Genomic DNA, 113,797 nt, shown 5'->3' with positions numbered 1-113,797 from the left:
AACGACGCCGGCGGCCTCCTTGACCAGCAATGCACCGGCAAGCCAGTCGGGAATGTCATGACCGACCTCGAAGTAGCCATCGAGCCGACCAGCGGCGACGTAGGCAAGCTGCAGGGATGCCGAGGCCATCTGGCGGACGACGAAGACTTGTCCGGTCACGCGTTCCAGCAGTCGGAGTGCCTCGGCGTGCTCTTCCGGTCCGACCTGGGCGATCGGCGGGACGGCCGATCCGAGAACAGCGCCTTTGAGGTCTGTCTTGTTCCGGGTCGTCACGCGCTCTCCGTTCAGCGTCACACCCTGACCTTCGCGGGCGATGAACAGCTCGTTCGAGGTCGGATCATAGACGATCCCGAAGACGCAGCGCCCACCGACGACTAATGCTAGCGAACTCGACCACAGCGGCAGGCCCTGCAGGAAATGGTAGGCTCCGTCGATCGGGTCGTAGACCCAGTAGGCGGCATTCGGATCATCCGGCATGTCCTCCTCGCCCGTCCAGCCGATGTCAGGGTAGCGCGTGGCGAGCTGACCGCGCAGATCGGCGGCTGCCCGCGCACTCCTGGAGCGCACCCACCGGATGACGGATGCGATATCGTCCGCCTGCGAAGGACGATCAAGCGAGGCCGCGATCTGGTCGGTGGCGGCGCGAAGCAGGAATGCGCAGGTGTCGGTATCTACGGTGATCATGGCTGTTCTTTCTTCGAAACTCGATTGACGATGGAAGAAGGATATGGCCCTCTGCCTGCCTCACAAACTCGCTTTGACCGGGCGCGGAACATGGTGCGAAAACCCAAACTAAGTCCCAGAAAACAAACGGTTCAGGCGCGTTCCGCGGTCACTGTCGAAATCATAGTCGAAGCGGCAGCTCGCATTCTGGAAGAACGCGGGCTGGAGGGGTACACGACCAATGCGGTGGCCGATCGCGCCGGTGTCAGCATCGGATCGCTTTACCAGTATTTTCCGAACAAGGACGCCATCACGATCGCCCTGATCCAGCGCGAGACCGCTGACCTGTTTGCCGACGTCGAGAGGGCGAGTTACGAAGACGACTGGCGAACCGCGCTTGCCATGATGACCGATGCGGGAGTCGCCCATCAACTGCGGCGGCCGGCGCTCGCCCGCCTTCTCGATATCGAGGAGGACCGTCTGCCGAACCACGCCCGTGAGAAGAGCGTCGTCGACGTGATCCACCCGGCGCTCACCTCCGTCTTGAGCAAGGCCGACCTCAAGATCGACACCGATCTCGAAACCCTGGCCTTCGACGTGATGGCGATTACGCGCGGGATGACGGACATGGCAGGCATCAGGCAGGAGCTGGATGGGATCGCTCTGCGCAGCCGGACCCGGCAGGCCGTGTTTGGCTATCTGGGGCTGACGCCGCCGAAGGCGTGAGCCCACCGTCACTTCATCGATACGACGCCCATCTGTTTGAGCAGCGTCAGATTGTCCTCGATGTGCCAATTGTCCGTTACCTTGCCATTGGCCACTTTCAAAAGATCAGTCGCGATGAACTCGATTGTTTGACCCACCCCCTTGGCAGAGGCGAACGTCCCGGTGAAATGACCACGGAACACCATGTGGACGGTGACGTAGTTGCCGGAGAACACCATTTTGCGAACCTCGACGGAAAGGTCCGGAACGGCGGCGCGGAACGTCTTTGACGCGAAAGCCGGGCCATCAGGTCCCTGCGGACGGCCATCGGGCAGCGTGTGGTCGGTGAAGGACGGCGAGATCGCAGTCTTGAGATCAGCCTCGTCTCCGGTGTTCCAAAAGCTGTAGAAATGCCGGGCTGCCGTCTCCGCAGACGCCTCGGCATGTGATTGCTTCGCGGAATGGACGATGTCGTCGATCTTCAGCGGTGCCGCGGCGAAGGCCGGAGCTGACAGCGACATTGCAATAGCGGCAGCCGCAAGGCCGCCTGTCACAGCGTTCTTGATCATTGTCTTCAATCCTGTTTCGGTTGATCAGTTGGTTTTGACGTCGTCCCGGAAGACGAGTTCGAGAAGGATGTCGCCCGGGGTGCGGACAAACAGCCGTTGTTCCCCGAGCTCGGGAAGATCCATGGTGGAATATCGGATTCCTGTCTCATCCAGCCTCCGACGGAAAGCGCCGTATCCTTCGAGCCGGAAGCCGACATGGTCGATCACTTCAGCATCCCGGCTGACGGCCGCACCGCCGCCGGGAATAAGATGGACGATCGGCTCGTCGCCGCGATAAAGCCAGTACCCAGGAAAGCTGAAGTCCGGTCGGAAGCCGACGGTCAGGCCAAGCAGGTCCTGCAGGAAATGCCGGGTTTCTTCGAGGTCCGCCGTTCGCAGTGTGACATGATCGAGTTGCATGGCGTCACGCGATCACGCCGCCGCCATCGACACGCACGGTGGAGCCGGTGGCAAAGGGTGTCGTCATCAGGAAGAGGACGGCGTTGGCGATATCGGATGGCTTGCCCACTGTCTTGGCAGGTAGACTGCCGGCGACGCGCTCGAACATCGCGGTGCGGTTCGCTTCCTCCATCTTCGACCACAGCGGCGTGTCGATCAGGCCTGGCGAAACGGCATTGACCCGAGCGGGAGACAGTTCTAGCGCCAGACCGCGGGCGAGCGATTCCAGTGCTGCGTTGATCGCGCCTTGCAGGACCGACGAAGCCGATGGGCGCTCGCTCAGGAACCCGGAAATAAAGGTGAGCGTGCCGCGTTCCGTTATCCCTGCGGCCTTTGCGACCCTGTAGGCACCCCAGAATTTGCTTTCCATCGCCTTCTTGGCATCGTCGAGCGAAAGCTTGCGAACCGGGCCGCTGGGCGTCTGAGCGGCGGATATGACGATGTGATCCCATGCCTCATGGGATCCAAAGAAGGCCTCGATCCCGGCGGCGTCGCCGGTGTCGAGCACAGCGGTGGCCATCGGAGGATTGACCGAGGCCGCTGCCTCGCCGAGCTTGTCAGCCGACCTCGATGCGATCGTCACTGTGGCTCCTGCGGCATGCGCCTGCTGTGCGACCGCAAGTCCGATGCCGGAGCTGCCGCCGACAATGAGGACGCGCTTCTGGTTCAACGATGTCATGTCCATCTCTCCGCGTTTGGTTTCGATAGCCGTAAATTAGCGTTCCACCTCTCTTGCGATAACAGAGATTGTTGTCGACGGTCTCTTGCGATATCAGCAAGAATATGAGCGACAACTTTCTCGACATGCTGGTGTTCGTGCGGGTGGTTCAGGCGGGCAGTCTGTCCGGTGCTGCGCGCGAGCTGAACTTCTCGCTGGCGGTGGTCAGCCGCAAGCTGTCGAGGCTGGAAGAGCGGCTGGGGGTCCGGCTCATCAATCGGACGACGCGGTCTCTGGCGCTGACCGATGAAGGCGCGCGGTTTTATGACCGCTGTGTCCAGATCCTGGCGGAGATCGACGATGCCGAAACGGAAGCATCGAGCGGAAGGGATACCGCGACCGGTGTACTGAAGGTCACATCGACCTTCGCCTTCGGCATCCGATGGATCGCGCCGTTGCTCAGCGAATTCCAAGACATGCATCCCGGCCTGCTCGTGCATCTCGACACAGACGACAGCCTCACAAATATCGTTGAAGGCGGATACGATCTCGCGATCCGCTTCGGCGCGCTTGCCGACTCCAGTCTTGTCGCCAGGCAGATTGCACCGAACAGGCGCGTCATCTGCGGCGCGCCCGCCTATCTCGATCGCCGCGGAAGGCCCGAAACAATAGAAGACCTGATCCGTCATGAGGTCATTGCCTTTGGCGAGCCGCCGAATACCCATTGGACCTTCGCCGACGGCCGCAGCGTCAATGTCATGGGCAGGCTTACGACCAACAACGGCGAGCTTGCTCACCGCTGGGCGCTTTCGGGAGCTGGCCTTGTCCTGAAGTCGATCTGGGACGTTTATGACGACATCGAAAGCGGCAAGCTAGAGATTATCCTCCCCGACGTTCATCTTGCTGCAGCGCCGATCCACGTCGTTTTCCCGCACACCCGGCTTGCAGCCGCCAAAGTGCGGCTATGCATCGAGTTCCTCGCAAACAGACTGAAGTCTTCGAAGGCGGCGCTTCGATTCTAAAATCGAGGCGGCTATGTCACTTCGAACATGAGGGAGGAGGCGACGCTACCTGAGATATTTCAGTGGCTTAAGGGACGTTGTCACGTTGTTCGTGGCTTAACGGTTGACGGATAACCGGACGTGATGAGCACGCCGACTATCAGCTACAAGAACCACCGTTTCCCACCGCAGATCATCGCCCATGCGGTCTGGCTGTATTTCCGGTTCCCGTTAAGCCTGCGGCTGGTGGAAGAAATGCTGCTGGAGCGCGGCATTGTCGTGTCCTACGAAACGATCCGGCGCTGGGGCCGGAAATTCGGTGCGGCCTACGCAAAGCGACTGCGCAGAAAGGCGCCGTCGCGAGAGGATATCTGGCATCTGGACGAAGTGGTCGTAACGATCGGCGGGCGAAAGCATTGGCTTTGGCGAGCCGTCGACCAGGACGGATATGTTCTCGACGAGATCGTGCAGACCCGTCGAGACACCAAGGCTGCCAAGCGATTGCTGATCAGGCTGCTGAAGAAGCAAGGCCTCGCGCCAAAGAGGATTGTCACTGATAAACTGCGTTCATACGGGGCGGCAAAGCGAGATGTGATGCCGACCGTAGAACATAGATCTCACAAGGGCCTTAACAACCGTGCGGAAAATTCCCATCTGCCGCTGCGAAAACGAGAACGAGTGATGCAGGGCTTCCGATCCGTCGGCAGTCTGCAACAATTTGTCCCCGTGTTTTCAGCGGTTAGAAATCATTTCGTCCCGTCGCATCAAAAACACTCCGCCCTCGCCACCCACATTCATCGGATCCGCGCCATGGCGCACTGGAAGGCCGTGACCGGCGCAACTGCCTGAGTTTAACTGAAAGCGCTTCGTCCGGCATCAGTCGAACAACGTGACAACGCCGCCGGCGGCCTTCGATATCGTTGACGGGATGGGGGTGGTGGCCGGCACAGGATCGATCGCGGTCTGCCGCAATCTCGACGGCCGCATGCTGGTCGCGGGCGGTTGGGGATGGGTGATCGGCGACGAGGGCAGCGCCTCCGGCCTGATGCGCGAGGCGGCAAGAGCTGTGGCTCTGCATCTTGATTACGGTGGCGTCAAGGAAGAACCCCTGGTTAGGCTGCTGTTCGAGGCGCTCGAGATCAAATCAGCGGCGCGCATCGGCAGCACAATTGGGCGAAGCGGCAGCGCCGCCCAACTCGGCCGGCATGCTCACGTCATTTTCGAGGCTGCGGAAGCGGGATCGGTGCTTGCCCGCCAGGTGGTGCGTGACGGCGCCAAAGAGCTCGCCGATCTGGTGGCGCGCCTCAAGCACAACGGAGCCACGGCGACATCGGTTGTTGCCGGCGGCAGCGTCATCGCCTCCCAGCCGATGCTGTGGAACGCCTTTTCCGAACAAATCACCAATCGTTTTGACGGCGGGATGACCGCTCGGCTGTTTACCGGCCCGCCTGTCGAGGGCGCCTGCCGCCTTGCAGCCCGCCTCAATTCCGCAGCGACCATCGCACCCCGCCCCGTTTCCTCTTCTTCCTGAACGCAGACTTCTTGAAAGGACCATCCATGAGCTATCGATCCACCATCGCGCGGCAGCCGGAATCGCTTGCCGACAGTTTTTCTGCAGCCAGCGCCGAGGTCCAGGGCCTCGACCTCTCGGCATTCGGCTCTGGCCTCATTGGCATTACCGGCATCGGCGCCAGCTATGCCGCGGCAACTGTGGTTGCCGGTGAATTGACGCGTCGCGGCCGCCGGGCGTTTCCGCTCCGCCAGGTTGATATGATGGGTGGCGATGCTGCCGACGCGATCATCGCGCTCTCTCACCGGGGCCGCAGCGTCGAGACCGTGGATGCGCTCAATGCTAATTCGAAGGCAGCAAAACTCGCCATCACCAAGGATCCGGAGAGCCCGCTGGCAAAGGCTGCCGGCCTGCATGCCATGATCAACAACGGCTCCGACGCCACCCCGTCGAGCACGGGTTACACCGGCACGCTCGCCGTTGCCGGTCTCGTCGTCGACAAGATCTGCGGAGGTAGCAGCGCAGATTGGAATACGATCCCAAAGCTTGCAGCACAGGTGCTTGCAGATGCGGGAAGCAAGCTGGAAAGGCTCGGCGAGCTCTTCCGCGATCGCCGCGCTATAGATTGCGTCGGTGTAGGCGCCTCGCTCGGAACCGCCGACGGCGCCTCGCTCCTCATCCGAGAAGCATCCCGGATTCCCGCCGGCCCGTCGGAAACCCGCCACTATCTCCATGGGCCGATGGAATCCATGGACAGCAAGACGGGCGTCGTCGTGTTCGGCGATGGACGGGAGCTGCAGATGGCGCGCCAGCTCGAGGAGCTCGGTTGCCCGGTACTTCTGGTCACCGCGAACCCGGAGATCCGGGATGGCTCCCTGCTCACCGTCATGCGCGTGCCGGCACAAGAAAACCTGATCGCGCGGGCGATCCTCGATATCCTGACTGCGCAGCTTCTCGCGGCGCAGTTGTCGGATGCTGCAGGGCTAACCGATACCAAGTTCCGCTATCCGCAGACGGATACCAAGATCAAGGCTGCCTGATCACTCAACGCTCGCCTTCAGGTGAAGGCGAGCGCTTCCCGGGAGCGACAAATTGCATCAGTATTGGCTGTAGAGTGGAATTGAACCATTGGCCCACTTGATTGTAGTCGCTCAGCTCCGCGGCAGATATTCTGGCCACTCCTGCGCGCCATGGAGTACGCGAAGAATTCGAACTGTCGTTTCGGTAATGGCGTAGGCGGCGATATAAGGCGTACCGTTGATGACGAGTTCGCGCGTCCCGGCAATCCTACCCATTCGCCCGCTGGCAGGGAAGTCGAGCAAGCGACGGACGGCGGCGACTATCCGTTCGTCGACCAGAGCGGCGGCTGCAGGGTTATCTGCCTCGATATATGTGAAGATGGCGTCGCGATCCGACAACGCGTACGCAGACCAAGTAAGCTTCACGATTCTGCCGCACCAGCTTTAAGGCGGGCCGCTATTCGGCGTTTGGCAAAATGCGCCTCGGCCTCGTCGTCCGATAAATCCGGCCGAGTATCGGTCAACGCTTCGAGCACCTTGGTCCGAAACCAAGCGTCATGCGCTTCGCTCCCAGAAAGAAGTTCAAGAGGCAGCGCCCCCTCGTTCGCGGTTCGGGTGAGCATGATACGAACCGCATCAGATACTGTGAGGCCCATGCTTTCAAGCACGGCAGAAGCACGATCCCGAACTTCGGCATCAATACGTGTTTGGACGAGTGCGTTGGCTGCCATGACTATCTCCATACCAAGACGATATGGTAATGCAATTGAATGACAATTTCCAGGATAATTTACGCCGCCAGTGTCTATTCGCGGCCCTCAAGCTCTTGATGTAATTTTCCCCCTCGACCTTTGATGAAACATCATGGTGGAAGGTTGAAACCTCCGGCCAATGCCGGCTAGCTTTCGCCCGGCCGGTCTATATTAGCATGATAGGCGATTGCCTGAACCATCGTCTCAGCAAATGAAAACGAGTGGCCTGTCATGAACGGGCACTCCATCTTGCGTCAGGCGTAGCTGCTGATCTCGCGAGGCAGATAGGTGCCGACACCCTTATCGGCCGAGAGTTTTCCTTCGCAGACGACGACTTTGCCGCGCACCATAGTCAAGATTGGCCAGCCGGTTAGCTCAAGCCCTTCATAGGGGGTGTAATCAGAACCGTCGTCCAGCATCGAATGAGTGAGCACCTGTCTGATCTCCGGATCCCAGATCGCGATATCGGCGTCGGCTCCAATAGCTATCGTGCCCTTACGCGGATAGAGGCCATAGGCCTTGGCATGGTTGGTTGAGGTAACAGCCACGAATCTGTTTATATCGATACGCCCCTTCATGACACCTTCCGAAAACAGGATCGGCAGACGCGCACCGACGCCCGGAATGCCGTTCGGGACCCAGCGGAAGCTGGTTCGCCCCTTTGGCGTGAGTTTGCCCTGCGAGTCATCGTAACGAAAAGGGCAATGGTCGGATGAAAATACCGAAAACACATCCTGCTGCAGCCCTTCCCAACACGCCTCCTGACTGTCGACATCGCGCGGCGGTGGCGAGCAGACATATTTCGCGCCCTCCATGTTAAGGCCGTCGAGATCGTTTTCGGTCAGTACCAGATATTGCGGGCAGGTCTCACCGTAGATTCGCAGTCCGCGCTGTCGAGCACGCCGGATTTCCTCCATCGTCTCGCGGTTGGAAACATGCACGACCATAAGAGGGACGTCCGACAGTTCAGCCAGCGAGATGGCACGGTAAGTTGCCTCACGCTCGGCGATCTTCGGCCGAGAAGAAGCGTGATATTTCGGCGCCGTCTTGCCTTCGGTCTCGAATTGTTCGGTCAGATAGCGGATGATGTCGTAATTTTCTGCGTGGATCATCACCAAGGCACGGGTATCTTTGGCAACCGCCATGACCCGCAGGATATCGAGGTCGCCGAGCGCAAGACCGTCATAGGTCATGAAGATTTTGAAGGATGTATAGCCGTCGCGTACCAGCGCCGGTAGTTCCTGACCGAGAACCTGAGGGCTCGGATCTGAAATGATCATATGAAAGGATACGTCGGTATAGCACTGTCCTTCAGCCTTGGCATGGTAGTTCTCGATCGCCGTGCGTAGAGACTGTCCGCTCTCCTGCAGGCAAAACGGCAGGATTGTGGTGTTGCCGCCCATTGCGGCGGAACGCGTCGCACTTTCGAAATCATCGGCCATGACGATGCCTTCGCCCGAAGGCTGGGAGATATGGACGTGGCTGTCTATGCCGCCGGGAAGGACCCAGCGACCGCCGGCATCAATCACATCTCGGGCCTCTCCAAGATCCGTGCCAAGGGCGACGATCTTCCCATCGCGGATAGCAATGTCACAGGTAAAGACATCGGATGCCGTAGCGACACGGCCTCCCTTGATGATGGTGTCATACATGATCAGGCTTGCTCCGTTTCGATGGGATTGGGGGATAGCCTTGCGCCAGTGCGGCGCTTTTTCGCGGTCGCTGATGCCGTTTCGAGTTTCCTGCTTGCAACGACGGCAAGCATTGCCTCGCCGGTCAGGCGGCTGTGCGATTCCAGCCGCTCGGCAAGATCTAGGGGTGTGCGCGCCTTAAGTGCAGTCAAAATGCGCTCATGTTCGGCGAAGGATTGCTGCAGTCTTCTGTCGTGCTCGTTGACCAGAAAGCGGTAGCGCCAAATCTTCTGCTGGACTGTTTCATAATTCTGGATCAGCAAAAGATTGCGAGTGGCCTGGGCAAGGCCGCGGTGGAATTTGTAGTTGAGATGCGTGTACTCGTCGTGCCTACCGGCACTGAGTGCTTCATTGAGCTGAAGATGAATCGCTTCCAGCGCTACGATCTCCTCGTCTGTCGCACGCTCGGCCGCCGTCAGCCCGATCAGCCGCTCCAATGCCCCCTTGAACTCAAAGAGCGGCCCGACCTCTTCCGGGTCGATCGGCGCTACAATCGCACCTCGATTGGGTCGCAGTATGACAAATCCCTCTGCAGCCATCACCTTCAGCGCTTCGCGGAGAGGTGTGCGTGAGACGCCGAAACGCTGGCATAATTCTGCCTCTGATATACGAGATCCATCCGGCAACTCACTCGCCATGAACATGGCCCGCAGCCCCGTCAGCAAATTGTCGTGCAACGTTGATGGGCTGCCAGACGTGGCATCATCCAGCGTCTCGTCGCGTTGGAGCGGAGCGGTTTGTTTGTCTGCATTCATTGATGGTTTCCGGTATTTCGCAAATTATTGCGGCGCATGAAGCCGCATCAGACCGTAAACATCCTGCCGAATTTGGAAAGCGCCGTCATCGGCACGCCTGTCTCTTCAAGGCACCCCCAAAGGGTGAAGGCCACCGAATCGAGTACCGGAATACCGAGTTCCTGCTCAAGTTCTGCCGCGATCATCGGGCCGCGCATATTGGTGCAAAGGATCACGATTGCATCTGGTTTTGACTTTGCGACATCCCGGCACATTTCGGCGATTTGCTCCTCGGTGACCTGTGCGAAGGCGAAGTTTTCCGAAAGGCCCGAATGGCTTTCGGCCACGGTTTCGACGCCGATATCGCGATAATTGTCTATGATCCTCTGCTGCACGTCATCAGTATAGGGACTTACAAGTCCAAGCCGCTTCACGCCCAGCTTATCGATCAGCCGATTGAGGCTGAGAATCGCACTCGTAGCCTTGACGTTGAAACGCTCGCGAAAGGTGGCGCAGAGTTTCGCGTCCGTATCAAAGCCGAGCCAACTTGCAGACGTACCGTTCCAGGCAATCACATCCGGATTGGCGTCCATTAAAAGCTCGGCTGCCTGATAGATGGGATCGAGCTTGAATTGCTGGTTGGAATCGCTGTCCAGCGCAATGCGTACAACGCGGAAACGGCCGAAATGCACACTTACTTGCGGAAATAGCGGCTGCGCCAGCGCACATGTGAAGGGTTCGACGACCGTATTCGATGAGGGAGTCAGCATCGCGATAATCGTTCGCTGGATATCAATACCACTATTTTGCATTCAAAATCTCACTATTCCAACATTCATTGTGTGCGCCCGAATTTCGCACCCTCATCGAACCAAGTACAGGTCGAGCGCCAAATCTCTTTCTTTTATCGCCGAATTCCATCATGAAACGCAAGTGAAAACCATACGCATCAATGCCCATAAAACCCGCAATTCCTGGGCTTTTTGCATAAAATTCCAACTTTAATGCCGAATATTTAGCCACATCACTTATTGGTCTATTTTTTCTGCATTCAAATCCGATTTGCAGTTGGCTACACATTTTTTATCTGCAACACTCGCGTCATAAATGAATTCAAAAAAGGGGTTCTCGATGCGCAATATTCTTCTCGCTTCATCGCTGGCGGCCAGCCTGATTGCTTCTGTCACGACTGCGACAGCTCAGACGCCGATGCGAGTGGCCGGCAATTTCTCCCAAAACAACAAACAGGTTGATATCGAGCGCTCCTTCTTCGAGGGCTTGCCCGCGGCCTCCGGTGTCGATCTTACGGTCAATTACAATCCGATGGATGTCGTCGGAGTGAAGGCGCCTGATGCTCTGCGCATGCTGCGAGGCGGCTCCTTCGACGTGATGTCGGTACAAATCGGTATGGCTTCCCGCGACGATCCGTTCTTCGAGGGTGTCGACCTTATCGGCGTTGCCACCGACATGCCGGCTCTCCGTAAGGTCGTCGATGCCTATCGCGACGCCTTTGACCAGCGCTTGCAACAGAAGTTCAATGCCAAGGTTCTGACCCTGTGGCCCTTCGGGCCTCAGGTTTTCTACTGCAACCAGGAGATCAAGGAACTTGCTGACCTGAAGGGCCTGAAGGTCCGATCCTTCACGCCATCGATGTCTGCCATGCTCGAAAGCTTTGGTGCGACACCGGTTACGCTGCAGTTCTCGGAAGTTTATCCAGCCCTCCAGCGCGGCGTCGCCTCCTGCGGTGTCACCTCGCCAACTTCAGGCAATACAGGCAATTGGCCGGAAGTAACGTCCTATCTGCTACCCCTTTCCGTTTCGGGTTCGGTACAGGGCCACTTCATGAATCTCGACACATGGAAAAAGCTGTCAGCAGAGCAACAGACCGCCCTCATGACTCAGTTCAAGGCGCTGGAAGACAAGCTGTGGGACCTCGCAACCACCGCCAACGATGATGCCGTCGCATGCAATACAGGCGAAGCAAGCTGCGCCAACCATAAAAAATTCAGCATGAAGCTGGTTTCAATCAGCGACAGCGATCGTCAGAAAATCAAGGACGTGGCGGAAAAGACCGTACTGCCGATCTGGAAGGAAACCTGCAACAAGATCGATGCGGCTTGCTCGGAAACCTGGAACAAGACGGCTGGCGCAGCCGCCGGCCTGACGATCAAGTAACCCGATGCGCGAAGGGCTGTTCACCTGGACAGCCCTTCTCCTCATTCCGGCCATTCACCACGGATCGCTTGACATGATCACCAACGACAACCCAATGACGCGGTCGCTTCTGCCTATCGCACGTCTGATGGCACTGATCGCCGGCTACATGCTGCTTGGCCTGACACTTCTGATTACAGCCGAGGTGGTGATGCGCTCCGCCTTCAATTTTTCGCTGCAAGGTTCGGACGAATATGGCGGCTATGTGCTGGCGATACTTGCGGCCTTCGGCTTTTCCTATGCGCTTATGGAACGGGCCCACACCCGTGTTGAGATCATTGTGGAGCGCGTCGGCACCGGCCCCCAAGTTATCCTGAACCTGATATCGTGCTGGTGTGTCGCACTGATGGCTGCATTCATCGCCTGGCGCAGTTGGGCTGCACTGTCGGAAAGCCTCGAATTCGGTTCGCTCTCGGGCACGCCGCTGATGACACCGCTCTGGATGCCGCAACTGGCCTGGGTCGCTGGTCTCGTGGTCTTCGGTATTACCGCGACGCTGATTGCCCTGCATGCCACGCTGCTGGCGGTGAAGAACCGCCGCCAGCTCAACCGTTTCTACGGCATCAAGACGCTTGATGAGATTATCGAAGAGGAACGCGTTGAGATTGGCAATAATTCGGAGGCTTTCCGCTGATGATCGGTATTTTTGGAGCCTCGATAGGCTTTCTCGTCATGCTCGGGCTGATGCTGATCGGCTTGCCGGTGGCAGTCGCGCTTTTCCTCACCGCCTTTGTCGGCGCTTGGGCCTTTCTCGGCTGGCCGACCCTGCTCGGGTTCGGTAATCAGATGTGGAGCGGCCAGAACGATTTCATTCTGACCGCCATCCCTCTCTTCGTCTTCCTTGGCGAAATTCTCGTGCGATCGGGTGTCGCGGACGGCCTCTATCGCTGCCTGTCTGACTGGATGCGCAAGCTGCCAGGCGGACTTCTGCATTCGAATATTGGCGCAAGCGCCGTATTCGCAGCAGTTTCAGGTTCTTCGGTCGCGACCGCCGCCACCATCGGTACGGTTGCGCTCCCGATCCTAAAGAAACGGAAGTATGACGACCGTCTGACGACCGGCTCGATCGCGGCCGGCGCCACACTCGGCATCCTCATACCGCCATCGATCAACATGATCATCTATGGATCGATGACGAACACTTCGATCGGCCAACTGTTTGCCGCAGGCATTGTACCAGGCCTGCTTCTCACAGCCTGCTTCATGATGCTGATCGCGATAATCTGCGTGTTGAAGCCTGACCTTGCAGGTCCGACTCTTCCGGATCGACCTTTCGCGGACAAGATGGCGAGCCTTCTGGATATGTTCCCACCTTTCGTCATCTTCGTCGTGGTTATGGGCTCGATCTACGCAGGGTGGGCGACGCCGACAGAATCGGCGGCAATCGGCGTCGTTTGCTCAATCCTGGTGGCGATCGCCAAGCGCCGTTTCACAATATCATTGATGCACGAATCGATGGTCGCAACGGTGCGTATTTCAGCGATGATCCTTCTGATCATGGTCGGCGCACAGTTCCTCAACTTCGTCATCGGAGTTCTCGGTATCCCACAGGCACTGACTGCATTTGTCTCACAGTTCGGCGCGGGCCCGATCGAAATCATACTGTTGCTGATCATTTTCTATCTCATCCTCGGTTGTTTCATGGAAACGCTATCGATGATGATTGCCACGTTGCCAGTCGTCTTTCCGCTCATCGTGCATCTCGGCATCGATCCGGTGTGGTTCGGCATATTCCTGGTGCTAATGATGGAGATCGGCCTGATTACTCCACCGATCGGCATGAACCTTTACGTGGTGCAAGGCGTGCGCGGCCAAGGCTCGATCGTTGACGTCATCCGAGGCGCAACGCCTTTCGTGCTTCTCATGCTTGCTTTTACCGGTGTTCTTATCGCGTGGCCCGATATGGCGCTTTGGCTGCCGCGCCAGTTGTTTTGAACATGCGCTTGCTTGAGGCAGATTTCGTTGCTGCCGGAGCAGACCCTCCGGTTGGCATCACCATCATAAAAAAGGGTGCGGTCGCCATCGAGGGCGACCAGATCGTGGATATCGGATTGGCCACGGATCTTGCCGCCCGCCACACTTCGGCAGAGCGAGAGCAATTTCCCGATGCGATCCTCATGCCGGGTTTCGTCAACGCCCACCAGCATGGTCGAGGTCTCAGCCAGATCCAGCTTGGCTATCCCGACGATCAACTTGAGCCATGGATCGCACGCAGGCGTGGTCGCGGGGCGCCGGATGCATACGCCGTAACCCGGCTCGCCGCCGAGGAGATGCTGGCAAACGGCGTTACCGCGACATTGCACGCCAATTACAGTTATGCCTCCGGTGATTACGAAGCCGAACTACGCGCATCGATCCGCGCCTATGTCGAAACCGGCCTGCGCGCGACCGTTTGCGTCGGTTATGCCGATCGCGGTGGCCTCGTCTATCCGCCTGCTGACGAGAACGTCTTCAGCGCTGGTCTTTCGGCAGACGCGCAGGCTCTGCTGCAGTCGGCACGCCCGGCCTGGCTGTCGCTGGAGGGAACCCTCGGCCTGATGGCGCGGCTTTGCGAAGAGTTTGCCGGTCATCCGACAATCACTCTGGCCTATGGCCCTGCCGGTCCTCAATGGGTCAGCGATGCGGCATGGCGGGCAATGGCAGAGGATGCGACACGTCGCTGCCTCGGATTGCACTTTCACCTGCTGGAATCGCCGGCCCAGGCGGCGTGCGTGAAAACCCTCTATCCGGAAGGTGTTCTCAACCGGCTGCAATCACTTGGCGTATTCGCAACACGCGCAAGCGCTGCCCATTTCGCTCAGGCGGCTGAAAGCGACATTGCCGACGCGGCCCGGATGGGTCTTGTCATCGTCAGCAATCCCGGCTCCAATATGCGGCTTGGCAACGGCCCTCCCGACATCGCCCGCTGGAAGGCCGCAGGACTTGACGTCGAGCTTGGCACCGACAATTGCGCACTTCAGGACAGCGAAGACTATCTTTCAGAATTACGGCTTGGCGGCCTACTGGCGCGTAGCAACCCGATGGCAGACAAATTCGATGCGGCCTCAACACTTTTGATGGGAGCCGAGGCGGGTGCCCGCGCCATGTTCGTCACGGATACCGGCCGACTTGCTCCCGGTATGAAGGCGGATCTCACGGCCTTGGACCTCTCCCGACTGCGGAGCGTCTATCTGGATGACGACACCGAGCTCCTGGACGCGCTAATTGCGCGAGGACTTGGCTCGGACGTGCTGATGACTATGGTGGATGGAGCCGAGCGCTATCGGCGTGGCAGACTGGCGGATCTACGCCGCAGTCATGCGGCAGAACTTGCCGCTAAAACCGCAGCAGCATCGCGAAGCGCAGGCAAAGATGCATCCTCGGCGGCCGCAGAGATCACCGAGGCGCTTCGCAGCCACTATGCGGGGCTCGCACAATGACGGATCGATTGCCGAGCCCTGTCGTTCTCGTCACCGGTGCCTGCGGCTTCGTCGGCTCCGCTATCTGCGAGGAACTGGTGTCGCGCGATATCACCGTCATCGGTGGCGATCGTGCATCTCCGCCTTTTCCCGACGCCGATTGGGCCGGGCGGGTGACTTTCACTTATCTCGACATCCGCGACAGCCAAAACATCGCCCAAGTCGTCCATGAAAACACCATCACCCATATCGTTCATGCGGCGGCGATAACGCCCGACGTGGAGCGGGAGCGCGGGGACGCGGATACGGTCATCGACGTGAATATCGCCGGGTCTTGCCGGCTGATGAGCGCGGCAGGCAAGATCGGAGCGGAGCGGATCGTCTATCTCTCTTCGATTTCCGCTTATGGTTCTGCTGCGCCGACTGTCGATGGCCGGTTCTGCGAAGCCAGAAGCGTACCGCAACCGGAAACCCTTTATGGCATCTCCAAACATGCCGCCGAAAGCGCCATGCACAGGCTTGCTTATCTGAATAGGCTTGATCTGCGCATCATCCGGCTAGGCCCGCTTTTCGGCCCCTGGGAGCACGCAACGGATGCGAGAGGCCTGCTAAGCCCACATCACCAGATAGCCATGCAGGCGCGTGCAGGAGAACCTTGCTTGCTGCCACGCGCTGTCCCCGCCGATTGGCTTTACTCACGCGATGCTGCAAAGCGGATCGCCGATGTGCTTCTTGCTGAAACGATAGCACCCCAACTCTTCAATCTTGGCGGTGGCGATATAACGACGTTGATCGACTGGTGTGAGGTGCTCGGGCAGCAGATCGATGGTTTCCGCTTCGGCATTGATGCTGAGCGCCCCTCAGTTCGCTACGGTTACCCCAAGGACCGGCCTGCCCTCGATAACCGACAGATCGATCAGGTTTCGGCTCACCGCCGAACCCCTCTCGAGCAGGCAGCGAATGAATTGCTGCATTGGCTCGACCGTTTCAGCCCCACCTTCAACGCTTCGGAGATAATTCCATGACACAACGCCTTGCCGGCCGGGTGGCCATTGTCACTGGCGGCTCTTCAGGCATCGGCCGCGCCATCACCCGCAAGTTTGCAAACCACGGTGCCGCTGTCATCGTTGCGGACATAACGACGGATGCCATTGAAGGCGGACGGCCTGTCTGCGACATAGTCGCGGAAGAGGGTGGAAAAGCTGCCTTCGTCCAGACGGACGTTTCCAGTGCAGGTGACGTGGACGCCATGGTGGCGGAGACCGTATCTCGCTTCGGCCGACTGGACATCCTCGTCAACAATGCCGTGCTGCGCGCCGGCAAGCCACTTGTCGAAACAGCGGAAGCCGATTGGGATCGGGTGATGGATGTCAGCTTGAAGGGCGCCTATCTCTGCGCTCGCGCCGCTGTCCGGCAGATGCTGAAACAGGAAGTCGTCGGCGAGGTTCGCGGGCGTCTGGTTCACATCTCTTCCCAGCATGGCCACATCAGCGCACCGGAAGACTTCGCCTATGGCGTCAGCAAGGCTGGCGTCGCTTATATGACAAGGCAGATAGCTGCCGACTATGCGAAAGACCTCATCGTCTCGAATGCCGTCGCCCCCGGCAAGATATTGACGGGTAAGGGCGGCCGGGCGGTCGAGCCGAAATGGATGGATTATTCCAATGCCCGGACGCCTTGGCCACGCTTGGGTACTCCGGACGACGTAGCCAATGCTGCCCTTTTCCTAGCGAGTGACGAGGCGACCTATATCACCGGCCACAATCTATTCGTCGACGGCGGGTGGATGGCATCCTGAGTTCCCAGATTGAAAAGGAAATGCTCATGGTCTTGATGGGGATCGAACCGTAGCCCCTCCCCCGCGCAAACGCAGTCATCAGCTTAGCGGCAAAAGGTTTGGCCACCCCTGCGCGTCATGGAGTACGCGAAGAATTCGATCGTCGTCTCGGTAGTGGCGTAGATGGCGAAATAACACGTCGAGAATGTCACTCGTCCATTTTAGCTCGATCTTTGGTTGGGAGAACCCGCTATGCATATCCTGCGATACGCAGACAGCATTAAGTAAGCTTGTCCAACGGCGTTGTCACGTTGTTCGTGGCTTAACGGTTGACGGATAACCGGACGTGATGAGCACGCCGACCATCAGCTACAAGAACCACCGTTTCCCACCGCAGATCATCGCCCATGCGGTCTGGCTGTATTTCCGGTTCCCGTTAAGCCTGCGGCTGGTGGAAGAAATGCTGCTGGAGCGCGGCATCGTCGTGTCCTACGAAACGATCCGGCGCTGGGGCCGGAAATTCGGTGCGGCCTACGCAAAGCGACTGCGCAGAAAGACGCCGTCGTGAGAGGATATCTGGCATCTGGACGAAGTGGTCGTGAACGATCGGCGGGCGAAAGCATTGGCTTTGGCGAGCCGTCGACCAGGACGGATATGTTCTCGACGAGATCGTGCAGACCCGTCGAGACACCAAGGCTGCCAAGCGATTGCTGATCAGGCTGCTGAAGAAGCAAGGCCTCGCGCCAAAGAGGATTGTCACCGATAAACTGCGTTCATACGGGGCGGCAAAGCGAGATGTGATGCCGGCCATTGAACATAGATCACACAAGGGCCTTAACAACCGTGCGGAAAATTCCCATCTGCCGCTGCGAAAACGAGAACGAGTGATGCAGGGCTTCCGATCCGTCGGCAGTCTGCAACAATTTGTCCCCGTGTTTTCAGCGGTTAGAAATCATTTCGTCCCGTCGCATCAAAAACACTCCGCCCTCGCAACCCACATTCATCGGATCCGCGCCATGGCGCACTGGAAGGCCGTGACCTGCGCAACTGCCTGAGTTTAACTGAAAGCGCTTCGTCCGGCCTCAGTCGAACAACGTGACAACGCCATATGTTGGTATCCAAAAAAAGATTCAAAGGCATTTTTCACATTCTTTCATCGGAAGCGCTACAACCCTAGGATAGATTCGACACTGGCATCTATCTTTTAAAAAATTCTCACCGCGCCACATCGTCAGAAAACTTGGAATGTTCAATATGGACGTCACCCTTCTCATTTCGTCCTGCACGGGCAACAAATATCTAAAGAAATCACGACTGCGATCATAACGCTCTCGGGATTGTCGCTGGTTGCAGTCAGCGCATGCTTTCTACAGATCACCTATAGCGTTCAATGCACGAATGACATCAGCACCGAGTTGCTGTGTATTTTTCAATCCGCCTTTCGAGTTGAATAAATCGATACCGATTTCCGCCGCGACCGAACGTAGCGTTTCTTTGACGACGACTTGTTGCGGTTCTCCGTGTCGAAAAATACGAATTGCACCGTTTTCATATTTTACAATCTCGAAGTCGGAGTAAGAGGCTTTTCCGGCTATTTCGAGCGACTCAACGGGATGTTCTTCGCTGATTCCGCGTTTGATTGGATAAACGAGCTTACCGCCCTGTCCCCGCATAAGTAGACGAGCGGCGTCTACCGGTGCGTCCAAAAGCTCTTCCACGGATACCCCTTTGTCGTCATCGATGTTGACCCGGAGGACCATCACGCGATCCACATGATGAAACGTGTTCAGATTGAAATCGACGTGAGTGGAGCTGGTGATAGTTTTGACCGATATTCGTTCATTCGAAGCTGACACAACGTCATAACCGCGCTGATTAGTATCGAGGGCCATTTGGCCGCGAGTTATCATCGCCGCATACAGTTCCCCAATGCGCCCCGTCAGGTGATTAAGCTCGCCGGGGCTAACGCCTCAACTGATCTCTTTCTCGAACCAAGAGAGCGCTTCGGCGAGCGACTGGATTATCTGGACTTGCGTGAGTGTTGGCCGGTCGGCTCCAGCATGCATGCTCTTGTTTCCGCTTCAGTCCAAGCTGATGATCTTGGCGGGTGCAAACCGTTCCAGCTTTTTCAATCCGGATACCATTCCTTTGCCCGGCATGGGCGTTCCAACCGCGCCTTTCAGCCAACATTCCTTCTTCGGCTTAATATACGTGAAGGCCACGCACTGCTTCTCGTCGATGCAAGCCAGACGACATTCCAGAGGAGTCTTCGCCGAACGTTCTGGACGCCGGGATAAATCACCACCGGGTAGATCTACCTCGTCAAACAGCGCTGATTGCGGATCAATCGTTCCAAGCGTGATGGCAGATGGATCTGCTTCGGCTCCACTTAGAAAGCGACCTGAGAAAGCAACGCTATTTCCATCGGCTCGTCCCGCGTTCGATTTCAGGAAGCAGTTCGGGCCTCTCTTGATTTTCGGGTTGGCATTGTATGTAAAAGCTTTGCACTGGCCGTTCATAATCAGGCAACGTTGAGCACATTCGCTGGCGTCGGCGACACGCTGCGATGAGATGTCATCTCCGAAGAGGTCCAGCCCGGTGTAGATGGCAATGCGATTGGGTCGCTTGGTAAATTCGTCGAGGGTCGACAGTTTCGCCTGCTGTTTTGAGTCTGGCGCAGGCGGCGATGTGCCACCATCTCCCAGAAGATCAGCATCACTTGGTTTCTGGTCACTATCTTGGCCAGCGACTGCAACGGGAACGTCGACAATCGTCGGCGTCGTTGATTGCTCCTGCGCCGTTCGATTGAGCTTGTATTTATCCACCTCGTCTTGGCTGAATATATGCATATCATCAGGCGGCGTCTTAAACATGACATGCATGACGTCCACGGGCGTCCCAAAGCGATTGAGGACTTCGATAATGTCCGAGATCGCGAGTTGTGCGCCTACGAGGTCCGGCGAGTCGGACGAAATCTGATGAACACCCAAGGCTCCATCGACCTTCCGTTCATTACCGGCGAGAAAGACGAACGCACAGGCGGATAAGCACTTGCTTTCTTTTGGAATGTAGGTCGCCAGCTTGCGTTGATGGATATCGTCCGCAATGAGCAAGCCCATCTGGACATTACCACCGGGGCTATTGAGGGTGACAAGCTTCGCATTTGGTGCTGCTTGAATCGCGCGACGAAAATTTAGACCTGAATTGACGTCGATATCGCCATTCAAAGCAATTACGTTCGGATTTGCGTCACTTACAGCGAAAGGGCCGAATGTTCTCTCTCCGGCAAATGCTCCGGAAAGAGTTACCACCAAAATGACGCTGGCGCTAACAAAGCGAAGTAATCCACGCATACGCAATACCCTTTACCCATGCATATCAAACTATACTGACGCCGCGCGTGCAAGGCGCTCAATCATAAATCGCCTATGATTTTTGATTGCAGTTAATGCGTGTGATTGCTGCGCCGGGATAATCCTTGGCCCCTTCGTCGGGGTATCCTACGCATCACCAACAATTCATGTTGGAGATCACCATGGCGACAATCAGAAAACTCAGAGGGCGCTGGCAAGCACAGGTGCGTCGGCGCGGTATGAAGCCGCGTTGCAAGAGCTTCGACACGAAGCTCGAAGCGGAAAAGTGGGCACGCGACCTCGAAGCACAGGTCGATAGGTTCGGCGCTGCCCCTGACACGAAAATCCTTGAAAGCACAACGCTCGGGCAGCTTCTCGAACGTTACCAGCGCGAAGTGTCGCCTCTGAAGCGCGGTTCCGTCTAAGACATACAGCGGATCGACGTGCTCCGTCGCCACGAACTCGCATACAGGACAATGATCGGACTGAGCCAGCAGGACATTGCGTCGTTCCGGGATAAGCGGCTTCAGAGTGTAGCTCCATCTACCACCGTCCGCGAGCTCGCTAGCTTAAGCCACGTCGTTGAAGTCGCAATTCGGGATTGGGGTCTACCGCTCGCAAAGAACGTGGCAAAGATGGTGCGTCGTCCGGTGATACGAGAGGAGCCATCGTCTTGCACCCGGTGAGGAGCAACGACTACTTGATGCTTGCGACATCGGAAAAATACCTTTCTTGTGCACGTTGTTGATCGTCGCAATCGAGACCGGGATGCGCCGTGGCGAACTTCTTGGATTAATGTGGACACATTTTTCGCACAATCGCCGGGTGCTCTCGCTCGCTCTTACCAAAAAAGGTTCCGGTCGTGATGTTCCCTTGTCACAGCGCGCATTTGATACATTGATAGCATGGAAGGAACATCCGGGCGTAGATCGATCTCCTATATTTCCAATGCGAGCCGGGACGCTTGAACAGGCATGGCGAAGGTTGTTGGCGCTTGCTGGCATAAAGGAGTTGCGCTTCCATGATCTACGCCATGAAGGTGTCAGCCGCTTGTTCGAACGGCGGTTGAACGTGATAGAGGTCAGCAGCGTAAGCGGGCACAAAGAGCTGCGGATGCTAAGGAGATGCACGCACCTCGCCGCTGACGATCTCCGTGCTCGGCTTGGAAGTGACGACATACATCGAACCGGACGCTTACGCTGTGGAAACGTAAAAACAATGTTCGGCCTCCATAGGTGAACCTCAGGCCTTTATGCCACAGACCTAGCTTTTCAGTTTAAACGAGGCCGCTCCTTCTCATGCCCGATGAAAAATGCGTCAGAGCCATGCCTCGCCCGGGCGTAGCAAACTTGCTCACCTGTAGACAGTTGCCCATACCTCGCTGATCGGATGGACTATAACCGTCGCCTTATCACGGCGCGGCCTGCCAACGATCTCCGTCACCCCTTGTTCTGGTGATTTCTATCGCGCCTCCCTGCGCGGCTCAAGCGGGTCCAGTTGCTGCGTACAACGCGGAACAACATTCTCAGAGCGAAAGGACGGCTTCTGAGGAGGCGAAGCGCTCCAGTTTGCCCAGCGTTTGCTGACCCAGCTCCACGGCGCCGAAACCCTTCGCTTGCTGGAACTCGGCTTCCGTGCTGAACACCATGCCCAGCACAACTTTCGTCGCGCCATCCTGATCCTCGAAGGAGGCCCAGGCGTCGGCATGTTTCGGCCCGTTTTCGCCCCACAGCAGCGTATAGGCGATCCTCTCTTCGGGCCGGACCTCGACATAACGATGATGGTTTGGGAAGACTGTGCCGTCAGGGCCGATCATGTCAAAGACCCATTCACCGCCGGTCTGCAGGTCAATCCTCTTCGTGCGGCAGGAAAATCCTTCCGGGCCCCACCATTGCGGCAGCGTCTTTTCATTCATCCAGGCTTTCCAGACAATGTTTCGCGGCACTTTTATCGTTCGCTCCAGCACCATGGTTCGCCCGGCCACGCTGGCCAGATTGTTGAGACCGGCGCTGAAACCTTGTTGATAGCCATCGCGCATATCCTCGGCCAATGAGGAAAGCTGCACCGTTACGGTCAAGCGGCTACGCTCTTCCGCCGCCTGAAAATCGGCAGTCACCAGCGCTGCCGACTGGGTTACGCCGTCGGATGAGACCACCTCGTAATTCACGCTGCGGCGGGTTGGCTGAAGCTCCAGCCAGCCGCATTCACAGCGAATATCCGGTTGGCCGGCGACCTTGCAGAGCGACACTTCGCGACCGCCCAGCCTGCTGTCCGCCTCCAGGAATTCCACTGTCACCGAGGGTGAGGGAGAGGCCCACACCGCCCGGGCGGCGGGTGAGAGCCAGACCTGCCAGAGAGCCGATAGCGGAACGGCAATTTCCCGTTCGAAGCTGAGCGCTGCAAAACGGTCTTGTGGCAGATGCGGTTCAGCGTGTGGGCTTTGTTGACCGGGTTTCGTTGTCATTGTTCCTCCTCCTTCATGGCGTGAACTGCAAATGCCTCCAGCCGGTCAAGCCGGCTCTCCCACACGGCCCGTTGCTCATCGAGCCAAGTTCTCACCGGCTCCAGCGCTTCAGGTACTATTGCGCAGGTGCGCACGCGCCCATCCTTGGATGTGGCGATGAGCCCCGCCTCCTCAAGCACGGCGAGGTGGCGCATGACCGTGGGCAAGCGCAGACCCGTGGGAGCGGACAATGCGGTAACCTGCGCCGGCCCGCTGCCGAGGCGAGCGAGAATTGCCCGCCGTGTGGGATCGGCAAGAGCCTGGAAGATGAGTGAAAGCTCTGGATGATGCTTAGCCATATCGCTAACTATCATGTTCCATCTTTGCGGCACAAGCAAAAACTTAGTCTATCAGCTAAGTTTATCATCCGGCAAATCCGGGTCGGGAAGTGAAACAAGCCATCGAGAGTTGCAAAAAAGCAATTGACTCCCGCCGCCCGGTGGGTGAGCTTCGGCGGGAAAAAGACGGGGAAAAATCAAATCATCATGTCGCCAGAACGCTTTAACCAATGCCTGCGGGTCATTCGCTGGACGCCGATCAACATCGCCTCCGCGCTGCAATGCGAACTCTCCTGGATCGAGGCGCTTGAGGCGGGCAATGAAGAGGTTCCCGAAGGGCTGGCCACATGGCTCGAAACGCTTGCGCAAGCCCATGAGGCTCTGCCGCCGCCCTCCACCTACAGAGGCAAACGGTCAACCTTCTGACGCGGCCGGTTGTCGTCAGCCTTCACCAACGATTGGATTGTTCGAAATGAAATACCTCATAGCGGCTCTTGGCCTGATCACCTTCTCGAGCCCCGTTTTCGCGGCCTCCTGCGAGAAGAATTTCACCGTCTCCGGCGTGCCGATGGTGACGGCTGTTTCCTACAAGTCCTGGCAGGAGCTGCCGAAGGCGAAGGCGCCGGCCGTGCTTCAGAAGCTCGCCCAGGCCGTGGCGGCGGAAGGTTTTTCGGGCATCCAGATCAACAAGGCGCTTTCGTCCATCGATGCGCACCAGGAGACCAGCGGCAGCGGCAGAATTCAGACGCTGCGGGTGGTGGCCCGGCAAAAGGGTGCGGCTGTGCGGATCGACGCCGTCTTCAACATTCAGGCAGGGCAGATCGCGGACAAGAACGTGATCCGCGAGGGTATCTGCAATATCATCAATGGCGCGTGACGCGGCGGATTCCAGGCCCTGCCCACCCAAAGCTGATTGCCGGTGAGGCCGCGTCTGCCCCTTCGCCCGACGCTTGCGCTGGCGCCGCACCTGTGGTGGCCGGCATGGCGTTGACGGTCTGGATGTAGCGCGGCCTTCACGGGCGTCGATCACCTCTTGCTAAGCAACTTTTGCGTGCTTAAAAGGCGCGCAATATGATCAGTCTGTGAGAGAGGACCAACGTCGTGGAACAGGAAAACAGCCATACCGGCAAGGGTCGGCGCAGGGCGCTATGGGCGGCGGTGGCAATTATCGCCGTTGCGGCCGCAGGTGTCATCGGCGGCAAGACCTTCTACGAGGCGAAGGTGAAGGAACTGGTTGCGCGCAGCGGCGCGACTGCCGGCTCCGTGGAAGTCGATTTCCTCGGGAAAATTCATGTTCGCGATCTGACGCTGCCTCTCGAAGATGGCAAGAACCTTCGCATTGCCGCCATTGACGGTCGTCCGAAGCTGCCCTTTCTGGACGGCGCGCTGGACATGAGCAACATCGATGTGGATGTGCCCACCGGCAAGCTTTCCATGGCGCATGCCCGCATCGAGAATGCGGCGTTCGAGAAGTCCGCACAGGCGGAAGGAAACGGCGGCTCCCTGCCCCGCCGCATCGAGCGCTTCGCGGCGACGCGCATCTCCACGCCCGAGCTGACGTTGAGCCAGTCGGTCGCGACCACCGAGCAGAAGACGGTTTACAGCAACCTGGTCCTCTTCGAGATCGCAGGTGGCCGTATCGCCCGGTATTCCATCGACAAGGGCAGCTACGACATCAAGATGCAGCTTCCCGACGGCGACGGCGCGATTGAGGACAAGCATGTGGCGGTGTCGACCGGCGTTATCGCCGGTCAGGGCATCGACGTCGCTTATCTCGCGCGGCTCTATACGGAAAAGGCCGGCCCTGACGACAAGGAGGCAAAACCTCTCTATGGGCCGCTTTCCGTCAAGACGGTTTCATTTTCCGATGGCGATGGCCGTTTCAGCTATGACGAGATCCGCAGCGATGGCTTTACTGCCCGCATGCCATCCGAACCGCTGCTGGACACACTGAAGGCACTGACGGTCACCAAGGATCCCGACCAGCTTCCGCCGGAGGAACGCCAGGCGCTTTTTGCCAAGGTCGTGTCCATCCTCGACATGATCGGCAGGAGCAACATGCAGCTCATCGGCTTCAAGGCCGACGCACCGGATGAAAAAGAGGGAGCGGACGGCAAAAGGGTCAAGGCCGCCATCGACCGCATCGACATGCAGATGGACAGCCGCAAGCTCGACTTCGGCCTGAACGGTCTGTCGATCGGTGACGGCGACGGCAAGATCGAAGTGGCCGAAGCAAGCCTCAAGGGTTTCGACTGGAGTTCGACGATCGAGGGTATCTCCCAGATCATCGCGCTCGATGAAACCGAGATCGAGACCTTTCAGTTCAATCGCCTGATACCGGAACTTGGCCGGGTGCGCGTCGGCGGCATCAACGTCGATATTGCCGCGCCGAAAGAGCCGGAGGAAGAACCCACCGGCACGCCGGAACGCATCAGGTTCACGCTCAAGAATTTCGAGATGGGGCTGACCAAGCCCTTCAACGGCATTCCGACCGATATAGAGATCAGGCAGGACGACCTCACACTTCCGATCCCGGCAGACGCGACGGAGGACGTTTTCGTGGAGGCCCGCAAGCTGGGTCTCGAGACGCTGGCTTTCTCCTATGGCCTTTCCGCAGGCTGGGACGAGCCGAACAGCAATCTGGTGATCCGCGACATCTCGCTCAGCAGCAGGGATTTCGGCAGCGTCAATCTTGCCGGACTGGTCAGCGGCTTTACGGAGGAGTTCTTCTCCTTCGACGTCAATCGCGCGCAGGCGGCGCTTTTCGGGCTTGCCGGCCGTGAGGTGAAGCTCACCGTCAAGGACGAAGGCTTGATGGCCAAGGCGATCAAGCTCTATGCCCTGCAGAACGACATGACCGAGGATCAGGTGCGCGGCACGCTGACGCTGGTGGCGAGTGTGATGCTGCAGCAGGTGGCGGCGGAGCAGCCGAAGCTGCAAGGCGCGGTGGAGGCGCTGGTGCGCTTCATCAGCACACCTGGAACCCTGACTGTCACAGTCAAATCCACGGGCGTCAATGGCCTCGGGGTCTTCGACCTGGTTGCGGCTTCCGACAATCCGATGGGTCTTCTCGACAAGGTCGATATTCAGGCGACGGCCGAGTAAACCAGCCAGAAAACGTCTCAAGCCCGGTTCGCCGGGCTTGAGACCGCCGCAACCGCTGTTTTCGTCAAGACATTGCGGAACTGCCCGCTCCCCGGAGTTATTATGACCTGGGCGGCTGAAATGCGCCGCCAGATTTCGGTCCGCATTTTTCGCGGTAGAAACGGTCATGAGGAGCATCGCCATGAAAACCGAGCAACTGACCTTCGGCCCCAGCGGACAGGTCCCCAATAACCAGACCTTTCCCGTGATCATTTACCGCAATGTCGGCGCGGACTTTCATTCCGCGGATTTCGAAGCGACATTTTCCCGCAACGGATGGAGCGGCATCTGGCGCAACGGCGTTTTCGACTACCACCATTACCACAGCGGGGCACACGAGGTTCTGGGCGTCGGACGTGGCGAAGCGACCTTGCAGATCGGCGGGCCTGAGGGGCAAATTCTCGATGTTGCCCGCGGTGACTGCCTGATCCTGCCCGCCGGGACAGGCCATATGAAACTGGACTCCTCCCCGGATTTTCAAGTGGTGGGTGCTTATCCGCCCGGGCAGGAAGCCGATATTCAAACATCCTCCGCCAGCGCTGACATGCTTGAGCGGATCAGATCCCTGCCGAAGCCGCAGACCGATCCTGTGCACGGAGCTTCGGGCGGCCTGACAGATATATGGCGCTGAAGAGGCGTTTCCGGTTCCGTCAGGATACCGCATGAACGTGGAGACAAATTTCAGCGATGCCGGCGCCTATTGGCTTCGGCCAATGAACCACGACTGAATGACGCCTTCAGCCTCCGTTCCGGTGGAACGTTCTAAAACAGGGACGTTCAACCGCGGTCCATCCGCCTGAGGAGACACGTCATGATCCGGAAGTCTTTCATTGCAAGTGCACTCGTCGCTCTCGTCGGCTTCGCTGCCGCGGCACCCGCCATGGCCAATGATGTGCGCATCGAACAATATGGCTGGTCCAATTCTGCCGGCGGTGCACAGGAGGGTTACGGCAACCGGATCCGCACGTACCAGAACGGCGGCTACAACCGGATTGTCGGTCATCAATATGGCCGGCATAACCTCTCGGCTGTCGGCCAGGAGGGGCACGACAATTACGGCTCCACCTATCAGAACGGCAGCCGCAACGTGGCCGGCATCGGCCAGTTCGGTTCCAATCACACCACCATCCTCACGCAGGACGGCAACGGCAACATCGCGGCCGGTGTCCAGGTAGGTCGCGGATGCAGCGCCAATGTGAGCCAGGGCGGCAACGACAATGTCGCCGCCTTCGTGCAAGCCTGCCCTTGACCGGCCGCACGACGTGTAACCGGTCGCGCTCGAAACATCAGATCATCCGGGAGACCAGCCATGCCCCACAGCATCAGTCATAAGCGCCGCCTGGCGGCGATCCTTGCGCTGGCACTGCTTCCCGCCGGCACCGTTGCGGCCATATCGACCGCACGGGAGTCGACGGCTGGAAACGTCTGCGAGATCAGGTCAACGTCGCAGGCGGGCATGGTGAACCTGGAGGCCTTTGCCGGAGCCGATGTCACTGCCGGCGGGACGTACGGCTTTCACGTCGAAAAATCGGGAAGCGGCGGACATTCGGTGATCAATCAGGGCGGCGACTTTGATGCCGCAGCCGGACGTCCGCAACTGCTGAGCGCGGTAACGCTCGATGCGAAGGGAGCCCGCTATAAGGCGGTGCTCGATATGGTTATCGATGGCCGGAGCTTCACCTGCACAAAGCAGGTTGATGGCGACTAAGCCAAGACATGCCCGTAAATTATCCCCGTGAAGGGCGCCGCTTCAGGCGCCCTTTTCTTTCGATGCTGCCGAGCGACTGAACAACGTGTGAACGGGCAGTTCCGATCAGGTTCAGCTGCGAAATGCGATGTTCGATCATCGGCAAGGCGCTGACGGATGGAGATCAAGAATGACGCGCAACATATTGAAACTCATGACTGTTACCCTGCTCGTCGGGGGCCTCGCACCTCTTGGTTCTCCGGCACCGGCCCACGCCGGCGGTCGCATCTCCTTCGATCTCGCACCCGGCAATGCCGCCGATGGCGACCTGCTTTCGACGGGCCTCCGCGCCTATTCGCTCTACCGTGGCGTGAAGGACGCCGATATCCGCCAGCTCGGCCGCGGCAACGCCGCCGGCATTGCCCAGAACGGCGGCGGCAATCTCGGCTTTATCCGGCAACGGGGCGTCGGCCACTCCGCGACGTTGCAGCAGAACGGCAACAACAATGCCTATGGCATTTTTCAGTACGGCCGCAACACGGATACCAACGTCGTGCAGGACGGCAATAACGGCAGCGGCCTGACCTTCAGCTACGGCTGGTAGGGCAAGGCGGGACACCTGCAGGTCTTCGCCGCAGGCTCAATTCGCAAGAACCTCGCCATCCCTGCTCTGAACGATATCCGGCGATGGAACCGGCGGAGCACCGGGATCGGGCAGAGGCGGAATTATCAGCCATGCGTCTGGGTAGTCATTGCGAAGATGGCGGGGATTATAACGAATATTGGTTCCAGCGGGATGGTAAAGCGTTCCAAGAGCGGCATCTTTTGACAGAGTGCCTCTGCTGATTTCGTGGAGCTTTCGCTCGCCGTTCAAGGCAAGCGTTACCTCTGAAAGATCGAAGTCATCGATGTGAATGGTCTGCCCAGTCGGTATATCGAGAACCCATCTGTCGGAATCGACAAAGCCATCGGTGTAAACATTGCCGGTGGAGGCCCGCAGGGAGGTGCCTTTCGGCAGGCTGATACCGTCAACGACATTGCCATCGGCGAGAATGCATTTGCTGAAGGTAGAGATGCTGCCATCAGCCATGAGATCGAACTCCACGGGCTGCGTTGCATCACAACGCCAGTCGCTCTGCGTGGTCACGCCAATACCGGTTATCCGCATGTCGCCTGGGGTGAAACCGATCGTTTCGTAATTTTCATTGGTTTTTATCGCGATATAACGGGCGATCTCAACGGCGTCGATATCCGCGATCCGCACCGGATGCGGAAACACGGCCCTATCGAAGGCCTCCTTGTTGTCGGCAATGGCCAGTTCGAGCTTCGTACCCTTGGGCATATCTATCCCGCCCAGACGTGCGGGTTCCAGAAGTTCCGGCTGATAACGTATTGCTCTCTCCCTGTCGTAAGCGCTCATCTCCAGATAAAATTCACCGAACCGAAAAAGCGTGAAAAGCGCAACCGCGGTCACCAGCCCGTAAGACAGGATCATCGGGCGCTTCCAGCGCCCGCCCATGTATCGAACCAACAGCCATAGTGACCAGACGGCCCACACAAGGGTCGTGATGAGAAAGAAGGCAAGGAGAAGCAACGCTTCGACGGAGGGCAATGCGACGGGGATCATGCAAACCCATAATTCTGGGGAATCGTGTCCATTCTTTAGGGACATCCGTGCTTTAACCCACAGGCTGTGGTCATTTCAACTCGGCGATGGCGAGAGATGCGACGTATCCTGACGGAGGGCGCGCGTCGTCATTGGACGCGTTCGCATGAGGGCCCATGCAGGAAGAGCGCGCCAAATACCGCTTGACCTCAACTGCGCTTGAGATCGTACCGATACATGGTGTTTCACCATTGCTCCGGGACAACGATGATAACAAAACTCATGAAGATGCTGGAAGATGGGAGGGACAGCCCCCTTCTGCGCTTTTCAATCGCGAAGGCTCTGGCGGCAGCGGGGCAGTTCGAAAATGCAGCGCATCACCTGCAGGAGGCTATCCGGCAGGATCCCGACTATTCGGCGGTATGGGCAGAACTCGGCGAATGCCGTGCACGGTTGGGAGACAATGACGGCGCGATTACGGCGTGGGTCGAAGGAATGTCGGTCGCCGTCAGGCGAGGAGACAGATGGAAGTCCGGCTCCGGCGTCTGCGATCACGCACCGCGCGACCTCATTCGGCGGCCTGATCACTATGAAATCCGCCGTGATGTCTCCACAGGATGGATTTGCAGGATGATACGGAGCTGTCTTGGTCGTTCATCCGGGGCTGACTACACCGCTTACTGACGGCGACGCTGACCCACATGTCCGGCCCTCGGAAAGGCCCGGCCCGCCTCGATGAGACGGGCTGGCCGTTCGTTTACGGCTGGGAGCTATCCGACCGCCAGAACCGATAAAGCTCCGCAACATTGCCGCTGGTCATGAGTGGCATCGCGGCTTTCAGCCGGTCCGCCGGCCAATCCCACCACTTCATCTCCAGAAGCAGCTCGATCGAGTCGTCGTCGAAACGCTTGCGGATCGTTTTCGCGGGATTGCCACCGACGATAGCGTAAGGTTCGACATCTTTCGTCACCAGCGCACGCGTTCCAATCACGGCGCCGTCGCCTATGGTAATACCGGGCATGATGACAGCTTCCGAGCCTATCCAGACATCATTGCCGATGACTGTGTCGCCGGACGGCAGATAGCCGTTTGCGGCATTCTCGAATTCCGGCACTTCGGGCATGAAGAAGAAGGGAAAGGTGCTGATCCACTCATTGCGATGGCCCTGATTGCCCGCCATGATGAAGGCTGCGCCCGAACCTATCGAGCAGAAGCTCCCCACGACCAGCCTGTCCGCGCCCTCATCCGGTAACAGATAACGGGCACAGTCTTCAAAGCTGTGGCCGTGATAATAGCCGGAATAATAGCTGTATTTTCCGACCAGGAGGTTTGGGTTCTTTACCTGCTTGTCGAGCGTGATGCCCCGGAACGGGCTTTCGAAATAGTTTTCCATTGAGTAATCTCACTGCATGTCTTCGCTTCGCTTGCCTTGCGGCAAGCCGACACCAGGCGAAAAGCCGGCTGGCTTCTCGTCCGATGCTCCTCGCGCTGCGGCGGGAGCTAGATGCAGGTGGTACTCGATGCTTTGATCATGGCTCCCTGTTACCGCAAAACGAGCCAAAGGCAAAGTGCCGCCACACGACAACCTTCAAGGATCAGGAAGCAATGGCCAGAATGAGCGCGATCATAAGCAGCATGGGGCCCATCCACTTGAAGTGACGCGCCACCGGCGGCCGGTGGGCAGGATTTCCCGACAGGGACAGATATCCGAACCCCACCAGCGTCATCCAGAGGCCGACGCAGAACATGATGAATTCATCAATATAGGCTGCGATCATGTCTTCCCCTCCCAGGCACCGCCCAATGGCGGCAAACCTTACCAGCATGACGACGAATGGCAACGAGTAGCCACGGCGCAGTGGCAGGCTGATCCGTCCCGAAAAGCAGAACACCGGGCTCAGGCTAAAAACCCGACCCCGGTGCCCCTGTCTGGAATAGTGCTTTCAGCGCCATGGAGGGCGTGAAGGCAGAGTGGGTATCAGAACTCCTCCCAATTATCCGTTGTCGTATTCAGTGCCGCGTTGCCGGAGAACGCCGCCCTGATCCGGCCGCCAAGGGCGCGGGCCGGTGAGGTCGCCGGTCTGTCGGCCGACGAAGCGGTTCGCACGGGCGCGGAAGCCTCGCTGTAACCGGCTTCAGACAGCTTGAACTGGGCGATCAGCCGGTTGAGCGACGACGCCTCGCGTGCGAGCCCGTGGCTTGCCGCGGTGCTCTCCTCCACCATTGCGGCGTTCTTCTGGGTGTCCTGGTCCATCTGGTTCACGGCCGTATTGATCTGCTGGAGACCGGAGGACTGTTCCTGTGCCGATTCCGCAATCGCCGCCACGTGGCGGTTGATCTCCTGCACTTCCGTGACGATCAGTTCCAATGCCTTGCCGGTCTCTCCGACGAGCTGCACGCCTTGCTGGACCTGACCGTTCGAGGTCGTGATCAGGTTCTTGATCTCCTTGGCGGCGCCTGCGGAACGCTGCGCCAGTTCGCGAACCTCCTGCGCGACAACGGCGAAGCCCTTGCCCGCCTCGCCCGCACGGGCAGCCTCCACCCCGGCATTCAGTGCCAGAAGGTTGGTCTGGAAGGCAATCTCATCGATAACGCCGATAATATTGGAAATCTCATTCGCGGATGTCGCGATCTGTTCCATCGCGGCAACGGCCTTCTGCACGACGTCTCCGGATCTTTCGGCGCCGATCTTCGCGCGGCTGACGAGGTGTCCCGCTTCCTGCGCCCGTTTGGTCGAATCCTTCACCGTCGTGGTGATCTCTTCCAGCGCCGCAGCGGTTTCCTCTACCGCCGCAGCCTGCTGCTCCGTCCGTTTCGCCAGATCGTCGGCCGCTGCGCGGATTTCGTTTGCGCCGGAATCGATGCCACGGGCATTCTGCGCCACCTGGTTGAGCGTCGACTGCAGCTGTTCCGCGGCCCTGTTGAAGTCGCCGCGAATACCGTCCAGGCTCGGCACAAACGGCTGCGCTATGCGGTAAGTGACATCGCCTTCGGCGATCTTCGAAAGCGCGGTGGCAAGATTGTTGACCGCGAACTGAACGTCGGCGGCTTCCTGCGCCTTCTGTTTCTCCCGCTCGATCCGATCCTTTTCGGACATGGACCGGTTCGCGTCCGTTTCAGCCTCGAGCCGCAGGCGCTCCACTGCGCTTTCGCGGAACGCTTGAACGGTTGCGGCCATCTGGCCAACTTCATCCTTGCGATCCATGCCGACGATTTCGCTTGCAGTATCCCCCGCCGCCAGCGCTTCCATGCGGGCGCGAAGGCGTGCAATCGGCGTGGTAATGCCGCGGGACGAGATGAGCAGGCCAAGCGCGATCACGGCCAGAGACATGAGTGCGAGTGTGACAACACCCGTCCAGATCGTCGTATTCGTGCTTGCGGTAAGGCGCTCCCGGCCCTCATTCATGACCTGGATGAGCTGTTCGTTACCCGCACTGATTTTCGGCGAAACCTCGGTGATTTTCCGCAGGACGTTAAGCGCCATCTGCTGGGCTTCGGCCCGCTGTCCTGCCTGCATGAGGGAAATGACCTGATTGCCGATTTCCTCGACTTCGACGACACCCTTGAGGATGTCCCGCGCGGCGTCCGTGCGGGCCGGCACGAGTTCCATGATCTTGTTCTGGCGTTCCTCGAGCTGCTTGCGATCTGCCCTGAAGGTCTTTACGGCCGCTTCGAAATCGCTGCTGGCCGGATCGTTGAGGCTGGCGCGAAGCATCTGCATGCCGAGCGCATTGAGATTTCCGCTTGTTCTGGCGTTCAGCACCGCAGCAAGGGCCTCGTGGCCGATGAAATCACTATAGACATTATCGGTGCTTTTATATTGCAGGCTGACATAGCTTATGCCGGAAAGCGACATCAGGCTCATCAGCGAGATGACAAAAACGACCTTCGTTTTTATCTTGGTATTCTTCAGGAATGACATGAACGGCCTCAAGGCAAGCGCTCCTCCTGCCGCCGCACGGGTGGCCGGGGGAACCATATGATGAAACATCGCGGGTAGCTGTTGCCCCTCCTCATAGGGCGACAAGCGGGTGCCTTTTTCGAACCGCAGGGCAGGTCGTGACGGGTCCGCTTGTTCTACCGGCTCCACCGATAAAACCTTGGAACCTGCGTATTTTAGATTTCACAAAACAACTAAACGAAGTGTTACCCTTGCCATGCAAGTGCTGACAATTCGGCATGCCGCAAACGGCTATTGTCTTGATAATGCTCAAGGCCCGGCGGGCCAGCGACAAGGGCCAATACAAAAAGGGCAGCGGGAATATCTCCCCGCCGCCCTCTTTCATTCACCGCACCCTCCCGCATCCAGATGCAGGCGGTATTGCGGATTAATAATGCACCGACTGGGAATCGATCGGCGTCGTCTTCGGCGGAGCGAACTTCGTCAGATCGATGCCCTCGACGGCGGAACGATACTCCTCGATGCTCGGCGTACGGCCGAGAATGGCGGACAGCACCACGACCGGGGTCGAGGCCAGAAGCGATTCACCCTTCTTTTCGGCACTGTCTTCAACGACGCGGCCCTGGAAGAGACGAGTCGAAGTTGCCAGAACCGTGTCACCCTTCGCTGCCTTTTCCTGGTTGCCCATGCACAGGTTGCAGCCCGGGCGTTCCAGATAGAGGATGTTTTCGTATTCGGTCCGGTTCGTTGTCTTCGGGTTGATGTCATCGAATTCGAAGCCGGAATATTTCTGGAGGATTTCCCAATCCCCTTCCGCCTTCAGCTCGTCGATGATGTTGTAGGTCGGCGCGGCAACGACGAGCGGCGCCTTGAATTCGACCTTGCCTTCGGTCTTTTCGATGTTGCGCAGCATCTGCGCGACGATCTTCACGTCGCCCTTATGCACCATGCACGAGCCGACGAAGCCGAGATCGACCTTCTTGGTGGCGCCATAATAGGAAACCGGACGGATCGTATCGTGCGTGTAGCGTCTCGAAACGTCGTTGTTGTTGACGTCCGGGTCGGCGATCATCGGTTCGTTGATGACATCGAGATCGACGACGACTTCAGCGAAATATTTCGCATTCGCGTCAGGCTTCAATGCTGGAACTTCACCGGAACGGATTTCCGCAATGCGCTGATCCGCCTTCGCAATCAGGCCTTTAAGCGTCTGTGCGGCGTTGTCCATGCCCTTGTCGATCATGATCTGGATGCGCGACTTGGCGATCTCCAGCGACTCGATCAGCGTTTCGTCTTCGGAAATGCAGATCGACGCCTTGGCCTTCATCTCGGCCGTCCAGTCGGTGAAGGTGAAAGCCTGGTCGGCAAGCAGCGTTCCGAGATGGACTTCGATGATACGGCCCTGGAACACGTTGTCGCCGTGCTGCTGCAGCATCTGCGCCTGCGTCGCGTGCACCACGTCGCGGAAGTCCATGTAGGGCTGCATCGTTCCCTTGAAGGTGACCTTGACCGATTGCGGGATCGGCATGGTCGCCTCGCCCGTGGCGAGCGCCAAAGCGACGGTGCCGGAGTCCGCACCAAAGGCGACGCCCTTGGACATGCGGGTGTGGCTGTCGCCGCCGATGATGATTGCCCGGTCATCAACGGTGATGTCGTTCAGCACCTTGTGGATCACGTCCGTCATGGAGTGATAGACGCCCTTCGGATCACGGCCGGTGATGACGCCGAAATTGTGCATGAAGGCCATGAGCTTCGGCGTGTTGGCCTGAGCCTTCTTGTCCCAGACGGACGCCGTGTGGCAGCCGGACTGATAGGCCCCGTCCACCAGCGGCGAAATGACGGTGGCCGCCATCGCTTCCAGTTCCTGCGCGGTCATCAGGCCGGTCGTATCCTGCGAACCGACGATGTTGACCTTGACGCGAACGTCGGAGCCGGCGTGCAGCACCTTGCCAGGCGTCACGCCAACGGCGTTGCGGTTGAAGATCTTCTCGACGGCGGTGAGGCCCTGGCCTTCGATCGAAATTTCCTTGTTCGGTGCAAAGACAGGGTTCGCCTCGACGCCAAGCGTTTCAGCGGCAAAAGTCTGGAGCTTCTTGCCGAAGACGATGGCATAGGAGCTCCCAGCCTTCATGAATTCCATCTTCTGGGGTGTGAAGGACGAAGCGAGGTCGACCAGCTCGGTGCCGTTTTCGTCCCGCAGCTTGCGATTCTTGGCGTCGATCTTGAGGACCGTGCCGGTCTCGACCGAATATTTCTGCTCAAGGATGGGGTTGCCGTCATTGTTGAGGATCGGCTTGCCGTCTTCGCCGAGCTTCTTCACCCAGTTCTTCAGATTGATGCCGATGCCACCCGTCACGTCGACGGTGGTGGCGAAAATCGGCGAAATGCCGTTGGTGCCCGCAACGATGGGGGCATAGTTGACGAAGGGCACGTAGGGGCTGGCCTGCTTGCCGGTCCACAGCGCCACGTTATTGACGCCCGACATGCGCGAGGAGCCAACGCCCATCGTGCCCTTTTCGGCGATCATCATCACCCGCTTGTCGGGGTGCTGCTTCTGCAGCGCGACGATTTGCGCCTGCGCTTCCGGCGAGATCATACACTGGCCGTGCAGCTGGCGGTCGGAGCGCGAATGCGCCTGATTGCCCGGCGACAGGAGGTCGGTCGAAATATCGCCTTCGGCGGCGATGAAGGTGACGACCTTGATCTCGTCCTCGACATCGGGAAGCTTGGTGAAGAACTCGGCCCTGGCGTAGCTTTCAAGCACGTCCCGGGCAATCGCATTGCCGGCCTTGTAGGCATCCCGCAGGCGGAACATGTCGGCATCGTAAAGGAAGACCTGGGTCTTGAGCACTTCACCCGCCTTGGTGGCGATTGCGGCATCGTTGCCGAGCGCGATGTCGAGCAGCACCTTGATCGACGGGCCGCCCTTCATGTGCGACAGCAGCTCCAGCGCGAAGGTCGGGGTAATCTCGGGGACGATGACGTCGCCGAGGATGATCTGCTTCAGAAACGCAGCCTTCACACCGGCGGCGCTCGTGGTTCCCGGCAATGTGTTATAAATGAAAAACTTCAGGGCATCGGCGCGGTGTTCGCTGCCTGCATCCTTGATCAGCTCGATGATTTCGGCGGTCAACGCACCGTCATCGATCGGCTTGGGCGCAAGTCCCTGTGGTTCTCTGCTTTTGATTTCAGCCAGGTAATCCAAGTAAAGGTTCATCGCAATCCCAACGTCATGATGTCTATGGAGCCGAACACAGCGCCACCAAACGGTAGTGCTGGTCGCCCCCGGGTTTCTGTCGGTTTCGACTACGCCAACCGGGGGCCGCTGACAAGATGTCGCATGCCTGTAAGCGCGGGGATGCGCGATATTTCGCCCATCCCACATCTTCGCCGCCAGGCAGCGCCGGCACTCCCCGCCCTATCGTCCCTGCGCCGGCTTGCCGAGGCCGAGCAGATGATAAAAGGCGATGGCGCCGATTGTCGCCGTGCCGATGCCATCAAGCGTGAATCCGCCCACATTCAGCTTGAAATTACCTGCCCCCAGAACAAGGGCGATACCCACCGTGATGAGGTTGCGTGGCTCGGAAAAGTCGACCTTGTTTTCCACCCAAATGCGCCCGGCGGTTGCCGCGATGAGGCCGAAGACGACGACGGACAGGCCGCCGATGACCGGCCCGGGTATCGTCTGTATCAGCGCGCCGAATTTCGGCGAAAAGCCGAGGAGGATGGCCACCAAAGCCGCGACAATGAAAACGAGCGTCGAGAAGATGCGGGTTATCGCCATGACGCCCATGTTCTCTGCATAGGTGGTCATGCCGGTTCCGCCAAAGGCGCCGGAGAAGATGGTCGCGATGCCGTCGCCGATAAAGGCCCGACCGAGGTAGGGATCGAGGTTCCTGCCGGTCATCGCGCCGATCGCCTTGATGTGCCCGAGATTTTCCGCAACGAGGATGACGACGACCGGAGCTATCAGTGCGATTGCCGATGCGGAAAAGACCGGCGTGGTGAAGGTTGGCAATCCGAACCAGGCTGCGGCGGCGACGCCTGAAAAATCAACCGGTTTGCCGAGGCCGAGACCGTTCGCCACCACGAGATAAGCGAGATAGGCGATCGCGCCGCCGATGAGGATCGGCAAGCGCCGCGCCATTCCGGGCGCATAGACGGCAATCGCACCGACCGAGGTGACCGTCAGAATGGCAATCCATCGCGACAGCTGGTCGCCATCGGGATTGCCAGGGCCGGAGCCGGAGGCGCTGGCTATCGCGATGGGCGCGAGCACGAGGCCGATGGCAGCGACGATGGCCCCCGTCAGGACCGGCGGCATCAGCCGCTCGATCCAGTTGTGACCGGCAATCATGACGATCACGCCAATCAGTGCATAAAGCACGCCCGCAGCGATGATGCCGCCGAGCGCAAGCGCGATATTCGGGCTTGCCGCGCCCGCCGCCGCCCCGGTCGCCACCAGAACGGGGCCGATGAAGGCGAAGGATGAACCAAGATAGCTCGGCACGCGACCGCCAACGGCGATGAAGAAGATCAGCGTGGAAATACCGGAAAACAGGATCGATACATTCGGATCGAAGCCCATGATCAGCGGCGCGAGAACCGTGGAGCCGAACATGGCCACGACGTGCTGCAACCCGAGCACCGCGGTCTGCCCGGCGGGCAATCGCTCATCCGGCATGATGCGCCCTTCGGTTTTCAATCGCCAGCGAGGAAAATAACCACCCGTGTCGCTCATCGTCGTCCCCCACGAACCGCCCGGCGCGAGACTGACGGTTTTTCCGTCGCAGATCGCAGCCGCGCAAAAAGAGTTGCCTTTTGATGATAAGCGCGGTCGGCCGAGATCGAATCGGTGGCCGGCGTATCTTTTCTCCGGTAGCGCGATTGGTTCTCGCTGTCATCCGGGCGGCGGGATCGAAATGCGTTTGGCGCCGGCGGGAGTGCGTCCCGCGCCGGCACGGCAAGGAAGCATCGAGCGGATATCAGTCCGCCTTGTCGACAGCCGTCAAAATCTCAACGGCCGCCGTGACACGATCCTCATTGGGATAGTTTTTGTTGGCCAGTATGACGATGCCGAGTTTCCGTTGAGGGATGAAGGCGACATAGGCGCCAAAACCATTGGTGGAACCCGTCTTGTTGACGAAGACATCCTGTCCGGGCTTCAGGGGCGGCGCGATTTCCTGCACCGGAACGGTTTTGAGAAGAGCGCCGGAATTGGACTGGACAAGCGTCTTCAAGGCGACAGGCCGGGCATATTGCTCCCAGACGAGATCCTGCGTCATGGCGCCGACCGCGAAATAACCGGTATGGGTGCTTGCGATCGCCTGCCGGATCTTGCCGTCCAGCTTTTCAAGCCCCAGATTCGCGTTGACGAAGCGGATCATGTCTGTCGCCGTCGATCTGACGCCATAGGCTTCCGAAGAGAGAATGCCCGGCGTCAGGCGGGCCGGCTCGTCGTTTCGCGTGTAGCCCTGTGCATAATTGGCCAACTTCGCCTGGGGAACGACCGTGAACGTGTCCTTCAGGCCGAGCGCGGGAAAGAGCGTGTCCTGCATGGCGGCGTCGTAGCCCTGCCCCATCGCCTTTGCCGTGATGTAGCCGAGCATGCCGATGCTGGGATTGGCGTAGGTCCTGTGCGTTCCGGCACCGTAAGAAGGCTTCCAGCTCTTGAGATAAGCCAGCAGCTGCGTTTCCGTTTTGACATTGTCAGGCACCTGTAGCGGAAAGCCGCCTGCGGTGTGGGTGCCGAGATGCGTCAATGTAACGTCACCGAAAGCGGTGCCCTTCATGCCCGGAAGATAATCCCTGACCCTGCCGGACAGCGACAAATGCCCGTTCGCCTCGGCGTAGGTCGCAAGGGTAGCCGTGAATGTCTTGCTGATGGAGCCGAGTTCGAACAGCGTTTCAGCCGTCACCGGCTGGCCGGTGCTTTTTGACATCACGCCGTAAGTGAAGATGTAACTCTCTCCATCGACGCTGATGCCGACCGCAAGCCCGGGTATGCCGTTCTTTTCCATGATGGGCTTGATCGCCGCATCCGTTATCGCCTTCAGCCTCGCCTCGTCGGCGGCCAGAGCCGGCGTGAGGAGGATCGCCGAAAGCATGGCCGTCCATACGATATGTCTGCGGTGAAAATTCATCTGTCGCGTCTCCAAAACCTCAGGTGGATATCAGGCGTTTCCCCAGCCAGCGCTAAAGACGTTTAGCCGCCCTACATTGCACGAACAAATCATGATATCTCGGAGGAGACACAAGAAAATGTAGGTCTCGAATGGTCCGTCAATTTCTTCCCCTGAACGGTTTGCGCGCGTTCGAAGCTTCCGCGCGGCATCTGAGCTTTACCCGCGCGGCGATCGAACTATGCGTGACGCAGGCCGCTGTGAGCCAGCAGGTCAAGGGACTGGAAAAGCGGCTGGGCGTCGCGCTTTTTCAACGTCTCCCGCGCGGCCTGAAGATAACTGCGGAAGGCGAAGCCCTGCTGCCGACGGTGACCAGTTCCTTCGACCAGATGGCAACGACGCTTGACCGCATCGAGGCCGGGCAGGTGCGCGAACTGCTGTTTCTCGGCGTTGTCGGCACCTTCGCGGTCGGCTGGCTGCTGCCGCGCCTGCAGGCGTTTCAGAAGCGCCACCCCTTTATTGACGTCAGGGTTTCCACCAACAACAACCGGGTGGATATGGCGGCAGAGGGGCTCGATTTTGCCATCCGTTTCGGTCAGGGCTCGTGGCACGGCACGGATGCGTTTCGTCTCTTTGACGCGCCGCTTTCGTCGCTGTGCACGCCGAAACTGGCGGAAACGCTGAAAGCGCCGGCCGACCTGATGGAAGCGACATTGCTGCGCAGTTACCGCGCCGATGAATGGAGCAGCTGGTTTGCGGCGGCGGGCGTCACGCCGGCCGCACAGGTCAATGCCGGCATTGTCTTCGACACGTCGCTCGGGATGATGGAGGCCGCCCTGCAAGGGCTCGGTGTCGCGCTGGCGCCGCCGTCGATGTTTTCACGGCATCTGGCTTCCGGAGCGGTCGTCCAACCTTTTCCCGTCACCATATCGCTCGGTAGCTATTGGTTGACCCGGCTGCAATCGAAACCGCCGACCCCAGCCATGCAGGTCTTTTCCGACTGGCTGTTCGACAGCATCGGCACTGCCTGAAGCCTTTACACGAGGGCGAGCGCCATGCCGCCGGCCGCGCAAAGAAGAACGACGACCCATGGCGGCGCTTTCCAGACCGTCAGCAGGATGAAACCCGCAAGCGCCAGTGCAAAATCCCTGGGGGTGAAGACGGCGCTGGTCCAGACGGGATCATAAAGCGCCGCGCCCAATATGCCGACCACCGCGGCATTGGCGCCGCGCATGGCCGCCTGCGCCAGAGGATGCCGGCGAAAGCCCTCCCAGAAAGGAAGTGCGCCGACGAGAAGCAACATGCCGGGCAGGAAGATGGCAACGAGAGCGATGGCTGCGCCCGCCACGCCGTTCGGCTGAGGGCCCGCCACCGCGCCGAGATAAGCAGCAAAAGTAAAGAGCGGACCGGGCACGGCCTGCGTTGCGCCATAGCCGGCAATGAAGGCATCCCTGGTGACCCAGCCCGAGGCGACGACTTCGGATTGCAGCAGAGGCAACACCACGTGGCCGCCGCCGAAGACCAGCGCGCCGGCCCGATAGAAGGCGTCAAACAAGGAGAGCCCCTGCCAGGCCGCGCCCGCCGCGAAAACCGGCAGCAGAACGAGAAGAAGGGCGAAAGCCGCAAGCGAAACATATCCCACGCGTTTGGACACGCGGAAGGCAAGATGGCTGGTCGACCCCGCCGAGGCGGCGCGGCAGAAGACCAGCCCGGCGAGCGCTCCGGCGCAAAGCGCCAGGATTTGCCCGAAAGCGCCGGCGATGAATACGACACAGACGATGGCGGCCATCGCGATGGTCGCGCGCTCACGATCCGGTGAGAGGCTTTTTGCCATTCCCCATACCGCCTGGGCGACCACGGCAACAGCGACGATCTTCAATCCATGCAGCAGTCCGGTGCCGACGGGGCCTTCGATGGATGCGGCGACCATTGCGAACGCGACGAGAAGAATGGCAGATGGCAGCGTAAACGCCGTCCAGGCGGCCAGCGCCCCGAGCGGCCCCGCCCTCAGCAGCCCGAGCGCAAAGCCCACCTGGCTGGAAGCGGGACCGGGCAGAAACTGGCAGAGCGCCACGAGGTCCGCATAACCGGCTTCATCGACCCATTTGCGCCGGACGACCAGCTCATCGCGAAAATAACCGAGATGAGCGATGGGGCCGCCAAAGGACGTGACCCCGAGCTTCAAAAAGGCCGCGAAAACTTCGCCGGGCGTTCCGATTTTGTGACGCGCGGTGTCGTTCGAAATCGTGGGTGTCGAGGAATTCAACGATAGCTCCCTAAGCGTATGGCGGCTGCGCATACACATCGTCCGCACTGAAACGCCGAGGGTATCAGACACTATTACGACAGGGATATGAAGGGCCTTGCGAAATCAGCACCGTGTGAACCGGACCGGGAAACGTCTCAGCCGCCCTCCGGCATCCCGCCGCTCCTGCCCGGCTGAAACATGTCCAGCAATCCGCGATAGGGCTTGGGGACCGGCGTGGCATAAGCGCCGCGCTTGGCGGTGGAGAGCCCCATGGATACCAGTGCTTCCGCCTGTTTGACGGCTGCTGCGACGCCGTCGATGACAGGGACGCCGAATTCGGCGCGGAGTTCCGCCGTCAGGTCGGCCATGCCGGCGCAGCCGAGCACGATCGCCTCGGCACGATCCTGCCTCAGCGCCAGGGAGATTTCCTCCCGCAGCCTTTCGCGTGCATTCGAACCCGCCTCTTCCAGCGACAGTACCGGAATGTCGGCGGCGCGGACATTGCAGCGGGAAGACATGCCATAGCGCTGGACGAGATGTTCGAGCGGCAGCCGGGACCGTTCCATCGTCGTGACGATGGTGAATTTCTGCGCGATGAAGGCCGTGGCAGAAACCGCCGCCTCACAGATGCCGATGACGGGAATATCTGCAAGAGCCCGGGCCGCATCAAGCCCGGTATCATCGAAACAGGCGATGATCGCCGCGTCGACGCGCAGCGCCGGAGCCTTGGCAAGCTCCAGCAGAAGGCCAGGCACCGCGAATACCTCGTCGTAATAACCCTCGATGGAGACAGGCCCCATGGAAGAGGTGACGGCGAGGATTTCCGTATCGCGGCCCGCCACCCGTGTCGCGGCGTCGGCGATGGTCGCGGTCATGGACTGCGTGGTATTGGGATTGATGACGAGAATGCGCATCTTGGGTTTCTTCATCCGCGCGAATGGCGTCGATTGAGTGTGACGATCAGGCCGAGCGTGGCCGCGATCACCAGGAAGGAAAACAGGGTGGTAACGGCGCCGAGCGCATAAAGCACAGGGGTCGTGACATTGGTGGTCATGCCGTAGATTTCCAGCGGTAACGTGTTGTAGGTGCCAGACGTCATCAGCGTGCGGGCGAACTCGTCGTAGGAAAGCGTGAACCCGAAGAGGCCGACACCGATCAGGCTCGGCGCGATCATCGGCACCACCACATGGGCGAAGGTCTGCCATGAGGACGCACCGAGATCGCGCGCCGCCTCCTCATAGGACGGCGAAAACCGGTTGAAGACGGCGAGCATGATGAGAACGCCGAAGGGCAACGTCCAGGTCAGATGCGCGCCAAAAGCTGATGTATACCATGAAGGTTCAAGCCCAAGCTGCTGAAACAAAACACCAATGCCAAGGGATATGATGATGGAAGGCACCACCAGGCTGGCGACCGACAGATAAAACAGCGGCGTCGCGCCGATGAATCTGCGACGGAAGGCCAGGCCTGCCAGCAAAGAGACGAGCACGGTTACTACCATGACCATCAGGCCGAGAGCGAAGGAACGGCGGAACGATCCGCCGAAATCGCCGACTGCCTGCTGTTCGAAGAGATTGCCGAACCAGTGCAGCGAGACGCCGTTCAGCGGGAACGTCAGGCCTCCGTTCGGCCCCTGGAAGGCGAGGATGAGGATGGCCGACAACGGGCCGTAAAGAAACAGCACGAAGAGGGCGAAAAAGAAAGCGAGGATATAGAATTCGCGGCCGCGTTTTTCCTGGTGCATGATCAAAGCTCCTTGCGGATATCGACGATGCGCAGGATGCCCGCGACCATCAGGAGAACGAGAACGAGCAGGATGACGGCATTGGCGGCAGCGGCCGGATATTGCAGCAGCGACATCTGGTTCTTCATCATCAGCGCCACCGAGGCGCTCTGGCCGCCCGACATGACCTGAACCGTGGAAAAATCGGCCATGACCAGCGTGACAACGAAGATGCTACCGATCGCCATGCCGGGTTTTGCGAGCGGGATGATGACATTGGTGAGCGTCTGCCAGCCGGTCGCACCAGCGTCGCGCGCCGCCTCGATCAAGGATTTGTCGATGCGCATCAGCGTGTTGAAGATCGGCGTGACCATGAACAGCGTATAGAGATGCACCATGGCCAGCACCACGGCGAAATCGGAATAGAGCAGCCATTCGATCGGCTCGGGGATGATGCCGGTGCCGACCAGCGCGCTGTTGACGAGACCGTTTCGCCCCAGAACGGGTATCCACGAAATCATGCGGATGATGTTGGACGTCAGGAAGGGCACGGTGCAGACAAGGAACAGCACCATCTGCATGGTGGTGGTGCGGATGTGAAAGGCGAGGAAATAAGCCACCCAGAAACCGCAGAACAGCGTGATGGCCCAGACCATCGCTGCATATTTCAGCGTATTTAGATAGGTCTGCCAGGTGACCCACGATCCCAGTGTCTCGCTGTAATTGAAGGTTACGAAATCAGGATACATCTGGGCGAAATCGTAATCCCAGAAGCTGACGACGGCGATCATCAGGATCGGCAGAGCCAGGAAAAAGCCGAGGATCAGCAAAAGCGGGGCAGCCTGCACATAGGAGACGAGTTTTTGCGGCAGCGCGAAGCTGCGGGGCGGTCTGTCCTTCTTGTCGCTGACGCCGATGAGTCTGACCGTCACCATGGGGAGCCTTTCTGTGGATTTGCAGAAGTGCCGGCGGCATTGCCGCCAGCGGGCACGTTGGAAGGTCCGCCACACCCTCGACGTCATCCTCGGGCTTGACCCGAGGATGACGTCGAGAGGTGGGTGCCTGTCGCAATTGACCGGCGGCACTTGCCGCCGGTCGTCCTGAAAGCATCACGCCGCGATGAACTCGTTCCAGCGGCGGACCATGTAGCGGTCTTCGTCCATGACCGAGTTCCAGCACGCCACCTTGCCCATGCGCTCCTCGAAGGAACCGCCATCGCGCACGGCACCGGCCTTTTCCATGACCTTGCCGTCTGGCGCGATGATATCGCCTTGAGCCGCCTTGCCCTCGACCCAGTAACCCCACTCGTCGGCGGTCATGTGCTCCTTCGCGGTTTCCATGGCGGCGGAGTAATAACCCTGACGGTTGAGGTAGGCGCCGACCCAGCCCGAGGTGTACCAGTTGATATATTCATAGGCTGCATCGAGCTTCGCACCGGACAGATGCTTGGCGAGACCGAGACCGCCGCCCCAGGAGCGATAGCCTTCCTTCAGCGGCTGGTATTTACAGGCGATGCCCTTCGAGCGGACCGCGGCAACGGCCGGTGACCACATGGACTGGATGATGACTTCGCCCGAGGCCATGAGGTTGACGCTTTCGTCGAAGCTCTTCCAGAAGGCGCGGAACTGGCCGTCTTTCTTGGCCTTGATGAGGAAATCGATGGTCTTGTCGATTTCCGCCTTGGTCATGTTGCCCTTGTCGGCATATTTGATGTTGCCCATGGCTTCCATGATCATCGCCGCGTCCATGATGCCGATGGACGGGATATTGAGGATGGAGGTCTTGCCCTTGAACTTGGGGTCCATGATATCGGCCCAGCTGGTGATATCGCGGCCGACGAGATCGGGGCGGATGCCGAGCGTATCGGCATTGTAGATGGTCGGAACCATGGTGAAATAATCGGTCTCACCCTTGGCAAATGTCTTGTCGCCGGGCTTCTCGACGTACCCGACCGTGTGCGGCGCAGTGCCCTGCGCGACCACGCTGTCAGGCTTCAGCTTGCCGTTTTTGAACAGCGGCACGATCTTGTCGTAATATTTGAGCTTCTTGATTTCCATCGGCTGGATGACGCCGGCCGGATAGACCTTCTTCAGGATCCAGTATTCGATATCGGCGATATCGTAGGAGTTCGGCTGGGTGACGGCGCGCTGGGCAGCGGCGTCGGAATCCGTCGCCGTCATCTCAAGCGTGATGCCGAGGTCCGCCTTGCACTTTTCGGCAATGGCGTTGAGGTTGGAGACGCCGGTGCCGAACTGGCGGATGGTGATGGGGTTCTGCGCCCAGATGGTCGGGAAGCCGGTGATGAGGCCGGAGCCGATCGCCGCACCCGTGGCAGCCGCGCCCGCTTTCAGGAGGCCGCGGCGGGACAGGCCCTTCTTGCTGCTGGTGGTATCGGTCATTTCAAAGTTCTCCTCTGGTTATTTTTGGTGTCACTTCTCTACCCGGCCGAGCACGATGGCATCGGCCGCATTCCATGAAAGCGGTATGGCGTCGCCGGTCCTGACCGGGTTTTCGAAAAAGGCGGCGTCGCTGAGGATGACGTTGAAATCCTCCATGCCGGCGCCGGTCACGGCAATCTTCACGGTGGCGCCGCGATACTCGACATTGGAGACGATGCCCGTGAAACCGAGACCGGGTTGATCGGTCTCACCCACACGCACCCGATCGGTGCGAACGGCGATATCGACCGCCCCGTCATCCGGCGCCGCGCCTGTCGCGGTAAATGTGCCGCCGCCTGCGACTTCAAGCGTCACCAGCTCGCCGGATCTTTCCCTGAATCGTCCGGAAATGACATTGTGGTCGCCCATGAAGAGGGCGACGAAAGCGGTCGCCGGTCGCTCGAAAACCTCACGCGGGGTCGCCGCCTGCTCGATCCGGCCGTCATTCATGACGACGATGATATCGGCCAGTGCCATCGCCTCTTCCTGACTGTGGGTGACGTGGACGAAGGTGATGCCGAGTGAAGTCTGCAGCTTCTTCAGCTCTGCGCGCATGCGGATCTTGAGGAAGGGATCGAGCGCCGAAAGCGGCTCGTCCAGCAACAGCGCCTCGGGATCGGTAATGAGCGCGCGCGCCAGCGCCACGCGCTGCTGCTGCCCGCCGGAAAGCTGGGCCGGGCGGCGGCCGGCATAAGGCTCGAGCTGCATCAGGCGCAGCATGTCCAGCGCCTTTGTGCGCCGGGTCTCCCTGTCCACGCCCTTCATCTTGAGGCTGAAGGCGACATTATCGATGAGATCGAGATGCGGAAACAGCGCATAGGACTGGAACATCATCGCCGTGCCGCGCCGGGCGGGCGGCAGATCGGTCACGACGGTGTTGCCAAGCCTGACATCGCCGCTGGAAATGCTCTCGTGACCAGCGATCATCCTGAGCGTCGAGGTCTTGCCGCAGCCCGACGGGCCGAGCAGGCAGCAGTAGCTCCCGGCCGGTATCTTCAGGCTTATCGCATGCACGGCGGTGGTGTTGCCGTAAATCTTGGATACGGAAGCGATGTCAATTGCGGCGGCTTTGCTCATAAACACTCTCCTGCGACACTTCTATCCATGCAGGAGGCGTGCCAATCGGCTTTCTCATTGATGCAAAAGGATAATTTAAAAGAGGAGAAACACAGGGTGGGAAGAGTGCCCAAATTTACAGCGATTGTTTTCGATGCGATGGAAAAATTGTATGCAATCTTGGCGACTAATTGATTGCGCGCCGCTGGTTCACATGGCGCATGAACGCGCAAGTCGCAGCGCGAAGCCTGCGGCGCACGGGCCACTGCGCACGCCGTTCTGCAGGCGTGCGCAGCCATGGAATGTTAGAGCACACCGAGGAACTGCCTGAGTTCCGGTGTGCGGGGGTTAGCGAAAACTTCTTCCGGCGGGCCGATCTCGTGTACCCGTCCCTGATGCATGAAGACGACGCGCGAGCAGACGTCACGGGCGAACTTCATTTCATGCGTCACCATCAGAAGTGTCATGCCCTCCCTGGCAAGCTCACGCACGACAGCGAGCACCTCCGACACCAGTTCCGGGTCAAGCGCGGACGTGATTTCATCACACAGAAGCGCGATGGGCTGCATGGCAAGCGCGCGGGCGATGGCCACACGCTGCTGCTGACCGCCGGAGAGCTGGTCCGGATAAGCGTCGAACTTGTGCGCCAGACCGACACGCTCCAGCATCCTGCGCGCCATCGCCTCGGCCTCGGGCGCCGCCAGCTTCTTCACCACCATCTGCGACAGCATCACATTGCCACCGGCAGTCAGATGCGGGAAGAGATTGAACTGCTGGAAAATCATGCCCACCTTTAATCTGAGGGCCTTCAGATGCAGCTCGTCATCAAGCAGCTGGGCGCCCGCCACCTGAATGGAGCCGCCGCTGATCGTCTCAAGACCGTTGATACAGCGTAGCAGCGTCGATTTTCCCGAACCGCTTTTCCCGATGATCGCGATCACCTCTCCGGGCTCGACATCCAGGTTGATGCCCTTTAGCACCTCGTTGTCGCCAAAGCTCTTGTGGACTTCAGTGATTTCGATGAGCGACATTGAGCTTCCTTTCGAGAAACTGGCTGGATTTCGACAGCGGCCAGCAGAGGGCGAAATAGATGAGCGCCACCAGCCCGTATACCGTGAAAGGCTGGAAGGTCGCGTTGGTGACGATCGTGCCGGCCTTGGACAGTTCGACGAAACCGATAATGGAGGTGAGCGCGGTGCCTTTGATCACCTGGACGGAAAAACCGACTGTCGGTGGAATGGCGATCTTCATCGCCTGGGGCAGGATGACGTAACGCATCTGCTGCAGGCGGCCCATGGCAAGGCTTGCCGAGGCTTCCCATTGCCCCTTTGCGATCGACTCTACACAGCCGCGCCAAATTTCCGCCAGAAACGCAGCAGTCCACAGAATGAGCGCCACGCCTGCGGCAAGCCAGGCTGGAACATCGATTCCGAAGAGGCCGAGGCCGAAAAAGGCGATGAAAAGCTGCATCAGGAGCGGCGTGCCCTGAAAGACTTCGATGTAGATGCGGGCAAGACGGCTCAAGGCCGGACGCGAACTGATGCGCAGCCACAGAAGCGCGAGGCCGACCAGGCCTCCGCCAGCGAAGGAAACCAGCGACAACAGCAGCGTCCAGCGCGTGGCAAGCAACAGGTTGCGCAGAATATCCCAGAAGGTGAATTCCATCATCGCACCAGCCTCCGCGGAAAAAGGAAGCCGCCCAGCGCCAGCATGCCCTGCCGCAGCAGGATCGCGAGCAGCAGGTAGATCACCGTCGAAACAATATAGGCCTCGAAGGCGCGGAAGGTGCGCGACTGAATGAAGTTGGCCGCAAACGTCAGGTCTTCCACCGCGATCTGCGAGACAACCGCCGACCCGAGCATGACGATGACAACCTGCGACGTGAGCGCTGGCCAGATGCGCTGCAGCGATGGCCGGAGCACCACGTGGCGGAAGGTTTCGAAGCGCGTCATCGCAAGGCTTGCCCCCGCCTCGAACTGGCCTTTCGGTGTTGCCTGGATGCCGGCGCGAATGATCTCGCAGCTATAGGCGCCGAGATTGACGATCATCGCCAGATTGGCGGCGGTCAGCTCCGAAAGCTTGAAACCAAGCGACGGCAGGCCGAAAAAGATAAAAAACAGCTGGATGAGGAAAGGCGTATTGCGGATGAGTTCGACGTAACCGCCGACGATGGGCCTTAGCCAGGAGGGGCCAAGCGCACGGGCCCAGGCGCAGGCGGTGCCGAGCGACACGCCGATAACGCCGCCCACCAGCGTCAGCTGGCTGGTGATGGCAATACCCTTGGCAATCTGCGGCCAATATTCGCCGAGCCACAGGAAATCAAATTGATAGCTCAAGAAAAGTCCCCTTGCGCCGGTGGTGAGAAAGCCGTCCCGGGGAACCGGGACGACGGGGATATGTGACGATCAGAGATCGGCCGGCAGATCCTGCCCGAGCCATTTGGTGGCGATGGCATTCAGCGAACCGTCCGCCTTGGCCGCGGCGATAGTCGCATTGACCTTTTCCAGCAGGGCCGTCTCATTTTTGTTGAGGCCGATGTAGCAGGGCGAATTCTTGATCAGGAATTTCATTTCCGGCCGCTTCGGCGGGTTCTTCGCCAGAATGGCGGCGGCGACCACATTGCCGGTTGCGACAACCTCCGCCTGACCGGACAGGAAGGCGGAAATGGTGCCGTTATTGTCCTCATAGCGCTTGATGGTGGCGTCAGCGGGCGCAACCTTCGTCAGCTCGAGGTCTTCGACCGAGCCGCGCGTCACGGCAACGGTCTTGCCCTTCAGGTCCTCGGCTTTGGAGAGGGAAACGTCCTGCGGACCGAACACGCCGTTGAAAAAAGGAGCATAGGCGGTCGAAAAATCGATGACCTTCTCGCGTTCGGCGTTCTTGCCGAGGCTGGAGATCACCAGATCGACCTTGTTGGTCTGCAGATAGGGAACGCGGTTGGCGCTGGTGACTGGCACCAGCTCCACCTTCACGCCCAGCTTGTCGGCGATCAGCTTTGCGACGTCGATGTCATAACCCTGCGGGGTCATGTCGGCCCCGACACTGCCAAAGGGTGGAAAATCCTGCGGCACGGCGACGCGCAGCGTGCCGCGTGCGGCAATGTCGGCAAGGGCGTCCGCCTTTGCGGGGGCGGAAAATCCGAAGGCGGCAGCCATGGCGGCGGCGGCGATGAAGGTCCGTCTGAATATCATGGGTCATTCTCCTTGTGCTGGTTCTGTTGCTCGGTTTTTTTGTCGGTATCGCCGCGGTTATGTTCCGGAAGGGCGAGCGAGTGGCGAAGACCGGCGAGCGGGTCAGGTCGCCGGGTGAGATCGAGGCCGGTTTCCACTTCGTCCAGATGTTCGATTGAAAGCTCCGCCGCCCTCGCGAAATCGCCGGCTGCCATCGCCTCGAATATCCGGCAATGTCCCTGATGCGACTGCAGCGCATGGAATTCCGACTGGTAAAGCATGGAAATGAGGATCGTGCGGGCCGTCAGGTCGCGCAGCAGTTCAACGAGGACGGCATTGCCACAAAGCTCGGCGATCCTGATGTGAAAATCGCCCATGAGGCAGGTCAGGCGCTGCCGGTCGCCCGCGGCTATGGCGACTTTCTCTTCCTCGAGATGCGCCAGGAGAACGCCGCGCCCTTCCTCGGTAAGGGTCCGCATACTGCGCAGCAACCCGGATTCGATGATCCGGCGCGCTTCATAGATGGTCATCGCCTCCTCGGCAGACGGCTCGACCACGAACCAGCCCCGCCTCGCACTAACGTGCACGATTCCCCGGGTTTCCAGCCGCATCATCGCCTCGCGTACCCGGGTGCGCGATACGGAGAAAAGACCGGCAAGCTGGTTTTCGCTGAGCCGTGTGCCCGGCCGGATGCGCGCCGACAAAATGCCGGATACGATGGCCTCTTCAATGTTTATCTGACGATCCTGCCTGGTATGTAAATCTTGCATACAAGACAGAAAGCAAAGCCCGTGCCAGACGGATTCCCCACTTTAAATCGCGGGTAAAACGACATGAGCTGAAAATTTGAGCAACCTGCCCAGCGCACACGAAAGAGGCAGCCTGTTAACAGGACAGATTTTCATCATTCGATCAAAGCGCCCGCAGGCGATTAACCCTACCCGGCCTTGAACCGGTCGAAAGCCGTGAGATATTTGACCGTAGGGTCGGCGTCCCAGCGATAGATTTCGGTGCGCAGAAAATGCAGCTCCTCCGCCAGCATCTCTTCCGGCAGCTCCGCCCACCAGGATTTCGGCCGGCCGTCCGAACCGTCCGACCAGCGATAACCCCGCTTTTTCAGGTGATCCTTCATATCGAAGGGGCTGTTCTCCGCGTAGATCCGGACGCGCGATCTACGGCTAGCCGCGTGAAGCTCCATGAAGGGCGTCATGCCTTCCTGGCCCGGCCGGTTCTGCTCGAGCACCTCCAGCAGCGCGAAGCAATCATCAACCGCGCGATGGCCATCATGGAAATAACCGGACTGACCGATCAGATAACCCAGCTTGTTGCCCTCAAATCCACGCACCCGCCAGTCGATTTCGGAAACGGAGCAGGCCCAGGCCTTCTCATTGAATATGGGCGAGAAGGCTTCACAGAAGGGACGGTCGAAGCCGGCATTGTGGGCAATGATCAGATCGGCATCGCCGACGAGAGAAGCCAGCCGCTCCATGTCGATTGCCTGCCCCGCAACCATGTCATCGGTGATCCCTGTCAGCCGGGTGATCTCCGCCGGTATGGCGACATTGGGCTGCCGCAGTCCGCCGTAAATGCCGGTGACGTCGCCAATGGCGCCCTGATCGTCGAACGTGAAGGCGATGACGCCGATCTCGATTATTTCGTCCGTACGGTGGTTCAGACCCGTGGTTTCCGTGTCGAGGATCACGCCCCGGCGGGAAAATTCCGGCCTTGGCCGTTCCACGACCTGACGCGGCATGAGCTTGCGCAGAACGCGGTAACTGCCGGTGGATTCGAGATAGCCCGCCAGCCCCTCGTCATCCATCGCGACCCTCTGCACCGCTCCGCGTCCCGGCATTTTTCGCCCCCGTTCGGTCTCGGGAAGCCGCGCGGCCGCGGAAGCGAAAAAGTCCAACTGGGAGGTCATGAGGTGCCTGTCCGCCTTGCCCGGAAATCGAAAATCAGTACTCCAACATATGCGTAGAGGCTCACGGTAACAACAGCAGACGCTCTCATCCACAGAAAGGCGGCGCCAATCCGTTAACGAAAGACGCGCACGGTTTCAGGCTTCGGAAAAAACCGCCGTCATCTGTAAATCTGCGGCGATCTCAACCACGGCGGTCAGGGAGCCGGACGCCCCAGGACAGTCTCGCAGCTTGCCGGATCGCCGATGATCTCGCTCGTGGTGATGATGGAAGCTGCGTCCGCGGTGATCTTGATGATGCAATCGCGGCGATGTTGCTTGATTTTCATGCCCTCGGTCTGCGAGACCTGCGCCTGCCCGTCGACGGTCCGGTATTCGCGCCGGTTGCTGAGCCCGGCATAGGTCTCGACATCCACTTTCAGCCAGTAGGATTCGGTTGCGCCCTTTTCGATGATGACCTTGTTGGGGCGGCCAAGCCGGGCGATCGCCGCCTCCCGCGGCTGCCCTATAAAACCGGCCACAGTGCGGGTGATTTCCGTCTGCCCGGTGCTGGTGCACGCCACGGCCATGGTCAGCATCGCTGCCAGCGCTCCGGTTTCAAGCAATCTCATGTGCAATTCATCCCCTCGTCACACGCCACCGGCCCGCGGGTTGCGGTCGCCGCCGGCCGCAAATCTAGGAGCGATCATCTCACACTGAAAGGAGGAGCGGCTTATAGGCCGATCAACTTGTCATGATCAGCCGCGGCCCCCGCTAGCGGTTGCGGAATACGGTGCAGGGAACACCCGCCCCGCGGATTTCACCACAAAGCGCATTGGCTTCGGCTCTGGTCTCGCGGCCGATGCGCGCGGCGTAACGCGGGCGCGAACCGAAATTGCCACCCCTTTGCCGCACGATCAGTGCGCGCTCGGCATTGAGAGGCCCCGACAATTGGCCTATGGCACGGGTAAAGAGCCGGTTCGCCACCGTCGGATTGTAGTGGGCTGCAAGCTGCACACCCCATGGCGCCCAGTCGGCCGAAGATATCAGGACGGGATCGTTGATCGTGCGTGTATCGGCAAGCCGCAGGCAGGCGTCGATGAAGGGCCGGCTGTCGTCCAGCGCCGGCGCGGCCTTATCCGGTGGATTGTCTTTCCAGCTTTCCACAGGGTACCCGGTGATTGCAAAGACATAATCGCGCGTTTCCACCGGCAGGCGACCTGTCGCGATAAAACCGCGCAGCCCCGCCTCGCCGGCATTATAGGCTGCGGCTGCGAGACCGAAATTGCCGAAGCGCAGCTTCAGCTCCGACAGATAGCGTGACGACGCCTCCAGCGCAGCAATGATGTTGAAACTGTTGTCCAGACCACGCAGCCTCGCCGTCCCCGGCATGAACTGGGCAATGCCTTCCGCCCCCTTCGGGCTCACCGCATCGGCCCGGAACAGGCTCTCCCGCCAGATCAGCCTGGCGAAATAATCCGGCGGAACGGCAGGGCGCGCGGCGAGAACCTCGATGGCGTGGCAAAGGTCCCTGTTGTAGCTCTGGGGACTGATGCACAATTCGGGCGCCACATCGTGAGCATGGGCGCAGGACGCCTTGCCGTCAGCCGGCGTTTCGGCCTGCGCCGGGCCGAGAAACGCCGCCAGCCAGCAGAGAACGAGCACGACCCTGCCTGTTGATGTCATCCCTGCCAAACGAAAGTCCCCGTAATCTTCAGGCGCGCTGCGTCGATTATCCGACAATCGCGACGATATGCCTATACCCCGCACTTGCATGGATCGATTTCGGTTTCAGACGTTTCATGGCCCCCCATGCCAAGGCCCGCAGGGGTGGAAGGGAACCGGAGATGCGTCTAGAAGTCCTGCCATTCCTCATGCGCGACAGCCGCGCTCGATGCGCCACGCACGCCCGACGGGCGGGATAGCGGGTGGCGCGGCGCGGCGGCACCGCGCTGGCCGGACCCGCTGCGCGTAGAGGCCGCATGACGCGCAGTCTCCTCGAACCGGAACTGGCCAAGGAGCTCGAACAGGGCCGCGGCCTCCCGCGCGAGGCTGTGGCTTGCGGCCGTCTGCTCCTCCACCATCGCGGCGTTCTGCTGGGTAGCCTGATCCACGCTGTTGACCGCCTGATTGATTTCGGCAAGCGCCGTGGACTGTTCGCGCGCCGCATCCACGATCGCCGCCACATTGGTATTGATGTCGCGGACCTGCTCTGCGATTTCCTGCAGCGCCGAACCCGCCCTGGTGACGAGGCCGACGCCGTTTTCCACCTGCTTGCCCGAAGCGTTGATCAGGTTCTTGATTTCCTTTGCGGCCGTCGCCGAGCGCTGCGCAAGCTCGCGCACCTCCTGCGCGACAACGGCAAAGCCCTTGCCTGCCTCGCCTGCACGGGCCGCTTCCACGCCCGCATTAAGCGCCAGAAGGTTGGTCTGGAAAGCAATTTCGTCGATCACGCCGATGATGCTCGAGATTTCCCGCGATGATTTTTCAATCTGATCCATGGCGCCTATGGCATCGCGCACCACCTGGCCTGAATGTTCGGCATGGTCGCGGGCACGGGCAACGATCCTGCCGGCTTCTTCCGCCCGACGGCTTGAGTCACCGACTGCGGTGGTGACCTCTTCAAGCGCGGCAGCGGTCTCCTCTATCGAAGCCGCCTGCTGCTCCGTCCGTCTGGCAAGATCATCTGCCGCGGATCGTATTTCATTCGACCCGGAAGAAATGGCGCCGGCATTTTCAGACACCCGCGTCATGGCCCGCTTGAGCTTTTCCGAAGCCGCGTTGAAATCCGTGCGCAGCCGTTCAAGCGAGGGAATGAAAGGCGTGTCGATGCTCTGGGCAAGATCGCCTTCGGCAAGGTCTGTAAGGCACTGCGCCAGCTTTTCGACATTCTCGACACGGCCGGTCACATCGGTCGCGAATTTGACGACCTTGAACACTTTCCCATTCATATCGAAGATCGGATTATAGGAAGCCTGGATGAAGACCTTGCGGCCGCCCTTGCCAAGACGCATGAATTCATCCGCCACCAGATCGCCGCCGGCGAGCCTTTCCCAGAACTGCCTGTAGGCCGGTGACTGTGTATAGGCCGGCTCGCAGAACATGGAATGATGCCGGCCCTGCACTTCCGCCAGAGAATAGCCCAGCGCCGTCAGAAAATTCTCGTTGGCGGTCAGGATTTCGCCGTTGGGCGAGAATTCGATGATGGCCTGCGCCCGGGAAAGGGCGTCGATCTTGCCGGCGTCTCCGCCGCCTTCAGCTTGCGTGCGGTGATGTCTGTAGCGATCTTCACCACCTTCACCGGCTTGCCGCGGAGAAACACGGGGTTATAGGAAGCCTCGATCCATACCTCCCTGCCGCCCTTGCCGATGCGCTTATACTGCTGCTGATCGAACTGACCGGCAGCAAGTTTTGCCCAGAAGCCCTTGTAATCCGCCGAAGCCACGACGGCGGGTTCGACGAACATGCTGTGATGCCTGCCGAGGATTTCCGAAAGTTCGTAACCCAGAGCCCGACAGAAATTCTCATTGGCGGCAAGAATCTTTCCCGAAAGGTCGAATTCTATGATGGCCTGGGATTTGGAAAGCGCGGCGAGAACCGCGAAAGCATTGGCACCACGATCAAGAACACTCAAGCGCGCTTCTCCGATAAAACAGGAAGTTTCTATCCAAAATTATTCATGCATATTATAATTTCAGTATTAATTGATATTTAATGATAATTTTATTTTCGTCCGATGCGCCTGCGTACTCTAGCGAAATTTCCATTCATTGGTTCGTTTTTTGAAATTTCACACCTGTCCCCGTAGTCGAAGACACGACGATGCAATAGTTCCATTGATACATTTGTTCCGAGTTGGGAGCCCGCTTCCGGCTTGGGCAATATATTTGGGGGAGACATGATTGATCTTGTGGCAGTGCTTGCGGTGTGGACCTATATCGGCGGCTTCTTATGGCTGACGGCCCGGCTGGCGAAGCGCACGGGCGAACCGGTCTGGCTTTTTGCCAAGGGTCGCGAAAGGCAAACCGTTCCCGCCACGCTTTTCCGTGTCGCGTTTCTTCTCGGCGCGCTTCTGCCGCTTTTCACCCTCTGGCTGGAACCGCAACAGGCCGGCTGGCTGCTGGACCGACACTATACCGGCGCAGCCATCCGCTTCGCTGGGGTGGCTATGGCGCTGGCGGGAAGTGCGCTCGCGCTCTACGCGCAGCATTACATGGGCAAATCGTGGCGCATCGGCGCGGCCGAAGGCCATCTCGGAACCATCGTGGATACCGGGCCTTTCAGCATGTCAAGAAACCCGGTCTTCGTCGGGCAGATTGTGCTGTTTGCGGGATTGGTTCTGGTGTTCACCTCCATTCTGCAGCTCACCGTCGCCATCGTCCTCATCATCGCGGTGATGCTGCAGGTCAGCATTGAAGAGCGCGTGCTGACAAAGGAACTTGGCCCGGCCTATGTTGCCTATCGCCGCAGGGTGAGACGCTGGCTTTGACACTGGTCACGCATTGTTTCGGAACGTTTGCGCTGCGGCTGCATTTTATGCCGGATGGGGAGCCGTCAATCTGCCCATGATTTGCCGCCGGCAAGGGGAAGCCGTCAACCTCGGAGGACCATACCCATGCGAAAGAACATGATCTGTATCTGGTACGACAAGGACGCAGAGGCAGCAGCCCGTTTTTATGCCGACACGTTTCCCGATAGTGAGGTTATAAAAGTGTATCACGCGCCCGGCGACTATCCCTCCGGCAAGCAGGGGGACGTCCTCATGGTGCAGTTCACTGTCGCAGGCGTAACCTGCATCGGCCTCAATGGTGGGCCGCAATTCAAGCACAGCGAAGCTTTCTCATTCCAGATATCGACTGAAGATCAGGAGGAAACCGACCGCTACTGGAACGCCATCGTTGGCAATGGCGGACAGGAAAGCGCCTGCGGCTGGTGCAAGGACAAATGGGGCATCTCCTGGCAGATCACGCCGCGCGTGCTGATGGATGCCATGGCTGCCGGCGGGGCAGAAGCCAGACGAGCCTTCACGGCGATGATGGATATGAAGAAAATCGACGTCGCCGCCATCGAAGCCGCACGCCGGGGTTGATGGAGACAGACGGTTCAGCATCAGGTAGCGGAACGCCCGCTTTCCACGTAAATAACTGACGTCTAAATAGAAATACATGCATTGCGCTTCCAGCGATCGTATTTCGCCGCGCCGACGATGCTGCGCCGCAAGTCATCATAAAACGTTCAACAAAATGTAAGCTATCCGTCAAATACGACTGTTAGCAGAGCCCGTGGCTTCGTGCTCAGGACATGACGTCCCTGCCGATCAGGCCATCATTCCATCAACGGGGCTCAACTCATGAAACCTTCCGCTCTGACCTCTTTCATGGCCGGCGTTGCCATTGCCGCCGCCTTCGGCGCCACGGCTGCCCACGCTGAAAAGACCAAGTTCGAATTCTGGTACGGCCTTTCCGGTGATCTTGGCGAACGCGTTCAGGACACCTGCAAGAAGTTCAACGAATCCCAGGCTGAATTCGAGATCGTCTGCACGTCTCAGAACGATTACGACGCCACGCTGCAGAACACCATCGCCGCCTACCGCGCCAAGAAGCAGCCGGCGATCACCCAGATTTACGACGCCGGCACGCTGGACATGATGCTGTCCAAGGCTTTCGTTCCCGCGAAAAAGCTGATGGCTGACAATGGCTACAAGATCGACTGGGACAATTATTTCCCGGGCATTGCCAATTATTATGCAACGGCTGCGGGCGAGCTGAACTCCTTCCCCTACAATTCATCCACCGCTGTCTTCTATTACAATGTCGATGCGTTCGAAAAAGCCGGCATCACCTTCAAGCCCGATACATGGGAACAGGTTGAAGAGGCCGCGAAGAAGCTGAAAGCCGCCGGTTTCGAATGCCCGCTCGCCTTCAACTTCGACACCTGGATGCTGATGGAACAGTTCTCCGCCATCCATAACCAGCCGATCGCCACCAAAGGCAACGGCTATCAGGGCCTCGACGCGGAACTGACGATCAACAAGACCAAGTTCGTCGACCATGTGAAATTCTTCAAAAAGATGCAGGACGAGAAGCTGTTCGTCGTCAAGACGAAGCAGCTCGGCATGGACATCCTGCCCGCATTCACCTCGCAGACCTGCCAGATGTTCATGTCTTCGATTGCCGGGCACGGCACCGTGGGCAAAGGCATGCCTGAGGGCGTGAAGTGGGACGTGGCCATGCTGCCGGTCTGGAAGGGCACGCAGCGGCAGAACTCACTCGTCGGTGGCGCTTCCCTGTGGGTCATGGCCGGCCGTCCGGAAGCGGAATACAAGGGCGCGGCAGCATTCCTCAACTTCATCGCCCAGCCGGAGATGGTTCAGTGGTGGTCCACGGTCACCGGTTACATCCCGGTCACCAAGACCGGCTTCGACGCCATGAAGGCCAACGGCTTCTACGACAAGGCACCCTATAAGGGTCGCGAAAAGGCAATCGAGAGCCTGACCTTCACGCCGCCTTCCGAATATACGCGCGGCATCCGTCTCGGCAACTTCACGCAGATCCGGAAGGAAGTCTCCACGGCACTCGAAGCCATCTTCATGCAGAATGCCGACGTTCAGGGAGAACTAGACAAGGCCGTCGAGCGCTCCAATGCCGGCCTGCGCCGCTTCGAAAAGACCTATGCCGGCGCCAAGCTGAACTAAGCTTTGCCGTTTTGAAGGGGCTTGCCCGCGGGATCTCCCGGGTAAGCCCGTCCAGTTCTCCACTTTTGCCGGTTACTCAATGGAAAAGCGCGCCGTCTTCAAGAGCACGTGGTTACCCGTGCTGTTCGCCCTGCCGCAGCTTCTGCTGATCTTTCTGTTCTTTTATTGGCCTGTGGCAGCGGTCATCAACTGGGCGTTCACACTTGAACCGCCCTTCGGCGGTGCGGCGGAATTCGTCGGGCTCGCCAATTTCAAGGAGACCTTCTTCGATCCGCTTTACTGGCAATCGGTGCTCGTCAGCCTGATCTTCGCCGTCGCCGGTCCGTTCTTCACCATTCTCATCGGCCTTGTCCTTGCGCTTTGCGTGGATCGCGCCCTTCCCGGCTCCGGCTTCTTCCGGGTGCTCTATATTCTTCCTTACGCCATCGCCGGGCCTGCGGCGGGCATGGCATTCCGTTTCATCCTCTCGCCGGAACGCGGGCTTGCCGCCTCGCTCAACGCCTGGTGGCCGGATTTCTGGAACCCGGCAAAATATGGCGAGCACGCGCTGATCCTCGTCATCGTCATCTTCATCTGGAAATGGGCGGGTTACACCTTCATCTTCCTGTTCGCCGGCCTGCAATCCGTGCCGCGCGCGCTGACGGAAGCAGCCGCCATGGATGGCTCCGGGCCCGTCCGCCGCGCCATCGACATTCAGGTGCCGCTGTTGGCACCGACCCTGTTCTTCCTGACCGTCATCATGATGACGGAGGGTTTCGTCGGCGCGGATACGTTCGGCATCGTCGCCTCCACCACCGAGGGCGGTCCCAACCGCGCCACCGAAGTGATGGTCTACCGCATCGTCAGCGAAGCGTTCGAGGGGCTGAACTATTCCGGCGCCTCGGCACAGAGCCTCGTCCTCATCGGCCTCATCATGATTTTCACCTTCATCCAGTTCCGCTTCGTCGAGCGGCAGGTCCATTACAAGTGAGGCGACGATGATCCAGCGCACCCCTTATGCTGACGCCCTGACCTACGGGCTGATGATTGCCGGTTTTCTTCTGCTCATCGGTCCCCTGCTCGTCGTGATCGCCGGCGCCAGCCAGTCTGTCGTTCAGGTCAACAGCATCCCGTTCAGCTTTCTGCCACAGGGCGAATTCCTCCCCAATGCCCAAACCGCCTGGCAACGCGCCAATCTCGGCAACGCCCTTCTCAACAGCATGATCATGGCCACGCTGGTCACGATCGGCAAGGTGGCCCTTTCGGCCTTTACCGCCTTTGCCATCGTGTTCTTCCGCTCGCCGCTGAAGCACCTCTTCTTCTGGACGGTGTTCATCACCCTCATGCTGCCGCTGGAAGTGCGCGTGGTGCCGACCTATTCGGTGGCCGCGGATATTTTCCAGCCATTCCGCTCCATCCTCGGATGGTTCGGAATTGAGGTCTCAGTGGAGTGGAACCTCCTGAATTCCTATGTCGGCCTCACCCTGCCGCTGGTCGCAACCGCCACCGGCACCTTTCTATACCGCCAGTTCTTCATGACCATCCCCGACGAACTGGCTGAAGCGGCGCGCATGGACGGATCGGGGCCAATCCGCTTCTTCGTGGAAATGCTGTTGCCGCTCTCCCGAACCAACATGGCGGCGCTCACCACCATCATGTTCGTTTATGCCTGGAACCAGTATCTCTGGCCGTTATTGATGGTCACCGATCCTTCCTACAAGACGGTGATGATGTCGCTGCGCGCCCTTCTGCCCGCCGAAGACGGCACGCCGGACTGGAACGTGACACTGGCCGGCTCCCTCATCATCATCACACCGCCGCTTCTCGTTGTCGCCTTCCTGCAACGCTGGTTCGTCCGCGGTCTCGTTTCGTCCGAAAAGTGACGACGCGCGGCTTTTAACAACAAGGTTCCCATCATGGCTCAGATCGATATCCGCCAGCTCCGCAAATCCTATGGCAAGACCCCCACGCTGCATGGCGTGGATCTCACTTTCGGCTCCGGCGAGTTCGTCGTCATCCTCGGCCCCTCCGGCTGCGGAAAGTCCACCCTTCTGCGCATGATCGCCGGGCTGGAGGACATCACCTCCGGCGAGATCGCGATTGGCGGACGCGTAGTCAACAGGCTCGAGCCGCGTGAGCGCGGATGCGCCATGGTATTTCAGAACTACGCGCTCTATCCGCACATGACCGTCGCCGGCAATATCGGCTACGCGCTGAAAGTCGCTGGCGTCGCCAGGGCCGAGCGCCAGCGCAGGATCGAGGAAACGGCGAAGATTGTCGGCCTTTCCGATTATCTGGAACGCAAGCCGGCTGCGCTTTCCGGCGGCCAGCGCCAGCGTGTGGCCATGGCCCGGGCAATCATTCGGGAGCCGCAGGTCTTCCTGTTCGATGAGCCGCTCTCCAATCTCGACGCCAAGCTGCGTGTCACCATGCGCGCCGAAATCCGCAAGCTGCACCAGCGCCTGTCCGCCACCTCCGTCTTCGTCACCCACGACCAGGTGGAAGCCATGACGCTGGCCGACCGGCTGGTCGTGATGAACAGGGGTATCGTCGAACAGGTCGGTCATCCCCTCGATATCTATCATCGTCCCGCCAGCACCTTTGTTGCATCCTTCATCGGTTCGCCGGCCATGAACCTGTTCACCACCCGGGTTGAAGTGGAATCCCACGCCGTCATGCTGGCCGGCACGCCGGTGAAACTCTTTCCCGAAACCGCACTGGAACTGCGCGGCCGCGACGTAACGGTCGGCATCCGCCCGGAGCAATGCCTCGTCAGCGCGGATGGCGAGGGCGTGCCGGCCATCGTCGATTTCGTCGAAGAACTGGGATCGGGCCGCATCGTACACGCGGAGATTGCCGGCGAAACATTCTCCGCTGCCATAGGCGAGGACCTGGCCGTGAAGCCCGGCCAGCGCATCCATCTCGGCCTGCCGGCCGCACAGTTGCACTTCTTCGATCCGGCTACCGGCAAGCGTATCGAAACGGAAAGCGCCATTGAGACCCACCGCACGGGCAACGAAGCGCTTCTGGCGGTCTGAACGCGGACGGCACCGAAAAAGAGGTCCGGTGGCAGGCCGCCTGCCGGACCTTCACACGACGATACGAAGTTGCAGACATATTACCAGCCCGCGACAACCGGTCGGCAGTGACGGTTGCATCGTCGCAAACGCGATCCCGGGAAAAATCTTTCGGTTTGGAAATCATAATCGGAATAGTCTTTGCCGCGCCAATTCTCTGACGGGGATATCGTCGCCGCAAGCAAGAAGCGGGCTTGCGCCCGCCAGCGGATGCGACAGCGAGCCGTCCGCGCCGAAACACCGACAAGAGAGTGAAAGCCAATGGCAAATGATCGCAAACTGCATCTCGGCGCCTTTATGAGGCCCGTCAGCCTCCACACGGGCGCATGGCGTTATCCCGGCGCCTTTCCTGACGCCAATTTCAATTTCGCCCATCTGGCGCGTTTCGCGCAGCAGCTCGAAGCTGCGAAATTCGACGCATTTTTCATGGCCGATCATCTCGCCGTCCTGAACATGCCCACGGAGGCACTGCGCCGCAGCCATACCGTTACTTCCTTCGAGCCCTTCACGCTTCTTTCCGCCCTGGCCGCCGTCACCCAGCGCATCGGTCTCGTCGCCACCGCGTCCACCACATTCGACGAGCCCTATCACGTGGCCCGGCGTTTTGCCTCTCTCGATCACCTCAGCAATGGCCGCGCCGGCTGGAACATCGTCACAACCTCGAACCCGGACGCCGCCCGGAATTTTGGCCGAGATGATCAACCCGACCACGCCGAGCGCTATGGCCGCGCGCGGGAGTTCTATGATGTCGTCACCGGGCTGTGGGATTCATTTTCGGACGATGCCTTCATTCGGGATGTCGATAGCGGACTGTTCTTCGACCCTGAAAAAATGCATGTGCTGAACCACAGGGGCCCCGAATTTTCGGTGCGCGGACCGCTCAATATCGCCCGCCCGGTGCAGGGCTGGCCGGTCATCGTTCAGGCCGGCGCATCCGAACCCGGACGCCAGCTCGCCGCCGAAACCGCTGAGGTGGTCTTTGCGGCCACACCCACCCTTGCAGCAGGCAAGGCCTTTTACAAGGACGTAAAGGACAGGACGGTCGCCGCCGGACGGTCGCGTGATGGCATCGTCATTCTGCCTGGCGCGTTCGTTCTTGTCGGCGATACGGTCGAGGAGGCAAAAGCCAAGCGCGCCAGGCTCGACAGCCTCGTCCACTATGAAAGCGCGATAGCATCGCTGTCGATCGCGCTGGGTCACGACGTGTCCGGTTTCGATCCCGACGCCCCGCTGCCCGACATTCCGGAAACGAATGCGAGCAAATCCAGCCGCGAAAGAGTGATAGAACTTGCCAGAAGCGAAGGGCTGACGGTGCGTCAACTCGCGCAGCGGCTGGGCGGCTATGCGGGGCTCGCCTTCGTCGGCACGCCGAAAACCATCGCCGACGAGATGGAACAATGGCTGCATGAGGAAGGCTCGGACGGCTTCAACGTCACCTTCCCCTTCCTGCCCGCCGGTCTTGACGATTTCACCACGCTGGTCGTGCCGGAACTGCAAAAGCGCGGACTGTTCCGAACGGACTATGAGGGTCCGACATTGCGCGATCATCTCGGACTGCACCGCCCGGTCAACCGCTTCTTTGCTTGATAACGGGATGTCGCGCCTATCCCTCCGGGATTAGGGAGATTTTCCACGCCGCTTTCGAAGTTTGGCATGGGGTTCCAGAGGTGCGTATTGACCACAAAAACCCCTGCCTTTAGCCTTTATGCACATAAAATCCATAAAATAGGTGAATTAAATGAAGGCCGAACATTCCCGCCGCCATATCCTCAAGCTCGGTATTGCCGGCGCGCTTGCCGCGCCGCTTGCAACTCGCGGTGCGCTGGCACAGAGCACGCCGGAATTTCCGGCAGAGCTGAAGCTGGACTGGGGATTTTATTCGTCCCATACGCTGCTGATAAAGAACAAGGGCTGGCTTGAGGAAGCGTTCAAGGACGTCGGCACCAAGATCACCTGGGTACAATCGCGCGGCAGCAACAACTCGCTGGAGTTCCTCAAGGTCGGCTCGACCGATTTCGCCGGTTCCGCGGCGCTTTCGGCCTTTCTTGCCCGCGCCAATGGCGTGCCGCTGAAAGTCATCTATGTAGCAAGCTGGGGCGGTTCGTCCATCATTCAGGTGCGTCCGGATTCGCCGGTAAAGACGGTGGCCGATCTCAAGGGCAAGACCATTGCCGTCACCAAGGGCACGGCTCCCTATTTCACCCTTGTCCGCGCGCTTGCTCAACACAAGCTGTCAGTCGATGATCTGAAGGTTGTAAACCTGCAGCACCCCGAGGGGTTCAACGCGCTGCAGCAGGGACAGGTGGATGCTTGGGTCGGTATCGATCCGCACACCTCCCAGGCCGAGCTTGCCGGCGACAGGGCAATTTTCGATGAGCGTAGCTGGCGCGACGGCAGTGTCTTCAGCGTATCGGAGACGTTCCTGGCAAAACATCCGCGCGCGGTAGAGCGTCTGCTCGGCGTGTGGGTGCAGACGCAGAAATGGATCCGCGAGAATAACAGCGAATTCATCGATTTCGTCACGAAGGTAACGGGCAACGACCCCAAGATCACGGAACTTACCATCAACAAGCGTGACTGGAACGACCCCGTCCCGGGTGAAGAACTGCTGAATTCGATCCGTATCGTTACCCCGCTGCTTGGCGACGACGTCCTGCGTCCGGGCGTCAATGTCGACAATGTTCTTGCGTCATTGATAGACCCGGCTCCGGCGAAAAAGGTGCTGGGCGCATGAATTCCCATCCGCGCGAATTTCAGCGCGTGAGACAGCCATCCAGACAGTCTCCTTCCCGATCGACGCTTGTGCAAAAGGTGGGGGCTTTCTTCACACGGTTCGACCTGCGCGGTGCGATCGTGCCGGTCGGGTCTTTGCTGCTGCTCGAGCTTTTTGTTCGCATGGGCTGGGTGAGCCCTTATGTGCTGCCGCCGCCATCGGAACTCTACGATACGTTTCTGCGGCTTGCTGAAGGACCTCTCTGGACCAATGTCGCGGCAAGCACCGCCCGCGTTTTCGTCGGCTTCGTCATCGGCTCGGTGCTTGCGGTCATCGTTGGATCGCTGGTCGGGCTGGTCGTTGCCGCCGAGCGTTATCTGGAGCCCACGTTTCAGGCCCTGCGCGCGGTTCCGAGCCTCGCCTGGGTGCCGCTGCTGATGATCTGGTTCGGCATCGGCGAAACCTCTAAAATCGTCCTGATCGCCAAGAGCGCGTTTTTCCCGGTCTATCTCAACCTGTTCTCCGGCATCCGCAATGTGGATCGCAAACTTGTGGAAGTGGGCGAAATGTATCGCCAGCCCCTGCCCGTACTGGTCTGGCGAATTTTTATCCCGGCCTCCCTGCCTCATCTTTTCACCGGCCTGCGTTACGGGCTGTCCCTCGCCTGGCTGAGCGTCGTGGCAGCCGAGCTTCTGGCCGCATCCGAAGGGATCGGCTACATGCTTTCCGACGGGCGGGAACTGTCCCGTCCCGATCTGGTGATGATCGCCATCATCTGCCTTGCGGTGCTCGGCAAGATATCCGACAGCCTGTTCAAGATCGTCGAGGAACGCTGCCTGCGTTGGCGCGATACCTATCCCCTGCAGGAAGGAGGGCGGTTGCGATGAGCCTGCTTCAGGTAGACGTACGCGAAAAGGCCTTTGGCGATACCGTTGTCCTTCAGGACATTCATCTGGGGCTCGGTGATGGCGAAGCGGCGGTTCTTCTCGGGCCTAGCGGCTGCGGAAAGAGCACGCTGCTGCGCATCGCCGCAGGTCTGGACAGGCGATTTGCCGGCGCAGTGACGATCAACACGGCGGAAGAAGACGGAGCGACGGACACGCCGCCGATCGCCTTCGTCTTTCAGGAACCCCGCCTGATGCCCTGGCTGACGGTTGCCGAAAATATCGGCTATGCGGCCGGCAAGAAATTCGACGTGCAGCGGGTTGAAGGGCTGATCAACGACGTAGGCCTCAGCGGCCACGGCGCGGCGCTGCCAAAGGCGCTGTCCGGCGGCATGGCGCAGCGTGTCGCCATCGCTCGGGCGCTCTATACGCAACCGCGTATCCTGCTGCTGGATGAACCCTTCAGCGCGGTCGATGCCTTCACGCGGATGAAGCTTCAGGACCTTGTTCTGAAGCTTGTCGAACAGCGCGGCATCTCATTCCTTCTCGTCACCCACGATATCGATGAAGCTCTCTATCTCGGCGACCGAATTTACATGATGGGTGCCCATGACGGTCGCATACAGGAGGAGATCGAGGTGGACGTGCCACGCCCCCGTGACCGGCGCTCACCCCGGCTGGCAACCCTCAAGAACGACGTGCTGACAGCCCTGCACAAGGCGCATGTCATCTGATCGTCCGCCCCCTCACCCTTTCACACCGGACGAGATCATGATGGCTTCCGTTACCCGCCGCTGGAAGATGACGTAGGCGATGATGACCGGCAGCGCGGCAAGCATGGCGATGGCCATCAGCCGTGCATAGGCAACGCCGAATGTGTCATTGACCTGGGTGATGCCGACCGGGATCGTCATCATGTTTTCCGAGGTAACGACGAGGAAGGGCCAGAAGAAGGCGTTCCAGACCGTGATGAATGTCACGATCGCCATGGCGGTCGTAATGCCCCAGTTCAGCGGCAGGTAGACCTTGAAAAGGATCGTATACTCACCGCCGCCATCCAGAACCACAGCCTCGCGCATCTCCTTCGGCACGCTGTCGAAGAACTGCTTGTAGACGATGATGACGATGGGCGTGATTAACTGCGGCAGGATGATGCCTGCCCAGGTGTTGATGAGGTTAAGGTTTTTCATCAGGATGAACTGCGTGACGACAAGCGTCTGCGCCGGCACCATGAAACTCGCCAGCACGATGCCATAGAGCAGGCGTCGGCCCGGAAACCGTATCTGCGAGAGGGCATAGGCGCACAACATCGAGATAAGAAGCACCGACACGGTAACGATCGCCGCCGTGCCGACCGAGTTGATATACCAGTTCATCAACTGCGTATTGAAGATGGCGTTCACATAGGCGCTCAGCCGGAACTCGTCGGGTATCAGCAAGGTGTTCCCTGCAACATTCTCATCCGAGCGAATGGAGGTGACGAAGGTCCAGTAGAGCGGAAATATCCATACCAGCGCCGCCGAGAAGGTCAGCACGGTCAGGATGATGTTTTCTAGTCTTCTGGTGAGGCTCATGAGTTCCTCCGGATGCGCAGCAACTGGAACTGGAGAATGGAAACGATGACGATCAGCAGGAACAGCACGGTGGCGACGGCAGAGGCATAACCGCCATTGTTGAGCTGGAAGGCTTCACGATAGACCTTTAGAAGCAGCACGAAGCTTGAGTTGAAAGGGCCGCCGCCGCTCAGGAGATAGATCTGGTCGAATATCTTCAGTTGCAGGATCAACTGAAGGGTCAGCACGAGGGCTGTCACGGGCCATAATAGCGGCCAGGTCACGCGCCAGAAGCGTTGCCACGTCGTTGCGCCATCGAGCGAGGCGGCCTCATAAAGCTCGGCCGGAATGTTGCGAAGACCCGCGATGAATAGCAATACGTTGAAACCGTTGGTCCACCAGATGGTGACGACAGCGACCATCGGCATGACCCAAACAGGATTCTTGAAGACCGCGACCGGTTTTCCGGCAAACAGGGAAATCACCGGCTGAAGAATGCCGAACTGAAGATCGAGCATCCACGTCCAGATTTCCGTGACGACCGATACAGGCAAGACATAGGGCAAGAAAAACAGGCTCATCGCAACCGTCTGCCTGACGCCCGAGAGGCGGCTGACGGCGAGTGCGATCATCAGCGCGATGACGGTCGTCGGGACCACGGTTAGAAGCACAAAATAACCGTTGTTCTTCAGCGACGTGATAAACAGGCGGTCGCTCAGCAGCTTTGCGTAGTTTGCAAACCCGACCCAGTTTCCATCACCGATCAGGGGCGCATCGGTGAAACTCATGCGCACCATCTCGATCAGCGGATAAAGGAAGAAGGTGGCGAAGACCACGATGAACGGCGTCACCATCGACAGCGCGATCAGCGATTTCTTGCGCCGGTTTTCAATCATAGCCATGGACTGTCTCCGGGACTTCACGCATTGCAGGCGGCCTCCGGCCAGAGACCGGAGGGCCGGTTCCTGTCACTTCAGCTTGCTCTGCAGCTCTTCCTTGATCTGCTCCACCGCATCCGTGCCGCTCATGAAGCCCTGAATGGCCGGAGCGATGACGTTGAGCGCGGCATCATAGGCAGGCGAAGCGACACCCGTGATCGTCGTTTTCGGATCGAACACGGCTGCTTCCGCAAGTGACGCATAGGTGGCGTTCGGCTGCATCGCCTTGTAATCGCTGCCCTCGGTGATCGATTTATAGGCCGGGATATGGCCGGCATCGGCCCAGCTGATGGCGTGTTTTTCCATCCAGCCGATTACCTTCATCACCGCGGCGCGTTTTTCGCCGGAAACGGTCTTGTCACCCTGGTTGGGAATGGCAAAAGCGTGTGAATCCGCCCATGTGGCGCGTTTACCCATGAAGGGCGGAACCTCGACCGCGCTCCATTTGAAGCCCAGCTTGTTGTTCTTTTCCAGGTCCTTGTAGGTCGGCACTTCCCAGACGCCGTTCAGCTGGAAGGCCGATTTTCCGGCGGAGAAGAGCGCGACGGAAGCGGGATATTCCGCCTGCTCCGGCGCCCAGCCGTTTTCGCGCCATTTCGACATGGTATCGATAGCCTTGGCGGCCTTCTCCGCATTGTCGCCGGCTAGCACCTCGCCATTGGTGACGAGTTCACCACCCTGCTGCGAGAACAAGGTGTAGAAGACGCGCCAGACACCGGCTTCTCCGCCGGATTGATACGTGACCGGCGTTTCGACGCCTTTTTCCTTGGCCCAGGCCAGCGCCTTCTCGAAGTCGTCTATCGTCTTGATACCGGTCAGCTTGCCTTCGGCATCGATATAAGGCGAGCCTTTGAGAAGATCGGCATTATAATAGAGAACCAGCGCGTGAATATCGAAAGGCACGGCATAAAGCTTGCCGTCATGGGTGGCCGCATCGAGCGGCGCACTGAAGAAATCGTCCTTCTTCAGGCCCGCATCCTCAAGATCCTTGTCGGTAATCTCGCTCAGCACCTTCTCCTGCAGCGCCAGCGGCGCACGGGACAGGTGATAGGTCATGACGTCAGGTCCTTCGCCGACGGCAGAAGCGGTCCGTACCTTGGTATAGAAGGGCACGCCCCATTCGAGCGTCGTTCCCTTCACCTGAATATCAGGATGTTCCTTGTTGAAGGCATCGATCAGCGCCTTCATGCGCACGCCGTCACCGCCGGACAGGAAATCCCACCAGACGATATCCTGTCTGGCCAGCGCCGGCAGGGCGGTCAAACCCAGAACCGTGCCAACAAGCAATGTCTTGATCAGTCGCATCGTTCACTCCTCCCGTTTTCTTTGAAAACACCCCATCGGGGATGGTCTGCTGTATCGACAGGCGCCTCCTCGCGCCTATCGCAACCTTCTGCCGTCGCTGTCGAAAACCATGATGTGGTCGGGCGCGGCGGTGAGCGAAACCGGACGGCCATCCAGGCTCTCGCGCGAGCCCTGGCGCTGCACGATGATTTCCCTGCCGGCCCCGGTGCGGGTATAGAGGTAGGAGACGTCGCCCAGCTCTTCCGCGACCTCGACGACGACCGGCAAGGCACCGTCCTGTGTTATGATCAGATGCTCGGGCCGGATCCCGATCTCGACACGCTGCCCGGCGGAGACGGGTTGCGAGAGCCGCGCCTCGATATGTCCATGCCCGCCATCGGGCGAAAGCGTCACGACGCCTTCGTGCTGTCCGACGACGTCCGCCTGCAGGAAGTTCATCGCCGGTGAGCCGATGAAGCCCGCGACGAACCGGTTATCAGGATCGTCATAGAGGGTGAGCGGAGCGCCCGCCTGCTGCACGACGCCGCCCTTCAACACGAAGATCTTGTCCGCGAGCGTCATGGCCTCCACCTGATCATGGGTGACATAGATCATTGTGGCACCCAGCTTGCGGTGAAGCCGGGTCAGCTCCAGCCGCATCTGCACGCGCAACTCCGCATCGAGGTTCGAAAGCGGCTCATCGAACAGGAAGACCTTCGGCTGTCGAACGATGGCGCGGCCGATGGCGACGCGCTGGCGCTGTCCACCGGAAAGCTGCGACGGCTTTTTCTGCAGATGATCTTCCAGCTGCAGGATGCGGGCCGCCTCGCCCACCCTCTCATTCACCTCCGCCTTCGGCCGGCGGGCAAGACGCAGGCTGAACGCCATGTTCTCGAACACCGTCAAATGCGGATAGAGGGCGTAGTTCTGGAAAACCATCGCAACGCCGCGATCCGCCGGCTCGACGGCCGTGACATCACGGTCGTCGATGGCTATGCGTCCGCCACTGGTCTCTTCAAGACCGGCAATCATCCGCAGCAGCGTGGATTTTCCGCAGCCGGAAGGCCCGACGAAGACCGCGAAGCTGCCGGTCGGGATGTCCATCGAGACATCCCGGATCGCCGCGAAGGAGCCGAAGGACTTGGCAATATTGTTGAGACGGACACCCATGGCCGCCTCACTGAACCTTCAGACGCAGCACATGATAAGACAGCGCCGGCACGGAGCCCTTCAGCGCTCCGTCTTCGACGCCGACACCGCTGCCCGGCACCGGCACGACACGATCCGGCTGATCCGGGCCATTACCGACACGCAGATCATATCCCGCCATGGCCAGATGCAGATCGAGCGTGGCCGACGAGAAACCGGTGAGGCTGACATCGAGGTCGGCGGCCTCGGTCAAGTGCCGGTTCAACACGAACAATGTCACCATGCCTTCCGCCTCGTCATAGACACCGGCGACATCGAGATATTTGACATCATCGGCCGCATTGCAGTCATAGGTCGGGCAATCAACGGCGACATTCAGCGCGACGCCACGGCCATAAAGCGAAGCGAACTGGTATGGATAATAGATAGTCTGACGCCATGCCGGGCCGTTCTTCTCGGCACGGATGGGGGCGATGACATTGACGAGCTGCGCGATGCAGGCGATGCGGACCCGATCCGAACGGCGGATGAACTCGTTGAGCAGACCCGCCACGAACAGCGCGTCCTCGAAATTGTATGTCTCTTCGAGAAGCGCGGGCGCTTCCGGCCAGTCCCAGCTCTTGATGCGTTTGCCGTCTTCTTCGCGGATGTGATACCAGACGTTCCATTCGTCGAAGCAGATGGAGACGTCGTTCTTGGCGCGCTTCTTCGCCTTCACATAATCGATGACGCCCGCAATCGTCTGGATGTAGCGCCCGGTTTCCTCGATCTTGCCGAAATAATTCAGCGTGTCGCGGCTGTTATTGCCGAAATATTTGTGCAGCGAGATGTGATCCACATTTTCATAGCACTCCTCGAGAACTTCCCGCTCCCATTCGGGATAAGTGGGCATGCCGTCATTGGAGCTGCCGCAGACGATTGCTTCAATAGTCGGATCGAAACCCTTGACGGCCTTGGCGGTTTCGTTGGCGAGACGCCCGTACTCCACCGCCGTTTTGTGACCGATCTGCCAGGGACCGTCCATTTCGTTGCCAAGGCACCACATTTTCACGCCATGCGGTTTTTCGGCGCCATGGCTGCGGCGCAGATCGCTGAGCGTCGTACCGCCGGGGAAGTTGACGTATTCGAGGAAGTTGCGGGCGTCGTCCAGACCACGGGAGCCGAGATTGACGGCGAGCATCATCTCGATGCCGGCCATCTGCGCCCAGTCGGCGAATTCATTGATGCCGATCTGGTTGGTTTCCTTGGAGCGCCAGGCGAGATCAAGACGGATGGGACGCTGGTCGCGCGGCCCAATACCGTCTTCCCAGCGATAGGCCGAAACGAAGTTTCCGCCCGGATAACGGATGGCCGGGATCTTCAGGTCCTGCACGAATTTCAGAACGTCCTTGCGAAAGCCGTTTTCATCCGCTTGCGGATGGCCCGGCTCGTAGATGCCGCCGTATATGGCGCGCCCCATATGTTCGATGAAGGCGGAATAAAGACGATCGTCGATACGCCCAATCCGGAAGTCCCGGTGGACTGAAACCCGCGCTTTCATAAGGCTCTCCTCCCATGCGCATTTATATCGTGAAATGTGGTATAAACCACATTTGATAATATAGTTGCCGAGGGAATCCGCGCCTGTCAACCGCGAAAATCATACTTATTAAATTTGCTGGATCAGGCAGCCGTTCGCAGGCGCAGAACGATGTCCTGGTCGTAATTTCCGAACCCGCGGCCAAATATGTTCAGCCCGCCCGGATGTTTCGCATCCGCCTTGACCTCGATGCGCAGCCGGATGGAACGGTGGCTGGTCAGATCGATATCCGCGAGCGTCACATCCGAAATCCGGGTCCCATCCACAAAGGTTCCCTGGGCGGTAATCCGCCATGTTTTCAGCATACCGTATTGCGAACCGGACAGCTTCCACCAGTCCGGCGTAAATGTTCCCCGCTTGTCTCCGAAATCGCCGGGCGACGTCCAGACGCCGATTTCCCTGCCGTTGACGGACAAGGTGATGTCCGACGGCCAGTTGCTGTGGGTTCCGGGAACCTCGGAACTGACCTCCATGGAAAACTCGACTTCCTCGACCTCCCGCCCCTGAATCTTGGCGTTATTGGGGAACTGATACTCGACGAAACCCGATGTCAGCCATAACAAGGCCGTCTTCATGCGGTCCGGATCCATGAACGTATCGGGCACATCCAGAAGCCCGATAATGCCCTCCGGCGAGCAGATGCCACAGGGCGCCGTCACCGAACTTTGCGTGTAAAGACCGAGAGGCATCGCCACGGCAATATAGTTTGAGGTCGCCGGGGTTTCGGGTTTCCGGAAGGAAACGATGAGTTCGTCGCAGGTGGCAAAGCAGATTTTCTGGCTGCCCTTGCGCGCCTTGCGCGTCTCGGTGCGCAGCAGTCCCGCCTCCTCAAGAACCGCCACCCCTGCGGACACGGTGGACTGCGGCAGATCCAGTCTCTGGGCGATTTCATTCACATTGAGACCGCTCGCCTCGTGCAAGAGCTTCAATATCTGCACGCGGATCAGCGATGCGGCCGCTTTCAGCACATCGAATTCTTTTTCAGCATCAACGAGAAGGAAATTGGGCGCCATATTCTAATCTTCAGATTTATCGATCCAGATCAGAATTTCTGGCTTAAATGCCATGCACTTGTCCAGTGCTGTTTGCCATGCAGGCGCTTCCAAAAGACGGAAAGCGGGATTCACCGCCCTCGCTTCATGAAAAAGGCATCGCCACGCGGCTGCGAGACCGCGCGGCGGTGCCCTTTCGTCGTCAGCCGCGCTTGCGCAGGGTCCGCGTGCCGGTGTCGACGAGATTTTGCGCTGCTTCATCCACGCTGGCGCGGCCGAAGGCGAGCGAATCGGCGATGGGGCGCATCACGCCGCGGTCGAACTCATTGGCGCCGATCGGGGCGGGCTCCGGATAGGGATCGAGCTTGCCCGACAGGCTCTCAATGTAATCCACCGTCTTGCGCTCGGTCTCGTTGAGCGTCGGCAACAATGCCTCGCGCACAACCTTGGCGGGCGGCACGCCGCGCTCGACGCCGAGTACCTTGCCTGCTTCCAGATCGTTGACGAAGAAGTTGATGAATTTCGCCGCCGCTTCCGCGTTGGTCGAAGTGGACGAAATGGACCAGATGAGGCCCGGCCGATAATAATGCCCGGTCGGCTTGCCCGGCCCCTCACCCGGCAGCATGCCGATGGACAGCGTTTGCTTGTTGAGTTTCTGGTAACCGACAAGCTGGTTGGAATAGGCAAAACCAATGGCCGAATTGCCAAGCGTCAGCGCGTTGGATTCGATGGTATTGTCGTCACGCGTCTGGATATCGGCGGAAACGCAAAGCTTGTTCTCGCGCAGGTCCTCCCAATAGGCGAACCATTCCTTGGCATCTTCCTTGTTGAAGCCGATGGTGCCGTCCTGAAACAGAAGCTTGCCGCGCTGGCGCAGCCAGACATCGAAGACATAATGATAACGCGCGCCATAGGGTACGGCCCAATAGTTGCGCTTCGCCGGGCCGTTCTTCTTGAAATCGCGCGCCAGTTCAGCAAGCGCCTTCCAGGTGATCTGATCCTGTGGAACGGAAACACCCGCTTCTTTCAGCGTGTCGGCTTCATACATCATGCAGAAGGAATTCAGCCCGAGGCCGACGCCGTAAAGCTTGCCGTCGATACGGCAGAGATCGATCTCGCTTTTGCCGAAGGTGGAAAGATCAAGCGACTTGCCGACGAACTGATCCAGCTCCATGCAGGCGCCTCGACCCGAATAATCGGCGATGGTGGAGGGTTCAAGCTGGAAGATATCGGCGACGTTTCGCCCGGCCATCGATGTCGCAAGCTTGGTCCAGTAATCGGAACCGGCGATCATTTCCCCGCTGATCTCGGTCTGCGGATTGGCCTTCTGGTAAAGAGCGATCACATCGTTGGTGCGCTTGCTGCGATCGGCAGATCCCCACCACACGCAACGAAGCCGGGTTTCAGCCGCAGCCGCGCGAAAACCGCCCGCCGCAGCACCCAGGCTCGCCAGCGCCGCCGTCACCCAAAACCCGCGTCTATCAATCATTTGCATCTGCTCCTCCCGCGTTGTGCAAATTTTTCTGATATCACTTAAATTCTTGCAAATTTTCTTTGTTTGCAATATTTGCATCATAACAGATTTTTTTGCAAGCGCAGGAGCCGATATGAACGATACGCCCGACATCAGCCGTCCGCGCCAGTCGGATATCGCCCAGCGCGCCGGGGTCTCCATCAGCACAGTCTCGCGTGTTCTCGCAGGGGAAAAAGGAATCAGCGCGTCGATCCAGACCAAGGTTCTGGGAGTTGCGGCGGAGCTCGGATACCCCTTGCGACCGGCGACCAACCAGTCGGCCGGTGTACAGCCGGAAGGCAAGACAATCCTCGCGCTCATGTCCGCGGAAAGGGCGACGGGCGATATTGGCGCCTTTTACCACGATATTTTCGACGTGCTGCGCAGCCTCGCCCAGACGGACGGTTTCGAACTCGACATCAGGCTATTGCACCAGAAGCAGATCGACGATTCCCTGATCCAGCGGGTCTGTGAGGTGGACGGCCTCCTGGCCATCGGGCTCGATCCCGAGGAGGAGATCATCCACCGCATCACGCAGGGCGTACTGCAACCTGTTCTTGTCAACAGTGCTGACCCCTCCATGATGCTCGATTGCGTTTCGCCTTCCAATTTTTACGGCGGCGCGCTGGCGGCCCGGCGGCTTCTGGAACTCGGCCATCGCAAGGTGGCCTATATCGGTCCGCATCATCGCCACACTATCAGGGAGCGTATGCGCGGCTTCCGCCATACGATCCTTGAGGAAAAAGGAACGACCTATGAGGAGTTCCTGCTTTCGACGGCAGATAGCGGCTTCGGGCAGGCGGGCGACGCGGTTCGCCAGCTGCTGGCCAAAAAACCTGAACTGACAGGCATTTTCTGTATGAATGACGCAATTGCCCTTGGCGCACTCGGGGCAGCGCAGGAGCTGGGCCTCGGCGTTCCCGACGATCTTTCCATCATCGGTTTCGATGACCTGCCCTTTGCCGAACTTTCTACCCCACGTCTCAGCACGATCCGGGTCGATCGCCGCGAGATTGCGCGCGAAGCGGTTGACCTGCTGCGGCGGCGCCTGACCGAGCCTTCCGCCAATGCCCGTCAGGTGCAACTTGGCGTGCAGCTGGTGGAAGGACAGACAGCCGGCAAGGCGAAAAAGACGGGAAAGGCGACACGCGATGCATGATACCATGAGCAGACCCCATATGGCGCGATTTAATCCGCTGCACGGCAATCCGCTCAAAAGCCGCGCCGATGTCCGGCGGGCGCTGGATGATAGCTTTGCGCCGCTTCTTCCCTATTTCTCGCAGGGTGGCGCAAGGGTGACGCTCAGCGGAGCAGCCGCGCACTTCGACCGGGCGGCGGCCGATCTGGAAGGCTTTGCCCGACCGCTCTGGGGCATCGCACCACTTGCGCTGAGTGGCGATCGTTTCGACCATTGGCCGCTTCTCGCCCGGGGCATAGCCAACGGCACCGATCCTTCCCATCCTGAATACTGGGGTGATGTGCGCCAGAAGGATCAGCGGCTGGTGGAGCTCGCTGCAATCGGTTTTGCACTGCGGCTTGCGCCGCAGCATCTGTGGGAACCACTGTCCGATACACAGAAAGACAATGTGCGCCGCTATTTGCTGACCGCCCGTGAGCGCGGTTACGCCGATAATAACTGGAAGTTTTTTCGCGTCATGGTCGACATGGCGCTGGATCATCTCGGTATCGAATTCGATCGCAGCCTGACCGAAACCTTCCAGAAGGAGCTCGACGATTTCTATATATCCGACGGCTGGTATCGCGACGGCAACTATCGCCGCATCGATCACTACATTGCCTTCGCCATGCATTTCTACGGGCTGATTTACGCGAAACTCAGCAAGCCTGATGACGCCTATGCCGAGCGTTACCGGCAACGCGCACGGCTTTTCGCTGGCGATTTTGCCAGCTGGTTCGATGAGGATGGCGGAACCCTGGCTTTCGGCCGCTCCATGACCTACCGTTTTGCCTGTGGCGGTTTCTGGGCGGGCCTTGCCTTTGCCGACGAGGAGGCGCTGCCCTGGGGCGAGATCAAGGGCCTTTATCTGCAGCATCTGCGCTGGTGGGCCAAAAAGCCGATTGCCGATCGCGATGGCGTGCTCTCCATCGGTTACGCCTATCCGCAGCTCACCATGTCGGAAAGTTATAATTCTGCAGGTTCGCCCTATTGGGCTTTCAAGGCTTTCCTGCCGCTCGCCCTGCCGGAAAGTCATCCCTTCTGGCAAGCGGAGGAAAGGCTGCCCGAACCGTCCGCAAGCCCTAAGCCGCTTGTTCACCCCGGCATGGTGATGATGCGGACGAAAGGCAACGTCACGGCGCTCTCCAGCGGCCAGGAAAATCTCTCCATGCGCGGCGGGCCGGAAAAATACGCAAAATTCGCCTATTCCTCCCGCTACGGCTTCGGCGTGGAGGTGGACGAGCGTGGCTTCAAGACCAACGGTTTCGACAATATGCTGGCCTTTTCCGAGGACGGACTACATTACCGCGTGCGCGAGACCAACGAAAAGGTTCTGCTGGCGGGAGCAAGCCTGCGGGCGACATGGAAGCCGTTTGCCGATGTCGCCGTTGAAACCACGCTGGTTGCGGCTGGCGACTGGCATATCAGACTGCACCGGATCACCTCTGCCCGCTCCCTTTGGGTTACGGAAGGTGGCTTTGCGATCAACCGCAACGATGGCGACCGCGACGCCATGAGCGAAGAGGCCGGACGGGCGACGACGGATTGTGGCACTGACATATCGGCAATCATCGATCTCGGTTCGAGCATAGACCGGCACGGCGTGGCGCTGAAGGCACTGCCCAATACAAATCTCATCAACGCCAAGACCACCGTGCCGCAATTGCGCGGCCAGATCGCTGCCGGCGAGAGCGTTCTGATTTGCGCGGTCTTTGCCGGGGTGAGCGGCCCGGAAGGCGAGAAAGCAATGGCTTCGGTTCCAGCCATTCCCGACCTGGAGGCGCTTGATCGCCTCTTCGCGAGAGAGGGCGTGCCGGTCAGCAGCATGGCGGCCAGGGGAGAGCCGCAATGACGAGCCCGATTCCGCGTCTCAGCATAGCCATGGACCCGGAACGGACCGAGCATGTGCTGACATCGCAGGCGCTCGACAGGTTGTCAGAGAGGGTCGAGATTCTCGACACAGGCACAATCCGCGATTTCCACGATCCCGCGGTGGAAGAGCAGCTGGCGAAGACGGATATCCTCCTGACCGGCTGGGGCTGTCCGGATATCGGCGAGCAGGAACTGGCGCTGATGCCCCGCCTCAGGCTCATCTCCCATGCTGCCGGCACGGTAAAATATTTCCTGTCGCAAGCGGTGTTCGATCGGGGCGTTACGGTGTGCAGCGCCGCAGAGGCGAATGCGCAGCCGGTCGCAGAATTTTCGCTGGCGATGATCCTGCTGGCCGGCAAGCGGACCTTCGGCTTCAGGCGTCTTTATCTGGAGCATCGCGACCGAGCCCCGGTCGAGCGATTGCAGGCGCAGGCCATCGGCAATCTCGGCCTCACGGTCGGCATCGTCGGCGCGTCACGCATCGGACGTCGCGTCATTGGTCTATTGCAGCCCTTCGATCTCAATCTCATGCTTTTCGACCCGCTTCTCGGTGCTGCGGAAGCGGAAAAGCTCGGCGTCCGTCTTGCCTCGCTCGAGGAGCTGATGGCGGCGAGCGACGTCATTTCCCTGCATGCGCCCTCCCTGCCGCAGACGCGGCACATGATTGGCGCGGCAGCGCTTGCTCGCATGAAGGACGGCGCAACCCTGATCAACACGGCGCGCGGCGCACTTGTGGATGAAGACGCCCTTCTGGCCGAACTGAAAACCGGACGCATCGAAGCCGTCATCGACGTGACCGATCCCGAAGTGCCGCCGCCGGACTCACCCTTTTACAGCCTGCCGAACGTCTTCCTGACGCCGCATATTGCCGGCGCCACCGGTCTCGAACGGGCGAGGCTCGGCGACATGGCGATTGCCGAAATCGAACGCTTCTGCTGCGCGGTGCCTTTGCAGCAGCAGGTGCGGCCCGAACATCTGGACCTGATCGCGTGAGACCTTTCGAACCCGGCCTGTGCTCCGTCACCTTCCGCTCCCTGACGCCACAGGTCGTGATAGAGCTTGCGGCCAGCAATGGCATCAGGGCAATCGAATGGGGTGCGGATGTCCATGTCCCGCCGGGCGACCTCGAAAATGCGCGGCAGGTTGCTGCGCGGACGGCAGAAGCGGGCCTCTCCGTCTCGTCCTACGGTTCCTATATCTTCGCGCCGGATTTCACACCTGACGATGTGACCAGTGTGCTCGAAACCGCAAGGGCGCTCGGCACACAGCATATCCGTATCTGGCCGGGGCAACGCAAACGTCCATCCGCCGATTACACACCCGCGGAACGCCGCGCGGCAACGGAAGCGCTGGCGACAATTGCTCACCGAGCGGAAGACTACGGCATGACAATCGGTCTCGAATACCACCCGAATTCGCTGACCGACGCCCTCCCCTCCGCCCAGCAGCTGGCGCAGGATTTGCCGATGCCCAACCTGTTCTTCTACTGGCAGCCCGCCCCGGGCCTGCCGCTGGAAGAGGCACTCGCGGAAATATCCGCACTCGGCCCACGCATCTGCCATCTGCATGTGTTCGCCTGGCTCGCCGACGCCAGCCGCCTGCCGCTTGCCAACCGCGCAGACTACTGGCGGGCGTGCATCAAGGCTTTGCCTGAGGGCGAATGGACGAGACCCGCCTATGCGATGCTGGAATTCGTCAGGGGTGATGACATCGGCCAGTTTGCGGAAGACGCGCTGACACTAGGCAAGATACTCGCTGGCCGCGGAGTGGCCGATTAGCGCACGATTAACCTCACACGCGGCGTCACCCCCGGCCTCGTGCCGGGAACCTGATGATGTGGAACAAACACGTTCTTCATCCTCGGGACAAGCCGAGGATGAAGAACGCAAAGCTTTCTGGACTTCGTCAGCCACTGTGGTGAGACAGCTCACCACTCGTTCTCATATCCGCCGTCCATCCGCGCCAAACAGATGCGTCTTGCCCAGATCGAACGCAAAGGGAATCGTTTCTCCGATGCGGATCTGGCGTTGGCCATCGAGAAGCACGGTCGCTGGCTGGCCGTCGGGAGTGCTGGTGTAAACCACCGTCGAGCCGCCGAGATGTTCCACGAGCTGGATGGAAGCTTCACCGAGAGAGGATTGCGCCTGCGGGTTCACATGTTCCGGACGCACACCGAAGGTGAGCGGTTCCCCCTGCTGAGCAGTGACCGGTTTTTCAAGCACGATGCGCTGTCCCGCCACTTCGATGGTGCGATTGGAGGTGTCGCCTGAAGCCACTTTTGCGGAGAGGAAATTCATCTTCGGTGAGCCGATGAACCCCGCGACGAACTGGTTTGCGGGATTGTTGTAGAGATCGAGCGGGCGGCCAACCTGCATGATGCGGCCGTCGCGCAGCACGACGATCTTGTCGGCCATGGTCATGGCTTCCACCTGGTCATGCGTCACATAGATCATGGTGCTGCCGAGCGTCTGGTGCAGCTTGGCAATTTCAACGCGCATCTGCACGCGCAGTTCCGCATCGAGGTTGGAGAGCGGTTCGTCGAACAGAAAGATTTTCGGCTCGCGCACGATGGCGCGACCGATGGCGACACGCTGGCGCTGGCCGCCGGAAAGCGCCTTCGGCTTGCGCTGCAACAGCGGGCCGATCTGCAGGATATCGGCGGCCTTCTGCACCCGTGCCTCGACTTCCGGTTTTTTGTAGCCCGCCGTTTCCAGCCCGAAGGCGAGGTTCTTGTAGACACTCATATGCGGATAGAGCGCATAGGACTGGAAGACCATGGCGATGCCGCGCTTGGAGGCAGCGGTTTCGTTGACCCTCTCACCGTCGATACGCAGATCGCCTTCGGAGATTTCCTCAAGCCCGGCGATCATGCGCAGAAGCGTGGATTTGCCACAGCCCGAAGGGCCGACGAAGACGGTGAATTCGCCCGGCTCGATCTTGAGATCGATGCCGTGGATGACCGGAAAAGCGCCGAACCGCTTGACGATTTTTTCGAGCGTAATGCTGCTTGCCATGCTGTTTCTCCCGACTGTCGCGCCGCATGCGGGACGGCTGCGACAGTGTTGATTGTCTTAGAATACGTTCCCGATCCAAGATCCGCTCAGCGTTTCATTCCCGTCGTCGCGATGCCTTCAATCAGCAGCCGCTGGAAGAACAGGAAAAACAGGAAGACCGGCACCAGTGACAGGTTGGACATGGCGAAAAGCGAGGTCCAGTCCGAGCTGCCGGTGGAATCCACGAAGGACCTGAGACCAAGCTGCACTGTGTAGGTGTTGATGTCGTTCAGATAGATCAGCGGACCGAAGAAATCGTCCCAGGTCCAGATGAAGGAAAAGATGGCGGCCGTTGCCAGAACCGGCAGCGACAGGGGCAGCATGATCTTCCAGTAGATACGGAAGGGCGAGCAGCCATCCATGACAGCCGCTTCATCCAGCTCACGCGGAATACCGCGGAAGAACTGCACCATCAGGAAGATGAAGAAGGCGTCCGTCGCGAGATACTTCGGCACGATCAGCGGCAGCGATGTGTTCACCCAGCCCATTTCCAGGAAGAGGATATATTGCGGGATGAGCACGACGTGATAGGGCAGCATCAAGGTGCCAAGCATCAGCGCGAACCAGAAATTGCGCCCGCCGAAGCGAAGCCTTGCAAAAGCGAACGCCGTGAGCGAGCAGCCGACCACGTTGCCGATGGTGGCCAGCACCGAGATGAAGAAGGAGTTCCAGAAGAACTGCCCAAAGCTCACCTGCAGCCCGGTCCAGCCTCTGATATAACCGCCGACATCCACCGCCGAGGGAATGAGCGAGGAGGAGCCGAACAGCTCGTCTTGCGGCCGGAAGGAGCCTGAAATCATCCACAGGATCGGATAGAGCATCGCAAAGGAGGCGATGATCAGCGCCGTATGGACCATCACCGATTTCAGCGGCGAGCGTTGCGGGCCTTGTCCCGGCCGGGGAGCGGTAACAGCGTCAGTCATCGTAATGCACCCAGTATTTCGCGCTGAGGAACGAGAAGGCCGTGAACAGCGAGATGATGATCACCAGGATCCAGGCAAGCGCCGAGGCATAACCCATGCGGAAGAAACCAAAGGCTTCCTGGTAAAGATAGAGCGTGTAGAACAGTGTCGAATTGATCGGCCCGCCGGTGCCTTCGGAAATGATGAAGGCGGGCGTGAAGGCCTTGAAGGCGTCGATCGTCTGGATCACGGCGTTGAAGAAGATGACGGGCGTCAGAAGCGGCAGCGTAATGCGGAAGAACTGCCGCACCTTGCTCGCGCCATCGATTTCGGCGGCCTCATACATGTCCTGCGGAATTTGCCTCAGACCTGCGAGGAAAATGATCATCGGCGAACCGAACTGCCAGACCGACAGGATGACCAGCGTGTAGATCGAATAATCCGGATTGGAAATCCAGCTCGGCCCTTCATAACCAAAGGCCTGCCAGAGTATCATGTTGACGAGACCGTCAGAGGCGAAAAGCTGACGCCAGAGAACGGCAATCGCGACGCTGGAGCCCAACAAGGACGGCAGATAGAAAATCGCCCGATAGAGGGTCAGGCCGCGGATGCCGCGGTTGAAGGCGAGCGCCACCAGCAGCGCGAAGATCAGCTTCAGCGGCACCGACAGCAGCACATAGGTGAAGGTGACCTGCATGGCTGCGGCAAATTTCGGGTCGGCCGTGGCGATGCGCACATAATTGGCCGCACCCACCCAGTCCGGCGACTGCAACAGGTCGTAGTTGGTGAAGGACAGATAAAGCGACGCAAGCGCCGGGCCCAGCGTAAGGCCGAAAAAGCCGATCAGCCAGGGCAGGAGAAACAGGTAGGCGTGAATGTTGCGGTCGAAGATCCGCTTCAGGCCGCCCCGTTTCGGGAGAGCCGCGCCACGGCTCTCCCCCACAAGAGTTTCAGATCGAAAGGCCATAAACCATCACTTCCGTTTGATAACGGTTTCGGATTCCTTGACGAGGCGGTCACCGCCTTCTTCCGGGGTGATCTTGCCGAAGCCGACTTCTTCCGCCGTGCGTTTCAGGACAAAGGCGAATTCGCCCGCACCCGGAGGTGGCGCCGGCGACAGATCGCCGACGCCGGGTGTAATTTCGGCGATGTATTCCACCATGCTCTTGCTGACTTCATCGAGTTTCGGGGTCAGCGCGTTGCGCATGGATTCCGACGCCGGAACGCCGCGCTCCACGCCGAGAATATCGATGCCTTCCGGCTCGGCGACGAGGAAATTGATAAACCCGACGGCCTGTTCGATACCGGCACTGCCATTGGCGACGCTGATGAGCATGGAAGGTTTAAGGTAGTGGCCGGAAGGGCCGTCCTTCGTGCTCTTCGGATAGGAGCTGATGGCAAGTTTGGCCTTGTTGAGCTTCTGATACCCGACGAACTGGTTGGAATGGGCAAATGCGGTTGCCGCCTTGCCCGTCGTCAAAGGGTTGGTTTCGATATTGAGCTGGTCGAGCGCCTGCACATCCGCCGGCACACAGGCACCACTCTTGCGCAGATCCGCCCAGAGCGTGAACCACTTGGTCGCGTCGGTCGGATCGAAGCCGATGCCGCCATCCTGCGTGTAGAGTGACTTGCCGTTCTGGCGCAGCCAGTTTTCAAAGCTCGGCTCCACGCCGCTCGCATCGGCTGTGGCGTAATAACCGGGTTTCGGCTTGTTCTTGCTGAGCTTGGCGGCATTTTCGGCAAACTCCTCCCAGGTCTGGCCGATGGCCGGCGGTGTCGCGCCGGATTTTTCCCAGGCCGCCCTGTCAAAGAAGACGGCGCTGGAATTGACCCCCAGATTGATGCCGTAAAGCTTTCCATCGACCCGGCCGGAATCGATGTTCATCTTGCCGAAATCCTCGATCTTCAAGCCCTTGCCGATGTAATCATCCAGCGGCGCCAGCGCGCCCCGCCGGCCATATTCGAAGATGTAACGATAATCCATCTGGATCAGATCGGGCGCGTTGCGGCCCGCCACCTGCGTTGCAAGGCGGGGCCAATAATCGCTCCAGCCGGCGAATTCCCCGGCGATGTCGAGATCGGGCTTCACCCGCTTGTAGGCTGCTATCGCCTTGTTGGTGCGATCGGCACGCTCCTGCGACCCCCACCACAACATGCGAAGGCGCGCGGCCTGCGCCTGCGCCGAACCACCCCCCAATGTCGCAAGCGACAGGGCCGCAAGCCCTGCCGAAAGCACAGTTCTCCTCTGAAGCATCACGGGCATTGGCAACTCCTCCCTATTGACTGCCAATTGATGATGAACGCAAACGACACTTGCCGTTTTATAACTAATTGGTTACATGGGAACACCGATCGCAAACATTGTCAAGCGGGTGCCGAAATGGAAGAAACGACTAAGAACCAGCCACCCGATCCGGGCCCCGATCCGGCCGTGGAGAAAACGCCGCCGGCAAAGCGCAAACGGGCCACGGCCCAGGTGCGAAACCCGGAAAGAACCCGCGCCGCCATTCTTGAAGCTGCCCGCCGCGAGGTGGCCGCCAAAGGGCTGGCGGGGGCCAGAATCGATGTCGTCGCCCGCCGCGCCGGGACCAACAAGAGGATGATCTACCATTATTTCGGCGACAAGGATGCGCTTTATCTCGCCGTTCTGGAAGACGCCTACCGCCATATCCGCCACACTGAAAGACGGCTTGATCTGGCCCGTAAGGCCCCGTCCGAGGGCTTGCGGGAACTTGCGCTTTTCACCTGGCACTACTTTCTCGACCACCCCGAATTCCTGAGCATCCTCGCCACGGAAAACCTCAATAAAGCCCGGTATCTCAGGCAATCACCGACGATCACGGCGATGCACTCAAATTTCATTTCCGAGCTTGAGGACGTGCTGCGGCGTGGCAGCGACGCCGGCGAATTCCGTGACGGCCTCGACCCGATCGACGTTTATCTGACCATCGCTTCGCTCGGCGCCTTCTACCTGTCGAACAGGTTCACCCTGTCAACGATCTTCCAGCGCGACCTGACAGACCCTGCCGAGCTGGAGCGATGGGGCCAGCACATCGTCGACACGTTGCTTGCTGCAGTGCGGCGGGTCTGAACGAGCCAAGCCGGATTCCTGTTTAACTACAGCGATGACGCGCCATTCGCATCCGCGAAGCGCGTCATTTTCTTTTGCGGCGCAGCGAATGACTGCAAGGGCGAGCCTTCAAACCTCATCAATTTTTCCTGTCAAAAAACACCTTGACAGATCGTGTTCTTCGCGATCACAAATAACCAAATGGTTACAAATTATCATGTTTGACGGAAGCGGCCTTGCGGGAAAAGGTCGCCTTGGGAGGAAATTCATGAAACGTATCGGCGTCATCATGCACGGCATCACCGGCCGCATGGGTTACAACCAGCATCTCGTGCGCTCCGTTCTCGCCATTCGCGATCAGGGCGGCGTACTTTTGAAGAACGGTGAAGGGGTGATGCTTGATCCCATTCTCGTCGGCCGCAACGGCGCGAAGATCGAGGAAATCGCCAAAAAGCATAATGTCGCGCGCTGGACGACCGATATCGATGCTGCTCTCGCCAACCCTGACGACACACTGTTCTTCGACGCTGGCACGACGCAGATGCGCGGCAGCCTTTTGGAAAAAGCCATCAAGGCCGGCAAGAACGTCTATTGCGAAAAACCGATTTCGGACACGATGGATGAGGCGCTGGCGATTGCCCGCCTGGCCGAAAGTGCGGGCATCAAGCACGGCGTGGTGCAGGACAAGCTGTTCCTGCCCGGCCTTCGCAAGCTCGCCATGCTGCGCGACAGCGGCTTCTTCGGCAAGATTCTCTCCGTGCGGGGCGAGTTCGGTTACTGGGTCTTCGAGGGCGACTGGCAGCCAGCGCAACGCCCCTCATGGAACTACCGCCTGGAGGATGGCGGCGGCATCATTCTCGATATGCTTTGCCACTGGCGTTATGTGCTCGACAATCTGTTCGGACCGGTGAAATCCGTGAGCTGCCTCGGCGCGACGCACATTCCGGAGCGTTTCGATGAACAGGGCAAAGCTTATAAGGCGGATGCGGACGACGCCGCCTACGCCACCTTCGAACTGGAGGGCGGAGTTATCGCCCACATCAACTCTTCATGGGCGGTACGGGTGCGCCGTGACGATCTCGTCACCTTCCAGGTGGACGGCACCCACGGCTCGGCCGTCGCTGGCCTGACGAAGTGCTTCACCCAGCACCGCACCAACACGCCGAAGCCGGTATGGAACCCCGACCAGCCGCAGACCATCGATTTTTACAAGACCTGGCAGGAGGTCCCGGACAACGTCATTTATGACAACGGCTTCAAGGCACAGTGGGAAATGTTCATCCGCCACCTCGTCGACAATGATCCGTGGCCTTATGGCCTGATGGAAGGCGTGAAGGGCGTGCAGCTTGCCGAACTGGGGCTGAAATCATGGAAGGAACGCCGCTGGCTCGACGTTCCCGCCCTTTCCTGAGGAGGCTGACGTGAGTGAACTCAAGCTTCCGAAGGACGACCGCAGCATCGAGGTCTACAGATTATCCGGCACGCCGGTCGCTGTTGAAAAACGAAGTGCCGCCGATTTCAACCGCGTCGCTTTCGCGGCCGCCCACGTGGTGGCCGATCCGCTTGCCGACAACGACCCGTGGCTGACCCCCGCGATCGATTGGGATGCGACCTTGCGTTTCCGTCATCGCCTTTGGGACCTCGGCCTCGGGGTCGCAGAAGCGATGGACACGGCTCAGCGCGGCATGGGGCTGGCATGGCCGCAGGCCCAGGAGCTGATCTCCCGTTCGCTCAAGGAAGCCGCCAGCCGCAAGGATGCGCTGATTGCCTGCGGGGTGGGCACCGATCATCTGAACGGCAGCGGTTACGATCTGAATCAGATTGTCCACTCTTACCTCGAACAGCTTGATTTTGTTCAGGGAGAAGGCGGGCGCGTTGTCCTGATGGCCAGCCGCGCGCTCGCCGCCGCCGCCCGTTCGCCCGATGATTACCTTAAGACCTACACCAGGGTGCTTTCCCGCGCCGAGCAGAAAGTGGTGATCCACTGGCTGGGCGAAATGTTCGACCCGGCGCTCGAGGGCTACTGGGGTTCGGGCGACCATATGACCGCCATGGACACCTGCCTTGCCATGATCGAGGAGAATGCCGACAAGATCGACGGCATCAAGATTTCACTCCTCTCCAAGGAAAAGGAAATTGCCATGCGCCGCCGCCTGCCCGCTGGCGTGCGCATGTATACCGGCGACGATTTCAACTATGCCGAATTGATCGCCGGTGACGAACAGGGCCATTCGGATGCGCTCCTCGGCATTTTCGACGCCATCGCTCCCGCTGCGTCCAAGGCACTGGCCAGCCTGAAGCGCGGTGCTGACAATGAATTTTTCGATATTCTGGAGCCGACGGTGGCGCTTTCACGCCACATCTTCAAGGCGCCCACCCGCTTCTACAAGACCGGCGTGGTGTTCCTCGCCTATCTCAACGGATTGCAGGATCATTTCACCATGGTCGGCGGCCAGGAAAGCAGCCGTTCCACGCAGCATTTCGCCGAGCTTTTCCGGCTGGCGGACAAGGCCAACGTGCTGGCTGAACCTGACCTGGCGACGCACCGGATGAAGGCATTTCTCGCCGTCCGGGGTATCAGCTGAAGCAGAACGAGGGAGGATAGAACATGAGCCTTGAAGGCCTTTCCATCAATTTCGCGACCGTGCGGCAAGGCGCAAATTTCGGTGCCATCGTGGATGCCTGCCTCGCCCATGGCATCACCACCATCTCACCGTGGCGCGAGCAGGTGAACGGTATCGGCCTTGCGGAAGCCGCCCGCATCGTTGAGCGGAACGGCCTGCGCCTGTCCGGTCATTGCCGCGGCGGTTTTTTCCCGGCTCCTGACGCTGAAGGCCGACGTCTCGCCATCGAGGACAATAAACGCGCCGTCGATGAGGCAGCCGCCATGAAGGCCGACTGCCTTGTGCTTGTCGTGGGCGGCCTGCCCGCCGGTTCGCGCGATCTGAAAGGTGCGCGGCAGATGGTGGAGGACGGCATGGCGGAACTTCTTCCTTATGCGCGGGCTGCCAGCGTGCCGCTCGCCATTGAACCGCTGCATCCTTTCTATGCCGCGGACCGCGCCTGCATCAACACGCTGAAACAATCGCTCGACCTCTGTGACCGGCTGGGTGCCGGCACCGGCGTGGCCATCGATGTCTATCATGTCTGGTGGGACCCGGAACTGGAGGAGCAGGTGGCGCGGGCCGGCAGGAATGGCCAAATTCTCGCCCATCACATCTGCGACTGGCTGGTGCCGACCACTGACCCGCTCAACGATCGCGGCATGATGGGAGATGGTGTGATTGACCTCAAGGCATTTCGCGCCATGATCGAGGCTGCGGGCTTCCACGGCCCGCAGGAAGTGGAAATCTTTTCGCATCGCTGGCAGGCGCGCCCGGTGGACGAGGTCCTCGCCACCGTGATCGAGCGTTTCAAGACTGTTTGTTGATAGACCCGGGAGAGAGACAATGCCTGAAAGGGTGAAACGCAAACGCTATGCGCTGGTCGGCACCGGCAATCGTGGCACCACCATGTGGGGCCGCGAATTGCTGGCCGGCTGGAGCGACTATGTCGAACTCGTCGGCATTTGCGACCTGAACCTGATGCGCGCCGAGCGCGCGCGCGCCATGATGGGATCGAGCGCCCCGCTTTACGACGATTTCGACCGGATGATGGAAGAGCAGCGCCCGGAGCTGGTGATCGTCTGCACGCCCGACGATACGCATGACGACATCATCATCCGCGCGCTGGAAGGCGGGGCAGACGTCATCAGCGAAAAGCCGATGACCACCACCCCCGAAAAGATTGACCGGATTCGCGCAGCCGAGGCCAAAAGCGGCCGCCGGGTCGATGTCTCCTTCAATTATCGCTTCTCTCCCACCGCCGCCCGCATCAAGGAACTGATCGACGAAGGCGCCATCGGCACCGTTACCTCGGTGGATTTCCACTGGTATCTCGATAACCAGCACGGCGCGGATTATTTCCGCCGGTGGCACGCCTTCACCGAACATTCCGGCAGCCTGTTCGTGCACAAGGCCACGCACCATTTCGACCTCCTGAACTGGTATCTCGATTCCGATCCGGTGGAGGTGAAGGGCTTCGGGCAATTGCTGCATTATGGCAAGAACGGCCCGTTCCGCGGAACGCGCTGTCGCACCTGTCCGCACAAGAATGAGTGTGATTATTTCATGGACCTCGGCGCCGATCCTTTCCTCGATGCGCTCTACGAGGACCCGTCGGGCATTGACGGATACATGCGTGATGCCTGCGTCTTCCGGGAGGACATCGACATTCCCGATACCATGAGCGCTTCGATCCGTTATGCCAGCGGCGTGCAGGTTTCCTATTCACTCAACACCTACATGCCGATAGAGGGTCACCACATCGCCTTCAACGGCCACAAGGGTCGCATCGAGATGCGCCAATATGAAAAGCAGCCCTGGACGGAGCCGCCGGCCGATGAAATCCTGCTGGTGAAGAGCTTCGGTGGCGGCGTCGAGCACATCTGGGTGCCGCATGAGCCGGGCGGCCATTATGGCGGCGACAACCGCATGCGCGACATGATCTTCAAGCCCGGCTCCAACGACCGGCTGCGGCAGCGGGCTGGTTCGCGCGCTGGCGCCATGTCGGTTCTGACAGGCGTGGCGGCACTGAGAAGTGCGCTGGAAGGCGGCTCCCAGCCGGTGAAATCCCTGCCCCTCTAGCTGCCTCAGCCCGTGGCGCCATCCGCCACGGGCAACCACCAAAAAGAACGGGCGATATTCCGCAGATTACGCACTCCTTCCATACCGGTAAATTGATTGCCGGGGGAAGAAAGAGTGAGTCATGTCCAGTTTGCAATCCATCGTTCCGCTCATCATCATCGGCGTCAGCCTCGTCGTATTCTTCAAATGGGTGGGGCGCGACATGAATCGGGAAGAGAAGAAGCCGCGCTCCCGCCGCTGACCGATCACGCCCGCCCGCGCCCTTGCACGGTTACGGAACCTCGTCTTGCCGTCGGCGTTTCCCTGTCAGAAGGAGAACGCCATGACGCAAGAGCAAAAGACGAAAAACGACGGCAACAGGGCTTCGAAGGCCAGCGACATTCCTCCTGCAGGTCCGCACGCCAAACCTTCCCTGACCGACCATGAAAAGACACCAGGCGCAGGAAGCCTGCCGGATGGCGACAGCAAGGATGTCACGCCTGGCGCCGGCTGATGACCATTTGCGCCGAAATATCATACATTTATTATATTTCGGCGCATTAACAGTAACTTAGCTCCCGAACCGTCGCGAAATACCTGTTTCTTCACGGTGGTCATTGCAAAATCGAAAATTGAGCTTATATTTGCCTTATCGACCATTGCTTGTGACGTCGTTCTGGAACAGACTGTTCCCCGTCGGATTTCCTCTCAAATAATCGATCTTATCCCGCAAGGTATCGCGGGAACCACAACGATTCTACGAAAGGAAATCGTTATGAACACTGGTACTGTAAAGTGGTTTAACGCCACCAAGGGCTTCGGCTTCATTCAGCCTGACAATGGCGGCACGGACGTTTTCGTCCACATTTCCGCTGTCGAGCGCGCTGGCATGCGTTCTCTGAACGACGGCCAGAAGATCAGCTACGAGATCGTCCAGGACCGCCGGTCCGGAAAGAGCTCTGCCGACAACCTTCAGGCAGCTTGATATTCGTCATTTTGGCACCGCAGACCACGGATGTACTGGCTGCGCTTGCCGATGACTGTGAGAGGTCGGGTTAAAGCCCGGCCTTTTGTTTTTGGGCCATGGAGGTCCTGATGCGTAAAAATTCCTATCATTGCGGTGACACCGTCTTTTTGAAGTCCGGCGTCCTTGGCAATGCACAGCCCGATGGTCCCGGCCGGATTGTGTCAGTCATGCCCGAAGCCCAGGGAACGGTTCGTTACAGGGTGCGTTTCCAGCACGAGAATTTTGAGCGCAGCGTCGCACTCGATGAGATAGATGCATCGATGTCGACGGCCTCGCGGCTAGGCAAAGGCGAAAGCCTCTCGCCACGCGAAACCGGATCAAGCTGGATCAACCTGAACACGATCAAAATCAGAAAGTAGCGGCATTGGCCGCTTAAAGGAGATAGTCTTGCAGGTACTCGTCAGAGACAACAATGTTGAACAGGCCCTTCGCGTCCTGAAAAAGAGAATGCAGCGTGAAGGCATTTTCCGCGAGATGCGCGCCCGCGAATCCTATGAAAAGCCGTCGGAAAAGCGTGTTCGCGAAGAAGCCGAAGCCGTACGCCGCCACCGCAAGCTGGAGAAAAAGAAGATGCAGCGCGAAGGGCTGCTGCCAGCGCCCAAAAAGGCCGCCCGTACCCGGTAAACGCCCTACAACGCTCTTCCGCGAAGGAGACTGCCATGGCCGCCACGAAAGAAGTTTTTTTCAAGCCCGGTAAACTGTCCGCTCAGGACAAAGCATCATTGACCGACAGCGCGGCAAAGCAGATCATCAACGCCGAAGCCGACCAGCGCGCCCGCAAGACGGAACGCCTTCGCCAGCTTCGCGAGGCACAGGAAGCGGCGGTTGTCGCCGCCGATCCGGTGCCCGCAAAGAAACGATCCGGTAACAGATAGCGGGCGCTTTTACATCACCCGGTCAACGCAGGAGGACGACACCATGGCAAAGGGTCAGTTGCGCAGTAACAAGGAAATCCGCAAGCCGAAGAAGGACAAGACGAAAACACCCGCCGCGGCGCCAGCCGGTTCGCAGGTGAAGTTCGCAAACGCCACGACAGCGGATGGCAAGAAGAAGTAGGGCACGGTGTCGGCGCGCAGGTCACGACCATAAATCTCTCGTCTGGGAGACCGGACTTGTTTTGGCCATATTGCTCTTCTATATATCTCTCATAGCAACTGCTGGTGAGCGCGAATGAATTCGTCGTTCGCAGTTGTTTTAGTCGCTTCAGACTTTTGACCACGGATGTACTGGCACTGGTGTTGAGAGCGATATGAGGAAGGTCGGTGCAATATTGCCCCGGCCTTTTTTGTTGCCGTGAGCAGCCGAAGATAAATATGCACGACTGCCGCCGACTGCGACGGAATTAACTTGTCTATTCCGCCCAATGGGCGCACCCTCCCAATCACTGAAAAGGGCGTTACCGCCGCTTTACGACGGCCGCTGAAGCCCTCGTCCTGCTCATGTCGTTAACCCGCAGGAACGATACGGACCCACACGACATGAATGTCCAAGGCGCGACGCTTTAATGGCACGGCCTGTCGCTCGGATGCACGGAAGCGGCGTCGCATGACGTCCGCAGCGACGCGAGACACCACAGTTTTGGTGAACCCCATAGAAAGGAGGACGTGATTTCTTCCGCATATGAAAATTGCATCATTTCGTCACAGGACCTCAAGATGCTCCAGTCGGTGCTGGCAGACCTCGGTTATGACCGGCACACCATGGACGAGGAGGTCATGATTTACAACAATGCCGCCCGAAAGGTGATCCAGCTGTTTCAGGGCGGGCTGACCGACCCTGCCGAGCTTTCGAAGGAAATGCGCTTTCTTTTTGGCGTTCATAAACATGATCGCAGTAAATCATGGAAACCGTTGCCACGTTACGCGATTCAGGGGCTGCCGCCTCTCTACCGATAACGGCGCTCTTCCATCCATGACGACGGGAACCAGGCCTTCAAAATCACCGATGAAAATAACGGCTTGGCAAATGATGTATATCAGGCAACACTGAAATGGATACCTCCGTGCGCGGATCAGGCGGCACGAAGGTGACGGATGGAACATGCGCGCTGAAGGCCGGGACAGGCCTCGACGTCAGCGGGTTCCATACCGGCGGGTTTGCGTCTGCGTGGAGAGAGAGTATGACGTATGACTGGAGCGGCCGCAGAATGCGCCGCATGCGAGCGGCGAAACTGACGATCATCAGCCTTGTGGCCGCCTTTGTGCTGACCGCGCCTATCTTTGCCCACTACTGAATTTCAGGCCCGCTTGTTTCGACTAGACGGGCTGGCGGGTTTCTGCGCGTTTCCGCAGACGGTTTTTCACCCATTTCTGAACGGGCTGATCGTAACGGACCGTTAGCCACCATGAAATCCACGTCGTGCCGATGAGAAACAGGACGCCGGCTGGCAGGGCGATATTCTGCTGCGTGATGGACGGGATCAAAAACGCCGTCCATGCCAGAAGCGGAATATGCAGGACATAGACGGCGTAAGACGCCGTACCAAGAAACCCCGAAAGTGCACTCACCATGGGGCCCGGTACCGTTCGGCTGGCCACGAACAGCAGCAGCGGCCAGAGGAGCAGGACGATTGCGAGGTCGAAGAAGGGCCGGACTTCGCGTGATACGGGCACGGCAAGGATGACACAGACGAGCACCAGACACAGCGCGGCCTGGACGGGCCTCAGCTCCGGCACACGGTTGCGGAACCGGTAAACCAGCACGCCGGCGAAAAACGAAAAGAATACCCGGCCCATGCCGGCATACATTTCATGCCAACGGAAACCGAGATGCAGCTTTCCAGACGCGGCGGCGGCCACCACCAGTACAATGGCGCTGGCAACAATGACGGCTGCGATCTGTTTCACCGTCGCCCGCACGCCCCAGCGGGCATAGACCACGTTCACCACCAGTTCGTTGAAAAGCGACCACGCCGGGCTGACGAGAAACAGCGCGCCATTGAGGGTCAACGTGAAAGGCGCCGGCAGAAAGAGAAGCCCCGTCACCAGCGCAAAGGCCAGTTCACCGGGATCGATGAGACGATGCAGATCGTCGATCGGCGTCGGCAGACCCAGCACATAAAGGCAGATGAAATAGGCCACCATCAACGCCAGTGCCAGCACATAAAGCGGATAAAGCCGGGCGAAGCGCGCCTTCATGAAAAAGCCGGGCGTGATAGCCCCGTCACGCAATCTGACGCCATAGGCGTGAGCGAGCACGAAGCCGCTGAGAGCAAAAAACAGATCAACGGCAAGATAGCTCGAGGCCGGATCCCTGCCGAAAAACTGCTCGGCATGGCGATGGACGATAAAGAGCGCAGCCACGCCCCTTATGCCGTCAAGCAAGATGAAGCGTTCCGGGGATGATGGGGCCATGGCGTTGATGCTCAATGAGATAGCGGCAATTGTTCAATGGAAACCAGCTTTACCGCGTCCCGGTTCTCCGCTTCCAGTCACAAACCGTTTAATCTTGCAGTCGCCGCGAATTTTTCCGGACATGGGCTCGAGGCCGGCACCCTTTCGCAGCGGAGAAAGGCGTGCTACGTCCGGATGTCATCGATGTTTCGACCCCGTGGCACAGCCGTGTTGTTCCTGCAAATGTGTGATTTTGCAAGAACAAGTTCCGGCAATGTCCATGGGGCAGGTTCGGCGACAACCACTCTCGCGGAGCCTTCTCATGCCCACAATTGCCGAACGTATCAGAAAAATCATCGTGGACCAGCTTGGCGCAGACCCTGCCGCCGTCGTGGACGATGCCAGTTTCGCCGACGATCTCGGGGCAGACTCTCTGGAAATAGTTCAGGTGGTCATGGAGATCGAAGAGGAATTCGGGGTGGAGATTCCGGATTCCGCCGCAAATACGATCCTGACCGTCGGCGGCGCCATCCGCTTCATCGAAAAAAGCACGCCCTGACGGTGAAGCGCCGGAGGCGGGCCTGATCCGCCGATAGCGCCGCAACCGGGCCAAATTTCGGGGAGTCCCGCTCTAACTATCCTGCTCATCGAGGTGGTGGCACATCAGACCAGCAGGAGATTTTCAGCAAAGGCCATCATCAGGGGACCCACTCCCTTGGCGTCATCGCTAACCACTGGCTCGGTCAGATAATATTCCGGCGAGCCGTCGCGATAATTGCCCTCGAAACCACCAAGTCCAGCGACGTGTACGATGCCGGTAAGACGAGTGACACCGTCTTCGCCCGCCAGAAGCCGGGTCTCCAGCAGAGCCGAAAGCGCGCGACGACCTGCGGACAAAGCCGCGCCCGCCGCCTCTCCCTGCAACAGCCCAAGACGGACCGCACGCAGCAGCGCATAGGAGAACATGGCGGAGGCGGATGTCTCCTCGTAATTGCCCTCCAGATCCGGATTATCGAGAACCTGCATCCACAGACCGGTGCCTGTCTGGCGTGCGACGATCTCAGCCAGGAGGCGCCGTGTGCTCTGTCGCAATTCATTTGTCGGGCCATCATCCGGCAGGATCGTGAGCGCATCCACCAGCGCCATGGCCAGCCAGCCGACCGCACGAGCCCAGACGGCCGGCGATTTGCCGGTCTGCGGATCGGCCCAGCGCTGGGTGCGGCTTTCATCGTAGCCATGAACATAGAGCCCGCCGGTATCGGCCGTCAGGGCAAGTGCCGTTGAAAACTGCCTCAGCGCGTCGTCGATCAGTTCGGCCCGCCCCGTTGCCTGCGCATATTCAATCTGGAACGGAAGACCCATATAGAGACCGTCCAGCCAGACCTGATGCGGATAGCGTTTCTTGTGCCAGTAATTGCCGCTGGCGATGCGTGGATGGCTCCGTAGCTGCCCCGCCAGATGGTCCGCTGCAGCAAGATACCGTGGGTCGCCCGTTTCTTCCGAAAGGGGAAAGAGGATACGGCCGGCAAGGATATGGTCGATATTATATTCCTGCGGATCGTAACCGGCGAGCGCGCCGTCGGTCGCTATCTGCACATCGGCGAGCCGGTGCAGATGGTCGCTCCAGCGCGCCTCTCCGGTGGCCTTGGACAGCTGCTGCAGGCCGCGGTAGATGCATCCATCCTCATAACACCAGCTGCCGCCCTTGTAAGGCCTATAACGACTGCAGAATTGCTCAAAATATTCAGTGGGTTTCATGGATTTTCTCAATCGCGATCTGAAACAGTGGAAATGGAAGCGTCGCTCAGCATGGCAGGATCGTCGCAGACTATATGTGTCTGCTCGACAACAATCGCCTCATGGCGCATGGGACGAACCCGGTCAGCCATGATGGGAGGTGCGGCGATGGCCGATGGATCGCGCGAGACGATGGTGAGATTGCGGATGGCGACATTGCGGATGGGTGCTTCGGGAAGGCCGAGAAAGACGCCCGCAGCATGGGCGAGATTGCGTATTTCGACATCTTCCACGGTAATTCCATCGATGAATGGCGTGCCCTTGTCGATCGGCGCCGGCTGCCGCGACTGTACCCGTTCGTCATGTCCATCAGCATCGCAATGATAGTGTGCATTGGCGGAAAGCGCGGTTTGCACGCCGTCCAGCAGCACCCGGCGCATGGCGATATTGCTGACGATGCCGCCCCGTCCGCGCCGCGTCTTGAGGCGCAGGCCGCGATCCGTGCCGACCATGTCGCAATCCTCCACAGATACGTCATGCACGCCGCCGGACATTTCCGAGCCGATCACCAGCCCGCCATGGCCGCGCTCCATCAGACAATGGCGCACAAGAATGCCACGGGTTTCCGCGAGATGATCGTCCTCGCCATCCGGGCCGCGCTTTCCTGCCTTTACGGCGATGCAATCGTCTCCGACCGAAAAACGAACGCCCGATATCGTGACGTTGCGGCAGCTTTCAGGATTGAAACCATCGGTGTTCGGGCTGTCATGCGGCGCGTTGATGGTGAGGCCGGCAGCGATCAAGTCTTCGCAGCCCTGCGGATGGATTGTCCATGAGGCGGCGTTTTTTATCGTAAAGCCGAGAAGCTGGATTTTGCGGCAGGAAACGAGATGCAGGCCGCGCGGCCGCCGCGCGCCGTCGCGGGTTTCTTTTGGCCAGCTCCACCAGTCACCCCTGTCGCCCGAACCATCGAGAACGCCCCTGCCCTCGATGATGAGATTATCTGTCCCGATGGCATGAACCGGCGCGGCGAAACAGGCATCCGGAAGGCCTTCCCAGCTTCCGAGCATATGGCCCGCATCATCGCGTGCCGGCAGGATCGGCCACCCTTTGCGGCTCGAAGGGGCGCGCAGCACGGCTCCCTCGGCAAGATGGAAGGTCATGTTGCTTCTGAGGCGGACAGGGAAGGACGTCCAAAGACCGGCCGCAAGCCGCAATGTGCCACCATGCGGCACCGCAGCCACCGCCCTTTCCAGCGCCTCGGCATTGGCACGCGCGCCCTCTTCATCATCGAGCGCGACATCCGGCGTCAGGGAGAACGCCGCAGCCTCAACAACCCCGGCGCAAGGGCTGGTTCTGAACTCCAGCGCTGCGAACCCCTCGGCCTCGAACAGATAGCAGGTATCCGGGAAGAGATCATGCAGCAGCGTCACCACGGTCGCAGTTTCGCCGCGCCGCTCGTCGCCTTCCGTCGACGACAAACGCCAGTCCGTCCTCGCCGGAAGGAAATGGCGAGCGCCGGGTGCGGCGAGGCAAAGCGCTGCCGTTCGCGCTGAAGACGCGATGATAAGGGGTTCGTTCATGTTCATTTCCCGTCTTTCGTCCCTATCCGGCCAGGCCCTGGCGGACATGCCTCGCATGTTCCGGCAGCCGGTCAGTGAGCCCGCCGCCACGGACGCGGCGGCGGGAGATTGCCGTCAATCGAACTTCGCCAGAACATCATTGGTGGAATCGACGATCTGCTCGGCCGCCTCCTCCGCCGTCAGCTGGCCATAGGCATATTCTTCCAGCGTATCGATGAAGGCAGAGCGGATTTCCGGATGTTCGTTGAAGGGCGATACCACCGGCCCGGATGCGGCCATGACGATGGCATTGGCGGCTCGCACTTCAGGCTCGCCCTTGTCGCCCAGACGTGCAGCCGCAGCCTTGGATGCCGGCAAACCACGCGAGGTGCCGAGTGCGTCGATACCCTCAGGCTCGTTCAGCAGGCAGTTCAGTATCTGCGCCGCTGCTTCCGGGTTCTTAGAGTTTTTAGAGATCGAGAACACCATTGAAGGCTTGCGATAGACCCCCTCGGTCACCGCGTCTGCAAGCTTCAGCATCGGCACGGGTTTCAGAACCTGCCCCTGCTTCAGGGGATCGGCATATTTTGAATAGGTCGAATCCCATTCATAGGAGCCGGCAATGCGGCCTTCAGACCAGGACGGCTTTTCATAAAGATTGACATTGCCATCGGCCGCTTCCTCTTTCTGGGAGCGGATGGATCCGGTTTCGACCAGCTTGCCGACAAAGGAAATGCCCTCGGCCAGTTCCTCTGGCGTCCAGGCCACGCGGTTTGTCTTGGGATCGACCAGATCCTTGCCGGTTTTCTGCACAACGGCCAGCGTCACCAGAAGCTGGGCGGTCTCCTTCACGGCGTTGAAGGTATAATAGTCCTTACCGAGCTTTTCCTTGATGGTCTTCGTCGCCGCGAAGAACTCATCCCAGGTCTTCGGAATTTCGACACCCGCCTTTTCGAAGGTCGTGGCATTGAAGAAGAAGACGCGGCCGGTGGTGGAAACGGAAAGCCCCTGCAGCACGCCGTTCATCGACCCCGCCTCCAGATCGCTCTCGGCCCATTGGGAAAGATCGAGCGGCTTCAGCTGGCGCAGATCGGCAAAACCTTCGCCATTCTTGGAAAACAGCGGCAGCCACGGCCAGTTGACCTGAACGATATCAGCTTCCGTCTTGCCCGCCATCTGGGTGGTGAGTTTTTCGAGATAACCGTCGAAACCGGTGAACTCGCCCTTGATCGTGTGGCCGTATTTCTCGCCACAGGCGGCAATCGCTTTCTGGGTGGCGACATGGCGGCTCTCGCCGCCCCACCATGACATGCGCAGTTCCGCGGCACCTGCCGCAGGAGCGGTCGCCATCGCCACATAAGCGGCACCGGCAAGCATCACCATCATTCTGGTCATCATCTTCATTGTTCTTCTCCTCCTCGAAAAATCAGGCACGCCCGTCCGCTCCTCACAGCGAAACGTTGCGCCCATCGGCCTTGTCGAAAATATGCAGCTTCTCCGGGTCCGGCTTCAGGCGCAGAAGACCATCGCGGCCGAGCGCCTCGAATTCCGCCGCGCCAACGACGCTGACGACCTTCTGGCCGCCGAGATCGGCGTGCAGATAGACCTCGTGGCCCATGAATTCCGCATTGGTGAGTTTCGCCTGCAGCGCCGGACCATCGGCCGCCTCCGCCAATGAGAGGTGCTGCGGACGGATGCCGATGACGGCGTCTGCGGGTCTCGCCGATAGTCGATGTTCCAGATGCGCGCCGATGGGCAGGCGCTGACCGGCGATCACGAATTCAGTACCCTCGATTGCCACATCCACGAGGTTCATTTCCGGCGTGCCGATGAAGCCGGCGACGAAGAGATTGGCGGGATGGTTGTAAAGCTCCTTCGGCGTCGCGACCTGCATGATGCGACCTGCCTGCATGACGCAGATGCGGTCACCCATGGTCATGGCCTCCGTCTGGTCATGGGTGACGTAGATAACAGTCGATGACAGGCCTTCCGCTTTCAACTGCCGGTGCAGATCGGTAATGCGAACCCGCATGGAAGCGCGCAGCTTGGCGTCGAGATTGGACAGCGGCTCGTCAAACAAAAACACACCCGGTTTCTTGATGAGCGCACGGCCGAGCGCCACACGCTGCGCCTGCCCGCCGGAAAGCTGCTTCGGCAGACGGTCGAGCAGCGGCTCGATCTCCAGGATGCGCGCGACATTGTCGATGGCCTTCTCGATCTCCGGCTTGGCGACACCGGCGATCTTCAGGCCGAAGGCGAGATTGCCGCGCACCTTCATATGCGGATAAAGCGCATAGTTCTGGAACACCATGGCAATGGAGCGCTTGCCGGGCGGCAGATCGTTGACGCGCTGATCGCCGATCAGGATTTCACCACCGGTGATTTCCTCCAGCCCCGCCACCATGCGCAGCGTCGTGGATTTGGCGCAGCCCGAAGGGCCGACGAACACCATGAACTCGCCATCCTCGACGTCGAGATTGATGCCGTGCACCGCCTTGAAGCTGCCGCCATAGACTTTTTCGAGATTTTTAAGTTGAACGCTTGCCATTTTCAGCCCTTGACCCCGCCAGACGAGATCCCTTCAATGAAATACCGTTGCGCCGCGAAGAACACGATCAGCGCAGGCGCGATCGTCAGCACCGACATCGCCAGGATGCGGTTCCATTCAAAGGCTTCGGTGGTGTCGATGGAGAGTTTGAGCGCCAGGCTCACCGGATATTTGTCGACCGAGGACAGGTAGATCAGCGGCCCGAGAAAGTCGTTCATCGTCCACATGAACTGGAACAGGCAGACCGAGATCAGCGCCGGCGCCAGCATCGGTACGACGATGTAGACCAGTGTCTGCAGACTGTTGGCGCCGTCCACCCGGGCGGCCTCTTCCATGTCCGAGGGCAGCGAGCGCAGGAACTGCACCAGCATGAAGACAAAGAAGGCATCTCCGGCGAAAGCCGAGGGCACCCAGAGCGGCAGGAAACTGTCCAGCCAGCCGAGATCCCGAAACAGGATATATTGCGGAATGCGGGTGACGACATTGGGCAGCAGCAGAATGGCGATGACCGAGCCGAACAGGATCTTCTTCAGCGGAAAATCGAAGCGGGCGAAGGCATAGGCCGCCATGGTGCAGGAAATCGCCGTGCCGATGACCTTCGGCAGGATGATCAGGAACGAGTTCCAGAAGAACCGGCCGAAGGTGTAGGGCGTCGAGGTTTCCCAGCCGCGGATATAGCCATCCAGCGTCGGGTTTTCCGGGATGAAACCGGCACCGGAGAAGATTTCCGAATTGGTCTTGAAGCTTGCGCCCACCAGCCAGATCAGCGGGTAGAGCATGACGAGTCCGACCGCGAAGAGAAGCACATAGCGGACCGAGGTGGAAAGCAGCCTGAGCCGCGCCCGGCGGGCCGCCTGCATGTCGTTTAGGGGTGCGATATCGGTCATGGCATCAGTTCCGCTTGTCGCCGGCGTAATAGACCCACTTCTTCGAGGACCAGAAGGCCACGAGGGTCAGCACGGTGATGATGGTGAAGAGCACCCAGGCGATTGCGGAGGCATAGCCCATGTTGAACTTCTTGAAGGCCTCGTCGTAGATATAAAGAGGCAGGAGATAGGTGGACTTCAGCGGCCCGCCCTGGGTTATGATGTAGGGGCCGTTGAACTCCTGGAATGCCTGCACCATCTGCATGATGAGGTTGAAAAAGATCACCGGCGTCAGAAGCGGCAGGGTGATGAAGAAGAAGGTCCTCACCTTGCCGGCACCATCGATGGCGGCCGCTTCGTAAAGCGATTTGTCGATGGATTGCAGGGCCGCAAGGAAGATCACCATGGCCGAGCCGAACTGCCAGCAGCGCAGCAGCGTGATGGTGAAAAGCGCATTGCCCGGATCTCCGAACCAGTCCACCGGCGACAGCCCCACGGCGGCAAGCGCCATATTGGCAAGGCCTTCGCTGGCGAAGATATAGCGCCACAGAACCGCAATCGCGATCGAGCCGCCGAGGATGGACGGCACGTAAAAGGCAGTGCGGAAAAAGTTGATGAATTGCAGCTTGTAATTGAGTATTGCCGCGATGAACAGCGCAAAGGCAAGCTTCAGCGGCACCGTCAGAAACACGTAGAACAGGGTGACGTTCAGGGATTTCATGAAGGTGCGGTCGCGGGTGAACAGCCGCTCGTAATTGGCAAGCCCTGCCCAGCTGGGATCGCTCATCAAGTCGTAACGGGTGAAACTGAGGTAGAGCGAGCCAAGGAACGGAATGGCCGTGAAGACCAAAAGCCCGATGATGTAAGGCGTCAGATATCCCAGCCCCAGGAAGCGCTGAGATTTCATGATGCTCCTCCCCGCGTCCCGGCGGAACGCGACTGACAGAATACAATTTCGTACAAGTGATTCTCCCGGAACGGCCAGCGGCAGGCGCAATAAAGCGTATTTCCTAGCCGCGACCGATCTCCTCCCTCATTGATACGGCGCGTAAAAGCAATTTATGCGGTGACAAAACCAAATTTCAGCGCCAAGGTGAATTAACAAAGACGAGGAAAAAGATGGACGAAATCGAAGGTGGCATTCTATCATCCGTTCCGCCTGCGGCGCTCAACCTCAACCTGACGCGCGCGACGATCAAAATGGAGCATTCTCGCACCTGGCAGATCGACAAATCCAATCCAGTGGACGATCTCATCATCTGCCTGGAGGGGCGCGGGCACTATCTCGTTGATGGCGAAGCAAGGGTACTGGAGCCCGGTGACGCCATGCTTATTTTCCGAGGGCAACGCTTTGTCGGGTGGAACGAGCAGGCAGTCACCTATCGCGGCGTGGCGCAGCATTTCACGCTCGATATTTACGGCCGCCACAACCTGATCGCGCAGATGGACCTGAAACCGAAACTGCGGCTGAGCCGCTGGTCGCTTCTGGAGCCGCTGGTGCGCCACTACCGGCAGAGCGCGCCTCCTTCCTCCGTCACTCTGGGTCAACATCATCTCTTCATGGTGCTTCTGATCGCCTTCATCGATGACGCGTTTCTGGGCTGGGTCGACCGCCCGAGTTTTCAGCCGGAGGGTACGGAAGGCCTCGACCTTGCGGTGATGAAGGCGATCACGATGATTTCCGCCAATCCGTTGGACCCCGACATTGCCGGGCGGGCCACCGATGCGGCGCCCTATAATCGCGATTATTTCCTGCGGGAATTCCAGAAGCGGGTGGGACGGACGCCGCGCAAATATCAGGAATTCAAACGCATGGAACGCGCCATGCATTTTCTCGAGGCCGGACTTTCGGTCTCGGCAGCGGCGGCCGAGGTGGGTTATGGCGACCCCTATTATTTCTCGCGCATGTTCAAGCGGACACTGGGATTAAGCCCGCGTGACCATATGAACCGGATACGCCGCAGCCGGCACGGCAACCTGATGGCATTTGACGAGCATGAGCAACAAAGGCTGCTTGCCGACGAAACGGAAAAGGCCCCGGCATAACGGGGCCTCCTCGTTTGAAAGCGCTGGAATTACCGGAATAGTGACGGCAACCACAGGGACAGCGACGGAATATAGGTGACAGCAAGCAGCACTGCGATGCTGGCGCCGAAGAACGGCCAGATCGTCCGCATCGCCTCCCGTATCGATATGCCGCCCACCGCGCAGCCGACGAAGAGCACCGTTCCGACCGGCGGCGTGTTGAGGCCGATACCGGCGTTCAGGATCATCACCACACCAAAGTGCACGGGGTCGATGCCGAACGCCTTCACGACGGGCAGAAGCACCGGCGTGGAAATGATGACCATCGGCGCCATGTCCATGAAGGTGCCGAGCAACAGCAGGATGATGTTGATGACAAGCAGCACGATGATCGGATTGTCCGAAATCGCACTGATTGCCGCGATCATCAATGTCTGGACCTGCAGGAAGGCCATCAGCCAGCCGAAGGATGCCGCCGTGCCGATGACCAGCAGAACCATGGCCGTGGTACGAACCGCCCCCATCACCGCTTCCACGAAGCCGTCCCAGTTGAGTTCGCGATAGACCAGCATGGCGACAAGGAAGGCATAGAGCACGGCGATGCAGGAACTCTCGGTCGCGGTAAAGATGCCCGAACGCACGCCGCCGAAGATGATGCCGATCAGCAGGATGCCGGGGAAAGACGCCAGCAGATAATACATCAGCTTCGAGAAACCGGGGAAAGGCTCGGACGGATAGCCCTTGCGCCGGGCGACGATATAGGCCGTCACCATCAGCGCTGCTGCAAGCAACAGGCCCGGAATGATACCGGCGGTGAAGAGATCGGCCACAGAGACATTGCCGCCCGCCGCGATGGAATAGAGGATCATGTTGTGCGAGGGCGGGATCATCAGCGCAATGATGGCGGCGTTGACGGTGACATTGACGGCGTAATCCCTGTCGTAACCGCGTTTTGCCATCTGCGGTATCATCAGCCCGCCCACCGCAGAGGCATCGGCCACGGCCGAGCCGGAAATGCCGCCGAACAGTGTCGAAGCCACGATGTTGACCTGACCAAGACCGCCGCGCAGGTGTCCCACGAGGCCTGCCGCGAAGCGGATGAGGCGGTGGGCGATGCCGCCGCGCACCATCAGGTCACCGGCGAAGATGAAGAACGGTATCGCCATCATCGCGAAGACATTCATGCCGGAATTCATCTGCTGGAACACCACGATGGGCGGCAGGCCGAGATAAAGAACCGTGGCGAAGGACGCGATGCCGAGACAGAACGCGATCGGCGTTCCGATCAGCATCAGCAGGGTGAACACCCCGAAGAGAATGGTGTAAGCCATTTATGCGGCCTCCTGCACGATCACGTCTGCAGCGATTTCCTCGCCGATGGAAAGATCGACGAAACGTTCGGCAGCAAACAGCGCGATAAGGAAACCGCCGCCGATCAGCGGAAAGAAATCCGTCCCGCCCGGCCAGCCGAGAACAGGAATCGTCGCCGTCCATGTCCCCATGGCAAGCGAGGTGCCATACCAGGCCATGCCGGCACCGAAGAAGAAGATCAGCGCAAGGCTTGTCAGGTCCATGCCCTTCTGCACACGCGGCGGCATCATGTAGCGCAGAATATCGAGCCCCAGATGCACGCTCTCGCGCACGCCGACGGCGGCGCCAAGCATGATGAACCACGACATGAGATGCAGCGACAGCGGCTCAGACCAGCTGGGTGAATCGTTGAGAATGTACCGCGCAAAGACCTGCCAGCCGACGATAAGCGTCATGGCGATCATGCCGATACCGGCAATATAAAGCGACGCGTGGCTAAGCGCGCCGAGAAAAGGGCGGATGGCCCGCATGAAGTGTCGCATTGTCTGTTCCTCCCGCATCAACGGCGACGAAAGAAAACCGGCCCTGTTTCCAAGGCCGGTTTCCCACGCGTTACTTGACCGCTTTCACCCGTTCCAGAAGGTCCTTCATCTTCGGATCGGTGACGAACTTGTCGTAGACCGGCCCCATCGCGGCAGCGAATTCCTCCTTGTTGACCTTGATGACATTGACCCCGCCGGCCCGGACCTTTTCTTCCGATGCCTTTTCGCGGGCGCTCCACAGTTCGCGCATCTTGCCGACTGAATCCTTGGCCGCCTGGCGCAGCAGCTTCTGGTCTTCCGGGGAGAGCTTGTCATAGGAGATCTTCGAAATGACGAGGATTTCCGGGTTCAGAGAATGCTCCGTCAGGGAGTAGTTCTTCGCCACCTCGTAGTGACGGGCGGATTCGTAGGATGGCCAGTTGTTTTCGGCACCGTCGACGACACCGGTTTCCAGTGAGGAATAGACCTCGCCCATCGGCATCGGCGTCGGGTTGGCGCCGAAGGCCTGCATCATCGAAATCCACAGGTCCGACTGCTGCACGCGGATTTTGAGCCCCTTCAGATCCGCCAGTTTTTCGATGGGCTTTTTGGTGGTGTAGAAGGATCGGGCGCCGGAATCGTAAAAGGCGAGACCGACGAGACCGTGCGGTTCGAAGGCAGCCAGAACCTCATCACCAATCGGACCGTCGACCGTATTGTGCATGTGCTCCGTCGAGCGGAACAGGAAAGGCAGACCAAGAACGGTGGTTTCCTTGACAAGATTGTTGAAAGGCGCGGCATTGACGCGGTTCATGTCGATGACGCCGAAGCGGGTCTGCTCGATGGTGTCCTTTTCGCCGCCAAGAACGGAATTGTTCATGACCTGTATCTTGATACGGCCATTGGTCCGCTCGGCCAGAAGCTCGCCCATATATTTCACGGCTTCGACTGTGGGATAACCGTCCGGATGAATATCGGCCGAACGCAGGGTGATTTCCTGCGCCATGGCGGAAACGCCTGACAGCGCGATCCCCATCGCGACGCACATCATGCTTGCAATCTTTTTCATGCTTTCCTCCTCCATTGTTGAAACGGCCCAGCCCCTCCAAGGCTTGTCGGGCCGATTTTTTCACGCCCATCCGGGCCGGCATGCAAAGACCTTTCATGTGAAAAGGATGACGGGGCCTCCCTTCCCCAACCATCCCGGATCAAATTAGGCCGCCTTGACCGGCGACAGCTTGAACAGCTCTTCGGGGTTTTCGACCAGCGCCCGATGACGCGCCGCCTCATCCGGCAGCCAGCCGAGCGTCAGTTCCGCAAGGCGGGCATCATCAGGATAGGCAGCCGTCTCGCGCACGGAATTATGCGGCCAGTTGGTGCCCCAGACGATGCGTTCCGGCGCATGCGCCGCGATCACCCGCGAAAAGGCGGCGACATCCTCGTACGGCCAGCTTTCGCGGGAGCTTTCATAAACGCCGGCGAATTTGAACCACAGATTGCCGCCGTCGATGAGTTTCAGAAGCGCCGCCATTTCCGGCCCGTCGGTTTTGATGCCCTTGAAGAACTTGCCGTGATGATCGAACACCCAGCGCGAGCGGATTTTCTGAAGACGCGGCAGATGGTCGAGAAGACCGTTTCCGTCGAACTGCACCGCCACCATCCAGTCGGCCGCATGCGCCCGCTCGTCCACCGCTTCCAGTTCGGAAAGGTTCACAGCGCCACCCGGCAAATCCATGATACGCGCGCCGACCGCACCCGCGGCGGCAAGCTTCTCCATGTCCTTTTCGCTCGTGGTGGCATCGATGATGACGACCGCGCGCGCCGCCTCGCCCATCTCGGCAACACAGGCCAGCGTATTGCCATTGTCTCGCTGATGGGCGTTACCCTGCGTGATGATGACCCGGTCTATGCCGAGCCATTGCATGAGGCGACGATAATCCTCCGGTCCCGGCAGGGCGCCCGGCGGAAGGCCGGGGCCACCCCGCAAGGCGGGATATCCGGGCAGATACATGTGCATCTGCGTATCGACCGCGCCTTTCGGGAAAGCGGGTCTCGGCGCGGTGCCGCTCAGCTTTCTGACGAGTTCACTCATGGGTCTGGCATCCTGAATTCAACGAGTGCATCCCGGTTGATCTCGATGCCGAGACCGGGACCATCGGGAATGGCGACGATACCGTTCACCGCTTCGAGAGGTTCACTGAGAACCGCCTGACGGAACGGATTATGGGTGCGGTCAAATTCCATGATCGGTTCGATGGGATTGACCCGCACCGGATCAGGCGTCATCGCCGCCATGAATTGCAGCGCGGCGGCGATCTGTACGCCGGTGCCCCAGACATGCGGCACGATGCGCACGCCGTGCAGCGTGGCAAGCGTGGCAATCTTCTGCGTTTCTGAAAAACCGCCGCATCCGCAGAGATCGGGCTGGAGAATATCCACGGCACCGGCGGAAAGCGCCTGCCACATGCCGTGACGCCCGTGCCAGGTCTCGCCGCCCGCAACCGGGATCGGCTGCCCTGCCCGTACACGCTGATAGGCATCGAGCTGTTCGGGAACCACCGGCTCCTCAAACCAGTCGATGCCATAGTCGGCGGCGCGGTTGCCAAGCGTGACGGCTTCGGTGACCGTATAACCGTGATTGGCATCGATCATCAGCCGCATGTCAGGCCCGATCGCCTCTCGAACCGCGGCTATGACCCTGAGGTCCTCCTCGATGCCGAAGCCGATCTTGATCTTGCAGGCGTGGAAGCCGTCAGCGCGGCGCTCCGCCATTTCGGACGCATTGTCTGAAACGCGGTCGACACCATCACGCTTGAAGCTGCCGGTGGCATAGGCGCGCACGCTCTCGCGCCAGCGCCCGCCGAGCAGCATCGAGATGGAAGCACCGTAATGCTTGCCCTTGATGTCCCACAACGCGATATCGATGCCGGACAGGGCCGTAAGACTGAGGCCGCGCTGGCCCTGATCGCGCAGGGCATTATAAAGCACGGCCCAGATCTTTTCGGTCTGGCGAGGGTCCTGGCCGATGAGCCAGCCGGAATAAGCCTGGACCACGGCGGCGTTCGGCCGCGCCGGGCCGAGGCATTCGCCCCAGCCGACGGTCCCGTCGTCGCATTCGATTTCCACCAGAACATGGGCCCGCCGGTCGAAACGCATGGAGGCGCTTTCGAACGGCGTGTCTAGACGATGTTCGAGCAGATGCGTGCGCACTGCCGTGATTTTCATGGCTCCCCTCCCGTTATGCCGTGATCAGGCTTTGCGCTTGTGCGTGCCGATCAGGGCTTCGAGCATGCCGATTTCCTCATTCGTCAGGTCCTTCAGCGGCGCACGCACCGGACCGGCATCGAAGCCCTGCAGGCGGACGCCGGCCTTGATGGCGGAGACGGCATAACCCTTGGCGCGGTTGCGGATCGCCATGAACGGATAGAAGAAATCGACAAGAATGCGCTCGCAGGTGGCGCGCTCGCCGGCGCGCAGCGCCGCGTAGAACTCGTTGGCAAGGCCGGGCACGAAGTTGAATACGGCCGAGGAATAGGTGGTGAAACCGGCGCCGAGATAGGCTTCGGCAAACAGTTCCGCGGTTGGCATTCCGCCGAGATACATCAGGCGGTCCCCCATCTTGGCGGTGATCTGGCGAACGAGGCCGATATCGCCGGTGCCGTCCTTGAAGCCGACAAGGTTCGGGCACTCGTCGCACAGCCGCGCCAGCGTATCGGCCTGAAGAACCGAGTTGTCACGGTTATAGACCATGACACCGATGCCGACCGACTGACACACCTTCTTGATATGGGCGTAAAGCCCTTCCTGCGGCGCATCGATGAGGTAATGCGGCAGAAGCAGGATGCCATCGGCGCCGACCTTTTCGACGGAGCGGGCGATATCGACCGCAATTTCAGTGCCGTAACCGCAGCCGGAAACGATGGCGGTTTCGCCGGCGACTTCCTTGGCGGCGGAAACGATGGTCGGAATCTCATCCGGCTTCAACGAAAAGAACTCGCCGGTGCCGCCTGCGGCAAACAGCACCGGCGCCTTGTAACCGGCAAGCCATTCGACATGGGCCCTGTAGCTGTCGGCAGCGAAACGGCCCTCGGAATCGAAATGGGTGACCGGGAAAGACAGAAGGCCGGAGCCGAGAGCCGTTTTGATTTGTTCAGGGTTCATGATCGGTATTCCTTTGAAGTTCAATGACTGAAAGTCACCTAAACCACTTGCCGTATATTTGTCAACAATTCATCATACAAGTTATATGATGAATTTTACAGGCGGGCGCGGCTCAGCGCGCCAGCCAGCCGCCATCGACATTGAGAATGGCGCCATGCACATAATCCGCCGCCGGCGAAGCAAGGAAAACCGCCGCCCCGGCTATATCGTCTGAATGACCCCAGCGGCCAGCCGGAATGCGCTCGAGAATGGCCCTGTTGCGGGCCGCATCGGCGCGCAGCGCCTCTGTATTGTTGGTTTCGATGTAACCCGGCGCAATCGCATTCACATTGATGCCCTTCGCCGCCCACTCATTTGCCAGAAGCTTGGTGAGACCGGCGACGCCATGTTTTGCAGCCGTATAGGACGGCACACGAATGCCCCCCTGGAACGACAGGAGCGAGGCGATATTGACGACCTTGCCGGGGCGGCCGTTCGCCAGCAGCTCCTTTGCAAAGGCCTGTGTGGTGAAAAACAGCGCCTTGAGGTTGACGTCCATCACCTCGTCCCAGTCCAGCTCGGAAAATTCAACGGAATCGGCACGGCGGATGATGCCGGCATTGTTGACGAGAATGTCGAAACCGGCACCGGCAAAACTGTCTTTTGCCGCCAGCGGATCGGCAAAGTCGATAGACAATGCGCTGGCCTTGCCGCCGTCTCTCGCGATGATGGCAAGCGTTTCATCCGGCGCACGACGGGCGGCGCAGACGACGTCTGCACCGGCAGCGGCGAGACCCACCGCAATCGCCTGGCCGAGCCCCGTATTCGCGCCGGTGACGAGCGCCTTGCGCCCCTGAAGCGAAAAAGGGCTCCTCATTTCAGGTCTCCCGGCTGAATGAAGTCCATGTCGGTGTAGTCGACATTGTCGCCAGCCATGGCCCAGATGAAGGTGTAGGAGCCGATGCCCGCACCGGAATGAATGGACCAGGGCGGGGATATCGCGCCTTCTTCATTTGAAATGAACAGGTGGCGGGTCTCCTGCGGCTCGCCCATCAGGTGCAGCACGCGCGACTTTTCATCCATGCCGAAATAGAGATAGGCCTCCATGCGGCGATCATGAATATGCGAGGGAATGGTGTTCCAGACCGAGCCGTCCTCCAGTGTCGTATATCCCAGCACCAGCTGGCAGCTTTCCATGACCAGCGGATGGATGAACTGGTTGATGGTGCGCTTGTTGGAGGTTTCGGTTGCACCAAGCTTGACCTCCTTGCTGTTCGCCAGCGTCACCAGCTTCGCCGGTAGGCTGCGATGCGCCGGGCACGAGGTGATGTAGAATCGCCCGGCGCCGTCGAAGGTCACCGCGCCGCTGCCGGCACCGAGATAAAGCACGTCACCGCGGTTCAGCGTGTAGGTTTCGCCGCCGGCGCTGACCGTGCCCGCCTCACCGATGTTGACGATGCCCATTTCACGCCGATCGAGGAAGGAAGGTGTCCTGGTTTCCTCCACCTTGTCGAGCGTCAGCGGCTTTCCGTCAGGCACGGCGCCGCCCATCACGAAGCGGTCGTAATGGGTGTAGATCAGCCTGATTTCACCGGAACGGAACATGTCGCTGGCGAGGAAATGCCGGCGGAGACCTTCGGTATCCAGCGTTTTTGCATATTCCGGGTTCACGGCCTGCCTTGTTTCGACGGTCAGCATCAAACTCATCCTTCATGATTGTTGCGTATGGCACATAATATATGTTATCCGCTTTTTTGTACGATCTGTATGACAAGGTCAAGAGGCGCTGCCATATCTGACTGCGTCGATGACGTATAATGCTGATGGAGAATTGCGATGAAACGGCTTCTTGTTACCGGTGCGGCAGGCCAGCTGGGCCGCGTCATGCGCGAACGCCTCGCACCGGTGGCCGAGATATTGCGCCTCGCCGATCTTGCTCCGCTAGACCCGGCAGGCCCGAACGAGGAATGCGTGCAGTGCGACCTGGCGGACGCAAATGCCGTTGATGCCATGGTCGCCGGTTGCGACGGGATTATCCACCTTGGCGGCATATCGGTGGAAAAGCCGTTCGAACAGATCGTTCAAGGCAACATCATCGGGCTTTATAATCTCTATGAAGCCGCCCGCGCCCATGGACAGCCGCGGATCGTTTTTGCCAGTTCCAACCACACGATCGGTTATTATCCCCAGACGGAGCGTCTTGGCCCCGACGCCCCCTTCCGACCGGACGGGCTTTACGGCGTCTCCAAGTGTTTTGGCGAAAACCTGGCCCGCATGTATTTCGAGAAGTTCGGGCAGGAGACGGCGCTTGTGCGCATCGGTTCCTGCACCCCGGAACCCACCAATTATCGCATGTTGTCCACCTGGTTCTCGCACGACGATTTCGTATCGCTGATCGAAGCGGTATTTCGCGCACCGATCCTCGGCTGCCCCGTTGTCTGGGGCGCGTCTGCCAATGACGCCGGCTGGTGGGACAATTCGCATCTCGGTTTTCTCGGATGGAAACCCAAAGACAATGCGGAGGCCTTCCGGCGGCACATTGCCGAGACAACGCCGAAACCCGACCCCGGCGATGCCATGGTGCGGTTTCAGGGCGGTGTTTTCGTCGACAACCCGATCTTCAAGGCGACGTGAAATGCGGCAGGCAACGTTCCCGGCAGGCGGTGGGATTGCAAGCCGGGCCGCGAATAACGTATCGAGGAACGGTAGACGCAACCGATATTTTTAGAACGGCGACGAAGATGACAAGAACGACGACCTCCGAACCGGCAGCGCCACAGGCCAAAACGCTTGTGGTGAAGGTTTCGGAGGAACTCCGCAGCCAGATCGCCAAGGGCCGTTACAAGACTGGCGACCGCCTGCCATCGGAAGCGCAGATGACACAGGAATTCGGCGTGAGCCGAACCGTTGTGCGCGAGGCGATTGCCTCCCTGCGCTCAGACGGTCTCGTCGAACCGCGTCAGGGCGCCGGTGTCTTCGTACTGGAGCCCGCCCCGGTCGAACGGCGGCCTTTCCATAATGTCGATCTGGCCCGCGTCTCCTCGCTGATCGAAATGCTGGAACTGCGCACCGCGGTGGAAGGCGATGCCGCGGGCCTTGCTGCGATCCGCCGTTCGCCGGCGCAGGAAGAAAAGATCATCGAGGCCTTCGACGCCTTCCGCGCCAGCGCCGCCAAGGGCAGCCCGACGGCCGAGGCCGATTTCGCCTTCCATCTGGCCGTTGCCGAAGCGACTAACAATCCCCGCTTCAGCGAGTTTCTGCAGGTGCTTGGCCCGACCGTCATTCCCCGCCGCGCCGTGGCCGAAAACGGCTCCGAGACCGTGCTTTCGCCCGCTGATCTCAGCCGTCTGGTGGGAGAGCACGAGGCGATACTGATCGCGATACAGGACGGCGACGAGGAGGCGGCGCGAAGCGCCATGCGCAACCACCTGAAAAGCAGCCAGATGCGATACCGCGCGATGTTGCGCGCACCGCGCTGAGATTGCCGCCCGAACCGCATTGACTGAGGAGAAAGATATGCAGCAGCTTCCGACCTTCCCCACTGTTTCGCCCGACGATGGCGTAGAACGCACCGTGCTTTCCGAAGCGCCCGAACTGATGGTGGTATCGTTCCGTTTCAAGACCGGCGCGGAAGGCAAGCTGCACAGCCATCCGCATGTACAATCGACCTATGTCGCCAGCGGCAGCTTCCGCTTTTACCGTGATGGCGAGGCTTACGACCTCAAGAAGGGCGATAGCCTCGTCATTCCCGGCCATATCGAGCATGGCTGCCTGTGTCTGGAAGAGGGCGAACTGATCGACTGCTTCACGCCGCGCCGCGACGATTTCCTCTGATCCGGCGATCAGTCCGCAGATAAATCCCGCAGGGTGCGTGGCAGGCTGTTCATGCACTCTGCGCCAGATGCGGTGACGAGGAACTGGTCCTCGATCATCAACGCACCCACGCCTTCCCCATAAAACGGCGCTTCGAGCGCGACGACCATGCCGGGAAGGATGACTTCCGGATTGTCGTGGGAAAAGAACGGCCATTCCTCGATACCCACGCTGCCACCAACGGAGTGGCCGAAGTGGCCGCGATAATATTCACCGAAGCCGTCCTTGCGCATCGAGGCCAGCATGGCGGCGTGCACTGCACCGAATGTATTGCCCGGGCGGAGCGCGTCCAGCCCGCGGGCGAAGGCCGCTTCCAGAGCCTTGAAGATATCGCCCGCCAAAGGCGAAACCGGCCCCCATGAAAAAGTCCGCGCGCCATCCGAAGAATAACCGTCCACCAGCGTGCCCACATCGGCCTTGATCAGCGCACCCGGCGCGACCGCTGCCGTCATATCCGACAAAGCCGCGCCGACCGAAATGTAGTCCCAATGCCCGCTCAACGAAAAACCGGATTTTGCGGCATATGCCTGCGCGCCGGATTTCCAGGCGGTAGAGAGTTGACCAAGAGCTGCCCCCGGTCGGACGGCGGCTGCCATCTCGACCAACCCCGCCTCGGCTGCGGCTGACGCCTGCCTGAGAAGGTTGATCTCGCGTTGAGATTTCACCGCCCTCAGACGTTTCAGCACCGTCGAACCATCAACCCAGTTCACCTCGGGCAATGCCTGACGCAGCGCTAGGAAATCGGCCGCGGGCATGAATTCAAGGTCGGCACCGATGCGCGCCGCGGACAGTCCGCGCTCCCGCAGCAGATCGGAGAGCAGGCCGAAGCAGGCGGTACGATCGAATGTCTCCGGCCGCGGCCCACCTGAATTGTTGCGGCGATAGGCATCATCCACCTGCGCGATGGTTTCCACACCCGAAAGATCGACCAAATCGATCCAGATGCGATGGCAGCGCAGATCGATATCAGGTGCCGCCCTCCCGATGATCGGCGCGGCATGATCACTGACGACGGCGGCCAGCCCTCCCCCGGCATCGGCAGGCACCAGCGCAATTGCGGAACCCGCTTTGCCCCACATGGTCGCAACACCGGCAGGCGCACCAACCGCATAACGAAAGGCCTCGGGCTGGAACAGTACCAGCGCATCAATCTCCGCCTCCCGCATCAGCTGCTGGGCGCGGCCTCGGTCGATATCGATCATGGGAACTCCGGTGATTGTTTGGCGGCAGGTTTGTGAACCTACGCTTTAGCAGTCACCGGGATAGGAAAGAAGGTGGAAGATGATGTCCCATCCCTGAGAGTCGTCAGTGTGAGCGAGCGGATGCCCCTTGTTTCTTCTCCCCGCCGGGAGAAGTCCGCGGCAGCGGGATGAGGGGGCTCGCTCTCCGAAATCCGGCAACGTTCCTCCCTCTCTCTCTCCGCGACGACGACGACGACGACGACGCCGTACGACGTACGACGTACGACGACGACGACGACGACGTACGACGACGACGACGACGTACC

Annotated in this window: 114 protein-coding genes and 4 pseudogenes (1 of these 118 running past the window's edge); 54 read left to right on the top strand and 64 right to left on the bottom strand. The window is 59.5% G+C overall.

All coding sequences use genetic code 11. The features are described from left to right. Positions 1-684: the 5' portion of an inositol monophosphatase family protein gene (locus AGR2A_RS24305; RefSeq protein ID WP_072492910.1), read on the bottom strand. 120 nt of this gene lie to the left of the window's left edge; the window shows 684 of its 804 coding nt (coding positions 1-684); the start codon lies at positions 682-684; the stop codon falls past the left edge of the window. A 90-nt stretch (positions 685-774) separates the two neighbouring features. On the opposite strand from AGR2A_RS24305, the gene AGR2A_RS24300 reads away from it, so the two are divergent. After that, a complete protein-coding gene (locus AGR2A_RS24300) occupies positions 775-1,389 on the top strand; it encodes a TetR/AcrR family transcriptional regulator (RefSeq protein ID WP_072492911.1) in 615 nt (204 codons plus the stop codon). A gap of 8 nt (positions 1,390-1,397) precedes the next feature. On the opposite strand, the gene AGR2A_RS24295 is transcribed toward AGR2A_RS24300, so the two are convergent. From AGR2A_RS24295 to AGR2A_RS24285, 3 genes are read right to left on the bottom strand one after another with little or no spacing between them, the layout of a single operon-like run. Beyond that, the gene (locus AGR2A_RS24295) at positions 1,398-1,937 is read right to left on the bottom strand and encodes an ester cyclase (protein WP_072492912.1); all 540 of its coding nucleotides are present in this window, start codon (positions 1,935-1,937) and stop codon (positions 1,398-1,400) included. Between the two features lie 24 nt (positions 1,938-1,961). Then, a complete protein-coding gene (locus AGR2A_RS24290; RefSeq protein WP_072492913.1) occupies positions 1,962-2,336 on the bottom strand; it encodes a VOC family protein in 375 nt (124 codons plus the stop codon). 4 nt (positions 2,337-2,340) lie between these two features. After that, positions 2,341-3,054, bottom strand: coding sequence for an SDR family oxidoreductase (locus AGR2A_RS24285; protein WP_072493406.1), 714 nt, complete (start codon positions 3,052-3,054; stop codon positions 2,341-2,343). A 104-nt stretch (positions 3,055-3,158) separates the two neighbouring features. On the opposite strand from AGR2A_RS24285, the gene AGR2A_RS24280 reads away from it, so the two are divergent. From AGR2A_RS24280 to AGR2A_RS24265, 4 genes and pseudogenes are all read left to right on the top strand, one after another. After that, positions 3,159-4,055 carry a LysR family transcriptional regulator gene (locus AGR2A_RS24280; protein WP_072492914.1) on the top strand — a complete coding sequence of 299 codons (897 nt, stop codon included), beginning with the start codon at positions 3,159-3,161 and terminating at the stop codon, positions 4,053-4,055. A 110-nt stretch (positions 4,056-4,165) separates the two neighbouring features. Then, positions 4,166-4,883: pseudogene (locus AGR2A_RS24275) on the top strand (IS6 family transposase). Positions 4,884-4,923: 40 nt separating this feature from the next. Further along, entirely contained in the window at positions 4,924-5,565 is a 642-nt protein-coding gene (locus tag AGR2A_RS24270) for an N-acetylglucosamine kinase (protein ID WP_080823396.1), read from the top strand. 26 nt (positions 5,566-5,591) lie between these two features. Further along, the gene (locus tag AGR2A_RS24265) at positions 5,592-6,584 is read left to right on the top strand and encodes an SIS domain-containing protein (RefSeq protein ID WP_072492916.1); all 993 of its coding nucleotides are present in this window, start codon (positions 5,592-5,594) and stop codon (positions 6,582-6,584) included. A gap of 111 nt (positions 6,585-6,695) precedes the next feature. On the opposite strand, the gene AGR2A_RS24260 is transcribed toward AGR2A_RS24265, so the two are convergent. From AGR2A_RS24260 to AGR2A_RS29265, 6 genes are all read right to left on the bottom strand, one after another. Further along, positions 6,696-6,989 (bottom strand): type II toxin-antitoxin system RelE/ParE family toxin, encoded by a 294-nt coding sequence (locus tag AGR2A_RS24260; protein WP_072492917.1) that lies wholly within the window; start codon positions 6,987-6,989, stop codon positions 6,696-6,698. Further along, a complete protein-coding gene (locus tag AGR2A_RS24255; protein ID WP_072493407.1) occupies positions 6,986-7,294 on the bottom strand; it encodes a type II toxin-antitoxin system RelB/DinJ family antitoxin in 309 nt (102 codons plus the stop codon). Before AGR2A_RS24255 ends, AGR2A_RS24260 begins: the two co-directional genes overlap by 4 nt. Positions 7,295-7,569: 275 nt before the next feature. Further along, the gene (gene hydA / locus AGR2A_RS24250; protein WP_072492918.1) at positions 7,570-8,967 is read right to left on the bottom strand and encodes a dihydropyrimidinase; all 1,398 of its coding nucleotides are present in this window, start codon (positions 8,965-8,967) and stop codon (positions 7,570-7,572) included. A 2-nt stretch (positions 8,968-8,969) separates the two neighbouring features. Beyond that, complete coding sequence (locus tag AGR2A_RS24245) at positions 8,970-9,761, bottom strand: GntR family transcriptional regulator (RefSeq protein ID WP_080823395.1); 792 nt, start codon at positions 9,759-9,761, stop codon at positions 8,970-8,972. A 47-nt stretch (positions 9,762-9,808) separates the two neighbouring features. After that, a complete protein-coding gene (locus tag AGR2A_RS24240; protein ID WP_234797321.1) occupies positions 9,809-10,510 on the bottom strand; it encodes a maleate cis-trans isomerase family protein in 702 nt (233 codons plus the stop codon). Positions 10,511-10,541: 31 nt separating this feature from the next. Further along, the gene (locus tag AGR2A_RS29265; RefSeq protein ID WP_139786400.1) at positions 10,542-10,820 is read right to left on the bottom strand and encodes a hypothetical protein; all 279 of its coding nucleotides are present in this window, start codon (positions 10,818-10,820) and stop codon (positions 10,542-10,544) included. A 51-nt stretch (positions 10,821-10,871) separates the two neighbouring features. On the opposite strand from AGR2A_RS29265, the gene AGR2A_RS24235 reads away from it, so the two are divergent. The 7 genes and pseudogenes from AGR2A_RS24235 to AGR2A_RS24205 all read left to right on the top strand — a co-directional run bounded on the left by AGR2A_RS24235 (position 10,872) and on the right by AGR2A_RS24205 (position 18,184). Further along, the gene (locus AGR2A_RS24235; protein WP_072492920.1) at positions 10,872-11,915 is read left to right on the top strand and encodes a TRAP transporter substrate-binding protein; all 1,044 of its coding nucleotides are present in this window, start codon (positions 10,872-10,874) and stop codon (positions 11,913-11,915) included. A gap of 4 nt (positions 11,916-11,919) precedes the next feature. Then, positions 11,920-12,588, top strand: coding sequence for a TRAP transporter small permease subunit (locus AGR2A_RS24230; RefSeq protein WP_234797322.1), 669 nt, complete (start codon positions 11,920-11,922; stop codon positions 12,586-12,588). Continuing rightward, on the top strand, positions 12,588-13,889 hold the full coding sequence (locus tag AGR2A_RS24225; protein WP_072492921.1) for a TRAP transporter large permease: 1,302 nt from the start codon (positions 12,588-12,590) through the stop codon (positions 13,887-13,889). Before AGR2A_RS24230 ends, AGR2A_RS24225 begins: the two co-directional genes overlap by 1 nt. A gap of 8 nt (positions 13,890-13,897) precedes the next feature. Continuing rightward, positions 13,898-15,373: an amidohydrolase family protein gene (locus tag AGR2A_RS24220; RefSeq protein WP_201736446.1), complete on the top strand. Its 1,476-nt coding sequence runs from the start codon at positions 13,898-13,900 to the stop codon at positions 15,371-15,373. Then, entirely contained in the window at positions 15,370-16,377 is a 1,008-nt protein-coding gene (locus tag AGR2A_RS24215) for an NAD-dependent epimerase/dehydratase family protein (RefSeq protein ID WP_072492923.1), read from the top strand. The genes AGR2A_RS24220 and AGR2A_RS24215 overlap by 4 nt, the downstream gene beginning before the upstream one ends. Beyond that, positions 16,374-17,150 (top strand): SDR family NAD(P)-dependent oxidoreductase, encoded by a 777-nt coding sequence (locus AGR2A_RS24210; RefSeq protein WP_072492924.1) that lies wholly within the window; start codon positions 16,374-16,376, stop codon positions 17,148-17,150. Before AGR2A_RS24215 ends, AGR2A_RS24210 begins: the two co-directional genes overlap by 4 nt. A 315-nt stretch (positions 17,151-17,465) precedes the next feature. Then, positions 17,466-18,184 (top strand): annotated as a pseudogene (locus tag AGR2A_RS24205) (IS6 family transposase). A gap of 312 nt (positions 18,185-18,496) precedes the next feature. Here AGR2A_RS24205 and AGR2A_RS24200 read toward each other — a convergent pair. Both AGR2A_RS24200 and AGR2A_RS24195 read right to left on the bottom strand, forming a co-directional pair. Then, a complete protein-coding gene (locus AGR2A_RS24200) occupies positions 18,497-19,021 on the bottom strand; it encodes a hypothetical protein (protein ID WP_201736447.1) in 525 nt (174 codons plus the stop codon). Positions 19,022-19,210: 189 nt separating this feature from the next. Then, the gene (locus AGR2A_RS24195) at positions 19,211-20,482 is read right to left on the bottom strand and encodes a PAN domain-containing protein (protein WP_234797323.1); all 1,272 of its coding nucleotides are present in this window, start codon (positions 20,480-20,482) and stop codon (positions 19,211-19,213) included. 182 nt (positions 20,483-20,664) lie between these two features. Between AGR2A_RS24195 and AGR2A_RS24190 the strand changes: the two are divergent. Continuing rightward, a pseudogene (locus tag AGR2A_RS24190) lies at positions 20,665-21,649 on the top strand (tyrosine-type recombinase/integrase); the annotation flags it as partial. A 358-nt stretch (positions 21,650-22,007) separates the two neighbouring features. On the opposite strand, the gene AGR2A_RS24185 reads toward AGR2A_RS24190, so the two are convergent. Together AGR2A_RS24185 and AGR2A_RS24180 are read right to left on the bottom strand one after the other, a co-directional pair. Then, positions 22,008-22,946: an SRPBCC family protein gene (locus AGR2A_RS24185; protein ID WP_072492925.1), complete on the bottom strand. Its 939-nt coding sequence runs from the start codon at positions 22,944-22,946 to the stop codon at positions 22,008-22,010. Beyond that, on the bottom strand, positions 22,943-23,284 hold the full coding sequence (locus AGR2A_RS24180) for an ArsR/SmtB family transcription factor (RefSeq protein ID WP_006700642.1): 342 nt from the start codon (positions 23,282-23,284) through the stop codon (positions 22,943-22,945). The genes AGR2A_RS24185 and AGR2A_RS24180 overlap by 4 nt, the downstream gene beginning before the upstream one ends. A 186-nt stretch (positions 23,285-23,470) precedes the next feature. Between AGR2A_RS24180 and AGR2A_RS24175 the strand changes: the two genes are divergently transcribed. The 7 genes from AGR2A_RS24175 (at position 23,471) to AGR2A_RS24145 (ending at position 28,698) form a co-directional block, all read left to right on the top strand. Next, entirely contained in the window at positions 23,471-23,689 is a 219-nt protein-coding gene (locus tag AGR2A_RS24175; RefSeq protein ID WP_004444840.1) for a hypothetical protein, read from the top strand. Positions 23,690-23,735: 46 nt separating this feature from the next. Then, entirely contained in the window at positions 23,736-24,140 is a 405-nt protein-coding gene (locus tag AGR2A_RS24170) for a hypothetical protein (RefSeq protein WP_004444843.1), read from the top strand. A 224-nt stretch (positions 24,141-24,364) separates the two neighbouring features. Continuing rightward, positions 24,365-26,368: a hypothetical protein gene (locus AGR2A_RS24165; protein WP_080823394.1), complete on the top strand. Its 2,004-nt coding sequence runs from the start codon at positions 24,365-24,367 to the stop codon at positions 26,366-26,368. A gap of 181 nt (positions 26,369-26,549) precedes the next feature. Next, complete coding sequence (locus tag AGR2A_RS24160; RefSeq protein WP_072492927.1) at positions 26,550-27,038, top strand: cupin; 489 nt, start codon at positions 26,550-26,552, stop codon at positions 27,036-27,038. Between the two features lie 180 nt (positions 27,039-27,218). After that, positions 27,219-27,656, top strand: coding sequence for a curlin (locus AGR2A_RS24155; RefSeq protein ID WP_004444848.1), 438 nt, complete (start codon positions 27,219-27,221; stop codon positions 27,654-27,656). A 60-nt stretch (positions 27,657-27,716) separates the two neighbouring features. After that, entirely contained in the window at positions 27,717-28,115 is a 399-nt protein-coding gene (gene csgH, locus AGR2A_RS24150) for a curli-like amyloid fiber formation chaperone CsgH (RefSeq protein ID WP_072492929.1), read from the top strand. Positions 28,116-28,284: 169 nt separating this feature from the next. Continuing rightward, on the top strand, positions 28,285-28,698 hold the full coding sequence (locus AGR2A_RS24145) for a curlin (protein ID WP_072492930.1): 414 nt from the start codon (positions 28,285-28,287) through the stop codon (positions 28,696-28,698). Positions 28,699-28,734: 36 nt separating this feature from the next. Here the strand turns inward: AGR2A_RS24145 and AGR2A_RS24140 are convergent, their stop codons facing one another. Further along, the gene (locus AGR2A_RS24140) at positions 28,735-29,721 is read right to left on the bottom strand and encodes a hypothetical protein (protein WP_072492931.1); all 987 of its coding nucleotides are present in this window, start codon (positions 29,719-29,721) and stop codon (positions 28,735-28,737) included. A gap of 246 nt (positions 29,722-29,967) precedes the next feature. On the opposite strand from AGR2A_RS24140, the gene AGR2A_RS24135 reads away from it, so the two are divergent. Then, positions 29,968-30,384, top strand: a complete 417-nt coding sequence (locus AGR2A_RS24135; RefSeq protein WP_234797324.1) for a tetratricopeptide repeat protein — start codon at positions 29,968-29,970, stop codon at positions 30,382-30,384. Positions 30,385-30,457: 73 nt separating this feature from the next. Here AGR2A_RS24135 and catB read toward each other — a convergent pair whose 3' ends face one another. From catB to ampC, 6 genes are all read right to left on the bottom strand, one after another. Then, positions 30,458-31,093, bottom strand: a complete 636-nt coding sequence (gene catB, locus AGR2A_RS24130; RefSeq protein ID WP_034496527.1) for a type B chloramphenicol O-acetyltransferase — start codon at positions 31,091-31,093, stop codon at positions 30,458-30,460. 202 nt (positions 31,094-31,295) lie between these two features. After that, a complete protein-coding gene (locus tag AGR2A_RS24125) occupies positions 31,296-31,478 on the bottom strand; it encodes a hypothetical protein (protein ID WP_044459299.1) in 183 nt (60 codons plus the stop codon). Positions 31,479-31,678: 200 nt separating this feature from the next. Further along, on the bottom strand, positions 31,679-33,622 hold the full coding sequence (locus AGR2A_RS24120) for a methyl-accepting chemotaxis protein (RefSeq protein WP_004444865.1): 1,944 nt from the start codon (positions 33,620-33,622) through the stop codon (positions 31,679-31,681). Positions 33,623-34,028: 406 nt separating this feature from the next. Continuing rightward, on the bottom strand, positions 34,029-36,818 hold the full coding sequence (locus AGR2A_RS24115) for a bifunctional aconitate hydratase 2/2-methylisocitrate dehydratase (RefSeq protein WP_072492932.1): 2,790 nt from the start codon (positions 36,816-36,818) through the stop codon (positions 34,029-34,031). Between the two features lie 201 nt (positions 36,819-37,019). Then, positions 37,020-38,342, bottom strand: coding sequence for a solute carrier family 23 protein (locus AGR2A_RS24110; RefSeq protein WP_072492933.1), 1,323 nt, complete (start codon positions 38,340-38,342; stop codon positions 37,020-37,022). A gap of 244 nt (positions 38,343-38,586) precedes the next feature. Beyond that, entirely contained in the window at positions 38,587-39,744 is a 1,158-nt protein-coding gene (ampC, locus tag AGR2A_RS24105; protein ID WP_045531736.1) for a class C beta-lactamase, read from the bottom strand. 131 nt (positions 39,745-39,875) lie between these two features. On the opposite strand from ampC, the gene AGR2A_RS24100 reads away from it, so the two are divergent. After that, positions 39,876-40,754 (top strand): LysR substrate-binding domain-containing protein, encoded by an 879-nt coding sequence (locus tag AGR2A_RS24100; RefSeq protein ID WP_072492935.1) that lies wholly within the window; start codon positions 39,876-39,878, stop codon positions 40,752-40,754. Between the two features lie 5 nt (positions 40,755-40,759). Here AGR2A_RS24100 and chrA read toward each other — a convergent pair whose 3' ends face one another. The 15 genes and pseudogenes from chrA to AGR2A_RS24025 all read right to left on the bottom strand — a co-directional run bounded on the left by chrA (position 40,760) and on the right by AGR2A_RS24025 (position 55,889). After that, entirely contained in the window at positions 40,760-41,989 is a 1,230-nt protein-coding gene (chrA, locus tag AGR2A_RS24095; protein WP_072492936.1) for a chromate efflux transporter, read from the bottom strand. A 137-nt stretch (positions 41,990-42,126) separates the two neighbouring features. Further along, entirely contained in the window at positions 42,127-42,885 is a 759-nt protein-coding gene (locus AGR2A_RS24090) for an aspartate/glutamate racemase family protein (RefSeq protein ID WP_072492937.1), read from the bottom strand. Between the two features lie 11 nt (positions 42,886-42,896). Continuing rightward, entirely contained in the window at positions 42,897-43,715 is an 819-nt protein-coding gene (locus AGR2A_RS24085; protein ID WP_072492938.1) for an ABC transporter permease, read from the bottom strand. A gap of 2 nt (positions 43,716-43,717) precedes the next feature. Then, entirely contained in the window at positions 43,718-44,629 is a 912-nt protein-coding gene (locus tag AGR2A_RS24080) for an ABC transporter permease (protein ID WP_006700567.1), read from the bottom strand. Positions 44,630-44,803: 174 nt separating this feature from the next. After that, complete coding sequence (locus AGR2A_RS24075) at positions 44,804-46,093, bottom strand: ABC transporter substrate-binding protein (RefSeq protein ID WP_004444880.1); 1,290 nt, start codon at positions 46,091-46,093, stop codon at positions 44,804-44,806. A 30-nt stretch (positions 46,094-46,123) separates the two neighbouring features. Continuing rightward, complete coding sequence (locus AGR2A_RS24070; protein WP_072492939.1) at positions 46,124-47,209, bottom strand: ABC transporter ATP-binding protein; 1,086 nt, start codon at positions 47,207-47,209, stop codon at positions 46,124-46,126. A gap of 284 nt (positions 47,210-47,493) precedes the next feature. Further along, positions 47,494-48,219, bottom strand: coding sequence for an amino acid ABC transporter ATP-binding protein (locus AGR2A_RS24065; RefSeq protein WP_072492940.1), 726 nt, complete (start codon positions 48,217-48,219; stop codon positions 47,494-47,496). Beyond that, positions 48,197-48,856: an amino acid ABC transporter permease gene (locus AGR2A_RS24060; protein WP_006700491.1), complete on the bottom strand. Its 660-nt coding sequence runs from the start codon at positions 48,854-48,856 to the stop codon at positions 48,197-48,199. Before AGR2A_RS24060 ends, AGR2A_RS24065 begins: the two co-directional genes overlap by 23 nt. Further along, a complete protein-coding gene (locus AGR2A_RS24055) occupies positions 48,853-49,524 on the bottom strand; it encodes an amino acid ABC transporter permease (RefSeq protein WP_006700490.1) in 672 nt (223 codons plus the stop codon). The genes AGR2A_RS24060 and AGR2A_RS24055 overlap by 4 nt, the downstream gene beginning before the upstream one ends. Positions 49,525-49,593: 69 nt before the next feature. After that, complete coding sequence (locus AGR2A_RS24050) at positions 49,594-50,379, bottom strand: transporter substrate-binding domain-containing protein (RefSeq protein ID WP_004444890.1); 786 nt, start codon at positions 50,377-50,379, stop codon at positions 49,594-49,596. Next, a complete protein-coding gene (locus AGR2A_RS24045) occupies positions 50,376-51,128 on the bottom strand; it encodes a GntR family transcriptional regulator (RefSeq protein ID WP_072492942.1) in 753 nt (250 codons plus the stop codon). Before AGR2A_RS24045 ends, AGR2A_RS24050 begins: the two co-directional genes overlap by 4 nt. A gap of 167 nt (positions 51,129-51,295) precedes the next feature. Beyond that, positions 51,296-52,279, bottom strand: a complete 984-nt coding sequence (locus AGR2A_RS24040) for a 3'-5' exonuclease (RefSeq protein WP_072492943.1) — start codon at positions 52,277-52,279, stop codon at positions 51,296-51,298. 194 nt (positions 52,280-52,473) lie between these two features. Next, the gene (locus AGR2A_RS24035; RefSeq protein ID WP_072492944.1) at positions 52,474-52,887 is read right to left on the bottom strand and encodes a hypothetical protein; all 414 of its coding nucleotides are present in this window, start codon (positions 52,885-52,887) and stop codon (positions 52,474-52,476) included. 142 nt (positions 52,888-53,029) lie between these two features. After that, positions 53,030-53,941, bottom strand: a complete 912-nt coding sequence (locus AGR2A_RS24030; protein ID WP_080823393.1) for a lytic transglycosylase domain-containing protein — start codon at positions 53,939-53,941, stop codon at positions 53,030-53,032. 167 nt (positions 53,942-54,108) lie between these two features. Then, positions 54,109-55,889: pseudogene (locus tag AGR2A_RS24025) on the bottom strand (methyl-accepting chemotaxis protein). Positions 55,890-56,153: 264 nt separating this feature from the next. Here AGR2A_RS24025 and AGR2A_RS24020 point away from each other — a divergent pair. The 10 genes from AGR2A_RS24020 (at position 56,154) to AGR2A_RS23975 (ending at position 66,336) form a co-directional block, all read left to right on the top strand. After that, on the top strand, positions 56,154-56,744 hold the full coding sequence (locus tag AGR2A_RS24020) for a methyltransferase family protein (RefSeq protein ID WP_072492945.1): 591 nt from the start codon (positions 56,154-56,156) through the stop codon (positions 56,742-56,744). Positions 56,745-56,870: 126 nt separating this feature from the next. After that, positions 56,871-57,344, top strand: a complete 474-nt coding sequence (locus AGR2A_RS24015) for a VOC family protein (protein ID WP_072492946.1) — start codon at positions 56,871-56,873, stop codon at positions 57,342-57,344. Between the two features lie 261 nt (positions 57,345-57,605). Continuing rightward, positions 57,606-58,949, top strand: a complete 1,344-nt coding sequence (locus AGR2A_RS24010) for an extracellular solute-binding protein (RefSeq protein WP_004444904.1) — start codon at positions 57,606-57,608, stop codon at positions 58,947-58,949. 79 nt (positions 58,950-59,028) lie between these two features. Beyond that, positions 59,029-59,919, top strand: a complete 891-nt coding sequence (locus AGR2A_RS24005; protein ID WP_004444905.1) for a carbohydrate ABC transporter permease — start codon at positions 59,029-59,031, stop codon at positions 59,917-59,919. Positions 59,920-59,926: 7 nt separating this feature from the next. After that, the gene (locus tag AGR2A_RS24000) at positions 59,927-60,811 is read left to right on the top strand and encodes an ABC transporter permease subunit (protein WP_072492947.1); all 885 of its coding nucleotides are present in this window, start codon (positions 59,927-59,929) and stop codon (positions 60,809-60,811) included. Between the two features lie 33 nt (positions 60,812-60,844). Then, a complete protein-coding gene (locus AGR2A_RS23995) occupies positions 60,845-61,966 on the top strand; it encodes a sn-glycerol-3-phosphate import ATP-binding protein UgpC (RefSeq protein ID WP_072492948.1) in 1,122 nt (373 codons plus the stop codon). Positions 61,967-62,266: 300 nt separating this feature from the next. Then, entirely contained in the window at positions 62,267-63,592 is a 1,326-nt protein-coding gene (locus AGR2A_RS23990) for an LLM class flavin-dependent oxidoreductase (RefSeq protein ID WP_022562620.1), read from the top strand. A 151-nt stretch (positions 63,593-63,743) separates the two neighbouring features. Then, positions 63,744-64,739 carry an aliphatic sulfonate ABC transporter substrate-binding protein gene (locus AGR2A_RS23985; RefSeq protein WP_072492949.1) on the top strand — a complete coding sequence of 332 codons (996 nt, stop codon included), beginning with the start codon at positions 63,744-63,746 and terminating at the stop codon, positions 64,737-64,739. Further along, complete coding sequence (locus AGR2A_RS23980) at positions 64,736-65,605, top strand: ABC transporter permease (RefSeq protein ID WP_004444914.1); 870 nt, start codon at positions 64,736-64,738, stop codon at positions 65,603-65,605. The genes AGR2A_RS23985 and AGR2A_RS23980 overlap by 4 nt, the downstream gene beginning before the upstream one ends. Further along, entirely contained in the window at positions 65,602-66,336 is a 735-nt protein-coding gene (locus AGR2A_RS23975) for an ABC transporter ATP-binding protein (RefSeq protein ID WP_004444916.1), read from the top strand. Before AGR2A_RS23980 ends, AGR2A_RS23975 begins: the two co-directional genes overlap by 4 nt. Before the next feature lie 12 nt (positions 66,337-66,348). Here the strand turns inward: AGR2A_RS23975 and AGR2A_RS23970 are convergent, their stop codons facing one another. The 7 genes from AGR2A_RS23970 to AGR2A_RS23940 all read right to left on the bottom strand — a co-directional run bounded on the left by AGR2A_RS23970 (position 66,349) and on the right by AGR2A_RS23940 (position 74,592). Continuing rightward, positions 66,349-67,176, bottom strand: a complete 828-nt coding sequence (locus AGR2A_RS23970) for a carbohydrate ABC transporter permease (RefSeq protein WP_004444918.1) — start codon at positions 67,174-67,176, stop codon at positions 66,349-66,351. Beyond that, complete coding sequence (locus tag AGR2A_RS23965; RefSeq protein ID WP_072492950.1) at positions 67,173-68,057, bottom strand: carbohydrate ABC transporter permease; 885 nt, start codon at positions 68,055-68,057, stop codon at positions 67,173-67,175. Before AGR2A_RS23965 ends, AGR2A_RS23970 begins: the two co-directional genes overlap by 4 nt. A gap of 66 nt (positions 68,058-68,123) precedes the next feature. Next, positions 68,124-69,398: an extracellular solute-binding protein gene (locus AGR2A_RS23960; protein ID WP_022562625.1), complete on the bottom strand. Its 1,275-nt coding sequence runs from the start codon at positions 69,396-69,398 to the stop codon at positions 68,124-68,126. Between the two features lie 75 nt (positions 69,399-69,473). Further along, positions 69,474-70,547 carry an ABC transporter ATP-binding protein gene (locus AGR2A_RS23955; RefSeq protein WP_006700547.1) on the bottom strand — a complete coding sequence of 358 codons (1,074 nt, stop codon included), beginning with the start codon at positions 70,545-70,547 and terminating at the stop codon, positions 69,474-69,476. 7 nt (positions 70,548-70,554) lie between these two features. Further along, complete coding sequence (locus tag AGR2A_RS23950; protein WP_080823392.1) at positions 70,555-72,066, bottom strand: alpha-N-arabinofuranosidase; 1,512 nt, start codon at positions 72,064-72,066, stop codon at positions 70,555-70,557. A gap of 122 nt (positions 72,067-72,188) precedes the next feature. Beyond that, complete coding sequence (locus AGR2A_RS23945; RefSeq protein ID WP_004444928.1) at positions 72,189-73,118, bottom strand: ArsR/SmtB family transcription factor; 930 nt, start codon at positions 73,116-73,118, stop codon at positions 72,189-72,191. Between the two features lie 181 nt (positions 73,119-73,299). Beyond that, the gene (locus tag AGR2A_RS23940) at positions 73,300-74,592 is read right to left on the bottom strand and encodes an ABC transporter substrate-binding protein (RefSeq protein ID WP_072492951.1); all 1,293 of its coding nucleotides are present in this window, start codon (positions 74,590-74,592) and stop codon (positions 73,300-73,302) included. Positions 74,593-74,704: 112 nt separating this feature from the next. On the opposite strand from AGR2A_RS23940, the gene AGR2A_RS23935 reads away from it, so the two are divergent. From AGR2A_RS23935 to AGR2A_RS23920, 4 genes are read left to right on the top strand one after another with little or no spacing between them, the layout of a single operon-like run. Continuing rightward, complete coding sequence (locus tag AGR2A_RS23935) at positions 74,705-75,769, top strand: LacI family DNA-binding transcriptional regulator (protein WP_072492952.1); 1,065 nt, start codon at positions 74,705-74,707, stop codon at positions 75,767-75,769. Then, complete coding sequence (locus AGR2A_RS23930; RefSeq protein ID WP_072492953.1) at positions 75,762-77,639, top strand: DUF2264 domain-containing protein; 1,878 nt, start codon at positions 75,762-75,764, stop codon at positions 77,637-77,639. Before AGR2A_RS23935 ends, AGR2A_RS23930 begins: the two co-directional genes overlap by 8 nt. Then, positions 77,636-78,652: a hydroxyacid dehydrogenase gene (locus AGR2A_RS23925; protein WP_072492954.1), complete on the top strand. Its 1,017-nt coding sequence runs from the start codon at positions 77,636-77,638 to the stop codon at positions 78,650-78,652. Before AGR2A_RS23930 ends, AGR2A_RS23925 begins: the two co-directional genes overlap by 4 nt. Next, positions 78,649-79,437, top strand: coding sequence for a sugar phosphate isomerase/epimerase family protein (locus AGR2A_RS23920; protein WP_080823391.1), 789 nt, complete (start codon positions 78,649-78,651; stop codon positions 79,435-79,437). The genes AGR2A_RS23925 and AGR2A_RS23920 overlap by 4 nt, the downstream gene beginning before the upstream one ends. 162 nt (positions 79,438-79,599) lie before the next feature. Here the strand turns inward: AGR2A_RS23920 and AGR2A_RS23915 are convergent, their stop codons facing one another. The 4 genes from AGR2A_RS23915 to AGR2A_RS23900 form a co-directional block, all read right to left on the bottom strand. Beyond that, positions 79,600-80,673: an ABC transporter ATP-binding protein gene (locus tag AGR2A_RS23915; RefSeq protein ID WP_004444934.1), complete on the bottom strand. Its 1,074-nt coding sequence runs from the start codon at positions 80,671-80,673 to the stop codon at positions 79,600-79,602. A gap of 86 nt (positions 80,674-80,759) precedes the next feature. Further along, positions 80,760-81,635 carry a carbohydrate ABC transporter permease gene (locus AGR2A_RS23910; protein WP_072492956.1) on the bottom strand — a complete coding sequence of 292 codons (876 nt, stop codon included), beginning with the start codon at positions 81,633-81,635 and terminating at the stop codon, positions 80,760-80,762. Continuing rightward, positions 81,628-82,581 carry a carbohydrate ABC transporter permease gene (locus AGR2A_RS23905; protein WP_004444936.1) on the bottom strand — a complete coding sequence of 318 codons (954 nt, stop codon included), beginning with the start codon at positions 82,579-82,581 and terminating at the stop codon, positions 81,628-81,630. Before AGR2A_RS23905 ends, AGR2A_RS23910 begins: the two co-directional genes overlap by 8 nt. 6 nt (positions 82,582-82,587) lie before the next feature. Beyond that, entirely contained in the window at positions 82,588-83,877 is a 1,290-nt protein-coding gene (locus AGR2A_RS23900) for an ABC transporter substrate-binding protein (RefSeq protein WP_072492957.1), read from the bottom strand. Positions 83,878-83,994: 117 nt separating this feature from the next. Between AGR2A_RS23900 and AGR2A_RS23895 the strand changes: the two genes are divergently transcribed. The 13 genes from AGR2A_RS23895 (at position 83,995) to AGR2A_RS29730 (ending at position 92,608) form a co-directional block, all read left to right on the top strand. Further along, positions 83,995-84,705, top strand: a complete 711-nt coding sequence (locus AGR2A_RS23895) for a TetR/AcrR family transcriptional regulator (RefSeq protein WP_072492958.1) — start codon at positions 83,995-83,997, stop codon at positions 84,703-84,705. Positions 84,706-84,952: 247 nt separating this feature from the next. Further along, positions 84,953-86,095 carry a Gfo/Idh/MocA family protein gene (locus tag AGR2A_RS23890; RefSeq protein WP_072492959.1) on the top strand — a complete coding sequence of 381 codons (1,143 nt, stop codon included), beginning with the start codon at positions 84,953-84,955 and terminating at the stop codon, positions 86,093-86,095. A gap of 10 nt (positions 86,096-86,105) precedes the next feature. Further along, a complete protein-coding gene (locus AGR2A_RS23885) occupies positions 86,106-87,269 on the top strand; it encodes a dihydrodipicolinate synthase family protein (protein WP_072492960.1) in 1,164 nt (387 codons plus the stop codon). Between the two features lie 23 nt (positions 87,270-87,292). Continuing rightward, positions 87,293-88,114 carry a sugar phosphate isomerase/epimerase family protein gene (locus AGR2A_RS23880; protein WP_072492961.1) on the top strand — a complete coding sequence of 274 codons (822 nt, stop codon included), beginning with the start codon at positions 87,293-87,295 and terminating at the stop codon, positions 88,112-88,114. A 19-nt stretch (positions 88,115-88,133) separates the two neighbouring features. After that, positions 88,134-89,369: a Gfo/Idh/MocA family protein gene (locus AGR2A_RS23875; RefSeq protein WP_072492962.1), complete on the top strand. Its 1,236-nt coding sequence runs from the start codon at positions 88,134-88,136 to the stop codon at positions 89,367-89,369. A gap of 322 nt (positions 89,370-89,691) precedes the next feature. Beyond that, the gene (locus AGR2A_RS29740; protein ID WP_167378243.1) at positions 89,692-89,862 is read left to right on the top strand and encodes a hypothetical protein; all 171 of its coding nucleotides are present in this window, start codon (positions 89,692-89,694) and stop codon (positions 89,860-89,862) included. A gap of 261 nt (positions 89,863-90,123) precedes the next feature. Continuing rightward, positions 90,124-90,333, top strand: a complete 210-nt coding sequence (locus AGR2A_RS23870) for a cold-shock protein (protein WP_003508146.1) — start codon at positions 90,124-90,126, stop codon at positions 90,331-90,333. A gap of 110 nt (positions 90,334-90,443) precedes the next feature. After that, entirely contained in the window at positions 90,444-90,734 is a 291-nt protein-coding gene (locus tag AGR2A_RS23865) for a hypothetical protein (protein WP_004444954.1), read from the top strand. Between the two features lie 28 nt (positions 90,735-90,762). Next, positions 90,763-90,999, top strand: a complete 237-nt coding sequence (gene rpsU, locus AGR2A_RS23860; RefSeq protein ID WP_006700627.1) for a 30S ribosomal protein S21 — start codon at positions 90,763-90,765, stop codon at positions 90,997-90,999. Positions 91,000-91,034: 35 nt separating this feature from the next. After that, positions 91,035-91,250, top strand: a complete 216-nt coding sequence (locus AGR2A_RS23855) for a hypothetical protein (protein WP_004444958.1) — start codon at positions 91,035-91,037, stop codon at positions 91,248-91,250. A gap of 43 nt (positions 91,251-91,293) precedes the next feature. After that, positions 91,294-91,431 carry a hypothetical protein gene (locus tag AGR2A_RS29735; RefSeq protein ID WP_004444959.1) on the top strand — a complete coding sequence of 46 codons (138 nt, stop codon included), beginning with the start codon at positions 91,294-91,296 and terminating at the stop codon, positions 91,429-91,431. 551 nt (positions 91,432-91,982) lie between these two features. Next, entirely contained in the window at positions 91,983-92,270 is a 288-nt protein-coding gene (locus AGR2A_RS23850; RefSeq protein ID WP_034496600.1) for a hypothetical protein, read from the top strand. 95 nt (positions 92,271-92,365) lie between these two features. Further along, positions 92,366-92,608, top strand: coding sequence for a hypothetical protein (locus AGR2A_RS29730; protein ID WP_034496602.1), 243 nt, complete (start codon positions 92,366-92,368; stop codon positions 92,606-92,608). Positions 92,609-92,630: 22 nt separating this feature from the next. On the opposite strand, the gene AGR2A_RS23840 is transcribed toward AGR2A_RS29730, so the two are convergent. Then, the gene (locus AGR2A_RS23840; protein WP_072493411.1) at positions 92,631-93,728 is read right to left on the bottom strand and encodes an acyltransferase family protein; all 1,098 of its coding nucleotides are present in this window, start codon (positions 93,726-93,728) and stop codon (positions 92,631-92,633) included. A gap of 301 nt (positions 93,729-94,029) precedes the next feature. On the opposite strand from AGR2A_RS23840, the gene AGR2A_RS23835 reads away from it, so the two are divergent. Continuing rightward, entirely contained in the window at positions 94,030-94,266 is a 237-nt protein-coding gene (locus AGR2A_RS23835) for an acyl carrier protein (protein WP_072492963.1), read from the top strand. Between the two features lie 104 nt (positions 94,267-94,370). Here AGR2A_RS23835 and AGR2A_RS23830 read toward each other — a convergent pair whose 3' ends face one another. The 6 genes from AGR2A_RS23830 to AGR2A_RS23805 form a co-directional block, all read right to left on the bottom strand. Continuing rightward, entirely contained in the window at positions 94,371-95,465 is a 1,095-nt protein-coding gene (locus AGR2A_RS23830) for a glycoside hydrolase family 88/105 protein (protein ID WP_072492964.1), read from the bottom strand. An 8-nt stretch (positions 95,466-95,473) separates the two neighbouring features. Beyond that, positions 95,474-97,027 carry a polygalacturonase PglA gene (gene pglA, locus AGR2A_RS23825; RefSeq protein ID WP_072493412.1) on the bottom strand — a complete coding sequence of 518 codons (1,554 nt, stop codon included), beginning with the start codon at positions 97,025-97,027 and terminating at the stop codon, positions 95,474-95,476. Between the two features lie 114 nt (positions 97,028-97,141). Then, positions 97,142-98,410: an ABC transporter substrate-binding protein gene (locus AGR2A_RS23820; RefSeq protein ID WP_080823390.1), complete on the bottom strand. Its 1,269-nt coding sequence runs from the start codon at positions 98,408-98,410 to the stop codon at positions 97,142-97,144. Positions 98,411-98,453: 43 nt separating this feature from the next. After that, positions 98,454-99,554 carry an ABC transporter ATP-binding protein gene (locus AGR2A_RS23815; protein ID WP_072492966.1) on the bottom strand — a complete coding sequence of 367 codons (1,101 nt, stop codon included), beginning with the start codon at positions 99,552-99,554 and terminating at the stop codon, positions 98,454-98,456. A gap of 2 nt (positions 99,555-99,556) precedes the next feature. Next, positions 99,557-100,441: a carbohydrate ABC transporter permease gene (locus AGR2A_RS23810; protein ID WP_072492967.1), complete on the bottom strand. Its 885-nt coding sequence runs from the start codon at positions 100,439-100,441 to the stop codon at positions 99,557-99,559. 4 nt (positions 100,442-100,445) lie between these two features. Then, a complete protein-coding gene (locus AGR2A_RS23805; RefSeq protein WP_004444977.1) occupies positions 100,446-101,327 on the bottom strand; it encodes a carbohydrate ABC transporter permease in 882 nt (293 codons plus the stop codon). A gap of 212 nt (positions 101,328-101,539) precedes the next feature. Here AGR2A_RS23805 and AGR2A_RS23800 point away from each other — a divergent pair, with 212 nt between their 5' ends. Continuing rightward, entirely contained in the window at positions 101,540-102,466 is a 927-nt protein-coding gene (locus AGR2A_RS23800) for a helix-turn-helix domain-containing protein (RefSeq protein ID WP_004444978.1), read from the top strand. Between the two features lie 29 nt (positions 102,467-102,495). On the opposite strand, the gene AGR2A_RS23795 is transcribed toward AGR2A_RS23800, so the two are convergent. From AGR2A_RS23795 to kduI, 8 genes are all read right to left on the bottom strand, one after another. Then, positions 102,496-103,776, bottom strand: coding sequence for a TRAP transporter large permease (locus AGR2A_RS23795; RefSeq protein ID WP_004444979.1), 1,281 nt, complete (start codon positions 103,774-103,776; stop codon positions 102,496-102,498). Then, a complete protein-coding gene (locus AGR2A_RS23790; RefSeq protein ID WP_022562649.1) occupies positions 103,777-104,298 on the bottom strand; it encodes a TRAP transporter small permease in 522 nt (173 codons plus the stop codon). Positions 104,299-104,368: 70 nt separating this feature from the next. Then, on the bottom strand, positions 104,369-105,346 hold the full coding sequence (locus AGR2A_RS23785; protein ID WP_034497550.1) for a TRAP transporter substrate-binding protein: 978 nt from the start codon (positions 105,344-105,346) through the stop codon (positions 104,369-104,371). A 144-nt stretch (positions 105,347-105,490) separates the two neighbouring features. After that, positions 105,491-106,369 (bottom strand): D-galactarolactone isomerase, encoded by an 879-nt coding sequence (locus AGR2A_RS23780; RefSeq protein WP_080823389.1) that lies wholly within the window; start codon positions 106,367-106,369, stop codon positions 105,491-105,493. Next, complete coding sequence (locus tag AGR2A_RS23775; RefSeq protein ID WP_004444983.1) at positions 106,366-107,502, bottom strand: D-galactarolactone cycloisomerase; 1,137 nt, start codon at positions 107,500-107,502, stop codon at positions 106,366-106,368. Before AGR2A_RS23775 ends, AGR2A_RS23780 begins: the two co-directional genes overlap by 4 nt. Positions 107,503-107,526: 24 nt before the next feature. Next, positions 107,527-108,438: a 5-dehydro-4-deoxyglucarate dehydratase gene (gene kdgD / locus AGR2A_RS23770; protein ID WP_004444985.1), complete on the bottom strand. Its 912-nt coding sequence runs from the start codon at positions 108,436-108,438 to the stop codon at positions 107,527-107,529. Positions 108,439-108,550: 112 nt separating this feature from the next. Then, positions 108,551-109,294, bottom strand: coding sequence for a 2-dehydro-3-deoxy-D-gluconate 5-dehydrogenase KduD (gene kduD, locus AGR2A_RS23765; RefSeq protein WP_072492968.1), 744 nt, complete (start codon positions 109,292-109,294; stop codon positions 108,551-108,553). After that, entirely contained in the window at positions 109,291-110,115 is an 825-nt protein-coding gene (gene kduI, locus AGR2A_RS23760) for a 5-dehydro-4-deoxy-D-glucuronate isomerase (RefSeq protein WP_006700393.1), read from the bottom strand. Before kduI ends, kduD begins: the two co-directional genes overlap by 4 nt. 138 nt (positions 110,116-110,253) lie before the next feature. Between kduI and AGR2A_RS23755 the strand changes: the two genes are divergently transcribed. The 3 genes from AGR2A_RS23755 (at position 110,254) to AGR2A_RS23745 (ending at position 112,251) form a co-directional block, all read left to right on the top strand. Beyond that, positions 110,254-111,051 (top strand): NAD-dependent epimerase/dehydratase family protein, encoded by a 798-nt coding sequence (locus tag AGR2A_RS23755; RefSeq protein ID WP_006700392.1) that lies wholly within the window; start codon positions 110,254-110,256, stop codon positions 111,049-111,051. A gap of 107 nt (positions 111,052-111,158) precedes the next feature. Next, complete coding sequence (locus tag AGR2A_RS23750) at positions 111,159-111,896, top strand: FadR/GntR family transcriptional regulator (protein ID WP_004444990.1); 738 nt, start codon at positions 111,159-111,161, stop codon at positions 111,894-111,896. Positions 111,897-111,933: 37 nt separating this feature from the next. Then, entirely contained in the window at positions 111,934-112,251 is a 318-nt protein-coding gene (locus AGR2A_RS23745; RefSeq protein ID WP_006700391.1) for a cupin domain-containing protein, read from the top strand. A gap of 8 nt (positions 112,252-112,259) precedes the next feature. Here AGR2A_RS23745 and AGR2A_RS23740 read toward each other — a convergent pair whose 3' ends face one another. After that, positions 112,260-113,492, bottom strand: a complete 1,233-nt coding sequence (locus AGR2A_RS23740; RefSeq protein WP_072492969.1) for a M24 family metallopeptidase — start codon at positions 113,490-113,492, stop codon at positions 112,260-112,262. A 38-nt stretch (positions 113,493-113,530) separates the two neighbouring features. After that, the coding region (locus tag AGR2A_RS29905; RefSeq protein ID WP_208617153.1) for a hypothetical protein at positions 113,531-113,797 on the bottom strand (267 nt) is incomplete at its 5' end.

Source organism: Agrobacterium genomosp. 2 str. CFBP 5494 (genome assembly GCF_900013495.1).
In the GTDB taxonomy this organism is placed as follows: domain Bacteria; phylum Pseudomonadota; class Alphaproteobacteria; order Rhizobiales; family Rhizobiaceae; genus Agrobacterium; species Agrobacterium pusense.
This window is presented reverse-complemented; position numbering and strand designations above follow the sequence as displayed.

Bases quoted from the DNA above. Each gene is read 5' to 3' on its own strand.
- AGR2A_RS24000 (WP_072492947.1), top strand. From the start codon at position 59,927: ATGATCCAGCGCACCCCTTATGCTGACGCCCTGACCTACGGGCTGATG.
- AGR2A_RS23745 (WP_006700391.1), top strand. From the start codon at position 111,934: ATGCAGCAGCTTCCGACCTTCCCCACTGTTTCGCCCGACGATGGCGTA.
- AGR2A_RS23750 (WP_004444990.1), top strand. From the start codon at position 111,159: ATGACAAGAACGACGACCTCCGAACCGGCAGCGCCACAGGCCAAAACG.
- AGR2A_RS23935 (WP_072492952.1), top strand. From the start codon at position 74,705: ATGAACGATACGCCCGACATCAGCCGTCCGCGCCAGTCGGATATCGCC.
- AGR2A_RS24255 (WP_072493407.1), bottom strand. From the start codon at position 7,294: ATGGCAGCCAACGCACTCGTCCAAACACGTATTGATGCCGAAGTTCGG.
- AGR2A_RS24040 (WP_072492943.1), bottom strand. From the start codon at position 52,279: ATGACCTCCCAGTTGGACTTTTTCGCTTCCGCGGCCGCGCGGCTTCCC.
- AGR2A_RS23820 (WP_080823390.1), bottom strand. From the start codon at position 98,410: ATGAAGATGATGACCAGAATGATGGTGATGCTTGCCGGTGCCGCTTAT.
- hydA (WP_072492918.1), bottom strand. From the start codon at position 8,967: ATGTATGACACCATCATCAAGGGAGGCCGTGTCGCTACGGCATCCGAT.
- AGR2A_RS24230 (WP_234797322.1), top strand. From the start codon at position 11,920: ATGCGCGAAGGGCTGTTCACCTGGACAGCCCTTCTCCTCATTCCGGCC.
- AGR2A_RS23780 (WP_080823389.1), bottom strand. From the start codon at position 106,369: ATGAGTGAACTCGTCAGAAAGCTGAGCGGCACCGCGCCGAGACCCGCT.
- ampC (WP_045531736.1), bottom strand. From the start codon at position 39,744: ATGAATTTTCACCGCAGACATATCGTATGGACGGCCATGCTTTCGGCG.
- AGR2A_RS23900 (WP_072492957.1), bottom strand. From the start codon at position 83,877: ATGCCCGTGATGCTTCAGAGGAGAACTGTGCTTTCGGCAGGGCTTGCG.
- AGR2A_RS24175 (WP_004444840.1), top strand. From the start codon at position 23,471: ATGTCGCCAGAACGCTTTAACCAATGCCTGCGGGTCATTCGCTGGACG.
- AGR2A_RS24110 (WP_072492933.1), bottom strand. From the start codon at position 38,342: ATGAGCGACACGGGTGGTTATTTTCCTCGCTGGCGATTGAAAACCGAA.
- AGR2A_RS24160 (WP_072492927.1), top strand. From the start codon at position 26,550: ATGAAAACCGAGCAACTGACCTTCGGCCCCAGCGGACAGGTCCCCAAT.
- AGR2A_RS23945 (WP_004444928.1), bottom strand. From the start codon at position 73,118: ATGGCGCCCAATTTCCTTCTCGTTGATGCTGAAAAAGAATTCGATGTG.
- AGR2A_RS23940 (WP_072492951.1), bottom strand. From the start codon at position 74,592: ATGCAAATGATTGATAGACGCGGGTTTTGGGTGACGGCGGCGCTGGCG.
- AGR2A_RS24195 (WP_234797323.1), bottom strand. From the start codon at position 20,482: ATGCGTGGATTACTTCGCTTTGTTAGCGCCAGCGTCATTTTGGTGGTA.
- AGR2A_RS24300 (WP_072492911.1), top strand. From the start codon at position 775: ATGGTGCGAAAACCCAAACTAAGTCCCAGAAAACAAACGGTTCAGGCG.
- AGR2A_RS24200 (WP_201736447.1), bottom strand. From the start codon at position 19,021: ATGGCCCTCGATACTAATCAGCGCGGTTATGACGTTGTGTCAGCTTCG.
- AGR2A_RS24185 (WP_072492925.1), bottom strand. From the start codon at position 22,946: ATGACAACGAAACCCGGTCAACAAAGCCCACACGCTGAACCGCATCTG.
- AGR2A_RS23990 (WP_022562620.1), top strand. From the start codon at position 62,267: ATGGCAAATGATCGCAAACTGCATCTCGGCGCCTTTATGAGGCCCGTC.
- catB (WP_034496527.1), bottom strand. From the start codon at position 31,093: ATGGAAAACTATTTCGAAAGCCCGTTCCGGGGCATCACGCTCGACAAG.
- AGR2A_RS23905 (WP_004444936.1), bottom strand. From the start codon at position 82,581: ATGGCCTTTCGATCTGAAACTCTTGTGGGGGAGAGCCGTGGCGCGGCT.
- AGR2A_RS24020 (WP_072492945.1), top strand. From the start codon at position 56,154: ATGATTGATCTTGTGGCAGTGCTTGCGGTGTGGACCTATATCGGCGGC.
- AGR2A_RS24155 (WP_004444848.1), top strand. From the start codon at position 27,219: ATGATCCGGAAGTCTTTCATTGCAAGTGCACTCGTCGCTCTCGTCGGC.
- AGR2A_RS24180 (WP_006700642.1), bottom strand. From the start codon at position 23,284: ATGGCTAAGCATCATCCAGAGCTTTCACTCATCTTCCAGGCTCTTGCC.
- AGR2A_RS24080 (WP_006700567.1), bottom strand. From the start codon at position 44,629: ATGGTGACGGTCAGACTCATCGGCGTCAGCGACAAGAAGGACAGACCG.
- AGR2A_RS23785 (WP_034497550.1), bottom strand. From the start codon at position 105,346: ATGAAAAAGATTGCAAGCATGATGTGCGTCGCGATGGGGATCGCGCTG.
- AGR2A_RS24225 (WP_072492921.1), top strand. From the start codon at position 12,588: ATGATCGGTATTTTTGGAGCCTCGATAGGCTTTCTCGTCATGCTCGGG.
- AGR2A_RS24265 (WP_072492916.1), top strand. From the start codon at position 5,592: ATGAGCTATCGATCCACCATCGCGCGGCAGCCGGAATCGCTTGCCGAC.
- kduD (WP_072492968.1), bottom strand. From the start codon at position 109,294: ATGAGGAGCCCTTTTTCGCTTCAGGGGCGCAAGGCGCTCGTCACCGGC.
- AGR2A_RS23865 (WP_004444954.1), top strand. From the start codon at position 90,444: ATGCGTAAAAATTCCTATCATTGCGGTGACACCGTCTTTTTGAAGTCC.
- AGR2A_RS29740 (WP_167378243.1), top strand. From the start codon at position 89,692: ATGACGCAAGAGCAAAAGACGAAAAACGACGGCAACAGGGCTTCGAAG.
- AGR2A_RS23975 (WP_004444916.1), top strand. From the start codon at position 65,602: ATGAGCCTGCTTCAGGTAGACGTACGCGAAAAGGCCTTTGGCGATACC.
- AGR2A_RS24240 (WP_234797321.1), bottom strand. From the start codon at position 10,510: ATGCTGACTCCCTCATCGAATACGGTCGTCGAACCCTTCACATGTGCG.
- AGR2A_RS24100 (WP_072492935.1), top strand. From the start codon at position 39,876: ATGGTCCGTCAATTTCTTCCCCTGAACGGTTTGCGCGCGTTCGAAGCT.
- csgH (WP_072492929.1), top strand. From the start codon at position 27,717: ATGCCCCACAGCATCAGTCATAAGCGCCGCCTGGCGGCGATCCTTGCG.
- AGR2A_RS23755 (WP_006700392.1), top strand. From the start codon at position 110,254: ATGAAACGGCTTCTTGTTACCGGTGCGGCAGGCCAGCTGGGCCGCGTC.
- AGR2A_RS23870 (WP_003508146.1), top strand. From the start codon at position 90,124: ATGAACACTGGTACTGTAAAGTGGTTTAACGCCACCAAGGGCTTCGGC.
- AGR2A_RS23890 (WP_072492959.1), top strand. From the start codon at position 84,953: ATGAAACGTATCGGCGTCATCATGCACGGCATCACCGGCCGCATGGGT.
- AGR2A_RS24125 (WP_044459299.1), bottom strand. From the start codon at position 31,478: ATGATCGCAGCCTATATTGATGAATTCATCATGTTCTGCGTCGGCCTC.
- AGR2A_RS24295 (WP_072492912.1), bottom strand. From the start codon at position 1,937: ATGATCAAGAACGCTGTGACAGGCGGCCTTGCGGCTGCCGCTATTGCA.
- AGR2A_RS23965 (WP_072492950.1), bottom strand. From the start codon at position 68,057: ATGGCTATGATTGAAAACCGGCGCAAGAAATCGCTGATCGCGCTGTCG.
- AGR2A_RS23830 (WP_072492964.1), bottom strand. From the start codon at position 95,465: ATGAAACCCACTGAATATTTTGAGCAATTCTGCAGTCGTTATAGGCCT.
- kduI (WP_006700393.1), bottom strand. From the start codon at position 110,115: ATGCTGACCGTCGAAACAAGGCAGGCCGTGAACCCGGAATATGCAAAA.
- AGR2A_RS24115 (WP_072492932.1), bottom strand. From the start codon at position 36,818: ATGAACCTTTACTTGGATTACCTGGCTGAAATCAAAAGCAGAGAACCA.
- AGR2A_RS23915 (WP_004444934.1), bottom strand. From the start codon at position 80,673: ATGGCAAGCAGCATTACGCTCGAAAAAATCGTCAAGCGGTTCGGCGCT.
- AGR2A_RS23840 (WP_072493411.1), bottom strand. From the start codon at position 93,728: ATGGCCCCATCATCCCCGGAACGCTTCATCTTGCTTGACGGCATAAGG.
- AGR2A_RS24135 (WP_234797324.1), top strand. From the start codon at position 29,968: ATGATAACAAAACTCATGAAGATGCTGGAAGATGGGAGGGACAGCCCC.
- AGR2A_RS23810 (WP_072492967.1), bottom strand. From the start codon at position 100,441: ATGACCGATATCGCACCCCTAAACGACATGCAGGCGGCCCGCCGGGCG.
- AGR2A_RS24015 (WP_072492946.1), top strand. From the start codon at position 56,871: ATGCGAAAGAACATGATCTGTATCTGGTACGACAAGGACGCAGAGGCA.
- AGR2A_RS24005 (WP_004444905.1), top strand. From the start codon at position 59,029: ATGGAAAAGCGCGCCGTCTTCAAGAGCACGTGGTTACCCGTGCTGTTC.
- pglA (WP_072493412.1), bottom strand. From the start codon at position 97,027: ATGAACGAACCCCTTATCATCGCGTCTTCAGCGCGAACGGCAGCGCTT.
- AGR2A_RS24010 (WP_004444904.1), top strand. From the start codon at position 57,606: ATGAAACCTTCCGCTCTGACCTCTTTCATGGCCGGCGTTGCCATTGCC.
- kdgD (WP_004444985.1), bottom strand. From the start codon at position 108,438: ATGAACCCTGAACAAATCAAAACGGCTCTCGGCTCCGGCCTTCTGTCT.
- AGR2A_RS24070 (WP_072492939.1), bottom strand. From the start codon at position 47,209: ATGAGCAAAGCCGCCGCAATTGACATCGCTTCCGTATCCAAGATTTAC.
- AGR2A_RS23910 (WP_072492956.1), bottom strand. From the start codon at position 81,635: ATGACTGACGCTGTTACCGCTCCCCGGCCGGGACAAGGCCCGCAACGC.
- AGR2A_RS23930 (WP_072492953.1), top strand. From the start codon at position 75,762: ATGCATGATACCATGAGCAGACCCCATATGGCGCGATTTAATCCGCTG.
- AGR2A_RS24140 (WP_072492931.1), bottom strand. From the start codon at position 29,721: ATGATCCCCGTCGCATTGCCCTCCGTCGAAGCGTTGCTTCTCCTTGCC.
- AGR2A_RS24215 (WP_072492923.1), top strand. From the start codon at position 15,370: ATGACGGATCGATTGCCGAGCCCTGTCGTTCTCGTCACCGGTGCCTGC.
- AGR2A_RS23805 (WP_004444977.1), bottom strand. From the start codon at position 101,327: ATGAAATCTCAGCGCTTCCTGGGGCTGGGATATCTGACGCCTTACATC.
- AGR2A_RS24075 (WP_004444880.1), bottom strand. From the start codon at position 46,093: ATGACCGATACCACCAGCAGCAAGAAGGGCCTGTCCCGCCGCGGCCTC.
- AGR2A_RS24060 (WP_006700491.1), bottom strand. From the start codon at position 48,856: ATGATGGAATTCACCTTCTGGGATATTCTGCGCAACCTGTTGCTTGCC.
- AGR2A_RS29265 (WP_139786400.1), bottom strand. From the start codon at position 10,820: ATGTGTAGCCAACTGCAAATCGGATTTGAATGCAGAAAAAATAGACCA.
- AGR2A_RS24280 (WP_072492914.1), top strand. From the start codon at position 3,159: ATGAGCGACAACTTTCTCGACATGCTGGTGTTCGTGCGGGTGGTTCAG.
- AGR2A_RS24290 (WP_072492913.1), bottom strand. From the start codon at position 2,336: ATGCAACTCGATCATGTCACACTGCGAACGGCGGACCTCGAAGAAACC.
- AGR2A_RS24035 (WP_072492944.1), bottom strand. From the start codon at position 52,887: ATGAGATTGCTTGAAACCGGAGCGCTGGCAGCGATGCTGACCATGGCC.
- AGR2A_RS23880 (WP_072492961.1), top strand. From the start codon at position 87,293: ATGAGCCTTGAAGGCCTTTCCATCAATTTCGCGACCGTGCGGCAAGGC.
- AGR2A_RS24120 (WP_004444865.1), bottom strand. From the start codon at position 33,622: ATGTCATTCCTGAAGAATACCAAGATAAAAACGAAGGTCGTTTTTGTC.
- AGR2A_RS23995 (WP_072492948.1), top strand. From the start codon at position 60,845: ATGGCTCAGATCGATATCCGCCAGCTCCGCAAATCCTATGGCAAGACC.
- AGR2A_RS23970 (WP_004444918.1), bottom strand. From the start codon at position 67,176: ATGAGCCTCACCAGAAGACTAGAAAACATCATCCTGACCGTGCTGACC.
- AGR2A_RS24245 (WP_080823395.1), bottom strand. From the start codon at position 9,761: ATGAATGCAGACAAACAAACCGCTCCGCTCCAACGCGACGAGACGCTG.
- AGR2A_RS24045 (WP_072492942.1), bottom strand. From the start codon at position 51,128: ATGCAAGATTTACATACCAGGCAGGATCGTCAGATAAACATTGAAGAG.
- AGR2A_RS23835 (WP_072492963.1), top strand. From the start codon at position 94,030: ATGCCCACAATTGCCGAACGTATCAGAAAAATCATCGTGGACCAGCTT.
- AGR2A_RS23895 (WP_072492958.1), top strand. From the start codon at position 83,995: ATGGAAGAAACGACTAAGAACCAGCCACCCGATCCGGGCCCCGATCCG.
- AGR2A_RS23960 (WP_022562625.1), bottom strand. From the start codon at position 69,398: ATGCGACTGATCAAGACATTGCTTGTTGGCACGGTTCTGGGTTTGACC.
- AGR2A_RS23985 (WP_072492949.1), top strand. From the start codon at position 63,744: ATGAAGGCCGAACATTCCCGCCGCCATATCCTCAAGCTCGGTATTGCC.
- AGR2A_RS23800 (WP_004444978.1), top strand. From the start codon at position 101,540: ATGGACGAAATCGAAGGTGGCATTCTATCATCCGTTCCGCCTGCGGCG.
- AGR2A_RS23980 (WP_004444914.1), top strand. From the start codon at position 64,736: ATGAATTCCCATCCGCGCGAATTTCAGCGCGTGAGACAGCCATCCAGA.
- AGR2A_RS23775 (WP_004444983.1), bottom strand. From the start codon at position 107,502: ATGAAAATCACGGCAGTGCGCACGCATCTGCTCGAACATCGTCTAGAC.
- AGR2A_RS24030 (WP_080823393.1), bottom strand. From the start codon at position 53,941: ATGACATCAACAGGCAGGGTCGTGCTCGTTCTCTGCTGGCTGGCGGCG.
- AGR2A_RS23740 (WP_072492969.1), bottom strand. From the start codon at position 113,492: ATGATCGATATCGACCGAGGCCGCGCCCAGCAGCTGATGCGGGAGGCG.
- AGR2A_RS23925 (WP_072492954.1), top strand. From the start codon at position 77,636: ATGACGAGCCCGATTCCGCGTCTCAGCATAGCCATGGACCCGGAACGG.
- AGR2A_RS29730 (WP_034496602.1), top strand. From the start codon at position 92,366: ATGGATACCTCCGTGCGCGGATCAGGCGGCACGAAGGTGACGGATGGA.
- AGR2A_RS23855 (WP_004444958.1), top strand. From the start codon at position 91,035: ATGGCCGCCACGAAAGAAGTTTTTTTCAAGCCCGGTAAACTGTCCGCT.
- AGR2A_RS24065 (WP_072492940.1), bottom strand. From the start codon at position 48,219: ATGTCGCTCATCGAAATCACTGAAGTCCACAAGAGCTTTGGCGACAAC.
- AGR2A_RS24285 (WP_072493406.1), bottom strand. From the start codon at position 3,054: ATGACATCGTTGAACCAGAAGCGCGTCCTCATTGTCGGCGGCAGCTCC.
- AGR2A_RS24085 (WP_072492938.1), bottom strand. From the start codon at position 43,715: ATGCACCAGGAAAAACGCGGCCGCGAATTCTATATCCTCGCTTTCTTT.
- AGR2A_RS24145 (WP_072492930.1), top strand. From the start codon at position 28,285: ATGACGCGCAACATATTGAAACTCATGACTGTTACCCTGCTCGTCGGG.
- AGR2A_RS24210 (WP_072492924.1), top strand. From the start codon at position 16,374: ATGACACAACGCCTTGCCGGCCGGGTGGCCATTGTCACTGGCGGCTCT.
- AGR2A_RS23955 (WP_006700547.1), bottom strand. From the start codon at position 70,547: ATGGGTGTCCGTCTCAACAATATTGCCAAGTCCTTCGGCTCCTTCGCG.
- AGR2A_RS23950 (WP_080823392.1), bottom strand. From the start codon at position 72,066: ATGAAAGCGCGGGTTTCAGTCCACCGGGACTTCCGGATTGGGCGTATC.
- AGR2A_RS29735 (WP_004444959.1), top strand. From the start codon at position 91,294: ATGGCAAAGGGTCAGTTGCGCAGTAACAAGGAAATCCGCAAGCCGAAG.
- AGR2A_RS23790 (WP_022562649.1), bottom strand. From the start codon at position 104,298: ATGCGACACTTCATGCGGGCCATCCGCCCTTTTCTCGGCGCGCTTAGC.
- AGR2A_RS24170 (WP_004444843.1), top strand. From the start codon at position 23,736: ATGAAATACCTCATAGCGGCTCTTGGCCTGATCACCTTCTCGAGCCCC.
- AGR2A_RS23795 (WP_004444979.1), bottom strand. From the start codon at position 103,776: ATGGCTTACACCATTCTCTTCGGGGTGTTCACCCTGCTGATGCTGATC.
- AGR2A_RS24090 (WP_072492937.1), bottom strand. From the start codon at position 42,885: ATGCGCATTCTCGTCATCAATCCCAATACCACGCAGTCCATGACCGCG.
- AGR2A_RS23815 (WP_072492966.1), bottom strand. From the start codon at position 99,554: ATGGCAAGCGTTCAACTTAAAAATCTCGAAAAAGTCTATGGCGGCAGC.
- AGR2A_RS24235 (WP_072492920.1), top strand. From the start codon at position 10,872: ATGCGCAATATTCTTCTCGCTTCATCGCTGGCGGCCAGCCTGATTGCT.
- AGR2A_RS24050 (WP_004444890.1), bottom strand. From the start codon at position 50,379: ATGATATTCAGACGGACCTTCATCGCCGCCGCCGCCATGGCTGCCGCC.
- AGR2A_RS23875 (WP_072492962.1), top strand. From the start codon at position 88,134: ATGCCTGAAAGGGTGAAACGCAAACGCTATGCGCTGGTCGGCACCGGC.